Consider the following 114,561-nt stretch of genomic DNA (forward strand, 5'->3'; position numbering starts at 1 on the left):
GGCCTCCTCGAAGGCCCAGTCGAGGAAATAGTTCGGGGAGTTGATGTCCTGCGAACGGTCGATGGCGGCGGCCGGGTGACGGCGGGCGGCGGTGACCTGCCCCTCGGTGAGGAAGCCGGAAGCCACGAGATTGGTGAGCACCAGGTTGGCGCGGCCACGCGCAGCGGCAAGGTCCACATGGGGCGCATAATTGCCCGGCGCCTTGAACATACCGGCCAGCATGGCGGCCTCGGCGAGATTGATGTCCTGCACGCGCTTGCCGAAATAGAATTCGGACGCGGCGGTCACCCCGTAATTGCCGCCGCCCATATAGGCGCGGTCGAAATAGAGCTTGAGAATCTGGTCCTTGGAGTAGTTCCACTCGAGCCAGACCGACAGGAATGCCTCGACGATCTTGCGCTCGATGGTACGCTCGGACGACAGGAACAGGTTCTTGGCCAACTGCTGGGTGATGGACGAACCACCCTGGGTGCCGCGCTCGCCCTGGGCATTGCTGGCAAGGGCGCGTAGGGTACCGACCACGTCGATGCCGAAATGCTCGTAGAAGCGCCGATCCTCCGTGGCCAAGGTGGCCTTGATGAGGAAGTCCGGCATCTGGTCGAGCGCCACGCTGTCGTCGGATCGGATGCCGCGGCGGCCGATCTCAGTGCCGAAGCGATCAAGGAAGACGACGGAATAATCCTCGGCCTTGTTGAAGGCGCCGCGATCGATGATGTCGAAGGCAGGGAGGGCGAGGGCGGTCATCAGCACACAGCCGATGGCGCCGAAGGTGAAGGCGTCAGACAGGATCTCGACGAAGAAACGCTTGATGCCCGACACGTGGAAGCGGGACATGAAATCCTGGTAGCGCGTATAGGCGCGCCCCAGGGCCTGCCAGAATTCATACAGCGAGGAATCGAGCCAGGCGTCAGCCGCGAGCATGCTGCCCTTGGGGCGCTGCTTTTTTTCCTTGGTGTAGAACGGATCCTGCACGGTGATCCCCGAGTGCCCTGATGTCGCCAGAGTTGTCCGCAATTGCGAGCAAGGCAACACAATCGCTGGAATATGATTGCAATGCCCCGCCCGCAAGCGCAAACCCACAACACAATGCACGGCAAACGGTAAAGATGGCCTTCTGGGAAGAAAAAACGCTCGAGCAGATGTCCCCCAGCGAGTGGGAAGCACTCTGTGACGGGTGTGGCCGCTGCTGCCTGATCAAGCTCGAGGACGAGGACAGCGGCGTGCTGATCACCTCGGACGTGCGCTGCAAGCTGCTGGATGGCGATAGCTGCGCCTGCACGGACTATCCCAACCGCAAGAAGATCGTGCCCGACTGCATAAAACTGTCCCCGGACAATGTGCGCGAGATACCCTGGATCCCAACAACCTGTGCCTACCGGCGGATTGCCGAGGGCAAAGGCCTGGCCTGGTGGCATCCGCTGGTTTCGGGCGATCCGCAGACGGTGATTGATGTCGGCGTGTCGGTGAGCGGCCGGACGGTGCTGGAAACCGAGGTCGATCCGGATGAATGGGAAGAGCATGCGGTGGACTGGCCGGAATGGGAGCCGCCGGAAAGTCTTTGAGGCGAGGTAGTTACTTCGTGTTAACCATAGTTGTGCCTTGATAACCCCGATCCGGACTTGGCCCAGGACAGGCTCGATGAATAAAGTGACCACAAGCGGCAATGACGGCCTCTGGGCGCGCATTCGCGCGGCGCTGGGACGCACTGATGCTGCTGTGCCCGCTTACGGCCAGGCCGCCATCGCCAAGAATCCGCACAAGAAATCCCGCCCGGCCCAGCGTATCGACGAAGAACTGCGCCGGAGCTGGGCGCACGCCGCCGAACGCAACGTCTCGCTGTGCGTGCTGGCGCTGGAAATGGACAACTACGCCGAATATTTCGCCGCCTATGGCCGCGAGGCGGTGGATGAGAGCATCGAAGCGCTGGACAGCGCCATCTCGGCGCTGCTGCCGCGCGAGACCGACCGCTGCCTGCGCCATGGTCGCGCCGGCTTCGTCCTGGTGCTGCCCGACATGCCTGCGCTGATGGCGCGTGACCTCGCCAGCCGCATTGCCGTGGCCATCCGTCACGCGGGCCTCGCCAATCGCGCAAGCCATGCAGGGCAGGTCACCATGAGCATGGGCCTGGCCGTCGCCAATCCGCAAGGCGGACTTGACCGCGCCGTGCTGGAAGCCGCCCATCAGGCGGTGAAGAAGGCACAGCGCCGCGGCCTCGCCCGGCTCGAGGTCGTCGACCTGCGCGGCCGCGAAGAACGGCAGCGCCGCGCCGCCTGACGGTTTACTTGGCCGCGCATAATCCCTAAGAGAGCCGTCCCCGCGCCCATGGCGCGCTTTCATCCATATGTGGACGGCTCCCATGACACAGTTTTGTGGCCTCGATTTCGGCACGTCCAACTCCACGCTGGGCCGCGTGGACGCGGAGGGGCACCCGCAACTCGTGGCGCTCGAAAACGGCCAGAAAACTATTCCCAGCGTGCTGTTTTTCGGTTTCGAGGACGACGACGTGCATTTCGGTCGCGAGGCGGTGGCCGAATATGTCACGGGTGCCGACGGACGGCTGATGCGCTCGCTCAAGAGCGTGCTGGGCACGGCGCTTTATGCCGACACGACGCGCGTCAAGGCGCGACGGCTGGGCTTTGGCGAGATCATCGGCCTCTTCGTGGGCGAAATGAAGCGTCGTGCCGAGGCGGAACTGGGTCACGAACTGACGCAGGTGGTGATGGGCCGACCGGTGCATTTCGTCGATGACGACGAGGACGCGGACAGGCAGGCCCAGCATCAGCTCGAAGCGGCAGTGCGGGCGCAGGGGTTCAGAGATATCCAGTTCCAGTTCGAGCCGATCGCCGCGGCGCTGGACTACGAGCGGCAGGCGGGATCGGAAAAGCTGGCGCTGATCGTCGACCTCGGCGGCGGCACTTCGGACTTTTCGCTGGTGCGCGTTTCGCCTGATCGGGCAGGGCACCCGGACCGCAGCCAGGATATCTTGGCCACGGCGGGCGTCCATATCGGCGGCACCGATTTTGACCGGCTGCTGGCCATGAGCCGGGTCATGCCCAAACTGGGGCTCGGCTCGCGCACGCTTGATGGCAAGCGGCACCTGCCGGTGGCGCCCTATTTCGACCTGTCGACCTGGCACCGCATCAACCGGCTCTATGACGCCAAGGCCATTCGCGACCTGCGTTCCACCATGCGCGAGGCACGCGAGGCCGAGCGGGTGGAAACTTTTGTCATGCTGGTCGAGGAACGCCTGGGCCACCGGCTGATCGGCGCCGTGGAAGACGCCAAGATCGCTCTTTCAGACCGGGAATCGCTGGCTTTCACTTTTCCCGTGCGCGATCGGGCGATCGAGACGGACATGACCGTGGCGCAACTGGGCGAGGCGCTGGCCGCGTCCATCGAGCGGCTGGAAATGACGATCGGCGAAACGCTGCTTCAGGCGGGCGTGGTAGCAGGCGCGGTGGACAGCCTGATTCTGACCGGCGGCTCGACCCTGGTGCCGGCGGTGGCGGGACGGCTGCAGGCGCTGTTCCCGGAGGCCGAAGTGGTGCGCACCGATGTGCTGGGCAGCGTGGGGCTCGGCCTGGCGCTGGAGGCCAAGCGGGTCTTTGGGTGAGCGGGTGGGTCGCTGAAGCGCACGCGATGCGGCACCCTCCCCTTGACGGGGAGGGTTGGGGAGGGGTGCTCGCACCCTCGATCTTGCTTGTGAGCACCCCCACCGAGCTTCGCTAGGCCTTTGGCCAAGCTTCGCTACCTCCCCCGTCAAGGGGGAGGTGTCGGACCGAGTTTGCCTCGCGGTCTGAGCCGGAGCCGATCCAGACTCTCAAGGGAGGTCGGGTGGGGTGCCGTAACGCTGTACTCTCGAAAAGCTCGGTACCGTCCTCGGGCTTGACCCGAGGACCTGCCGAGACGACCGCGAAGGTTGGGAGTGGCCCTCGGGTCAAGCCCGAGGGCGGGCTGGTGGGTTGTGAGATTTCGGTCTTTTGCGGGCAATTCGCAGAGCCGTGCCAAAAGTTATCCCCGCGTGACGGTGGTGTTCTATAGTTCAGGCATAGTCGCGAAATTGGGTCAGGAAGCCGAGCGGATGGACTGCCAGCGGCGGTTGCGCTGTTCGGATGGGCTGGCGAGGCGGCAGGGGTAGTGGTCCTTGATGACTGTGTTGAAGTAACGCCCCATGGACTCGGCGCGGACCAGGCCGTCATAGACCGGCCGCGGGACGAGCGAATATTTGTAGCATTTGAGGTCGGACCCGAACCACAGCGTCAACTCGCTGCGGGCTTCGTCATAGTCGTACTGGCTGATGACACCGGACATTGCATGTCTCCCCGGTTGCACGCCAAGGGGGAATCCCCGGCGGAGTCGATAGTTCCAGCCGGGCAATCGGAATCGAGATGACCAATGGACGACGCTCCGGCAGCGAAGGGCGAACGGAGGCCGGATTGGACTGCCATTCGCTCAGAATATGAGAGCCGGCAGTTCCTGCCCGCTATGATCTGCAAGCGCCACGGCATCACCCCGGCGCAACTTCGCTATCGGCGGGAACAGGAAGACTGGCCGCTTCTGCGGGCCCGACGGCCACGCCGTACGGAGCTGGTGACGCAGATGCTGCGGGTGCTTGCGGCACAAATCCAAGAACTGGAAAAGGCGACGGACATGCCAATCGAAAAAAGGGCCAAGCTGCTGGCCGAGCACGCCAGGACCATGGACAGGCTCATCGAACGGGGGGCGGCCAAGCGCAATGTCGAGCCGCCGACGCGCAAGGATATGACAGACCTCCGGGCCAAGCTGGTCAAGCGCCTTGATCAATTCAAAGCCCGCTAGTTCGACGGATGAAGTCGCCGCCTTGACCGACAAGGAGGCGGAAGACCTTTTCTTCAACTGGCGGAAATGGGCGCTTGCCAAGCAATTGCCCCCGGCCGGCGACTGGACGACCTGGCTGCTGATGGGCGGGCGCGGCTCGGGCAAGACCAGGGCAGGTGCGGAATGGGTAAGACAATTGGCGCGTGATGGGGTGAGCCCGATTGCACTGGTGGGCGAGACCATGACGGAGGCGCTGGACATCATGGTGAGGGGCGAAAGCGGCATTATGGCAGTGCACCGCGATGATGAGCGGCCGGTCTTGCGGGGCAAAAATCATCTGAGCTGGCCCAATGGTGTCGCGGCGACAATATTGACGGCGAGCGATCCCGAGCGGTTTCGAGGGCCCCAGGGCGACGCGGATTTCGCAGGAGTCGCTGCCCATTCCGGCCGTGCTGCATATGGCGCTGTTTCATCCGCTGGACGACCACTATGGCATGGCGCCTCTGGAGGCCGCGCAGACCAGCCTCGACATCCATAATGCGAGCGCGCAGTGGAACAAGGCGCTGCTCGACAATGCGGCGCGGCCATCCGGGGCGCTGGTCTATTCGGCGGCCGCGGGGAGCCTCACCGACGAGCAGTTCAGCCGCCTCAAGGAGGAGATGGAAACGCAGTTTTCCGGCGCGGCCAATGCCGGGCGCCCGATGGTGCTCGATGGCGGGCTGGACTGGAAGGCGATTGCCCTCAGCCCCAAGGACATGGATTTCATCGAAGCTAGGCACGCGGCGGCGCGCGACATTGCCCTGGCCTTCGGCGTGCCGCCCAAGTGTTGACCGTGGCGCTGGAGTCGGGCCCGGCGCTGCCGCTGAGGCCGGTGCATGTGCGGGCCGCGCGGCATGCCGATGGCTCGATCCTGCTCTCATGGACCCGGCGCAGCCGGGCCGATGCCGATGGTTGGGGTGTCGCCGAACCGGCCCTCGAACATGTGCCCGAGGCCTGGCAGCTGCAGATTTTCAACGGCAGCACGCTCAAACGGACCATCGGGTCGGCCAGCGCGGCGGCGGTTTATGGGACGGCCGAACAGAGTGCAGATTTCGGCGGACCGGCGACCAACTTCAACTTTTCGGTGCGGCAGGTCAGCCCGGTCCTCGGTGCTGGTCATGCAACCATGGGGACATTCAATGGCTGATGGGCGGTTTGAAACCTGTCTCGCCCATGTGCTGCGGCACGAGGGCGGCTATATCGACCATCCCGCTGATCCGGGCGGGGCGACCAATATGGGGATCACCCACAAGACCCTGGCGCGCTGGCGGCAGGTGTCGCCCTGGTGGAACCTGCCGAAATCCGCGATCAAGACGCTGAGCCATGGCGAGGCGGGTCTGATCTACCGGGCGCTCTACTGGAACAGTTGCCGCGCCGGCGACCTGCCGCCGGGAATGGACCTGGCCGTCTTCGACTTCGCCGTCAATTCTGGCCCGGATCGGGCCATCAGGGCATTGCAGGGGCAACTCGGGGTCGTGGTCGATGGGCAAGTTGGCCCGCTCACCCTGGCATCTGCGACCAAGGCGGATGTGCCCAGGGTCATCAACGGCATCTGCGACCGGCGCCTCGGGTTTCTCCGGGCGCTCGCGACCTTCCCGACCTTCGGGCGTGGCTGGACCAGCCGCGTCACTGCCGTACGGGCGGCGGCACTGGCCGCAGCGCCTGCCACACATTCGACCTCAAGAGGAGACAGACCAATGGACGTCCTTGCCGGATACAAGACCTATATCGTCGCCGCCTTCATGCTGCTGGCCGGCCTCGCGCAGATCGCAGGCGTGGACCTGCCGGCGCTCGAGGGTGGCGCGGCAGGCAATCTCGTGCTCGAAGCGCTGGCCATTCTGTTCCTGCGCAGGGGGCTCAAGGGGGATATCGGGAAAGCCTGAGCGCAATATTGTGTATTGCGGGCAGAACCTGCCTCATTCATGTCCCATTCAGTTAGCAGGCGCTATTGATCGGGACATGAAACAGAACGCTCCAAAACCTTCGGCTGCCGTAGCCCTTGCCTTGGCCCTCGCGCTTTCCTTTGCCGGCACTGGAAGCGCCCAGGCTCAGGCCTGCCTCGACAAGCGGCAAATCCAGGAAGCAGTGTCTTCCGGGCAGATCCTGTCGCTCGATGCGGTGCTGGCCCAGGCCGGGGTCGATCCGAATGCCGAAATTCTCAACGTTCAGGTCTGTGACGAAGGCGGCGCGCTGGTATATGTTATCGGCGTGCTCAGCACGGATGGTCAGGCGCAGAACCTGACCCTGAGCGCACAGTAGCGGCGGATCGGCGGGGGCGTCCATGCGTGTTCTGGTTGTTGAAGACGATACCAATCTCAATCGGCAGCTCAAGGACGCGCTGACCGAGGCCGGCTATGCGGTCGACGTGGCCTTCGATGGCGAGGAGGGACACTTCCTCGGCGACACCGAGCCCTATGATACCATCATCCTCGATATCGGCCTGCCGCAGATGGATGGCCTCTCTGTCCTGGAAGAATGGCGCCGCGCCGGCAAGACAACCCCGGTGCTGCTGCTGACGGCGCGCGACCGCTGGAGCGACAAGGTGCAGGGCATCGATGCCGGCGCCGACGACTACGTGGCCAAGCCCTTCCACATGGAAGAAGTGCTGGCCCGGGTGCGTGCCTTGGTGCGCCGGGCAGCCGGCCATGCCAGCAACGAAATCGTCTGCGGGCCGGTGCGGCTCGATGCCCGATCGGGCAAGGTGACGGTGGATGGCCAGTCGGTGAAACTGACGAGCCACGAATTGCGACTTTTGAGCTACCTGATGCACCATAAAGGCAAGGTGATCTCGCGCACCGAATTGACCGAGCATCTCTACGACCAGGATTTCGACCGCGACAGCAATACGATCGAAGTGTTCGTCGGGCGCCTCCGCAAGAAGCTGCCGGAAGACTGTATCCAGACCGTGCGCGGGCTGGGTTATCAGATCGTCGGCGACTGACCGGCTTGTTGGCTGACCTGAAAGGCCCCTGACATGCTGCGCAAGGGCTCCATCGCGGCATCGATGTTCTGGCTGTCCGCCGCCTGGCTGGTGCTGGCGCTGGTAACGACGGGCGTGCTGCTCACCGACCTCTATTCGCGCGCCCTCGACACGACGCTGACCGAGACCCTGGACTTTCACGTCGAAAGCCTGACCGGGGCGCTGCTCGAGACCGGTGATCCGCAATCCCCCGACATCACTCTCGCCGATCCGCGCTTCGAGCGTCCCCGCTCGGGCTGGTACTGGATCATCCACGATTCCGATGGCGCGCTTATCAACCTCTCTACGTCCGTCGTGGGCCTCGACCTGCCGCAACTGGACATGGACGACGATGCCTTCGGGCGCAGCTCCGGCATCGTCGCTGATCCCTTCGGCACGCAGTTGCGGGTGGTGCAGCGGACTGTGACGCTTGATGGGCAGGGGTATCGCATCGCCGTTTCGGGCAACCTCACCGAAATGCTGAAGCTGGTGTCCGACTTCCGCGGCCAGGCCTTTATCGTGCTCGGCGCGGTCGGGATCATGCTGGCGGCGATGAGCGCCTTCGTGGCCCGCATCGCCTTGCGGCCGATCGCGCGCCTCAGCGAGGCCGTGGAAGCAGTGCGCGAGGGCGACAGCGCCGAGGTATCGGGCACGTATCCCACCGAGATCGCGCCGCTGGCCGAGGAGGTCAACGAGCTGCTGCGCTCCAATGCCCAGATCATTGAGCGAGCGCGAAACCAGGTGGGCAACCTGGCGCATGGCCTCAAGACGCCCATCGCGGTGCTGCGCAACGAGGCGGCGGCGAAAAAGGGCGCCCTGGCCGACGTGGTGTCTTCCGAGACCGAGAAGATGAGCAACATGGTCTCGACCTATCTGGAGCGGGCGCGGCTGGCGGCGCGCACCTCGGTGGTGGGCAAGAAGGCCGACGCGACCATGATCATGCTTCGGATGACCCGGGTCATGCGCAAGATCCACCCCAATGTCACCATTGCCTTCCAGCGCCCCGACGCATCGCTGCCCTGGTTCCGGGGCGACGAGGCGGATCTCGAGGAAATGGCTGGCAACCTGCTCGACAATGCCTGCAAATGGTCGAGCGGGCAGGTGGGCGTGCGGCTTTCGGCGGAGCGCGGTGACAAGGGCACGCAATTGCTGGTGCGGATCGACGACAATGGACCTGGCCTCAGCGAGGCCGATGCACAAAAAGTGTTGCGCCGCGGTGTCAGGTTGGACGAGAAAACGCCGGGCACAGGCCTGGGGCTGGATATCGTCAAGGAACTTGTCGATGTCTATGGCGGCAGCCTGGAGCTCAAACGCTCGCAACTGGGCGGCCTGCTGGTGGAGTTGCGGCTTCCAACGGCACGGCTTGGGGGTCTCGTCCGGCCCCAGGGGAACTGACGCACTTTCGCCGCATTACGACCACAAGAACCGACTGACTGCATCAGAGGCCAACACTCCATGACTCGCTCTTCGCTCATTGCCCTTCCGCTCTTCGCCATTCTGCTGGCCGGCTGTTCGAGCACCGGAACAAGTCAGGTGGCCCAGGCGCCGGTGGTGACGCAGCCGGTGATTGCCCAGCCGATGGTGCCCACCTCGGCTCAGACGGTGCAGACGGCCAAGCTGACCACCAGCATTGCCAACGGGTTCGTCGATCCGGCCGCCTTGACGCTGATGACGGCCAAGGATTCCAACGAAGCCAACAGCGCCCAGTTCTACGCGCTGCAGTTCGGCCGCCCGGGCGCCCCGCGCCAGTGGGCCGGCGACAAGGGCACGACCGGCTCCGTGGCCGTGGGCCCCTATGTGCGCGTCAACAATCTCGACTGTCGCGACTTCACCCATACCGTCAAGGTCGGCGGTACGGACTATGTGAAGAAGGGTACGGCCTGCCGCGAGCAGAACGGCAACTGGAACGTCGTCCAGGGCGCCGCCTAAGCATCGCTTCGGGCGCGGGGAAAAGGATTGTTTACCCGCGCCCTATAGGGTCGGGGACAAAGACTATCCTGGCCCGAAGAGTATATGAACAAGCCCGCAACCAGCTCCGAAGCTGCCGCGCCCCAGCCGGCGCGGCCCGCTGCCCGTGGCGCCACGGCCGTCCGCCGGCCGTTTTGCGGCCTGATCGACCCCATTCTCGTCAATGAACCGGTACTGTTCGCGCTGTCCGGATCGGTCAGCGTCGAAGCGGCCCAGGCCGCCTGGACCTGGGTGGTGCGCGACCTCTGCCCCAGCCTGATCTCCGCCGATGGCGTGGCCAATGGCAATTTCCGCGCCGCCGATCTCGAACCTCTGATGGGCGAGGTGCTTGCCCGCATGAAGGTGGCGCTGGAAAAGGTCGACAGCGACACCGAAACCATGCGCCGCTGGCGGGCCCAGTTCGGCCGAGACAATGCCCGCGAGGAGGTCGGCGTGGTGATGGCGGCGCTGCGCGCGCGTGCCCTGCTGCCCAAAGCGCAGGGTTTCGGCAAGGCGGTCAACACCATCACCGATGACACCGCGCTGGGCACGGCGCTGCAGGCCATGCCGCTGCAGGACCCGCAGCTTGCGGCCCTGATGTTCCAGGCCGCAGTGGGGCAAATGGCCAATCCGTCGCGCCTGGTGGCCACGGTCGTCAAGCTGTCCGGCAATGCCAGCGAGGCAGCGATCACCCGCAACGGCTTCGCGCCGCTGATCGACGCCATTCTGGGACAGGCGCAGAACCAGCTCCGGCATCTCCAGCTCACCGGCCCCTTCGCCGATATCGACATGGTCTGCCGCAGCCTCGACCGGTTCCACCGGCTGGTGCGCTCGCTGAGCGGCTATATCGAATTTGCCCGAGGCAGCCGCACGACGCAGGTGCTGTCTGCGATCACCAAGGCCGTGTCGGATCGGGTCGAGCCGCGCCTCAAGGAAGTGGTCACCGACCTCAACCAGGCCATGCGCCGGCCGCGCGAAGGCGCGGACCGCATCGACAACGATCGGCTGCTCGGCGCCATCAACGGCGTCTATCTGCTTTCGGCGGTGCGGGATTGCCGCGATTCGCTGGCGCTCAACGCTGTCTTCGACCAGGCCTGGAGCCAGGCGGGTCAGGCGCTCGAACTGCATATCCAGCGCAATCTCGACCTGCTGCGGCAGAACCCGGCCGATGCCATGACCGGCGCGCGGCTCGATGCCGCCATCAAGATGGCCGAAATCCGCTTTAACGCCGACTATGCCGAAACACTCAAGCGCGCCCGCGCCGCGGCGGAACGCCGGGGCTAAAGCGGCTGGATCCGTGCCTGCGCGCTGCCCTTGTCGCGAATAGTGACGGGCAGGTCGGCGCTGGCCAGTTGTGCGGCCACGAGGCCAAATGTGCCCTCCGCAGTCTGATGCAGCACTACGCCCACGGCGTCGCGCGGGTGGCGGGCATCGGGACTGCGATAGATGAGGGCGCCCGGCGCAAAGCTGCGGGCCTCCTGCGGCACCAGGCGAACCACCTGCGCACCCCTGCCATAGCGCCCGCGCAACCAGGCTGGAACCTCAGGCCAGGCCGGCGGGGCATCCGGCTCGGCGGCCGGCAGTTCCCGATGCTGCGCCAACGGCACCAGGGCCACGCGCTCCTGCGCGACAATGCCCGCGGCGGCCTGGGGGATCAGTCCAAGATCGACACCCGCCGCCACGTCGCAGACGGCCAGCGGCTGGGGCGCCTCGGAGAGGACGAGCAGACCGCTCATTTGCAGGCGCCGGGCCGCGAACCACCTGCGGCGCGGCGGGGCCGGTCGCTGCAGCATGGCCGTACCACCATCAAGGAAGCAGGGCGGCGCATCCGGTCGCGGTTCGGCGATGGTGGCGGGTGCATCCGGCGATTCATAAAGCGGATCGATCAGCGGATCGTCGACGCCCTTGCGGGGCCGGACGAGCAACTGGTCCACGGCATCGGCGCCGCTCTGGATGCAGCCGCGACGGGTCTGGTATCCCGCCGCGCTGCCCGCGAGCACGATATTGTCCTGCGTGCCGGTGGCTTCGAGGCGGGCATGGCCGGGATGCCAGCGGCTGTTGCCGCCCGCCACGTGCCAAAGCGTCAGATCGGGCTGCCAGCCGCCGCAGACCAGGATCCGTTCGGTTCGCAGGGGCTCGGCATCGGCAGAGTCTACCGTCAGCGACAAGCTGCCGCCGGCCCGGGCAATGCCGACCTCGACAGGCGCGGTGCCCGGCGACTGGACGATGCCATAGGCGCGCGAGAATTCGATGAAGCGCGATGCCGGTCGGGGGCGACTGTCGTAGATGCGGCCGATGGTGATGCCGGCATCGCTCGCCAGCATGGCCAGCCGATAGGCTGGGCTCGACGAGGTGGCGACCAGCGCCGATTGTCCTGCCCAGACACCGTAGCGGGTCGCCAGCTCATAGGCATCGAGCGTGCCGATGACCCCCGGCAACCGGTTGCCGGCAAAGATCGGCAGGCGCTCGATGGCGCCGGTGGCGAGGACGATTCGCGGCGCTTCGATGTCGATGACGCGACCCTGCGCCGTTCCCGACTGCATGTCGACCTGATGCGCACGCGCGAGGCCCTGCCGGAGCGAGAAGACCCGCGTCGCCGTGAGCATTGTAATGGCAGGATTGGCGGCGACGTCGGCAGCCAGCCGGGCCATGCTGTCTTCGGCGCGATCCTCGCCTTCCTGAGCGCCGAAAAGGCCGGAATGGCCTCCCACATGCGGATTGGATTCGGCGAGGACGACCGAGAGGCCGGCCCGCGCGCCGGCCAGCGCCGCAGCCATGCCGGCGACCCCGGCGCCGATGACCAGCAGGTCGGCCTTCGGACCCGGAATGCCGGGCACCGTCCGCCAGGGCAGGTCCAGCACGCGTTGATCGTCGACCACGAGGCCAAGCGTGCGGCCGGGCTGGAACAGCCGGGCGAGGGCGCCGGGACGGTTACCGCCCAGGGTGACGTAATCGGCGCCATCCTGGGCCAGAGTCCGGGCCATGGGCAGCGCCCGCTGCTTGTCATTGGCGAGGCTTGCATGGCTGATGGCCGGCGTGGCGCGCGGGGTGAGGCCGATCGGGCTGTCGCGAAACAGACCCAACGTATCGATCCCCGATGCCAGCGCGGCGCTGAGCACGGTGTCACCGACAAACCCGGCCACCAGCCGTCCGTCGAGGCGGAAGCGGATCGGCCTACTGCGGTCGATGAGCGAACCCGCCATGCCCTTGGGGCTATCCGCCGGCAGGCGATTGATCTGCGGCCTCATGCCGTCACCCATCCATGCCCTGGCGCATATTCGGCCACGGGTTGGGATTTCGCGGACCTGTTGACCAGATGCGCGCCGAACCACGCGGCCTCTTCGGGGCTGGCACTGCTCGCGAGCCAGCGCGCATAGGCCGGCGCCAGGAAGGCCCCGGCGCATCCGAGGGCTGCGGCGACGTCGGCGCCCACCCCGGCTACGCGACCGAAAGCCGGCGCGCCATCAAGCGATTGCAGCGCCTGGAACCCCGTTTGCCCGGCCAGTTCAACCGGCCGGTTCTGCCCCAGCAGGGCCTGCACGGCGTCGGCAAAGTCCGAAAGCCCGCCCGGTCCGAACGCGGCTATGCCGCCCTCGGCCTGCTGTGTCAGCACGATGCCGGAATTGAATTGCAGCATGATGCCGGCGGCCAGCGGCTGCGTCGGGGTGGTGAGGATGCTGGTCAGGTGCTGGCGCCGAAGCAGGGCGGGCCACTGCCGAAGCGGCAGCCACGCCATCACCGCATCGTCGTCGGCCAGCACCGTCTGCTTCGCCACGACGGCCGCTCCCTCCGCGATAATTTCCGCCTGGCCATCGGAAGCGATGCTCACCTTCTGCGCCTGCAGCCGCGTGACCCCGGCGCGCTCGAGCCATTTGCCGAGGCCCGCCTCCAGCGCCGGCCGGTTGATGCGGACGGCGTCACGCAGCATGATGCCCTGCCGGCCTTCGCCCAGCAGCGATTGCGACACCGGCTCGACGGCGATGCCGAACCCCTGGGCCATGTGCTGGACATGCGACAGCGCCATGGCGTGGTGCCAGCCCTCGGCGAAAAAGATCGGGTTGACGCGGCTGAGGGCACCGCGGCCACCAATGCGCGACACGAGGCGGGTCACTTCGGGCAGCGCCTGGGTCAGCATGGCCCAGCTTTCCGGCCGGGTAATGGGCGCCACTGACAGGTCGATGCCGCGTACCAGACGATAGCCGGCCTGACCTTCCCCCACCAGCACGACCCGGCGGCCATGAACGCTCGCGAGGAGCCCCGCCAGCAACTGGGCGAGCGGCGTGGCGCCGAAAACTGCGAAATCGTACGGGGTGTCGCTCATGCGGCAAATAAGCCCGCGACGACCGGCCCCTGTGGCAATGCGTCCCTGCCCACACGATCAGTTTTGGTGGTTTTTCGCCGCATTCGGATTATAGAGGTCCATGCCTTGCCGCGTCTGGCAGACAAGCGTTTGGGGCCCATGATTTTCTGGTCGATCGCCATTGCAGTTACCGCCGTCGCCTGCGCCGCACTGTTTTATGCGGCTGCGGGTCGCACGGTCAACGCGGCCGGGCCGGAAATGATTGATCCCGATGAGCATTTCCGCCTTCTCCTCGCTGGAATCGAAGCCGATGAACACTCGGGCAAGCTGGACACCGCTCAGGCGCTGGCGGCACGCGGCGAACTGGCGCGCGAACTGCTGCGCAGCAAGTCCGAATCGACCGCGCGCCAGCCCGATACTCTGGGCCGGGCGCCCCTGCTGATCGGCATCGGCGCCGTCGCGGCGCTGAGTCTGGGGATCTATGCGGCGCTGGGCAGCCCCAGCCTGCCGAGCCTGCCATTGGCTGAACGCCCTGAAATCGCTGCGCAAAATATCGATCTCGAAGACGCTGTTGCGCGCATCGAAGCGCGGCTCGCCACCACGCCGGACGATGTGCGCGGCTGGCAGGTGCTGGCCCCGACCTATATCGAACTCGGCCGCTATACCGAGGCGGTCAATGCCTATCGCCAGGTGCTGGCGCTGACCCCGCCCACGGCCGAGCTGCGGACCGATCTGGCCGAGGCTCTGCTGCTGGAGGCGGGCGGCGCTGGGTCGGACGAGGCCATGGCCTTGCTGGCAGAAGCTGCCGCCAGCGATACCGCCAATATCCGCTCCCGGCTCTATCTCGCCGCCGAACTGATGCGCACCGCCAGCTATGAGGATGCAGCGGTCTATTGGCAGGAGGCGATCAACCTCGCCAATGGCGACGAGCCGTGGCTCGAAGCGGCCAACCAGGGCCTGGCCGTGGCGCTCAACGACGGCGTCGATACGGCCGCTCAGGATCAGATGGAGATGATCCAGGGAATGGTCGGGGGGCTTTCGGAGCGCCTTTACGCCGATGGCGGCACGGTCGAGGAGTGGATGCAGCTCGTGCGCTCCCACCTCGTGCTCAACGATCGCGAGAATGCCCAGCGGGCCTATGATGCCGCCATTGCCGCCTATCCCGCCGCTTTTGACCGCGGCGAACTCGATACGCTCGCGCTGTCCGCGGGCCTGACGCTCAATGGAGACACTCCATGACCATGCCGGCCAACACTCGTCGCAAGGGCATGACCCGCAAGCAGAAGCGCCTGGCCGTCATTGCCGGCCTCGCCGTGGTGCTGGCCATTGCCACGACCCTGGTGTTGACCGCGCTGCGCGACCAGATCGTGTTCTTCTATTCGCCCAGCGACGTAGCCGCCCGCGAGGTCGCTGCCGGCCAGCCGATCCGCCTGGGTGGCCTCGTCAAGGACGGCAGCTGGACCCGCGAAGGGCAGGACAATACCTTCGTCATCACCGATGGCGGCCAGGAGATCGTGACCCACTATGCCGGCATCCTGCCGGACCTGTTCCGCGAAGGGCAGGGCGTCGTGGCGGAAGGCAGCCTTGGTCAGGACGGACGCTTCGAAGCCAAGACGGTGCTGGCCAAGCACGACGAGAACTACGTCCCCAAGGAAGTCGTCGAGGCTCTCAAGGCCCAGGGCGAATGGCGGCCGGAGACGGGGCAGTGATGCAGTCACAGCGTTTGCCAAACCCCCACCCTTGGTCCCTCCCCACAAGGGGGAGGGAGACGATGAACCCCGGCGCCGCGGCCCTGCGCTTCCCTCCCCTTGATGGGGAGGGAGTGAGGGTGGGGTGGAGCCACGCACTCGGGGACGGGCGCTACACGGCATGAGCATCGAACTCGGACATTTCGCGCTGATCCTGGCTTTTGCCATGGCCTGTGTCTCGGCATTGGGCGGGCTGCTGCTGTGGCGGCGCGGCGACCGGCTGGCTGCGGTCCTCGCGCAGGCATCCATCCTGCAATTCGTGCTGGTCGGCGTCGCCTTTCTCGCCGTGGTGCAGGCCTTTGTCAGCTCCGATTTCAGCCTGGCGCTCGCCGCCAACCATTCGCATTCGCTCAAGCCCCTGATCTTCAAGATTTCCGGCGTCTGGGGCAATCACGAAGGCTCGATGCTGCTTTGGGTGTTGATCCTGGTGCTGTTCGGCGCATTGGTCGCCGCCTTCGGCCGCCGGCTGCCATCGGATCTCAGCAATCTGGTGCTCGGGACCCAGAGCCTGCTGACCGCTGCCTTTGCCGGCTTTACCCTGTTCACCTCCAACCCGTTCGAGCGCATGGTGCAGGCGCCGCTCGAGGGCAGTGACCTCAATCCCATCCTCCAGGATGTCGGCCTCGCCATCCATCCGCCGCTGCTTTATGCCGGCTATGTCGGCTTTTCGATCTGCTTCTCCTTTGCCATCGCGGCGCTGGTGTCGGGTCGCATCGACCAGGCCTGGGCGCGCTGGGTGCGGCCGTGGACCATGCTGAGCTGGACCTTTCTGACCTTGGGCATCGCCATGGGCTCCTACTGGGCCTATTACGAGCTCGGTTGGGGTGGCTGGTGGTTCTGGGACCCGGTGGAAAATGCCAGCTTCATGCCCTGGCTCGCCGGCACCGCCCTGCTGCATTCGGCGCTGGTGATGGAAAAGCGCAACGCGCTCAAGATATGGACGATCTTCCTCGCCATCATCACCTTTTCGCTCTCGCTGCTGGGCACCTTTCTCGTCCGCTCGGGCATCCTCACCTCGGTCCATACCTTTGCCAGCGATCCGACGCGCGGCCTCGTCATCCTGACCATGTTGGCCGTGCTGATCGGCGGTGCCTTCGCGCTCTTTGCCATCCGCTCGCCCGCGCTGCGCCAGGGGGGCCTCTTCGCGCCGATCAGCCGCGAAGGCGCGCTGATCCTCAACAACCTCTTCCTCGCCACCGCCGTCGGCGCGGTCCTGGTCGGCACGCTCTATCCGCTGCTGCTCGACGCGCTGACCGGCACGACCATTTCGGTGGGCGCGCCCTTCTTCAATTTCACCTTTGGCGCGCTGATGGCCCCGCTGCTGCTGGTGCTGCCCTTCGGTCCGCTCCTGGCCTGGAAGCGCGCGGATCTCGTCGCCGCCGGGCAGCGACTGATGGGCTTTGCGGCCCTGGCCGTGTTCCTCGCCATTCTGATCTCAGCGCTCGGTGGCGTGTCCATTTCCATGGTGCCGCTTGGCCTCCTGCTCGGCTTCTGGGTCACGCTGGGGTCGATTGCCGAACTCATCGAACGCTGCCGCCTCGGCCGCATCCCGCTGGGCGACAGCATGCGGCGCCTCGTCGGCCTGCCGCGCTCGATCTGGTCGACTGCTCTGGGCCATATGGGTCTCGGCCTCACCGTGCTGGGCATTGTCGCCGTCTCGGCCTGGGAAACCGAACTGGTGACCACGCTCAATCCCGGCGAGACTGCCCAGCTCTCGGGCTATCAGATCGCCTTTGACAGTTTCGAGCAGGTGCCGGGCGCCAACTACATCGCCGATACCGGCAATTTCACCGTTACCTCGCCGGGGGGCGGCACCGCCACGCTCCACGCGGAGCGCCGCACCTATGTCGCCAGCGGCACGCCCACCACCGAGGCCGCCATCCAGACCTACGGCTTTTCGCAGTTCTACCTGCAACTGGGCGAGCCGCTCGATGACACCCATGTCATCCGCGTCTGGTACAAGCCCTATATCCTCTTGATCTGGATCGGGACCCTGGTCATGGCCGGGGCAGGGGTGCTGTCGCTGACCGATCGGCGGCTGCGCGTCGGCGCCCCGCAGCGCGCCCGCAAGGTCGTGGCGGAGGCTGCGCGATGAAACTGCGCGCGGCGCTGCTGGCCATCCTGCTGCTCGTCTCCCCGGTGGCCCTGGCGGTCAGCCCGGACGAAATCCTGCCCGATGCAGCGCTGGAGCAACGCGCGCGCGACATTTCTGCCGGTTTGCGGTGCCTCGTCTGCCAGAACCAGTCCATCGACGACAGCGACGCAGACCTTGCGCGTGACCTGCGCGTGCTGGTGCGAGAGCGCCTCGTGGCCGGCGACACCGACCAGCAGGTCGAGCAGTATGTTGTCGATCGCTACGGTGAATATGTGCTGCTCAACCCGCGGCTCGGTCTGCACACGATCCTGCTCTGGGCGGCGGCGCCGATCCTGCTCATCGCGGGTCTCGCGACCCTGCTGGTGGCGCGCCGCCGCGCGGCGGTGCCAGCGGGAGACGAAAGCCTCTCTCCGGAGGAACAGGCCGCTCTCGACGGGCTGCGCAAGGAACGCTGAGAGGATTGTTTCCCGGCCTCGGGCCCGGCTTTGAGGCGCCGCCAAGGCAGTCCTGCGCCACAATCCCGCCAGCAACATTGCCAAAGCTTAATGTTGGCGCAACTTCAAAGAAAGGCGCGCCGTTCCATATGTATCCCACAAGCTGTTGAGAGCTTTTCGAAGGAGATACGTTCCCATGCGTTCGACTGTTCTTTCGCGCACCAGTCGCTGGTTGGGCGCTTCCGCCCTTGCCCTGCTGGTCGGCATCGGTGGCGTTTCCACCGCTTTTGTCATGTCCGGCCAAGCCGCCAATGCGCAGGTCCAGAATGCCGCCCAGATCGTGGTGCCGCAGGCCACCGTGCAGCAGGGTTTTGCCGACCTGGTCGAGGCCGTCAAGCCGGCCGTGGTGTCCATCCTTGTCGAAGCCGAAGCGCCGGGCCGCCAGATTCAGGGCGGTGGCCGCGACTTCAACTTCGAGTTCAATTTCCCCGACCTTCCCGAAGACCATCCGTTCCGTGACTTCTTCGACCAGTTCGGTCCCAATGGCCCCGGCGGTCAGGGCGGACCGGGCGGCGGCGCCGAGCGTCCGCGCCAGTTCATGGCCGCGGGTTCGGGCTTCATCATCTCCGCTGACGGCTATGTCGTCACCAACAACCACGTCGTCCAGGACGCCACCAAGGTGACCGTCGTGTTCGAGGACGGCTCCGAGCAGGTTGCCGAAATCGTCGGTACCGACGAGCGCACCGACCTTGCCGTGCTCAAGATCGAGGGCGAGGACCTGCCCTTCGTGACCTTCGAGGACGAAGCGAGCCGCGTGGGTGACTGGGTCGTTGCCGTGGGCAATCCCTTCGGTCTTGGCGGCACCGTGACGGTGGGCGTCATTTCCGGCGCTGGCCGCGATATCGGCGGCTCCAGCTATGGCGACTTCCTGCAGATCGACGCTGCCGTCAACACCGGCAATTCCGGCGGCCCGGCCTTCAACGTCAATGGTGAAGTGGTTGGCGTCAACACCGCCATCTATTCGCCCACCGGCGGCAATGTCGGCATCGCCTTTGCCATCCCGGCTCACACGGTCAAGAATATCGTCGACCAGCTGGTCAGCGACGGCACGGTGACCCGCGGTTATCTCGGCGTGTCCATCCAGGACGTCAGCCGCGATATCGCCGACAGCGTCGGCCTGCCCGACGCCAAGGGTGCCATCGTCCGCGAGCCGACCGAAGATGGTCCGGCCGGTGCTGCCGGCGTGCAGTCGGGTGACATCATCACCCAGGTCGATGGCGAGCAGATCGACGACGCGCTCGATCTCAGCCGCACCATTGCCAGCAAGTCGCCCGACTCCACCGTCGAGCTGACCGTCTGGCGCGATGGCGCCGAGACCACCATTTCGGTCCAGCTCCAGCAGCTTGACGAAGCCGCCCAGGCAGAGACCCCGGCGCAGCCGACCCCGCCGGAAGCCGTTCCGGAAGCCACCACCAGCCTCGGCATGGCCCTTGTGTCCAATGGTGACGGCACCGGCGGCCTCTTGATCCAGAGCGTCGAGCCCGACAGCCAGGCTGCCCAGCGCGGCCTCGACACCGGCGACGTGATCCTCGAAGTCGACAACACGCCGGTCGCGACCGTTGCCGAATTCGACGCCGCTGTTGCGGCCGTCCAGGATCGGGGCTTGAATACGGCCCTGGTCAAGGTTGCCCGTGATGGTGAGGCCCGTTTCATCGGCCTGCCGCTCGCCCAGACCGAGTAATGACTACCGGCCTCGGGGTTCGCTCCGGGGCCGTCTTCCATCGGGAGCGTCAGACGTGAAGATCCTGCTCATCGAAGATGACCGCGAAGCGGCGAGCTACCTGATCCAGGCGCTCGATGAGGCCGGCCACGTCACCCACCACGCTGCCGATGGCGAAACCGGTTATGCCATGGCCTCGGGCATGGATTACGACGTACTGATCGTCGACCGCATGCTGCCGCGCCGCGATGGCCTTTCCATCGTCGAAAGCCTGCGCGCCGAGGACGACAAGACGCCGGTGCTGATCCTCTCCGCCCTGGGCGAGGTCGACGACCGCGTCACCGGCCTGCGCGCCGGCGGCGACGACTACCTCACCAAGCCCTATGCCTTCACCGAACTCCTCGCCCGCGTCGAGGTGCTGGCCCGCCGCTCCAGCCCCGCAGAGGCCGCGACCAACTATACGGTCGGCGGACTGTCGCTGGATCGCCTCAGCCGCAAGGTCGAGCGCGATGGCGATAATATCCTGCTTCAGCCGCGCGAATTTCGCCTGCTAGAATACCTCATGAAAAATGCCGGCAAGGTGGTGACCCGCACCATGCTGCTCGAAAATGTCTGGGACTATCACTTCGATCCGCAGACCAATGTCATCGACGTGCACATGTCCCGCCTGCGCTCGAAGATCGACAAGGGCCATGCCAACCCGCTGCTGCATACCGTGCGCGGCGCCGGCTACATGATCCGGGAGTAGGCCGTGAGCCGCTTCGCCCAAGTCTGGCGAACCTCCACCGTCCGCCTCACCGCCACCTTCATCGCCATTTTCGGCATCTTCGCCATCCTGCTCATGGCCTTTATCGGCTGGCAGTCGAGCGTGCAGATCCAGCGCCAGCAGACCGACGACATCAATCGCGAAATTCGGCAGTTCGAGCGCATCGAGGCGCTGCAGGGCGTACGGGCGCTGGCCTTTGCCTTCAATCGCGTCTCCTCGCAGCCGGGGCCGGGCATTTACTACCTGGCCGATGCCACAGGGCAGTACCTGCTCGGCAATGTCACCGATGTGCCAGTGGAAGTGGTGATCAACCCGGGCGTGTATAGCTTCGAGTATGAGCGTCCCAATCCCCTCGGCGACAGTGCGGATGCCGAGGACCCCCGCCCGCCGCGCCAGCGCGAAGGCGTGGCCGTGGTGCGCTCGATCGAGCTCGACAACGGCATGCGCCTCGTGGTGGGTCGCGATGTGGTCGAGCGGCGCGGCTATTCGGCCATCATCCTCCAGAGCTTTCTGGTCGGCGTCATCGGCATCATCCTGTTCTCGCTGATTGCCGGCGGCATCACCGCGCGCCGCGTGCTCAAGCGCATCGACACCATTCAGCAGACCTCGACCAAGATCATGTCGGGCAATCTCTCCGAACGCGTGCCGGTGACGCGGCGCAATGACGAATTCGACGCGCTGGCCGCCAATCTCAACGCCATGCTCGACCGCATCGAGCAGCTCCTGCAAGGCCTTAAGGAAGTCACCGACAACGTCGCGCACGATCTCAAGACCCCGCTGACCCGCCTGCGTAGCCAGGCCGAAGCCGCTCTGCGCGACACGGCCAGCCCCGAAACGCGCGAAAAGGCGCTCGAAACGGTGATCGGCGAAAGCGACCGCTTGATCCGGACCTTCAACGCCCTCCTGATGATTGCCCGCGTCGAGGCCGGCGCCCCGTCTGGCGCCCTGGCCGATATCGATGTCAGCGCCATCGTTGCCGACATGGCCGAGCTTTACGGTCCGGTAGCCGAGGATGAGGGCATCGCCATCGAGGCCCGCATCGAGCCGGGCGTGACGCTCAAGGCAAATCGCGAGCTGATCGGCCAGGCCATGGTCAACCTGCTCGAAAATGCCGTCAAATATGCGAAGCCCGAAACCGGTGACGGCGGCCGGGTGGAGGTCGAGCTCAAGCGCGTCTCCGGTAAGGTGCGGATCGTCGTGGCCGACAATGGGCCCGGCATTCCCGAAGCCGACCGCAAGCGCGTTCTGGAACGGTTCGTGCGCCTCGAAAAGAGCCGGTCCGAGCCGGGATCCGGCCTTGGCCTGTCGCTGGTCAATGCCGTGGCGCGCCTCCATGGCGGCACGCTGACCATCGAGGACAATGCGCCCGGCGTCAGGGCCGTCATCGAGCTGCCGGCGAGCTGATCCCTTCGCCTTGCGGGGGCCTTATCCGCGCGCTATGCCTCGAAAATGAGCACCATTCTCGCGCCCCTTCCGCCAGTCGATCACCCGCGCTTCGACGCCCTGCTTGCCGAGCTGCCGGACGCCGGTGCAGCGCTCCGTGGCCATGCCGGGCTCCTGGGGCCATTGCTCGAAGCGGCGCCCTATCTGCTCGACTTGACGCACGACCATGCCGGCTGGCTCGTCGCGGCGCTGGAGCAGGGGCCCGATACGGCCTTTGCAGCGCTACTGGCCGAGGTCGACGAGGCCGGCAAGACGGCGGACGAGGCTGAAGTCGGCTTCATGCTGCGACGGGCCAAAGGCCGCACCGCGCTCTTGGCCGCCGTTGCCGAAACCGGCGGGGCCTGGACCACGGCCCGCGCCACCGAAGCGCTCTCCGACCTCGCCGATGCGGCGCTCGAGGCCGCCATGGACCTCCTGATGCGCCAGGCCTTCGAAAAGGGCCAGTTGGTCCTGCCCGCCGAGCAAGCGACTGCCGCCAATTCCGGCCTCGCCATCTTCGCCCTCGGCAAGCATGGCGGCCGCGAGCTCAACTATTCCTCCGACATCGACATCGTCGCCTTCTTCGATCCGCAAAAGCCGGTTCTGGTTGATCCGTCCGAGGCGACGAAAATCTATTCGCGCATGGTGCAGAAGCTGGTCGGCCTCATGGAGGATCGCCAGGTGGGCGGCTATGTTTTCCGCACTGACCTGCGGCTGCGCCCCGACCCCGGTTCCACCCCGGTGGCCATCTCCTTCGATGCGGCGCTGGCCTATTACGAAGTGCGCGGGCAGAACTGGGAGCGCGCCGCCTGGATCAAGTCGCGCCCCTGCGCCGGCGACAAGCGGGTCGGCGAGGCCTTCCTCAAGGAATTGGCGCCCTATGTCTGGCGCAAGCATCTCGATTTCGCGACAATTGCCGATATTCAGGCGATGAAGCGCCAGATCAATGTTTCCAAGAAGGTCGGCGACATCCGAGTCGAGGGTCACAACGTCAAGCTCGGACGCGGCGGCATCCGCGAGATCGAGTTTTTCGCCCAGACCCAGCAGCTCATCGCCGGCGGCCGCGACAAGGCCCTGCGCGTGCGCCCGACCTCGCAGGCGCTTGCGGCGCTGGCCGAGGCAAGCTGGATCAGCGACAAGGCAGCCCGCGAACTGACCGAGACCTACTGGTTCCTCCGCGCCGTGGAAAACCGGCTGCAGATGCTGCGCGACGAGCAGACCCACACCATGCCGGACAGACCCGAGGATGTCGCCGTCATCGGCCGGCTGATGGGCGAGGCGGACCTTCCCACTTTCGAGAAGGCCTATCGCGCGGCTCTGGAGCGCGTGGCGCGCTACTACGCAGAGCTCTTCACCGAGGGCGAGACGCTGGGCTCCGGCGAAGGCAACCTCGTATTCACCGGCAGCGACGATGATCCGGGCACGCTCGAAACTCTCACGGCCATGGGTTTCGCCGATGCCTCGAAGGCCATCGAGACGGTGCGCAAGTGGCACTATGGCTCCTATGCCGCCACCCGCACTGCCGTTGCCCGGGCCCATCTCACCGAACTGCTGCCCGCCTTGCTGCTGACCTTTGGCCGCGCCGGCAATGCGGATGCCGCCATGGCCCATTTCGACGATTTTCTCTCGCGCCTGCCGGGCGGCGTGCAGCTCTTCGCGCTGCTGCGCAACCACGAACAGTTGCGTACTCTGCTGGTGCAATTCATGGCCTCGGCCCCCCGTATGTCCGAGGCCGTCATCCATCGCGCCCATGTCATGGATGGGCTGATCGACCCAGCCTTTGCCAATGACGTCACCCATCGTGACGTGCTCATTGCCAAGGTCGACGCCTTCCTCGCCGATGCGCGCTCCTATGAGGAGCTGATCGATCGCGCCCGCATCATCGGGCAGGAGCAGAAGTTCCTCGTCGCGGCCGGCCTCCTATCCGGCACGGTCAGCGCCCAGGGGGCAGGGGAGCAATTCACGGCCCTGGCCGAAACCCTGCTGCACCGCCTCTTCGACAAGGTGCAGGACGAGTTCGCGACCCGCCACGGCCGCATTCCCGGCGCCGACGTTGCGCTGCTGGCCTTCGGCAAGATGGCGAGCGGCGAGATGACCTACACGTCCGATCTCGATTTCATCCTGCTCTACGACGCGCCCGATATCGAATCCGACGGCGAACGGTCGCTGGCCACGCCGCACTATTTTGCCCGCCTCACCCAGCGCCTTGTTGCGGCCGTGTCGGCTCCCACGGCCGAAGGCGTGCTCTACGAAGCCGACATGCGGCTGCGTCCCTCGGGCAATTCGGGTCCCTTGGCCACCAGCATCAATGGCTTCCGCGCCTATCACAAGGACAATGCCTGGACCTGGGAGCATCTGGCCCTCAGCCGTGCCCGCGTCATTGCCGCCACCGGCGACCTGGGCGCGCGGGTCGATGCTGCTATCGCCGAAGTCATGGATCGTCCGCGCGACGCGACCAAGACCATCGAGGATGTCGTCTCAATGCGCGCACTCATGGCCCGGGAGCGAAAGCCGCGCCACGCATTCGATCTGAAACTGGCTGCCGGCGGCCTTGTCGATCTCGAATTCATCGCCCAGTCGGCGCAACTCGTGGCCGGAAAAGCGATTGACCTGCCGCAGGCGCCCACCGCCCGTGTCCTCGCGCGGCTGGGCGAAGTGGGACTGGTCCCCACCGGCCAGCGCCTGGCGGAAATCCACGGCGTCTATTCGACGGCCCTGCAGGTGATGAGTTCGGCGCTAGTAAGTCCGTTCAAGGAAGAGGCCTGGACACCCGCCTTCAAGGAACTGCTGGCGCATCTGGCCAACTATCCTGATTTCGGCCGGCTCGAACTCGATATCGCGCAGATGCAGCGCGAAGTGCAGGATGCGGCCGAGGCCTGGTATGCGAGGGCGGTGACGCTCTGAGCTAGGCCGCGGCGAGCTCTGCCGCTGCCGGCTCGATTGGCAGCGTGATGGCGACAGTCGTGCCCAGGGCCGGGCTCGAATCCACGGCAATGCGGCCGCCGCTCAGCTCGGCAATGGCGCGGGCGATGGAAATCCCCAGCCCCGGTCCGCGGCCTTCGCGGGTAAAGGTCGCGTCGCCCAGCGCAAAGGGCTGGCTGAGGCTGGCAAGGCGCTCCTCGTCCATGCCGATGCCGGTATCGCTGATCTCGATCACCACGCCATCCTCGGCGGCAAAGCCTGCCAGCGTGACGCGGCCGCCGGCACGGGTGAAGCGCATGGCATTGTCCATGATATTGCCGGCCATGCGGATGAGGGCGAGGCGGTCGCCGCGCAGCACCGCGCCGGTGGGGGCGCCGATATCGAGCCGGATGCCGGCGCGCTGTGCCTGCGGGCTGAACCGTTGCGCCACGATACCCAGCACTTCGTCGAGCAGCACCGGGTCCTGGCGCAGTGCTTTGCTGCCGTTTTCGAGCTCGGCAAGGTCGAGGATGGTGCCGAAGGACGACAGCAGATGCTCGCCCGACTCCTTGATTGTCCTGATATATTCGGCGTAGCGCTCGTCGCCCAGCGGCCCATAGGTCTGGTGCTCCATCAGGTCGGCAAAGCCGATGATGTGGTTGAGCGGCGTGCGGATGTCGTGGCTGAGATGCGCGAGGAAATTGGTCTTGGCGCGGCTCGCGGCCTCGGCCTTCAGCTTTTCCTCGTGGTAGCGGCGTGCCAGCAGACGCTGCTCGTCGCGAATGGCATGCAGCAGGGCATCGGTGCGGCGGGTCTCGGTGATGTCGGAGACCAGCGTCATGAAGGCGCCGTCGCCCAGCGGACGCTCGTCGATCTGCAGCACAGTCCCATCCTGGCAATGCAGTTCGAGCAGGCGCATCTGGTTGTCTTCACGCACCAGCTTCATATAGCCCCCGGCAATCAGTCGCGTGACCGCCTGGTGGTAGGTGAGCCTGGTATCCTCGAGGTTCAGCCGGTTTCGATATTGCTGGTTGCAGACGATGAGCTGGCCGGTGCCGGTCCAGCAGGCGAGGCCCATGGGAATGGCCGCGGCGAACTGCATGTAGCTGTCCCGCTCCTGCCCATCGGGCATGTCGCCGCGCCGCCGGCGGGCGGAGGCGAGGGTCAGGAGGCCGGCCAGGGCAAAGGCCGCCGCGCCGCGTCCGGCAATGTCGGCGAGCGCGGGCCGCGGCGCGGCGGAAAGGGTAAGAGCGCCATGAGTGCCGGCCGGAACGGTCATGGCGAGTGGGGTGAAATGCTCTGCTTCGCTGCCGGAAAGGCTGGCCAGCGCGATTTCGCCCAGCATGGGGCTGGCATTTGCCAGCGCTTGTTCCGCACCCTCGGGCGTGCGCAGCGAAAGCTCCTGCGCGAGACTTTGCCCAATGATCGCAAGCTCTTGGCGGATTCCGCCAAAGGTGTGCGCCACGTCATAGGCAACGAACAGGCTGGCGGAGAGAAATGCCGTGGCCGCGACGACGGCCGAAGTGCGGGAAAATCGCCAGACGGTGGCGGCTGGTTTCAACCGGTTTTCGTTCTTCCTTGAGCCGGCGCGGAATCCAAGTGCGCCGGCGCCGGAAATCTCCGACGACCGCATGAAATTCTCCATCCTCGTAAAGACTTAGCCCCGAGCCGAACCGCTCTTAACAAGGTATGAATCAGGTCGCCCCTGCTTGTCCAGAGCGCCTTTGGAGGCCAAAACCGCCGAACCGGAAAAAGCGGAGTCGGCTGAATCACTTAGCGCGAAGAAAAAATTCTTCCAAAGTTGCGCAGGCAATTTGCTGGCAGACTGTCAGCGGTAATCGTCACCTGGTGACAAAAAGGGGCCGCCTCGGCGACCCCATGGTTTTGGTCTCTCAACCGGCCAGGATGCGGTCGAGGATTTCCCCGACATTGCGGCTCAGCGTGTGCTGCTCGCGCAGCGCCTTGAGCGCTTCGATGCCCGCCTCGCGGCGACCGGCTTCGAGCGTGGGCAGGATGCGGAAGCCGGTGAGGATGCGCGAGGCCACCTGTGGGTTGACCTTGTCGATGCTGGCGACGGCCTCGGTGATGAAGCGGAAGCCGAGGCCATCGGTGCGTGTGAACTGCACCGGGTTGGACATCACGAAACTGCCCAGCAGCGAGCGGAGGCGGTTGGGATTGGTCCGCGGGAAGTCCGGGGCGGCCAGCGTTGCGCGCATCCGCTCGATGACGCCGGCATCGGGCGCCTGGGCCGAGGCGGTGAGCCACTTGTCGAACACCAGCGGATCGCCCGCAAAGCGGGTGCGGAAGTCGCCAAGCAGGGCAGGGGCGCCCTCGGTCCAGTTGCGCGCCGAAATGGCCATGGCCGCATAGCGGTCGGTCATGTTGGTGGCATTGTTGTACTGGCGCGTGGCGAGGTCGGCCCCAAGGTCGGAGCCGGTGGCGAGGAGGCTGAGGAGCCCGTTGCGCAGCGAACGACGCCCGGCCTGGCCGGCATCGGGGCTGTAGGGGTCGGTGACCTCCAGGCTGCGATAGAGATCGGCGAGCTTGTCGGCGATGGGGCCGACCAGGGCCTTGACCAGGTCCTTGCGCGCTGCGGCCACGGCATCGGGGTCGACATCCTTGCCGATATGACGCCCGACCACAGTTTCCGCCGGGATGTCGATGGCTTGCGCCTTGAAGGCATCATCGAGGTCTGGGTTGTCCAGCGTGTCGACCAGCGCCTGGCGCAGCGCATCCACCTCGCCGTCGGTCCAGCTCTTGCCCTGAGCGGCATTGGCGATCAGCGTGGTCGAGGCAGTCTGCAGCGCATCCCAGCGGTTGAACGGATCGCTGTCGTGGCGGGCGAGGAACAGGAGGTCCTCCTGCCCGAGGCTGGAGGTGACCTTTACCGGCGCCGAGAAGCCGCGGAACAGCGACGGCACGGGCTTGTTGGCAACGCCGGTGAAGGAGATTGTCGTCGTCTCGCTGTCGAGGAGGATCAGGTCGCCCTCCACCGTCCCGCCGGACACCGCGTTCCAGCCCATCGGGCTGCCATTGGGGCCGATGAGGCCAAAGCGCACCGGGATCAGCAGCGGCTTCTTGGTGGGTTCGCCCGGGGTCGGGTCGACCTTCTGGGTGAGGGTCAGCGTATAGGTCTGGCTCTGCGCATCGTAGCTGTCGGAAACGCCGATCTGCGGCGTGCCGGCCTGCAGATACCAGGTGGCGAACTGGCTGAGGTCGCGGCCGCTCGCATCCTCGAATACCTTGATGAAGGCCTCGATCGTCGTGGCCTCGCCGTCATGGCGCTCGAAATAGAGGTCCATGGCCTTGCGGAAGCCGGCTTCGCCCAGGAGCGTGGCCAGCATGCGGACGATTTCGGCGCCCTTTTCGTAGACCGTGGTCGTGTAGAAGTTGTTGATCTCGCGGAAGCTGTCCGGGCGCGGCGGATGGGCGAGGGGGCCGCCATCCTCGGGGAATTGCGACGTGCGCAGGTTCTGCACGTCGTGGATACGTTGCACCGGGCGGCTGCGCTCGTCGGAGGTGAATTCCTGGTCGCGGAAGACGGTCAGGCCTTCCTTCAAACAGAGCTGGAACCAGTCGCGGCAGGTGATGCGGTTGCCGGTCCAGTTATGGAAATATTCGTGGGCGATGACCCGCTCGATACTGTGGTAATTCGCATCGGTCGCGGTCTCCGGCCGGGCGAAGACCAGCTTGTCGTTGAAGATGTTGAGTCCCTTGTTCTCCATCGCGCCGAAGTTGAAATCGGAGACGGCGACGATGTTGAAGACGTCGAGATCGTATTCGCGGCCGAAGCGGCGTTCGTCCCAGGCCATGGAGCGCTTGAGGCTGTCCATGGCATAGAGGCATTCGCTTTCCTTGCCGTGGGTGCAGTAAATGCCCAGCGCCACCTGCCGGCCGCTCATGGTGGTGAAGCTGTCTGATATCGAGCCGAGATCGCCCGCCACCAGCGCAAAGAGATAGGCGGGCTTGAGGAACGGGTCTTCCCAGACGGCAAAGTGCATGCCGTCGCCGAGGTCGCCCTGATCGACGAGATTGCCATTGGCGAGCAATACCGGGGCGAGGGCGAGCGGCGCGCTCATGCGCACCTTGAAGGGGGCGAGCACGTCCGGCCGGTCGAGGTAATAGGTGATGCGGCGGAAGCCTTCGGGCTCGCACTGGGTGCACCAGGTGCCGCTGGAGCGATAAAGGCCCATGAGCTTGGTATTGGCCGCCGGGTCGAGCGTCACTTCGGTTTCCAGCACGAAGCGGCGATGCGGCGGCTCCACCAGGGTCAGCGAATTGGCATCGCTGGCATAGGCCGAGAGCACCAGAGGCGCGCCGTCGAGTGCGACGGAATTGAGCTTGAGCTCATCACCGTCGAGCACCAGCGGCGTGCCCGGCGCGGTCCCTTCGCGCGGCTCGATCGTCAGTTGCGCGCGGACCCGCGTATTGTCCTCGAGGATCTTGAAGTCGAGCTCCACTGACACGATCCGGTATGGCGTGGGAGCATAGTCCTTGAGGTAGATCGTCTGTTCGGTCTCGGTGCGCATTCCGCGGTCCAGTTGTTCTTGGGTCTCGTCCGGTGTGCCACTTCCGGCCCACCATGTCATTCCCGCGCCGGCGGGAAACCCCGGTTATTCGGAAACGGAAGGGCCCGGATATGCGGGGGCCGGCTCCGTGAAGGAATTGAGATGAAGGAAGTTTCTTCATCTGTGTCTGTCTGGTCACAGCAGACTCGTCGCTCTCGTGTAACCTATGCGGCTCTCGGCTGCATAGCATGACTCTTTACCGGCCTTCGGTCGGTATCGGGAGGAGGCACTATGAAGCTGTCTGCACGATGCTCCTCTGCGCCCTAGACGGTCGGCACGAGCGTTGGTTCCAAAATTTCCGCACGGCACCGCCCGTCGGCCATCAAAGCCATCATTCCGCCGACAGGGCGGCCGACTGGTTTTGGCCCACAAGCGAGCTGCTGTCTGACTGAGTGAGGTCTCTGCAATGATGCGCTGGTTTGAAACTCGCCTCGATCCCTATCCCCAGGGCGATCCTGTCGAACCGCCCAAGGGGCTGCTTGCCTTCTGCCTGCATTATAGCCACGGCGCCAAGAAGTGGCTGGCGCTGATGGCGGTTGCCGCGGCGCTGGTGGCGATCGGCGAAATCATCGTCTTCGGCTTCATCGGCGATGTCGTGAACTGGCTTGCCGCGGCCGATCCCGACACCTTCCTCGAGACCGATGGCTGGAAGCTGGCGCTGATGGGGGCGATGATCGTCTTCATCGTGCCCGGCATAGCTCTGATCTCGACGCTGACCATGCACCAGACGCTGCTGGGCAATTTCCCGCAGCGCATCCGCTGGATGGCGCATCGCTACCTGATCCGGCAGTCGATGAGCTACTTCCAGGACGAGTTCGCCGGCCGCATCGGCGCCAAGCTGATGCAGACATCGCTCGCCGTGCGCGAAGTGGTGATGAAGCTCCTGGACATGCTGGTCTATGTGACGGTGTATTTCACCGGCGCGGTGATCCTGGCCGCCTCGGCCGACTGGCGCCTTGCCATTCCGTTCCTGGTCTGGCTGGCCGCCTACATTGCGCTGATGATCTATTTCATTCCGCGCATGGGCAAGATTTCGCAGGCCCAGGCCGATGCCCGCTCGATGATGACCGGCCGCATCGTCGACAGCTATACCAATATCGCCACGGTCAAGCTCTTCAGCCATTCCAACCGCGAAGAGACCTATGCCAAGGAGGCCATGGATGGCTTCCTCGATACCGTCTATCGGCAGATGCGCCTGTTCACCGTGCTCAACATGCTGGTGCTGTGGTCCAATGCGCTGCTGCTGTTCTCGGTCGGCGCCATGGGCATCTGGCTGTGGATGGGCGGCGCCATGACCCCCGGCACGCTGGCCGTGTCGCTGGGCCTCGTCATGCGCTTCCAGGGCATGAGCCAGTGGGTGATGTGGGAAATGTCGTCGCTGTTCGAGAATATCGGCACGGTCAAGGATGGCATCAATTCCATCTCGTTGCCGCGCGTCGTCTCCGACAAGACCGATGCCGAGACCCTGCCGGTGGTCAATGGCGACATCAAATTCGACAAGATCTCCTTCCACTACGGCAAGAAGTCGGGCGTCATCGAGGACCTCAACCTGCATATTCGCCCGGGCGAGAAGATCGGCCTTGTCGGCCGCTCCGGCGCGGGCAAGTCGACCATCGTCAACCTGCTGCTCCGCTTTTATGACCGTGCCGACGGGCGCGTGCTGATCGACGGGCACGACATCGCCCATGTCACTCAGGACAGCCTGCGCGCCAATATCGGCGTCGTCACGCAGGACACTTCGCTGCTGCATCGCTCGGTACGCGAGAACATCCTCTATGGCCGGCCCGACGCGACCGAGGAAATGATGCGTGCCGCCGCCGAGCAGGCCGAGGCCGCCGATTTCATCGAAACGCTGACCGACCCGCAGGGCCGCAAGGGCTATGACGCCCATGTGGGCGAGCGGGGCGTGAAGCTCTCGGGCGGCCAGCGCCAGCGTATCGCCATTGCCCGCGTGCTGCTGAAAAACGCACCGATCCTGGTGCTGGACGAGGCGACCTCGGCGCTGGACTCCGAGGTCGAAGCGGCCATCCAGGGTCAATTGCAGATGCTGATGCAGGGCAAGACGGTGATCGCCATCGCCCACCGCCTCTCGACCATCGCCATGATGGACAGGCTGGTGGTGCTCGACAAGGGCAAGGTGGTCGAAACCGGCACCCATGCCCAGCTTGTCGGCAGCGGCGGCATCTACAGCCAGCTCTGGGCCCGCCAGTCCGGCGGCTTCCTCGAGATCGACGAGCCGGAGGAAGCGGCGCAGTAGGTTCCTTCAGCCCCTCTCCCCTTGCGGGAGAGGGATAGCAATTCTGCGTTCAGCAGAATTGCAGGGTGAGGGGTTCTCTCCACGCACTAAGTGCAGGTGGAAAGATCGCCCACCCCTCATCCGCCCTTCGGGCACCTTCTCCCTCAAGGGGAGAAGGGGATCCGGTGGGTGGGTCAGCATTCAGTGGCCGTAAAAGCCGCTGTTCATCGTCTCCCTCCCCTCGAGGGGGAGGGGCCAAGGGTGAGGTGGGGCCACGGGCTCGATCTCACGACTGAACCAACAACCAAGAGGAGTACCCCAATGGGTGACATCATCATGATCCGAAATATCAGCCATCCCGCTGTGCGTATGACCGCCAACACGCAAGCCAAATCGGATCGATACCGAACCTGATCGCGACCACGCAGTCTGCATCAGGCGCGGCTCAAAAAAGAGCAGAACAAATGTTCAACCGCGTCGTCGACTACTTCGACAATCTCTATTCGCCCACCGCCCTGGCCAAGAACCGCCAGCCGCCGATGGGTCTAAAACCCTTTGTGGGCTATTTTATCGGCCAGTTCCGGGGCGCCTTCGTCCTCCGCATCATCCTCGTCTCCATCGGCTCGATCGCCGATGCGCTGATGCCGGTGTTCGTCGGGCTGGTCGTGGGCATGCTGGCCACCACCAATCCCGGCGAAATCTTCGATCTTCACACCCAGACGCTGCTCTGGATGGTGTTTGTCGTCGTGCTGGTACGCCCGCTGGCCTTCCTCCTGGACACGCTGATCCGCAACCACGGCATCGTGCCCAATCTCGTGGATCTGATCCGCTGGCAGAGCCACTGGCATGTCATCCGGCAGAGCTGGACCTTCTTCCAGAACGACTTTGCCGGTCGCATCGCCAACAAGATCATCCAGGCCGGTGAAGCCATCGAGATCGGGGTGAACCTCACCATCGACGCTGCCTGGTACGCGCTGGTCTTCGTGGTCGTGGCCATTGTCGTGTTGGCCCAGCTCGATCCGGTCCTGCTGGTGCCGATCGGCGTATGGCTGCTGCTCTACGCGATCCTCTTCACCATCACCATGCCGCTCATCGCCCGATATTCCGAGACGCTCTCGGAAGCCAAGTCGGTGATGACGGGCCGGATCGTCGACAGCTACACCAATATCCAGACGCTCAAGACCTTCGCCACCGGCGGGCATGAGGACAAGTATGTGTCCGACAGCGTCATGGACCACGTGATCGAGTTCCGCAAACTCATGCGGGTCTTCACATACATGTGGTCCATCCTGTTCATGCTGAACGCGGCGCTGGTCGTGTCGGTGACCTGGCTGGCCCTGGCGGGCTGGAACAATGGCACGCTGAGTGCGGCGGCGGTGGCGACAGCCATCCCCTTCGCCCTGCAGATCATGAACATGAGCGGCTGGATCCTCGAAATCGGCTCCAACATCTTCCGCCAGGTGGGCACGACCCGGGACTCGATGGATACCATCGCGCAGCCCCTGACCATGCTTGATGCGCCGGAAGCCAAGCCGCTCGCGGTGACCGCTGGCGGGCTCGACTATGACAAGGTCCACTTCAACTACTGGCGCGGCAAGGAGGGCTCGGTCATCGACGACTTCAGCCTCTCCATCGCACCGGGCGAGAAGATCGGCCTTGTCGGACGCTCGGGTTCGGGCAAGTCGACGCTGGTGAACCTGGCCCTGCGCATGTTCGACGTGCAGGAGGGCACCATCCGCATCGACGGACAGGACGTGCGCGATGTCACCCAGGAAAGCCTCAGGGCCGCCATCGGCCTCGTCAGCCAGGATACGTCGCTGCTGCATCGCTCGGTGCGGGAGAACCTCAAATATGGCCGTCACGAAGCGACGGACGAGGAGATGATCCGGGCCGCCGAGCAGGCCAATGTCCATGACGTCATCATGGGTCTCGTCGATCCGCAGGGCCGCCGGGGCTACGACGCCCATGTCGGCGAGCGGGGCGTCAAGCTTTCGGGTGGACAACGCCAGCGCGTCGCCATAGCCCGGGTGCTCCTGAAGAATGCCCCGATCCTGGTGCTCGACGAAGCCACCTCGGCGCTGGATTCCGAAGTCGAGGCAGCGATCCAGGAGCAGTTGACCATGCTGATGGCCGGCAAGACGGTGATCGCCATTGCCCACCGCCTCTCCACCATCGCCGCCATGGATCGCCTGGTAGTGCTGGAAAAGGGACGCATCGTGGAAGAGGGCACCCACGCCCAGCTTCTGGCCTCGGGCGGGCACTATGCCATGCTCTGGGAACGCCAGTCGGGTGGTTTTCTCGACTTGGATGCTGCTCCGGCGGCTTGATACAAGAAGGGCGGGGAAAACTCCGCCCTTTGCCTTAGCTCGCAGCGCGGCCTTCGAGACGCTTGAGGCCGCGCTCGCGCTTGAGGTAATCGGCCACCTGATCGGCCGTCATGGGGCGGCCGAACAGATAGCCCTGCATCACCGAACCGCCCAGCGCCACCAGTGCCCGCAACTGCTCCTCGGTCTCGATGCCCTCGAAGACGCAGGAAATGCCCAGGTTTCGGCAGAGGTCGATCATGGTCTTGACGATGGCGCGGCTGGCCGGATCGTTGTTGACCTCGGCCACGAAGCTGCGGTCGATCTTGATGCGATGCAGCGGCAGTTTCTGCACATGGGTGAGGCTCGAATGGCCGGTGCCGAAATCGTCCAGCGCGATGCGGGCGCCAAGGCCCAGCAGCACCAGCAGCGATTGGTTTGCCTGCTTGAGATCGCGCATGACCGCCGTTTCGGTGATCTCGAAATCGATCCGGGTGGGTGTCGGGCTGGCCCCGACAATGGCGACGATCTTCTCGATGGCCGAGGTCGAGCCGATGTCATTGGCCGACAGATTGACCGATAGGCGGATGCTGCGCGGCAATTGCGCGCCGACGGCGATGGCCTTGCGCAGCACGGCCTGGGTCACCCGGTTCACCTGCCCGGTGCGCTCGGCCATGGGAATGAAGTCCACCGGCGAAACCTCGCCGAGGATCGGGCTGCGCCAGCGCGCCAGCACTTCGAAACCGGTGGTCTCGCCCAACGAGACGTCGAACTGCGGCTGCAGCAGGATGTAGATTTCCTCGTCCAGATCGGCGGTGTGCAGCAGGTGCTCCATATGCCGGGTCTTGCGCAGGTCCTTGAGGTGGCTGTCGTCGAACTCGATGCAGCCGCCGCGTGTGTCGCGCTTGGCGATCCAGGTGGCATAGTCGGCATGGTCGAACAGCGACTCGGCCGTATCGCCGGGGCGGGACGCGGCCATGCCCATCGAGGCGGTGATGCGGACCACCCCGAGCGGCAGGTCGAAGGACGGTCGCAGCGCATCGGTGATAACCTGCGCGCAACGCGGATAGCCGGTCTTGTCGTAGCGCACCTCGGACATGATCAGCGCGAAATTGTCGCCATCGAGCCGAGCGAGGAACGAGCTCCCGCGCTTGACCACGGCGAGGCGCCTGGCCAACTCGGCCAGCACCAGGTCGCCCGTGATCTGGCCGTAGACCTCGTTGACCGAGCGGAAGTTGTCGATGTCGATGCGGGCCACGGTGATCGACTGGCCCTGGGCCTGTGCGGCCTCCAGCCGGGCCACCAGTTCGCGTTCGAAGCTGCGCCGGTTGGGAATGCCGGTCAGGCTGTCGATATTGGCCAGGCGATGGTTTTCCTCGAGCAGGCGCTGCGTTTCCGCCTGACGCTGGGCCATTTCCCCGCGCGAGGCAACGAGGTCCGCGAAGTCCCGGTTATTGCCGAGCAATATGATCAGCAGCGCCGCCACGGCGAGCGCCATGTTGATGGCGATAGCGATCAGCGTGTCCTGTCCCGAGGCCACGAAAAAGGCGGTGAACGGCACTAGCACGCACATGCCTACGGCCAATGCGGCGGTTCGCACATGCATCAGACAGAACATGCAGCCAATGGTGGTAATGCCCATGTAGAAGGCGATCTGCGACTTGAGATAGGCGTCGCCAAAGGGGAAAAGCGCAAAGCTCCAGGCCGTGAAGCCAAGCGCGAGGGCTGCGCCCACCCAGATCATGGATCGCAGGTTCGCGCGCGCCTGATCGGCAGTGGGCAGCCGGTGCCGCTTGATCCACCACAGAGTGGTGCGCAGGATGCTGAGGGCGACCAGCACCGCCGGGACGTATAGGGTAAGTTCGACCGGGGCCACGCCATAATGCGTCCAGGCCAGGATCAGCGAGTTGGAGACCAGCATCGCGTACATCAGCGGCACTTGCCGGCTGAGTGCGCTCCATTGCGCCAACGCCAGTTCGTCTGCGTTGGGTGGTTCGGAGAATATTCCAGTGATGCGTCGCAACACGGACATAAGATAGTCACCTCGTCGCGCAAACCTATTCGCACAAGTCCTAATATTGTGGAAAAGAACCTCTCCGAAATATTGGAGAACGGCTAATGCCGGCCGGATTTCATAGGTCTTGCCGGTCCCCACGCCAGGCAGAGGCACCTCGCCTAAAATCCATTGTAACGTTGCATTGAAATCGATTGCAGGGGCTGGTATTGCCCAGACCGGATCGGCCAGAGCCGATGCCGGAGGAGAGTCGCATGACCGTGGTTGCCCGCAATTCCGCCCTCGACCTGGGTGGCCAGTTTTCCCTGTCGGCGCCGGCGCGCGACATCGCCACCAACATCACCCTGCCGGGCGATGTGCACCATGCCCTCCTCGCCGCCGACCTGATCCCCGATCCCTATTTCGGAGAGAACGAGAAGGTGGTGATGTGGGTCAACGAGACCGCCTGGTCGGTGGAGCGCCGGTTCGATGCCTCCGCATCCGACATCGACGGCTACCTGACGCTGACCCTTGCCGAAGTGGACTGCATCGCCACCATCTTCCTCAATGGCGAAGTGGTGGGCCGCACCGACAACAGCTTCCTGCGCAACGACATCGACGTGACCGGCAAGGTGCGCGACGGCGAGAACACGCTGCGCATCGATTTCGACATTGCCCCTGATGTCGCCAAGGCCCGGGCCGACGCCCATCCGTTCCCCATCCCCTTCACCTACAACTACCAGACCAATGGGTTGAAGGGCATCCACATGAACTTCATCCGCAAGGCCGCCTGCCATGCGGGTTGGGACTGGGGCATCTGCCTCATGCCCATCGGGGTCTATGGCACGATGAGCCTGCGCAAGTCGCGCCTCGCGCGCCAGGAGAGCGTGCAGGTCGACCAGGTTCATGGTGAGACTTCGGTCGAACTCTCGATAAAGACTTGGCTTTTTGCCTTCGCTCACGGCGAGGTTGAACTCGAGCACACGATCGACGGCCAGGTCGTCACCGACAAGGTTTCGGTGCAGAAGGGCGATAACGTCTTCACCCACAACATCACTATCCACAATCCGCGCATCTGGTGGCCGTCGGGGCAGGGCGCCCAGCCGCTCTACGAGCTGGTCACCAATCTCGAAGGCGAAATCACCACCCGCAAGATCGGCCTTCGCGATCTGCAATGGATCATCGAGAGGGACGAGATCGACCACTCCTTCAAGTGCCGGGTCAATGGCCGCGACATCACCATGATGGGCGCCAACTGGATCCCGGCCGATGCCATCCCGACGCGCGTCACCCCTGAAGTCATCCGCGACCTGCTGGAAAGCGCCAGGGCGGCCAACATGAACATGCTGCGCATCTGGGGCGGCGGTCAGTACGAGCCGGACTGGTTCTACGACCTTTGCGACGAGCTTGGCATCCTTATCTGGCACGACTTCATGTTCTCCTGCATGAGCTATCCGTCGGACCGGAAATTTCTCGCCTCGGTGGAAGCCGAAATCACCCAGCAGGTGCGCCGCCTCAGCCACCACGCCTCGATCGCCCTCTGGTGCGGCGACAACGAGGTCATCGGTTCGCTCAACTGGTATCCTGAGACCAAGGCCGATCCGGGTCGGTACCTCGCCAACTACGACCGCCTCAATTCGCTGCTGCACCGCATCGTCGAGGACGAGGACCCTGTCCGCCGCTTCTGGCCGTCTTCGCCGTCGCTCGGCTATCTCGATTTTTCCGATGGCTGGCATTCGGACACCCGCGGCGACCTCCACTATTGGGACGTGTGGCACTCGGCCAAGAGCTTTGACGCCTACCGCTCGATCAATCCGCGCTTTGCCTCGGAGTTCGGCTTCCAGAGCTTCACCTCGATGAATGTCATCGAGACATTCTCCGAGCCCAAGGACCGCAACCCGTCCTCGCCGGTGATGGAAAATCACCAGCGCAACAATGGCGGCAATGCGCGCATCATCGAGACGATGAACCGCTACTTCCGCTTCCCGCGAGATTTCGACCAGATGGTCTTCCTGAGCCAGATCCAGCAGGGCCTCGCCATCAAGACGGCCATCGAATACTGGCGCTCCACCAAGCCGCGCTGCATGGGCACGCTTTATTGGCAGATCAACGACATCTGGCCGGTCGCCTCGTGGTCGAGCCTCGACTATGGCGGGCAGTGGAAGCTGATGCACTACATGGCGCGCCGCTTCTACAATCTCGTCAATCTCGTGGCCGTCCCCAACAAGGACAATACAGAGATCGCCCTCCGCGCCATCAACGACACCGGCAAGCCTGTGTCGGTCGCGCTGGAGGTCCTCGCCGTCAAGGTGACGGGTGAGAGCCGCGTGGTCTTCTCGGGCAACAGCGCCGTTGGCGCCGATGCTGCCATCACCGTCCATACGCTGCCTGTGTCGGGTCTGGAAGCAGACGAGTTCCTGTACTTCACCTGGAAGGATGCTCAGGGCAACGTCTTGGGCGCCAACGACTATTTCCCCAAACCCTACAAGGCTTACGAGCTGCCCGGCGCGTCTATCAACGCCACCTGGAGCGATCGCGACGGCTCGGCCGTGCTGACGCTCGAAAGCAGCACCCCCGCCTTCTTCGCCACCGCCACGGTCGATCTGCCCGGCTATTTTTCCGACAACGCCGTGACCCTGCTACCGGGCAAGCCGGTTGAGCTGACGTTCATTCCCCGTCACGGTGCGGCTGTGACGTCGGAGGACCTGGCGGGGTCACTCAAGGTGAGGCACCTGGCTGAGACGTTTTGATCCTTTTCCTCTCCCCATTGGGAAGAGGGTGGATCGGCCGAAGGCCGAGACGGGTGAGGGGAGGGGTGCAGCTACCCAAGGCCGCCTTCAGATCGCCGCTCTGGCTCCCCCCTCATCCGGCGCTGCGCGCCACCTTCTCCCCGATGCGGAGAAGAAAGACCCCCTCCCTTGATCCCTCCCCACAAGGGGGAGGGAGACGATGAACACAGGCGCAGCAGCCAGCGCCTCCCTCCCCTTGATGGGGAGGGACTGAGGGTGGGGTGGCGACACACGCAGGTGTTCGCACCCATCCCTTCCATACATGCCCGGTTGACTTACCCACCCCGGTCCGTCATCGGTGAACCAGCCGCGTCTTCTGCGGCCGGAAGTGTTCATGACCACCGTCTCCCCCATCGAAAGCCGCGCCAATCTGGGCATCATGCTGGTGCTGGCGTCGCAACTGGTGCTGCTTGTGCTCGATATTTCGGCCAAGTGGCTGTCGGTGGAAGGCCTGCCGACCAGCGAAATCGTCTTCGTTCGCTACGGCATGCATCTGGTGCTTCTGCTGCTGCTGTTCCTGCCGGTCAGCGGCCAGGACTTGTTCCGCACCAACAATCTGAAGCTCGAAATCCTGCGCGGCGCCTGCCTGCTGATCACGACGGGCCTCAATTTCCTCGCCATGAAATTCCTGCCGCTGACCGTCACCAGCGCCATCCAGTTCACCTCGCCGCTGATGATCTGCGCCATGTCCGGGCCGCTCCTCGGCGAAAAGGTCGGCTGGCGGCGCTGGCTGGCCATCGGCGTGGGCTTCTGCGGCATCCTGGTCATCGTGCGGCCGGGCACGGAGGCCTTCCAGCCGGCAGCGCTGCTGAGCCTGGGCTGTGCCTTCTTCCTCGCGCTGTTCTCGATCCTGACGCGAAAGCTGGCTGGCGTCGACACGGCCCAGACCCAGCAATTCTATGCCGGCGCCACCCCGGTCATCCTGCTCCTGCCCATTGCTTTTACCGATTGGACCTGGCCCAGCCTGCCCATTTCCTGGGTGGCCTTCTTCATCATGGGCGCCGCGGGTCTGGGTGGCCACTATCTCAATTCAGTCGCGCATCGCTTCGCGAGCCCCGCGACCCTGGCGCCGTTCAGCTATCTCAGCCTCATTTATCTTTCGATCGCGAGCTGGCTGATCTTCAACCAGCCGCCCGACCAGTGGTTCATCCTTGGTGTCTGCATCATCGTCGCCAGCGGCCTCTATATCTGGCTGCGCGAACGCATGCTGGCCAAGGCCAACACGGCGGTTGAGGTCATCGAGCGCTAAGACTGACGCCGGCAGGCGTTGGAAAGCTGATGGTCCCCCCATCGTCACCACCCGACTTGATCGGGTGGTCCATGCCATTGCGAGATGGATTGCCCGGTCAAGCCGGGCAATGATGAAGGGGAGGGGTTCCAGCCACGATGGCTAGTTATCGTTCACCTCTTCCAGCGGCCGCGTTTTCGTCGCGTCGCCATGGGTGATGAGGCGGGAGCTGCGCTGGCCGGTGAGGTAGATCCAGAGCCAGCTCATGGTGATGAAGATGCGCGTCCGGGTTTCCACCAGGAAATAGATATGGGCGAGGCCCCACACCCACCAGGCGAACCAGCCCTTGAGCTTGATCCATCCAAAGTCGATCACTGCCGAGCTCTTGCCGATGGTCGCGAGATCCCCGTCATGCTTGTAGGCGAAGGGGAGGGGTGTGGTATCGCCACCGATCCGGCGCTGGATGAGGCGGGCGACATGCCGGCCCATCTGCTTGGCAGCGGGCGCGACGCCGGGCACCGGCTTGCCATTGTCCCTGACAGCGCTGGCGGCGTCGCCGATCACGAAGACATCGGGCAATCCGGGCGCCGATAGGTCCGGCTCCACCTTGATGCGTCCGGCGCGGTCGCCTTCGATTCCCAGCCACTTCGCCACCGGGGAAGCTGCGACACCCGCCGCCCAGATGACGGTGCGCGTCGCGACATGTCGATCGCCATAGGTGACGCCTTCCGCGTCCACGGCGCTGACCGGCTTGCCCAGCTCCACACCGACCCCCATACGCTTGAGCGCATCCAGCGTATAAGCCGAGAGTTCGGAATAGAAATTGGGCAGCACCCGCTTGCCGCCTTCGATCAGCACGACGCGCAGGTCATCGGGCGAGAGCGTGTTGAACTGGCCGCGAATGCTGGCGCGGCCGAGTTCGACAATGGCGCCGGCCATTTCAACGCCGGTCGGGCCGCCGCCGATAATGGCAAAGGTCAGCAGCGCCCGCCGCCGCTCGGCATCGGTCTCGCGTTCGGCAGCCTCGAGCGCCAGCAGCAGCTTGCGGCGGATGGCCGTCGCGTCCTCCACGGTCTTGAGGCCGGGGGCATGTTCTTCCCATTCGTCATGGCCGAAATAGGCGTGCTGCGCGCCCGTGGCGAGGACCAGCGTATCGTAGGGCTGGCGCGCGCCGTCTTCCAGCAGCACCGCCCTGGCCGCCTTGTCCACGCCCACCACCGTGCCCATCAGCACGCGCACATTGGCCTGTCGGCGCAAGAGGTGGCGGATCGGCCAGGCGACTTCGGACGGCGACAGGGCGGCAGTTGCCACCTGGTAGAGCAGGGGCTGGAACAGGTGATGGTTGCGCCGGTCGATCAGCGTGATTTCGACATCGGCGCGGGCCAGCGCCTTGGCAGTCGCGAGACCGCCAAAACCCCCTCCGATGATGACGACGCGATGCTTGTGCAATGCCATGGCGATCTCCTGTGGGCGACCGCCGTGCCGGACCTGGGTCAGCCTGCCGTGCGCTGCCGCCACCGCTCGACATAGGTGTCGAAACCGCTGGCGGTCAGGGGCGATAGTGCATGGCTGCCAGCCGCTTGCGCAAGACTGCCGCCGAAAAGCAGGCTCGCGCCGAGGCTGGTGCCGGTGGCATCGCCAGACGCAAAGACCGGCACGCCGCTCAGCGCCGCCAGCGCCTCGCCGAACAGCCGGTTGCGGGCGAGCGGACCCTCGAGCGTAATGGACTTGCCCAGCCCGCAAAGATCGAGGCAGGCCCGCGCCATCAGCGCCAGGTAAAGCGAAGCGGCGGCGGTGCGCTGGCCGGGCGTCAGCGTGAATTCATCTACGGTCCAACGGCCCTTCTGTCCGCCGAACGGGCCGACGCCGGGCGCGAAGCTGGGCAGCGCCTGCACGTCATTGGCGATCACATGGGCAATGTCGGCGGGGGTCGGCTCGGCGATCTCGGGCACCAGCGTGTCGAATTCGCGCCCGCCCATGAAGCGCGCCGTCGGCACCGGCCGGCCATGGGCATCGACATTGGCGAGGCTGTCGCGTTCCGCGTCGAGCGCGCCCGTATGCCCGCCCACCGTCATCAGGATCGACCAGGTGCCGGTCGAGATGATGGTGAACGGCGCTTCCAGCGCGCCCAGATGCGGCAAGAGCGAGGCGTTGGAATCGTGGATGCCGGTGGTGACCGGCGTCGTCACCGGCAAGCCGGTAGCCTCCGCAACCGCAGGCAGCAGCGTGCCGATCACCGAGGCGGCGGGCTTTACCGGCGGGAACAGCTTGCGCCAGTTCTGGCCATCGACGAGACTCGAAAAGTCGCCTTTGTCCGGGGCCCAGAGATCGGTGTGGCAGCCGAGCGAGGTGACTTCGCTGGCCAGGACGCCGGTGAGCCGCCAGGCCCAGTATTGCGCATAGGCGACGATGGCGCTGACCTGCGCGAAATCCTCAGGAAAAGCGCGCGATTGCCAGAACACCTGCGCACCCCAGTTGAGTCCGTTGGGCAGCCGCGGCGACAGGGTTTCGGCAAATGGCGGGCGAACACGGGCATAGGCCTCGTCGGCCGCATCCGGCGCATCGCTTTCATAGTCGAGAACGGGCAGGACCAGGCCCTGGTCCGACAGCAACGCGCCGGTCGCGCCATGCGTGGTGATGGAAATGCCCTCGATGCCATGCTCGGCATGGATGTCGCGCAGTGCAGCGGTGATGAAATCCCAGAGCATGTCGACATCGGCATGCGGGTAGGGGCCGTCGTGGCGCACCTTGTTTGGCGTGGTCCGCACCGCCACCTGCCCCCGCGTCGTGCTGTCGATCAGCACCACCTTGGCATTGGTCTTGCCGATGTCGATGACGGCTATTCTGCGGGGCGGCGTCGGGGTCATGCTGGGCTCTGGTGCAGGGAAGTCACGGGCGTGTAGCCCATTTTCCCGCCCTGCGCCAGAACTGACATGTTAGTCTATTTCACCACCAGCACCGGGACCTGCGCATGCGCCAGCACTTCCGAGGCCTGGCTACCCAGCAGCAGGCGCCCGAGTCCCCTGCGGCCGTGCGAGCCCATGACCACGAGATTGGCGCCAATCTCGGTGGCGGCCTTGAGTATGCCTTCGGCGGCGGGGCTGTTGGTCACATGCATGCCGCGAATGGCGATGCCGGAGGCCTCGGCCACGGCGGTGGCTTCCGCCAGGATGCCCTTGGCGCTCTCGGCCTTGGCGGCATCGAGGTCGGTGATGAGCGAAGTCGTGTCGACCATCATCATTTCCGACCCCGGCGCGAGCACGACGGAGGTTTCCGTGACGGTGACGGCGGTGATGCGGCTGCCGGTCTTGACCGCCAGTTCGACGGCATAGCGAAGCGCCTTGATGCTGAGCTCAGACCCATCGATGGCGCAGATGATGTTGGAAAACATGGCGAACTCCTTTGACGCTTGAATTGTTTGCCACTCTGGGACAACGCGCTGCCGCGCGCTTTGATCCAGATCAGACTTCCGTGTGGTGGCCCACATGGCCTTCCTCGCGCCCTCGTTCCGGTTTATTGCAAGCGCATCACACGCTGGAGCAGACGAGTTTGACGCAGGCCGAGATCCACGACGCGACACCACTGGAGCGCGCGCGCCGCTTTTCGGTGGCGCCGATGATCGACTGGACGGATCGGCATTGTCGCACGCTGCACCGGCTGCTGACGCGCAATGCGCTGTTGTTCACCGAGATGATCACCACGGGCGCCATCATCCATGGCGGCGCCGAACGCCATCTCGCCTTTGGCGCGCATGAGGGCCTCGTGGCGCTGCAGCTCGGCGGGTCTGACCCGAGCGAATTGGCCGAGGCCATCCGTATCGCCGAGCCCTATGGCTATGCCGAGTTCAACCTCAATGTCGGCTGCCCGTCGGATCGGGTCCAGTCCGGCCGCTTCGGCGCCTGCCTGATGGCCGAGCCCGATCTGGTCGCCGATTGCGTGCGCGCCATGCGCGATGCCACCGATCGTCCTGTGACCGTCAAATGCCGCATCGGCATCGACGATCAGGACACCGAGCAAAGCCTCGACCGCTTCGCCGACGCCATGGTCGGGGCCGGGGTCGATGCGCTCTATGTGCACGCCCGCAAGGCGTGGCTGCAGGGGCTGTCCCCCAAGGAAAACCGCACCATACCGCCGCTCGACTATCCGCGCGTGCATCGCCTCGCCAGGCACCTCGCGCCGCTGCCGACCATGATCAATGGCGGCATCGAGACGCTTGAGCAGGCCGAAGGCCATCTCGAGCACATGAAGGGGGTCATGCTCGGCCGCGCCGCCTATCACAATCCCATGCTGCTGGCCGAAGTCGATGCGCGCATCTTCGGCGACGTTCACGCGGTTCCGGACCTGTCCGAGGTCATGCAGGCCATGGCCGGCTATGCCGAGGCCGAACGCGGACGGGGAACAAAGCTCAACAATATCGCCCGCCACATGCTGGGCCTCTGCAATGGCCGTCCCGGCGCCCGGCAGTTCCGCCAGATCATGAGCGTCGACGCCTGCCGCCCCGGCGCCGGTCCGGAAGTGTTCATGCGGGCCCTGGCGGCGGTGGAACAGCGGGCCATGGCCGAGGCCGACTGAGCTTGCCGGGCGGGCAATCGCCCGACCTTGGCCCTTGGCTGAGCACTTGCCATCCACACCGCTGTGCCGCTCCCGGACTTGATCCGAGAGCCATTCGCAACTGTCGCGACCGCAGGGAGTGGTCCTGGGGTCAAGGCCGATGGCGGAACCACGAACGAGCGCGACAGGCGGTTGCCCGGAACCAGCCTCTCACCCACGAGTTTCGCTTCCCCAAAAACTTGTTTCGTTTGGCTTCGCTTTTGTTTCGTTCATCGGTATAGTGCGATGGCGATTGACCGTCAGACAGAGCAAACGAACGGTCTTTGGGGAGCATTTGACATGATCAAGAACGCGCGCCTGTTCCATCTGGGATGGGTGATTATCCTTGTCGGCGCCTTGCTGGCGCATTTCATCCAGACATCGGGCGGCGTTTCGATCCGCGACATCCGCTTCAACGGCACCAATGGGCAGGTGCTGAGCGGTCTGCTCTATGTGCCGCCGGAGGTGACGGCCGAAAACAAGGCGCCGGCGATTCTCGCCGTGCATGGCTATATCAACAGCCGAGAAACCCAGGCTGGCTTCGCCATCGAATATGCCCGCCGCGGCTATGTGGTGCTGGCGCTCGACCAGTCGGGCCACGGCTATTCGGATGCGCCGGCCTTTGCCAATGGTTTTGGCGGCCCGGCCGCGCTGGCCTATCTGCGCAGCCTCGATCTCGTCGATGTCGACAATATCGGTCTCGAAGGCCATTCCATGGGCGGCTGGACCGTTCTGGCCGCTGCCGCCACCATGCCCGACGCCTACAAGGCCGTGGTGCTGGAAGGCTCGAGCACCGGCGCACCCTTTGCGCAGGAAGGCTCGACCGAATGGCCGCGCAACCTCGCGGTGGTGTTTTCCAAGTACGACGAATTCTCGCAGTTGATGTGGGGTGTAGATCGGGCCCAGGACACGCCCTCGAGCCCCAAACTGCAGTCCGTGTTCGGCGCGACGGAGGCAGTGGTGCCCGGCCAGGTCTATGGCGACATCGCCGCTGGCACGGCCCGTGTGCTGCAGATGCCCAATACGACTCATCCGGGCGACCATATCTCGCCCGAAGCCATCGGCTATTCCATCGACTGGTTCGCCCAGACGCTGGACGGCGCCGAGCCCATCCCTTCCAGCGACCAGATATGGCTGTGGAAGGAAATCGGCACGCTGATCGCCCTGGTCGGTTTCGTGGTTCTGCTGGCCGGCACGTTTGAGCTGCTTCTTGGGACCCAGGCTTTTGCGCGGCTGCGCAAGGCGCCATCGGGGGCCGCCTACGCCGCGCGCAACGGCAAATGGTGGCTGACCTTTGCCATCAGCGCCTTCGTACCGGTCCTTACGTACTTCCTGTTCCTTGGCTGGGGTGCCCAGCTGCTGCCCGGCTCGGCGCTGCTGCCCCAGACCATTACCAGCCAGATCGCCTTCTGGGCGGTGCTGAACGGCCTCATCGTCTTCGCCCTGGGCTTCGTGCTGCGGGGTCAGAGGGTAGAGGCGCGGGGCGACGTGCTCGGTTCGCTGCTGATTGCGCTGGCCACCGTGGGCATCGGCTATCTCTTCGTCCTTGCGGCGGCGTTCCTCTTCACCGTGGATTTCCGCTTCTGGGTCGTGGCGCTGAAACCGCTGAGCCTGGTGCAGGCCAAGATCGCCCTTGTCTATCTGGTGCCCTTCACCCTGTTCTTCGTGCTGGCCCTGCGTGGCCTTCACACCGGATTGTCGGTGGCGGGGGACAGCCGCTTCACGCAGTATCTCAGCAATATCGCTGCGCTGGCGCTGGGTTTCCTGGTGTTCCTCGTCATCGAGTACGGCAACCTGCTCATCGCGGGACACCTCTTCATGTTCAGCGATCCGCTGATGACGGTGGTGGCGATCCAGTTCCTGCCGCTCATGGCCATTATCGCGTTCCTCTCCACCTTCACCTACCGGCGGACAGGCAGCTACCTGCCCGGCGCATTCATCAATGCGCTGTTCGTCACCTGGTACATCGTGGCAGGGCAGGCAACGCAGTTCCCGGTCAGCTGATTTCCGGTGCTCGAAACATCAGGGCCGGTCGAAAGACCGGCCCTTCTGCTTAATCCACCAGTTCCAGCGAATTGGCGGTGACGCTGTAGCGCGTCAGCGTTTCGAGAAAAGTCATGCCCAAGAGGCTCTGGTCCAGCGCTTCGGCTTCCGTGACGAAGGCGGTGAGGTTGCGGCGGACGATGCCGCCCACTTCGATGGAATCGAGCCGGGTACGGGCGGCAAGACCCTGGCCATTGGCGGTGGCGACCGGCACCGTGTAGCGCAGGCCTGCGACATCGATGCCCGCCTCGCGCGCGTCGGCTACGGTCAGCACCACGGCGCTGGCCCCGGTGTCGAAGATCATCGGCGTCGTATGGCCGTTGATGGTGGCGTTGACCTCGAAATGCCCGTTGGCCCCGCGCCGGAACGTTGCCGTGCCGGCCTCGCCGTCGACCACTGCTACCCCCGGCTGGAATTCGCCGGCCACCCGGCTGACGACGCCGAGCAACTCGTCCCGATAGGCATAGGTCACCATGGCCGCGGCGAACAGCCCGCCCCAGAGAAACAGGCCGCCGATCAGCTCGGACGCTTTGTGCCGCCGGGTGAAAAGACCGCCGGCAAAGATGATGAGCAGGATCAGCATCGGCACCAGTTGCGCCGTCTGCATCTGGGTCAAGCCGAGGAGGCTCCCGGCATCGGCGCTGATCAGCAGCACCAGGCCCGCAGCGATGAGAAGCGCAATGCCGATGAAAATCATGGTGTTGTCGTCCGCTTGCCCATGCTTGGGATTAAGGAAGTCGCGGCGGCTATTTCAAGGCCGTTACGCAAAGATCAGGAGGACGGTGAGGGCGGCAATCTCGCCCAGACCCGCCGCCGCGCCAATCAGATCGCCGGTCTGTCCGCCGACCAGCCGGCGGCACAGCGCCGTCCAGCCCAGGGCGACGAGGGCCACGGCGACCAGCGCGAAAATGACGCCGAAAAGGCTCGATGCGGGCGCGCCGATGACAAAGACCAGCAGGGTGGCAAAAACGGCGCCGACCGCAAATTGCGATACCGGCAGCGTGCCGGCGCTGGCGGAGGCGCCGTCGGCGCGGGCAGGGGGCAGGGCCACCGCAACCCAGAGCGCCCCCGAACGTCCGGCAATATTCGCCGCCAGCCAAAGCCCGGCTGCCGCCAGCGGATTGGCCAGCGCCACGCTCCCGAGCGCCGTCACGCGCAGGACCAGAAGCAGACACAGCGCCGCGACCCCATAGGTGCCGTGGCGGCTATCCCTGAGGATTTCGAGCCGCCGCTCGGGCGTCGTGCCGCCGAAGAGGCCATCGCCCGCATCGGCAAGGCTGTCCTCCATCATGCCGCCGCCCACCAGCACCATGGCGGCGACGCTGAGCGCCGCCGCGAAATAGGCCGGCAGCCCGAGCCAGACACCGCCGAGCAGCAGCAGCAGGGGCAGTACGCCCATGATCACCGCCGCCAGCGGCAGGGCCATGGCGATGCGTCCGAGGTCCGGGCGTTCATGCGGCGCGTCGCCGGCAGGCAACCGCGAGAAAAAGCGCAGCGCCATGACGAGGTCGTCCTTGAGACCTAGCCCGGAACGCCGCGGATCGGGGCGATAGCTGTCGCGGCTCTCGGCTTCGATCGTGTCGTCTGGCCGGCTCTCGCGTGCCCCGTCCGTCAATTGCTTTTCGCTCCGTAATGGGCAACAAGGTCGCGCCCCTCCCTACCATAGCATGTCGGATTTGCCATGCCTGCCTTGAACCCTGCCTATGCCGATATTGTCGAACTTCTGGTCGCCGTGCCCGAGGGGGATGACGCCGCCGTCGCGGCCGTACGCCAGCGCGATGCGCAATTGACCAAGCCGCCCGGCTCGCTGGGCAAGCTCGAGGAACTGGTGGAGTTTCTGGCCCGCTGGCAGCACCGCGCCAAGCCGCGCCTTGCCAACCCCATGGTCACCATCTTTGCCGGCAACCATGGCGTCACCGCGCAGGGCGTCTCGAGCTTCCCGCAGGAGGTGACAGCGCAGATGGTCGCCAACTTTACCAATGGCGGGGCTGCCATCTCGCAGATCTGCGCGCTGCATGAAATCAACCTGCGCGTGTTCGAACTGGCGCTGGAATTGCCCACCGGCGACATCACCCGGGAAGCGGCTTTGGACGACCAGATGTGCGCCGCGACCATCGCCTATGGCATGGAAGCCGTGGCCGGGAAGCCCGACCTCATCTGCCTGGGGGAAATGGGCATCGGCAACACCACGGTCGCCGCCGCCATCAATGCCGCGCTCTATGGCGGCACCGGCGCCGACTGGGTCGGCCGTGGCACCGGGGTCGATGATGCGGGCCTTGCGCGCAAGGCCGATGCGGTGGATCGTGCGCTGGCACTCCATGCCGGCGCGCTCGATCATCCGCTGTCCATCCTCGCCCGCCTCGGCGGCCGCGAGATCTGTGCCATGCTCGGCGCCCTGGTGGCCGCGCGCCACCAGAAGGTCCCCGTCATCATCGATGGCTATGTGGCGACGACCGCAGCCGCCATTGCCCACGCCATCAATCCGGCCTCCATCAATCATTGCCTTTTCGGCCACGTCTCCGCAGAGACCGCCCATGGCAAGGCGCTGGCAAAGATGGGGCAGGTGGGCCTGCTCGATCTCGGTCTGCGGCTGGGCGAAGGCAGCGGCGCGGCGCTGGCCGCCGTCATGGCCAAGACGGCCCTTCACCTCCACGACAACATGGCGACCTTCGACAGCGCCGGCGTCAGCGGCAAGGCGGACTGAGCGCCGATATCAGTCGCCGGCCGCCGGCGCAGGGGTCGGGGTCGGAGCCTGGGGCGGGGGCGCGCTGCGGCCACCAAAGCCATTCGGCCCGGGCACCACGGCCAGGAGATCGACCTTCATGTTCTGCCGGAAGCGCAGGATGGCCGAGGCCGAGAGCTTGTTGAGCGCATCGACATCGCGCTGCGCCACGGCCGTATTGAGCGCGGCGTGCTCGACCAGAAAATCGAGGATATAGCCCTCGGCCATTTCCTGCCGCTGCTGGTCGCTGAGCTTGTGAAAGCTGGGCTCGCTGGCAAAGGCGATGCGCAACTGGCGCTGCACCGGCGCGGAATCGATCTGCGCCGTATAGGCGCCATTGGCCGCCACCCAGTTGAGGATCCAGTAGGCGGTGAGGGCGTCGACCACGTTGTTGGCTTCGAGGCCATCCTTGGCCACGAGCTCGAGCCAAATCTCCACCGGTGGCCGCTCGGCAAAGGCATCGGCGAGGCTGTCGCGTGCCGCCGCACCGGCTGACCAACGAATGCGATCGAGGAATTCGCGCTGCACCCGCGCCGAGATCGACGGCGACGGCCGATAGCTGGTGTCGAAGTTTTCCTGGGCCGGCGTGGGGACGGGGGCCGTCTGGCTCGGTGCCGGGGCCGGAGCGGCCTCCTGGGCGCTGATGGCCGGCGGTGCAGTCAAAAGGGCAAGGACGACGAGGACGGCTTTATTGGTCATGGCGACTCCAGTGCGCCGATCCTCGTCTATAAAGAGGCCAAATTTCGGCGTGATGCGATCAGCCGGCTTCCGAATAGATTTCGAGACGGTTGCGCTTTTCCACCACCGGCGCCAGCGCATCCATGACGCGGGCGCGCGGGAAAGTGGCGATGACTTCGGTGCCGAAGCGCAACTTGGAGAAGAGATCGAAGCGGCCCTGATGCAGGTCCATGATCTTCTGCACGATCGGCAGGCCGAGGCCTGCGCCTTGTTCGGCCGTCTTCTGCGCCAGCGAGCCCTGGCCGAAGGACGAGAGCACCGTCTCGATTTCGTTTTCGGGAATGCCCGGACCGTTGTCCTTGACCGAAATGAGCTGTCCGCCATCGGCGCTGCGCTGCACCACCAGCACGACCTTGCCCTGCTGCGGCGTGAACTTGATGGCGTTGGAGAGAAGGTTCAGCACCACCTGGCGGATGGCACGCTCGTCGCCCCAGAGGCGCGGAAGGTTGTCGCCGACGCTGAACACCAGGTCGATGCCCTTGGACTTGGCGCGCAACTCCATCATGCGGCGACAGTCGGCGGCGATGTCGACCAGCGACACCACTTCCTCGTTGAGTTCGTACTTGCCGGCCTCGATGCGGCTGAGATCAAGCAGCTCGTTGATGAGGTTCAAGAGGTGCTGGCCGCTCGAATGGATGTCCCCGGCATATTCCTTGTATTGCGGCACCTGGTGCGGACCGAGCAGTTCCGATTTCAGCACTTCGGAAAAGCCGATAATGGCGTTGAGCGGCGTACGCAGCTCGTGGCTCATCGTGGCGAGGAACTGCGATTTGGCGATATTGGCCTGCTCGGCATGGCGGCGGGCCTCGTCGGACATGTTGCGCGCTTCCTCGAGCTCATAGATCAGCGTGTCCTTCTCGGCCTGGTGCGAGATGGTTTCGAGCTCGGAGGAATGAAGCTGACGGGCCAGGAACAGGAAGAAGATTTCGCCGCAGACGGCCACGGCGGCCAGGGTGAAGTTCAGCGTGCCGCCCAGCGCCACCAGCGCGATCGACACGGTGATCGTCACCGGCAGCGTGCTCATCAGCGTTGCCGGGGGCAGGGTATGGGTCGCCACTGCGTTGGCGGCGATGGTCACCAGCACCATGGCGAACATGACGGGCGCCAGGGCTTCCGGGTCGGTGACCAAGGTGAAGAGGGCCAGCAGCGACAGCGCCAGGCCGCCAACGCTTTCAGCGGCGACAAAGCGCGTGGTCCAGCGGGCGGCGTTGAACTTTGCCGGGTCTGCAGCCTTGAAGCGTCGCGCGGTCAACACCACGATCAACAGGCTGGCGATGACGAGGCCGGCCCAGAGTGCGGTGACCATGATCGGCACCCAGAGCGCGGCGACTGATGCGAGAATGCAGACGATGGCCGCCATGGGCAGGGCCGCGCCGATGCGGCTATCAGCATAGTCATGCATGAGTTCGAAGTCGAAATCGGCGCGCGTGCCCGAGCTGGACGTCAGCCGCTGGCGGGCCTCGAGCACGGTCTTCTGCGCTGCGCGCTTGCCGTCGCGCGGACGGGTATCGGCATCGGGAACCGGCATGGACGACACTTACTCATTACACAAGGACGCAAGCATAAAACGCGCTCGCCACAACAGGGATCGACCCTAAGGCGGGCGTGGTTAACAGCCGGTGAAATCCGACCGGGCGGAAGAGGCCCGACGAGGACGTAGGGGCTGGCGGCGCGGGCCCGGCATGGTTAAGATTGACTTGCGGCGGGACGCAAATTCTCGTGAGCAATTTTATTGCGTAACTTTGGACGATATGGCACTGCTGCTGTCGTCGGGCGCGCCGAAATGCGCCCAAGTTAAAATCTGATTTCATCCGACTTCATGAGACCGCAATGGCGCTGGACAAGATCGACCGCAAGATTCTGACGCTCCTGCAAAAGGATGCGACCATGCCGGTGGCCGAAATCGGCCGCAAGGTGGGCCTCAGCACCACGCCCTGCTGGCGGCGCATCCAGAAGATGGAAGAGGATGGGGTGATCCAGCGCCGCGTTGCCGTGCTCGATCCGGCCAAGGTCAATGTCGGCGTCACCGTCTTCGTCTCGGTCAAGACCAACGAGCACAACGATGCCTGGATGCGCAAATTCGCCGGCGTGGTGGACGAGTTTCCCGAAGTGGTGGAATTCTACCGCATGAGCGGTGATGTCGATTACCTGATGCGCGTCGTCGTGCCCGATATCGGAGCCTATGACGCTTTCTACAAACGGCTGATCGGCAAGATCAACCTGACCGATGTCAGCTCGGCCTTTGCCATGGGCCAGATCAAGTACACAACGGCGCTGCCGCTCGATTTTGCGATCGTCGTCGACGACGACAAATAGGCCCGCGAAAGCCGGGGAGGGTTCTCGGATGCTGCTCGGGTTCGAACATGTGGGGATGACGGTGCGCGACATGGATCGCGCCATCGGCTTTTATTGCGGCCTGCTCGGCCTGCGCCTCGCGCTGCGCAAGTCCTCTGCCGGCGGTGAAATGGGTTTTTTCGATGCCGGTGGCGGCATGCTGGAAGTGTCCGCCCCGGTGCCCCCGGCGACCGAACGCTCCCGCGATGTGCCGCGTGGCGAGGCCGGCATGCGGCACCTGACCTTCGCCTTCGACGATGTCGACGGCATGATCGAGACGCTGGAGGCCGCCGGTGTCGAGATCGTCGAGCGCCCGCGCAATGCCATCCACCGCGAAATGATCCGCCGGGTTGCCTTTGTGCGCGATCCCGACGGCATTCTCGTGGAGCTGATCGAACGGGCGCCGGGCCGCTAGCGCTGCGTCGTGCCGATCGACGGACCGCCCAGGCTGTCGCCCGGCCGCGCGCTGTTTTCCTCGAGCCACTGGGCAATGTGGGCGGCCACTTCCTCCCAGCCCGGCTCCCCGCAGATATAGTGGCTGCGACCCGGGAACGCGCGATGGCTCACCATGCCGACGCTGTCTTCATAAGCCTCGGCATTCTTCTCGACCAGATGCGCCGGGATGATCTGGTCTTCCTCTGCGCCGATCAGCAACAGCGGCCCATGCTCGCGGTCTAAGTCGACATGGCCATCCGGCCCGAGGCAACTGCGCAGCACATTGCGGCTGTCATGGGTGGCGAACTGCTCGAAGGCGGCAGCCGCTTCGGCCTCGCTCAGTGTATTGGCAAAGGCCGCGTGGAAGGTCTTGGCGTCAATCTCCACCGGTTCATTGCCCTTGAGCGGGTTGGCGATCGTGGCGCTGTTCTTGATGAAGCCCCAGTCGAGATCGACCATGGCATTGGGTGCCACCGGGCTGATCGCAACGGCACTGCCGGCAAGGCCGCGATTGAGCATGATCTGGGCGACCAGCCCGCCCACCGAATGGCCGATGACGACAGGAGCGTCGAGGCCGAGCAGCACCTGCTCGACGCTGGCGAGAACGCCCTTGAGATCCAGTTCACCCAGCCCATCAGGCGGATTGGCCCGCAGCGCCGCCGGTTCGCCCTCGTGGAGCGGCCAGGCCGGCGCGAGGCACTCATAGCCACGCTCCTCGAAATAAGAGAGCCACTTTCCCCAGCTCTTGGGGTTCTGAAACATGCCATGCACGAAAACGATCTGTCGCATTGTCCGGACTTTCTATTGATGTCCGGGTGGCAACGGCTGCGGAATCGGCGCGTTCCTTCACGCTTTTGCGGCAAGCCTGATGTCGGCGCACCGTTGCACAGTCCAGCGCATCATATCCCCGTCCCCGTCACGCATCGCGTCGTGGAGGGTCTGGAGCCCGATCCGCAACTGATAGGTCAGCAGCGTATCACGCTCCCTCAGCCGCTCCGGTTGGTGGATCTCGAAATAACGGCATTGCTGCTCCATGCAGTCGAGCCAAGGGCGCCAGAACAACAGGTTGGCGAGGTCATAGAGCGGGTCGCCCAACATCGCCTCGGACCAGTCGATCACCCCGGTGACGCGCCCGTCACCGACCAGCACGTTGTTGGAGCCGAAATCGCCGTGCACGAGCTGCCTCCGGTCGGGCAGCGCGTGCGCCATGCGCTCGGCGTCAGATACGACCTGCGCGGCAAATGCCTGGTCTGCTTCGGCCAGTCCCTCCCAGGTCCACCGGCTGACATCGGCGATGAAATCCGGCCAGGTCGAAAAGCATCCGTTCCCGTCGGCGCCCAACGGTCCTGCGCCCGTGCCGTTCACGGGAGTCGCCGCCATTGCGTCCATGACCCCGCCCAACGCCTCGCCATAGGCAAAAGCGCCGCCACGCGGCAGTGCTTGCAATGTCATTCCGGGGAGGCGCGCGGAAACGCAAAGCCACGCCTCGGTGCCGAGACGGGCTATCTGGACCACCTCGGGCACCGGCACGGCCGAACTGAAAAACTGCGCGAAAGCCAGACGGTCCTTCTCGAACCCCGCGGCCGAGGCATTGATCCGGACCACGTAGCCGGTATTCCCCGCCTGGAAAGCGAAGGCACGGGAGTCTTCACCCTCGTTCAGCGCTTCGAGCGGTGACATGTCTGGGAAGGTGGCGCGCAACAGCGCCCACAGGGCCGTCGGGTCGACCGGCGGCTTAGCCACCCGTGACGCTCATATGCCGCGCCACCGCCGGAGTGGTGTGTGTCCGGTCGAGAATGAAGTCGTGCCCCTTGGGCTTGATGCGCATGGCGTGGTCGAGCGCCGCGTCGAGCCCTTCGGCGCCGCCGTCGCGCCACGCGTCGCGCAGGTTGACCTGGTCGTCCTGCCCCAGGCACAGGAACAACTGGCCGGTCGCGGTCAGCCGCACGCGATTGCAGCTTTCGCAGAAATTGTGGCTCATCGGGGTGATGAAGCCCAGCGTGCCACCGGTTTCGGCCACATGTACATAGCGGGCAGGGCCGCCGGTCCGCTTGTCGAGCGGTGTGAAGCTGTAGCGTCGCGACAGCTTTTCGTGCAGTTCGCGCAGCGGCAGGTAACTGTCGACCCGGTCCATGCCGACCTCGCCCAGTGGCATGCCCTCGATCAGGGTCAGGCCCATGCCCTGGGCGTGGGCCCAGTCCATCATCGGCTCGATCTCGTCGTCATTGACGCCGCGCATCGCCACCATGTTGATCTTGATGGCAAGGCCCGCCGCCTGCGCCGCCGCGATGCCTGACAGCACCTGGTCCAGCCTGCCGCGCCGGGTGATCTCGGCAAAGCGGCCGGCATCGAGCGTATCGAGCGACACATTGATCCGCCGCACGCCGGCAGCATGGAGGCCCTCGGCATATTTGCCCAACTGGCTGCCATTGGTGGTGATGGTCAGTTCATCCAGCCCGTTGCCGATGCGGCGCCCCAGGCTTTCCACCAGCCTCATTATGTCCCGCCGCACCAGCGGCTCGCCGCCGGTCAGCCGGATCTTGGTCGTGCCACGGGCGATGAAGGCGCCGGCAATGGCCTCCACTTCCTCAAAGCTCAGGACATCCTTCTTGGGAAGGAAGGTCATGTCCTCGGCCATGCAATAGACGCAGCGGAAGTCGCAGCGGTCGGTCACCGAAATGCGCAGGTAGGACACGCGCCGGCCGAAGCCGTCGATCAGGTGGCGCTGGGGAGAGGTCGAACCAGTCATGGGCGTAATCTAGTCGTCAAACAGCCCAGCGAAAAGCGCCGGAAATGAAAAGGGCCGCCAAATCGGCGACCCATGTTCACGCTAGGACCAAGTCTGTCAGGTCAGGCTGAGCCGAAAATGGCTGGCTTCGAGAACCGGACCGGAGCGTACATCCGTACGTGAGGACCGGAAGCTGGCCGTTTGCAGGCCAGCATCACCTGACAGGCGAAGGTCTTAGTGGTTGACGATGATCCGGGCGCCGACCTGGACGCGTTCGTAGAGGTCGGTGATGTCGTCATTGGTCAGGCGGATACAGCCCGAGGAGACGGCCTGGCCGATGGACCAAGGCTCGGACGTGCCGTGCACGCGGTAAAGGGTCGAGCCGATGTAAAGGGCACGGGCGCCGAGCGGATTGTCCGGGCCGCCGGGCATGTAGGCCGGCAGGTCGGGCACGCGCTTGCGCATGGCCGGGGGTGGGGTCCAGCCGGGCCACTCGGCCTTGCGGGTGATGCGATGGGTGCCGGACCAGGTGAAGCCGTCACGGCCGACGCCGATGCCATACTTCAGGGCCTTGCCGTCTTCGAGCACCAGGTACAGGCGACGCTCGCCGGTCTCGATGATGATGGTGCCGGGACGCTGGTCGGTTTCATAGTCGACGACCTGCTTCTTGATCGGGCTGCCACCGCGGTTCACGGCGGAGGCGCGTTCTTCGAACTGATTGGTATCGGGATTATACCAGATTGCGGCGCTCGCCGGCGCGACTACACTTGCCGCGAGCAGGATCGACAGGGCGATCGCAAATGCAGTCTTGATGATGCTCATCTTCACTTGGCCTCTGAATGCGCCGGCAATTGATTCGTGCCCGCGACGTTGCGCTCTTTACTTGGAATGCGAAAAGTCAGGAAGTGCCGCGCCTTCTTTCCGCCCCAACTGCCGTATCATCGCCTTATTGTGTTGCCAGCCGGTTACACTTGCGAGTCACCAAACCGTGAACAGGGCGGCGTCATCGGCTTGACGCGGCGTTTTGCGCCTGCCACACCCCGGCAACGTCAAGAGGAGCAGAGCCATGAGTGAGGCGCTCAAGCGCGAGGCCGCCGCCCGGGCCGTTGCCGAGATCACCTCGGGCATGAAGGTCGGGCTGGGCACGGGTTCGACCGCCCGGCATTTCGTGGAGCTGTTGGGCGAGCGTGTCGCTGCCGGCCTCGACATTGTCGGCGTGCCCACTTCGGAAGTCACGGCCCGCCAGGCGCGCGAATGCGGCATACCGCTTTCCGATCTCGACACGCTCGAGCGGCTGGACATCACCGTCGATGGTGCCGACGAGCTCGATGCCGATCTCAATCTCATCAAGGGTGGCGGCGGTGCACTGCTGCGCGAAAAGATCGTCGCTGCGGCCTCCGGCGCCATGATCGTCATTGCCGATGGCTCCAAGGTCGTCGACACGCTGGGCCGTTTCCCGCTGCCCATCGAGGTCAATCGCTTCGGTCTCGGGGCCACCCGGCGCGCCATTGCCGATATCATGGCAGCCCATTCCGCCGAAGGCGCGCTGAAGCTGCGCGAGGCGGCGGCCGGCGAGGCCTTCCAGACCGATGGCGGGCATCTCATCCTCGATGCTTTTTTTGGCCGCATTTCGCGGCCAGAAGCGCTGTCGGCTGAGCTTTTGGACATTCCTGGCGTCGTCCAGCATGGACTGTTCCTCAAAATGTGCCGCAAGGCTTATGTGGCGACGCCAAATGGCGTAGAAACTCTTCTCAAGGGCAACTGATCAGGTTGGAACGGGACACGATGGCTAACTGGAATATTCGTAACTTCGCGCGCAGCCTTGGTTTTGCAGCGCTTGCGGCCATGGTGGCCGTTGCTCCTGCGGCTGCGCAGGAAGTCGCGCCCGAGCAGCTGGCCATGGCCCGCAAGTATATCGACCTGACGGACCGTGGCGCCATCTTCGAGACCACCGTGGTCGAGCTGGGCATCGACACCATGCGCCAGATCGTCACCCAAAATCCGGAAATCCAGGACCAGACCAACACCGCCATCGGCGAGGTCATCAAGGAATATAACGGCCGCAAGGGCGAGCTGCTCGACCAGTTCGCGCGCGTCTACGCCATCTATTTCACGCTCGAAGAGCTGACCGAGATCGTCGCCTTCTATGAATCGCCCACCGGCCAGAAGCTGGCCCAGGCCAATTCCGATCTCAATGCCGATATCCGGCGCGTGCTGCAGGTCTACACCAACAACCTGCGCACCGAGTTCTTCGCCAAGGTGCGCGCCGAACTGCGCGAGCAGGGTATCGAACTCTGATCCGTTTGGACTGACGACCATTGACCCCGCCTTGTGCGGGGTCTTTTTTTGGTGCTAAGCCGACACCATATTCATCGGCATTAGACGATGAATACGATGCAATGCCTGGGGGCTCAGATGGACTTCGACTATGACCTGATCGTCATTGGTGCCGGTTCGGGGGGCGTGCGCGCCGCGCGCATGGCTGCGACCTATGGCGCCAAGGTCGCCGTTGTCGAGGAATTCCGCGTCGGCGGCACCTGTGTCATCCGCGGCTGCGTGCCCAAGAAGCTCTATGTTTATGCCGCCCGCTTCAAGGACCAGTTCGACATTGCCGAGAGCTTCGGCTGGCAGGTCGATGCCAGCTTCGACTGGCCGACCCTGGTCGCCGCCAAGGAAAAGGAAATCACCCGGCTCGAGCATGCCTATACCAGCAATCTCGAAAAGCCCGGCGTCGAGATCATCCGCGACCGCGCGGTGGTCACCGGCCCCAATGGCGTGAAACTGCTCAAGGACGGGCGCGACCTGTCCGCCAAATGTATCCTCGTGGCGACAGGCGCCCATCCCTTCATTCCCGATATTCCGGGCAAGGAACTGGCCATCACCTCTAACGAGGCCTTTGACCTGCCGGCTCTGCCGCATTCCATCCTGATCGAGGGCGGCGGCTATATTGCCGTGGAATTCGCCACCATCTTCGCGGGCCTCGGCGTCAACACCACGATCATCTATCGCGGTCACTGCATCCTGCGCGAATTCGACATGGACATGCGCCAGGGCCTCGAGGCCGGCCTGATCGATCGCGGCATTCGCATCATCTACCAGACCACCATCAAGTCGCTGGCCAAGACCGGGGACGACATCACCGCGACCTTCAGCGACGGCGTCTCGGCACCCTTCGGCGCGGTCATGTTCGCAACCGGCCGGCGTGCCAATATCGAAGGTCTTGGGCTCGAATCGGCCGGGGTCAAACTTACCGACAGCGGCAATATCCTGGTCGACGAATATTCGCAGACCTCGACGCCCTCCATCTATGCGGTGGGTGACGTCACTGGCCGCGCCCAGCTCACGCCGGTGGCCATCCGCGAAGGCTGGTATTTTGCCGAGACCCTGTTCAACAACAAGCCGATGAAGGTCGATCACTCGCTGATCCCGACGGCGGTCTTCTCCGAGCCCGAGATCGGCGTCATCGGCCTCACCGAAGGGGAGGCGGCCACCCATGGCGACATCGACGTCTATCTCGCCAAGTTCCGGCCGATGCAGAGCACGCTCTCGTCCCGCACCGAGCGCATGGTTTTGAAGCTCATCACCGAAAAGGACGAGGGCAGGGTGCTGGGCGTCCATATCCTCGGACCCGGCGCCGCCGAGATGATCCAGCTCGTCGCCATTGCCGTCAGCATGGGCGCCACCAAGGCCGATTTCGACCGCACCATGGCGCTCCACCCCTCTGCCGCCGAAGAACTCGTGACCTTCAAGGCCCCGACTTATGTCTATCGCGGAGGCGAACGGGTTTAGCCCTTTCGCCCTTGTCCGGGCCTGCGGGCCTTGGTATTCCGCCCTCGCTGAACTTCGCCTGCGCAAGGAACTGCCGATATGACCACCTGGACCCCCAGCTCCTGGCGTGACAAGCCGATCCGGCAGGTGCCGGCCTATCCCGATCCGGCGGCACTGGCCGATGCCGAGCGCCAGCTCGCCAGCTTCCCGCCGCTGGTCTTTGCCGGCGAGGCGCGCGAGCTAAAGACCCGCCTGGCTGCCGTTGCGCGCGGCGAGGCCTTCCTGCTGCAGGGCGGCGATTGCGCCGAAAGCTTTGCCGAACATGGCGCGGACCATATCCGCGACTTCTTCCGCGTCTTCCTGCAGATGGCCGTGGTGCTGACCCACGGCGCCAGCAAGCCCGTGGTCAAGGTCGGCCGCGTCGCCGGTCAGTTCGCCAAGCCGCGCTCGGCCGATACCGAGGTCATCGACGGTGTCGAACTGCCGTCCTATCGTGGCGACATCATCAACGACATCGCCTTCACAGAAGCCGCCCGCGTTCCCAATCCCGATCGCCTGCTGCAGGCCTATCGCCAGTCGGCCGCGACGCTCAACCTGCTGCGCGCCTTCTCCATGGGCGGCTATGCCGAGCTCACCCGCATCCATGAATGGACCATGGGCTTCATGAAGGGCTCGAGCTGGGACACCCGTTTCGAGGAAGTGGCGCGCCGCATCGACGACGCCATCACCTTCATGGGCGCGCTCGGTCTCAATCCGGAAAACACCCCGGCGCTCAAGCAGACCAGCTTCTACACCAGTCACGAAGCGCTGCTGCTCGGCTACGAAGAGTCGCTGACGCGCCGGGATTCCATCTCCAATAACTGGTACGCTACCTCGGGCCACATGCTCTGGATCGGCGACCGCACCCGCAATCCCGACGAGGCGCATGTCGAGTATTTTGCCGGCATCCACAATCCCATCGGCATCAAGTGCGGCCCAAGCCTCGCCAATGACGACCTGCTGCGCCTGCTCGACCGGCTGAACCCAACCGACGAGGCTGGCCGCATCACGCTGATTTCGCGCTTCGGCGTCGACAAGGTACATGAGCACCTGCCGCGCCTGATCGAGACCGTGCAAAAGGCCGGCCGCACCGTTGTCTGGTGCTGCGATCCGATGCATGGCAACACCGTCAAGGCCTCCACCGGCTTCAAGACCCGCCCGTTTGACCGCGTGCTGGGCGAGGTGAAGAACTTCTTCGACGTGCACCGCGACATGGGCACCTATGCCGGCGGCGTGCATATCGAGATGACCGGCGACGACGTTACCGAATGCGTCGGCGGCGTGTCGGCCGTCACCGAGGCCACCCTGTCGGACCGCTACAACACCTATTGCGACCCGCGCCTCAATGCCAGCCAGGCGCTGGAGCTGGCCTTCCTCGTCGCCGAGGAAGTGCATGCCCAGAAGCCGCAGCGGCAACAGCGCGCCGCGGGCGAATAATCCGCCGCTCAAAGTGAACCAGACGCCAGGTCTCTACGTTATGAGGCTTGGCGTGTGGTCTCTCTTGTCGGCAGAGCCGCCCTTCCTGTTCGCGTCCGACGAGTAGCCCATGCCCAAGACGTTGTTTCCCAACGCCGATCCCGAAACCAGGGCGCGGCTCGAACAGGACCCGACGGTCAAGCTGTTCAACTCTCACGACTGGTCATCCAGTTCGCTCGGTCCCATCCCCGGCTGGTCGGAAAGCCTCAAGGGCGCCGTCCGGACCATGATCGTGGCCTCGACGCCCATGGTCATGCTGGTGGGGGAAGAAGGAAACCTTCTCTACAACGACGCCTATGCGCGTTTTGCCGGCAATCGGCATCCCCACATTTTCGGCATGCCGGCTCTGGAGGCCTGGCCGGAGATCGCCGACTTCAATCGCCAGAACATCGCGCGCGGCCTCAATGGCGAGTCATGGGATTTCCGCAATCAGGAACTGGTTCTCAATCGGCACGGCCAGATGGAGTCGGGCTGGATGGACCTCCACTACAGCCCCATTGTGGGCGACGATGGCCGGTCCATGGGCACGCTCTGCATCGTTCACGAAATCACTGACCGCGTCCTGACCGAGCAGGCCCTCGCGCGCAGCGAAGAGCGCCTGTCGCTCGCGCTCAATGGCACCACTCTCGTTGGAACCTGGGACTGGAACGTCACCGAAAATATCGTCACCTCCGACGATCGCTTCGCCGCCATGTACAACCTCGATCCCCTGCAGGCCGGCCTTGGCGTCCCAATCGAGCAATTCCTCTCCGCAATCCACCCCGATGATCTGGCGCGGGTGCAACAGCAGATCGAAACGGCCCTCGCCGACGGATCGGCGCTCAACAGCGAATACCGGCTCGTGGCGCGCGATGGCGCCGTCCGCTGGGTCATGGCTTCAGGCCGGCCGCGCATGGATGGCGAGGGCAGGGCGGTCCGCTTCCCCGGCGTCGTGGTCGATATCACCGAGCAGCGCGTAATCGCCGAGGCCCTGGCGAAAAGCGAACTGCAGTTCCGCACGCTGGCCGACACCATGCCGCAAATGGTGTGGTCGACGCTGCCCGACGGCTACCACGACTATTACAATGCCCGCTGGTACGAGTTCACCGGCGTGCCGGCCGGTTCTACCGATGGCGCGGGTTGGAACAACATGTTCCATCCCGATGACCAGGAGCGGGCATGGGCGGCCTGGCGCCTGTCGCTGGAGACGGGCGAACCCTACCAGATCGAATATCGCCTGCGGCACCATTCCGGCCAATACCGCTGGACGCTGGGTCGCGCCCTGCCGATCCGTGACGCCGAGGGCCAGATCGTGCGCTGGATCGGTACCTGCACCGACATCCACGAGACCCGTCTCGCCGCCGAAGAGCGCGAGCTTGTGGCCCAGGAACTGAGCCACCGGATCAAGAACATCTTCGCCGTGCTCACCGGCATTATCGGCCTCTCCGCCCGGAACCGTCCGGAAGCCAAAGACTTCGCCGACCAGTTGCGCAAGCGCATCTACGCCCTCGGCGAGGCGCACGATTTCGTTCGTCCCCACAGCCACTTTTCGGCCCCGCAATCGGGTCAGGGGCTGATCTCGGCCTTCCTGGCCCGGCTGATGCGCCCCTATAACGACGTCAGCGGCGAAGTGGACAGGGTGCGGTTCCTGGGCGAGGACTTTGCCATCGACGATGCGGCGGCCACGCCCCTGGCGCTATTGTTCCATGAACTCGCTACCAATGCCGCCAAGTATGGCGCGCTGTCGCGGCCCGAGGGCCGTGTGGAAGTCACGGGCGAAAGCCGCGGCGACCAGTACCAGATCGTCTGGCGCGAAATCGGCGGGCCCGAGGTGGTCGAGCCGGGCGAACTCGCCGGCTTCGGCACCCGCCTGGTCGGCATGTCGGTGGAAGGGCAGATGCGAGGGACGCTGTCGCGCGCCTGGAACGCCGGCGGGCTCGAGGTGACTATTCTCGTCCCCAAGGACGCGTTGGCCCGATCGTCACGGCTGCAAAGCGTGGCCACGCACTAACTGGCGAAACTGCTGTCGTCGCCCCAGTTGAACAGCGTCATGCGGCGAGGCGGGGTGGCCTCGGCCGCCACGCGTCGCGCGACTGCGAATTCGATCGCTTCGCGGATGTCACGCTCGGTCGCCGGCTTGGGCAAAACGCCGACGGTGCCGGGCACGCCTTCGCCGAGTTGCGATGGATTTGCGGTAATGAAGACGACGGTCGCGCCATGGGTCTGGGCAAGGATCTTGCCGATGCCGATGCCGGTGGGGCCGTCGCGCAGGTTGAGATCGACCAGGGCAATATCGGTCTGGCTGGCCAGCGCGAGCGCAGACCGCTGGTCACCGGCAATGCCGAGTGGGATGTAGCCCATATCGGCCACTACATCCTCAATCTCCGCAGCGACGATGTATTCGTCTTCTACTATCAGGATTCGATACGTCATAAGCAAGCTAGGCGGTTCATTACGAGCATTATCGTGCATTAACTTTTGCAACGCAGGAGGGGTTGCGAAGATTCTAACTGAGAAAACAACTTGTGATCAAAGTGACATCGATCCGTTACCAAACCCGCGCGGCCTTGGCCAGCGGCTTGCCCTCGTTTGGGTGAGCGGCTAAGTCTGGCGCGCAACCGGCCGCCCGGCCTTGCATTGTCTCCTCATCCGCAGATCAGGCCAGCTTCCGTGACCGACCAGCTCCGCATCGCGCTCGCCCAGCTCAATCCCAAGGTTGGCGACCTCTCAGGCAATCTGGCCCTCGCCCGCAAGGCCCTCGATGAGGCCAGGCAGGCCGGCGCCGATATCCTGATGTTCTCCGAGCTGTTCCTCACCGGCTATTTTCCCGATGACCTGCTGTTCAAGCCGCAATTCATAGCCGATGCCGTGGCCGCTGCGCAGGAGCTGGCGCGCGACACGGATCGCACCGATGTCGTGGTGATCCTCCCCACCATCTGGCAGGACAGCAACGGGCTCCACAACGCCGTCGTCGTCGCCGAGAATGGCGAAATCACCGCGGTGCGCCTCAAGCGCGAACTCCCCAATAACGACGTCTTCTACGAAAAGCGCTATTTTTCGGCCGGGCCCATGGCCGAACCGGTCACGATCAAGGGCGTCTCCATCGGCATCCCGATCTGCGAAGACATCTGGCATCAGTCGGTCTGCGAGCACCTCGCCATGCGCGGCGCGGAAATCCTGCTTTGCCCCAATGGCTCGCCCTACTGGCGCAACAAGCAGCACGTGCGCAAGAACCTGGTTCGCGCCCGCACGGCCGAAGACGACATTCCAATGCTCTATCTCAACCAGGTCGGCGGGCAGGACGAGCTGGTCTATGATGGCGCCTCCTTCGGCATGGAGCCGGGCGACAGGCTGGTGTTCCAGGGCAAGTCCTTCGAGACCGATTTCATTGTCTCGGACTGGCAGCGCGGCGACAATGGCTGGACCTGCAGCAAGGGCGAGATCACCGAGCTGACCTCGGTCGACGAGGCGCCCTGGCGCGCCTGTGTGCTGGGCCTTCGCGACTATGTGCACAAGAACGGCTTCAGCCACGTCGTGCTCGGCCTGTCCGGCGGCATCGACAGCGCCGTCGTCGCGGCCATGGCGGTGGACGCTTTCGGAGCCGACAAGGTGCACTGCATCATGCTGCCCTATCGCTATACCTCGGAAGCCAGCATCAAGGATGCGCGCGAATGCGCCGAACTGCTCGGTGTCCGCTACGACGTCATTCCTATTGGCGAGCCGGTCGATCGCGCCCTGACCGAGCTGGCCCCGGTCTTTGGCGATCGCCCTGCCGATCTGGCCGAGGAAAACATCCAGTCGCGCATGCGTGGCGTGGTGCTCATGGCCGTCAGCAACAAGCTCGGCTCCATGCTGCTGACCACTGGCAACAAGAGCGAAATGGCCGTGGGCTACGCCACCATCTATGGCGACATGAATGGCGGCTATAATCCGCTCAAGGACATGCTCAAGGTGGAGGTCTATCGCCTGGCCGCCTGGCGCAATGCCCATGTGCCCGGCGACAGCCTTGGTCCGTCCGGCGTCGTCATCCCGCAGAACATCATCGACAAGGCGCCCAGCGCCGAGCTGCGCCCCGACCAGAAGGACCAGGACAGCCTGCCGCCCTATCCAGTGCTCGATGCGCTCATCACCGCGCTGGTCGAGGAAGAGCGGTCGGTGGCCGACATCGTCGCCGACGGCTTCGACAGCGATCTCGTGCTGCGCATCCAGAAGCTGATCAACATTGCCGAATACAAGCGCCGCCAGGCGCCTCCGGGACCCAAGATCACCGCCAAGGCCTTTGGGCTCGGGCGCAAATATCCCATCACCAATGGCTACCGGGATACGGTGGTCGGATGAGCGTCACCGTTCGCTGGGCCCCGTCGCCCACTGGCCGCATCCACCTCGGCAATGCCCGCCCGGCGCTGCTCAACTGGTTCTTCGCCCTTCGCCATGGCGGCCGCTACGTGCTGCGCATGGACGATACCGACCTGGCGCGGTCCACCCGCGAATTCGCCGATGGCATCGAGGCCGACCTGGAGTGGCTTGGCGTCCGTCCCGATCTCCTGGCCCGCCAGTCCGATCGCACTGAGCTTTATGATGCTGCGCGCGACCGGCTGATCGCTGCCGGGCGGCTCTATCCCTGCTACGAAACCGAGGACGAGCTCGACCGCAAGCGCGCTCGCGCCCGGCTCCTCGGCAAGCCGCCGATCTATGACCGCGCCGCGCTTGATCTCACCGCCGAAGACCGTGCGCGGCTCGAGGCTGAGGGTCGTGCCCCGCATTGGCGTTTCCGGCTCGATGGCCGCCCGGTGCAGTTCAACGATCTCATCAAGGGGCCGCAGACCGTCAACACCGCCTCGATGTCCGATCCGGTGCTGATCCGCGCCGACGGGTCTTATCTCTACACTCTGCCTTCCGTGGTCGATGACATCGACCTGGGCATCACCCATGTGATCCGCGGCGAGGACCACGTCTCCAATACCGGCACGCAGATCGAGATCTTCGAAGCGCTTGGTGGCACCGTCCCGACCTTTGGCCACCACAATCTCCTGACCGACGCGCAGGGCCAGGGCTTTTCCAAGCGCCTCGGTAGCCAGTCCATCAGCGATTTCCGCGACGAGTGTTATGAGCCGCTGGCCATTGCCATTGTCGCCACGCTGACCGGCACCAGCCTGTCGGTTGAGCCCTATGACAGCCTCGACGCCATTGCCGAAAAGCTCGACTTTTCTATGATCTCGCATGGCTCGGCCCGCTTCGATCCGACCGAACTCGACACGCTCAATGCCCGCCTGCTCCACGCCATGCCCTATGCCGAAGCCGCGCCGCGGCTGTCGTCCATGGGACTCGAAGGCGAGGCCATGTGGCTGCTGCTGCGCGAGAACCTGGTGAAATTTCCCGATATTGCTGAATGGTCAAAACTGGTGACGGGTCCGGTCGAGCCGGTGGTTGCCGACGAGGATCGCGATTTCCTGGCTCTCGCCAAGGCTCTGCTGCCGCCCGAGCCGTGGGACGAGGCGACCTGGAGCCACTGGACCGATACGCTCAAGACCACGACCGGCCGCAAGGGCAAGGCGCTGTTCCTGCCGCTCCGCATGGCGCTGACGGGCCGTCACGACGGCCCGGAGCTCAAGTCCCTGCTTGTCCTGCTTGGGCGTAAGGCGTGTCTGGACCGACTACCCTGACGGCTTTTTCACCGAAGTGAACGATCCGCAGCTCCGGCTCGGCCGGGGCTGTGGGCGTGCGCGCCACCTGGCCGGGTCCGGCGGGCCGCGGGCGGGGCAGGGGCACGCTCACCAGGTCAACGCTGGCGACCTGTTCCACCGGCGCCGCCTGCACCGGCACGACGCCGCGTGGGTCACGCACGGGCATGGGAATGCGCAGGCCGTTGATATCGAGAATGGTGCGGTTGCTGCCATCCTCGCTGGCCACCACCGACACCGAACCGTCGGCGACCGGCGCCGCCTGGCAGGTCGCGGTCTTGTCGAAGGCGTCGCGATAGGCAAAGGCTGTCGGCAGAGCGCTATAGAGCGAGCCGCCCATATTGCGCATCTGCTCGGGTTCTTCGCCCGGATTGGCGTAATAATAGAGGTCGACAGCCGTGTTCGGACACATCTGTTGGCAGGTCATGGCGTCGTTGCCGACATAGTCGGGCAGGGTGGCGTAGCTGATGGGCCAGAAATACCCGTCGCTCAGCCGTACGCAGACGGTGCGAACCGTGTTGTAGCCCTGGTAGCCCCAATAGTCGCCGCCATCGATGAAATCGCCATTGGTGAAGTCGCCCTCGGACGTGGTGCCGAAGATGCGGTCGAAGATCGTCTGCCGGTCCTGGGTGAAGGTCGCGCTCGATCCGGCATTGCAGCCGAAGCGTGCCATTTCCTGGAGGATGGCCTCGCGCTGCTGGGCAACGGCATTGGCGGTCTCGACCTGCTGGCTCACCTGACCATACTGGTCGCGCAGGTCCAGCACGTCGCGGGCGATCAACTGGCAGCTCCGCGACAACTGCCGGCCGGCCCGGGCATCGTCATTGCAACCTTCGCGGATATAACGGCTTTCTGCCTGCTGAACCTGCCGGCGCAACTGTTCGGCAGCATTGGAGCCGCCCCCCATTTGCCGAAAATCGCTGTTGCTGTCGAATTGCGCCAGGGCGCCCTGCAACTGCGCGCATTGCGCTGCCTGGGCATACGCTGTCTGGACGTCGAGCGTCAGCGTGACAAGCGCCAATGCTAGCAGGACAAGGGGCCGAAACCCGGACAAAGTGAATTTCACGCCAATATTCCGCAACCACTGGGCCCCCGGTCCTTAAGATATCGCTAGGGCTCGTGGCAACATTATAGCGCGTGATTTGCCGGGGGTATCGCCTCACGGCAACACGGCATCAAAGGAGACCCCCGCATGAAACTCGCCACCCTGCGCACGACCCGCCCGGATGGCCAGCTTGTCGTGGTCTCGGCAGACCTGACGCGCTGCGTCTCGGCCGGACGCATCGCGCCATCCCTGCAATCGGCGCTGGACGACTGGGAAACGGCGGCTCCGGCGCTCGGCGAGCTCGCCCGCCAGCTCGATGCCGGCGAAATCACTGGCCAGCCCTTCGAGCCGCGCTCGGTCGCCGCGCCCCTGCCGCGCGCCTTCCAGTGGATCGACGGCTCGGCCTATATGAGCCATCTCGAACGCGTTCGCGCCCTCAAGGGCAGCCTCGACGAAGGCCTCCAGTCGGTCCGTCCGCTGCTCTACCAGGGCGCCTCCGATTCGCTGTCCTCCGCCACCGCGCCCATCACCGTGCCGGGCGACGACCTGGCCCTCGATTTCGAGGCCGAAGTCGGCGTCATCATCGGTCCTGTGCCCATGGGCGCCGCCTATTGGCAGGCGGCGGAGGCGATTCGCCTCGTCACCATCCTCAACGACGTGTCGCTCCGTCGCCTCGTGGCCGATGACCTTCAGCACGGTTTCGGCTTTTTCCATTCAAAGCCCTCCACCAGCTTCGCGCCGGTGGTCGTGACGCCGGAAAGCCTGGGCAAGGCCTGGTCCGGCAATCGCCTGCACCTGCCCTTGCGCGTCGAGGTCAACGGCGCGCTTTATGGCCAGCCCAATGCGGGGGTCGGCATGCACTTCGATTTCGCCGACCTCATCGTCGAGGCGGCCCGCACCCGCAACCTGGCAGCCGGCACCATTATCGGCGGCGGCACCGTGTCCAATCCGCACGACCAGACACTGCCCATCAGGGCCGACGGCATCGGTTTCGGCTGCATCGCCGAAGCCCGCACCGCCGAAAAAGCCAAGTTCGGCCGGTCCCGCACGCCCTTTCTCAAGCCCGGCGACAAGGTGCGCATCCGGGCCATGGATGGCGCCGGGAAGTCGACTTTCGGAGACATCGAGCAGGTCGTCGCACTTGCGTCCAATTGATGGATAACATTCGCGTGTGCCCGTTGGGCTCGTCATGAACCCATGTCAGGCTCCCTCATCGGAAGAGGGGCCGTTGCGTCAAACAAGTTGAGGGAATTCTCTATGCATATCCGCAAGGCCTCCACCATGGCCCTGGCCTCCATCCTGCTGGCCGGCGTCGTTGGTGTCTTCGCCCAGGAAGCATTCACCCCGCCGGCCACGCCCGAAGAGGCCGTGACGATGCGCAAGGCGCTGATGCGGGAAGACGGCGGCATCCTCCGCTCGGCCGGCAATCTCACCGGCGCTGAGGCGGTGGCGGCCATGACCACCCTGCGCGACAACTATAGCCACATCCCCGAACTCTTCCCCGAAGGCTCCATCGTCGGCGACAGCGAAGCGCTGCCGGCCATCTGGGAGAACTGGGAAGCCTTCACCGCCATCGTCGATACCGGCGTTGCCGCCGCCGAAGCCGGCATTGTGGCCGCCGAAGCTGGTGATGCCGCCGGCTATGCCGCGGCGCTGCAGACGCTCCAGGGCACTTGCGGCCAGTGCCATCAGCAGTTCCGCTCCTGAATTCTCATCGCCTCCAAAGCGATTGGGGCGGCCTCCGGGCCGCCTCTTTTTTTGCCCGGCCAAGGGCAGGGGGCTTGATTTCCGGCCGCCGCGCGGCCAATCTCCGCGCCATGAAGACCACGTGCACCATTACCTGCTGCATTATTACCTGCTAACCCAAGCGTTGGCGGAGCGGTCTTCTTCATCCAAAACTCTCGGAAGATAGGGCTCCCGCCAGCGGAGCGTTGTCAGGAAAAGTGGCCACCACTTTTCCGGTTCGACAGCGCGACCATCAAAAGACGCATAGTGTCTGGCCCACAGGACCCCTCGATGACCACGGCAAAGCCGCAGCTTTCGCTCTACAATACGCTGACCCGCACCAAGGCGCCCTTTGCGCCCATGGATGCGGATAATGTGCGCATGTATGTCTGCGGCCCGACGGTCTACGACTTCGCCCATATCGGCAATGCCCGTCCGGTCATCGTCTTTGACCTGCTGTTCCGGCTGCTGCGCCATGTCTATGGCGCCGATCACGTCACCTATGTGCGCAACATCACCGACGTCGACGACAAGATCAACGCGCGGGCTCTCCGCGATTTCCCCGATCTGCCGCTCAACGAGGCCATCCGCAAGGTCACGGAAAAGACCGAGGACCAGTTCCTGGCCGACGTGAAGGCGCTCGGTACGCTCCAGCCGACGCACCAGCCGCGCGCCACCGAGAACATCACCGAGATGCAGACGCTGATCTCGGCGCTGCTCGAAAAGAACCACGCCTACAATGCCGGCGGCGAAGTGCTGTTCCGCACCCGCTCGATGGACGATTACGGCCAGCTTTCAGGCCGCAATCTCGAGGACAATCTCGCCGGCGCCCGCGTTGCCGTCGACGAACACAAGGAAGATCCGGCCGATTTCGTGCTTTGGAAGCTTTCATCCGAGACCGAGCCCGGCTGGGACAGCCCCTGGGGTCGCGGTCGCCCCGGCTGGCATATCGAATGCTCGGCCATGTCGGAGCGTTATCTCGGGCAAACCTTCGACATCCATGGCGGCGGGCTCGATCTGATCTTCCCGCACCACGAAAACGAGATCGCCCAGTCCCGCTGCGCCCATGGCACCCATGCCATGGCCAATGTCTGGATGCACAACGGCTTCCTGCAGGTGGAAGGGCAGAAAATGTCCAAGAGCCTGGGCAATTTTGTCACCATCAACGAACTGCTCGAGACCGGCACCATGGGTGGCCGCGCCTGGATCGGCGACGTGCTGCGCCTTGCCATGCTGATGACCCATTATCGCGAGCCTATCGACCTCACCGTCAAGCGCCTCGCGGAGGCCGAAGCCAAGCTGCGCGACTGGCAGCGCGCCGCCCGCGGCGCCGAGCTGGCGGAAGGCGACGAACCCGATGCTTCGGTAGTCAACGAACTGGCCGACGACCTCAACTTCCACCGCGCCAGCGTCGCGCTCGACTTCATTGCGCGAAAGGCCAACCGCGACGAGGGCAATGCCAAGCACTGCCTCGCCGCAACCCTGCGCTTCCTCGGTTTCAGCCTCGATAGCCTCATCGATTCCGACGACGGCTGGGAAGCTCCGCCCCACATCGCCAACGCCATCGCCGCCCGCCTGGACGCCCTAAACGCCAAGGACTTCGCCAAGGCCGACACCATCCGCAACGAGTTGGCCGAACAGGGCATCGTGCTGATGGACTACAAGGACGAAGCCGGCCAGCGCGCGACGAAATGGGAGGTGAAGCGGTAAATGTCTGCGCAAGCGGATAAAACCCCTCACCCGTCTCGGCCTTTGGCCGATCCACCCTCTCCCTCAAGGGGAGAGGGGGACCCCGTGTTCGCCAATGCCCCGGTGCCCCCTTCTCCCCTTGAGGGAGAAGGTGCCCGAAGGGCGGATGAGGGGTCTGCGAATGAGCGGCGCGCTCGAAAGGATTGGCGAACCGAAAAGACGCCGGTCCTGCGTGCTTTTGCGCGGCGGATGCGCCACGAGCCGACTGAGGCCGAACATCGACTCTGGACACTGCTTCGGAACCGTCGCTTCGCGCAGTATAAGTTTCGGCGACAGCTTCCGGTTGGCGACTACATCGTCGATTTTGTTTGTCTGTCAGAAAATCTCATGATCGAAGCTGACGGCTCGCAGCACGCCCAAAACCCGCGCGACCCTATTCGCGATACCTACCTCCAGGCCCAGGGCTTTCGTCTCCTCCGTCTCTGGAACAACGACATCATTGGCCGCCCAGCCCAAACCGCCGACCTGATCTGGGCGACGCTCCATGGCGAGGTCCTTCAATGATCCTGCCATCCCCTGACACCCGACTCGCGCCCCATCGCCGCTCCTTCAACCGGAGTCTTCCCCATGCTTGATCATGTCAGTTTTTCCGTCGCCGACTACGACCGCTCGATTGCCTTTTACACCGCCACCCTCGCGGCGCTCGGCGTGATGCCGATGATGAGTTTCGACAATGACGGCGGCAAGATCACCGGCTTTGGCGCGAACAATAATCCCTTCTTCTGGGTGGGCGATGGCGGGGCGCTGACCGGTGGCCGCATGCATGTGGCTTTCGCCGCAAAGAGCCGCGCCGATGTGGATGCGTTCTATGCCGCGGCCATGGCCCATGGCGGCAAGGACAACGGCGCTCCGGGCCTGCGCGAGCATTACCACCCAACCTATTACGGCGCCTTTGTTTTCGATCCCGATGGTCACAACATAGAAGCGGTCTGTCATGCCCCAGGCTGAATCCCATACCGGTGGTTGCCAGTGTGGCGCGGTGCGATTCCGCGTCACCCGGCTCGGCCGCCCCTCCATCTGCCACTGCCGCATGTGCCAGAAAGCCTTTGGCGGCTTTTTCGGCCCTCTGGTCACCGCGCATAACGCCGCCTGGACCCGCGGCGAGCCGAAATGGTTCCAGAGCTCCAATGCTGCCCGGCGCGCCTTTTGCGGCGAGTGCGGCACCCCGCTGGCCTACGAAACCCGCTTCGGGCTCGAACTGGCCATCGGCGCCTTTGACGAACCCACGGTCGCGGCGCCGGAAATCCAGGTCAACCTCCACGACAAGCAGCCCTTCTTCGATGGCTTGACCAGCCTCCCCGAGCGGCACGAAGTCAGCGACGAATGGCGCGACTTCATGGCCGGCATCCATTCCAACCAGCATCCCGACCACGACACGGCCGACTGGCCGCCCCGGAGCGAATGATGTCGGGAGCAGGCGACGACCTGGCCTGGCGCCGGGAGCAGGATGGCGAGACGGTCCGCATCACCGGCGGCTGTCAGTGCGGCGCCGTGCGCTATGCGCTGCATCGCCGCCCCAAGCGCCCCTGCATTTGCCATTGCCGCATATGCCAGAAAGCCTCCGGCAACCTCTTCGGCAGCTTTGCCGGGGTTGGCGCCGAACATATCGAGCTGACCCGCGGCGCCTTCGCTGTGTTCCGCAGTTCCGACGAGGGCGAGCGGTGCTTCTGCGCCGCCTGCGGTACGCCGCTGGCCTGGCGCACGCCGGAGCACAACTGGGTGTCGATCACCATCGGCTCGCTCGACCTGCCCGAAGCGATGAAACCCACGCATTTTTACGGCGAAGAGGGTCGTCTGCCCTGGACCGGTGAAGTCGCCGCCCATATCGCCACCATGACCGGGCAGGGCGATATCCTGGTCGACGCCGTGCGGCGCAGCAATCACCAGCACCCGGATCACGATACCGACACCTGGCCACCCCGGGAGGAGACTTGATGGACCGCTACCCGATGGAAGTCAGCGGCGGCTGCCAATGCGGCGCCGTGCGCTATCACGCCACCGAAATGTTCGACAATTCGCACATCTGCCATTGCCGCATGTGCCAGAAGGCGGTCGGCAACATCTTTGCCGCCCTGGTCGCCGCCCCGCGCGAGGCCATCACCTGGACGCGCGGCACCCCGGCGCGTTTCCGCAGTTCCGAGCATGTTGATCGCGGCTTCTGCGCCCAATGCGGCACGCCGCTCTTTTACGATGGCACGACGGGCAACCGGGTCAACTTCACCATCGGCTCGCTCGATCACCCCGAGCTTTTCCCGCCCGGCGCAAATACCGGCCAGGAGGGGCAGGTGCCCTGGTTCACCACGCTGTTGAGCATCGAGGATGGCGGCCCGACCGAGGCCCCCGATCTCAAGGACTGGTGGAGCGCCATCAAGGCCAGCAACAACCAGCATCCCGACCACGATACCGATACCTGGCCCCCCAAGCAGTAATCCGAGTTAGGCCCAAAATGTCCCGCGACCGCCTTTATCTCTTCGACACCACCCTCCGCGACGGCGCCCAGACCGCCGGCATCGAGTTCTCGCTCGAGGACAAGATCGCCATTGCGCGCATGCTTGAAGAGATCGGCGTCGACTATGTCGAAGGCGGCTATCCCGGCGCCAACCCGGTGGACACCGCCTTCTTCGAGGAAAATCGGACGAAGAAGGCGACCTTCACCGCCTTCGGCATGACCAAGAGGGCAGGGCGCTCCGCTGCCAATGATCCCGGCGTCCAGGGTCTCGTCAATTCGGCCGCTGCCGCCACCTGCTTCGTGTGCAAGGCCTGGGACTATCAGGTGGAACTGGCCCTGGGGATTTCCACCGAGGAAAATCTCGAGGCACTGGCCGATACGGTGCGCACCGCTGCTGCATCCGGCAAGGAAGTGCTGATCGATCTCGAGCACTTCTTCGATGGCTACAAGGCCAACCCAACCTATGCGCTGGCCTGCGTCACGACGGCGCTGGAGGCCGGCGCCCGCTGGGTCGTGCTCTGCGATACCAATGGCGGTACCATGCCCTCGGAAGTCCGCGACGTCGTGGGCGAAGTCACCAGACACGCGCCCGGCGAAAAGCTCGGCATCCACCCCCATGACGATACCGGTCAGGCCGTCGCCAATGCCCTAGCCGCTGTGGAGGCCGGCGTGCGCCAGATCCAGGGCACGCTCAATGGCCTGGGCGAACGCTGCGGCAATGCCAACCTGGTGACACTGATCCCGACGCTGGTGCTGAAGCCCTTCTATGCCGGGCGCTTCGAAACCGGCGTCACGCCGGAGAATCTCGAACGCCTAACACATATTTCCCGCGCCTTTGACGATCGGCTCAATCGTGCGCCCGCGCGGCAGGCGCCCTATGTCGGCGCTTCGGCTTTTGCAACCAAGGCCGGTATCCACGCTTCGGCCCTGCTCAAGGATTTTTCCACCTATGAGCATGTGCCGCCCGAAAGCGTGGGCAATGAGCGCGCCATCATGGTCAGTCAGCAGGCCGGCAAGTCCAACCTGCTCACGGCGCTCGCCCGCCACGGCATCGCCCTCGAAAAGGACGATCCGCGTCTCGAAAAGCTCCTCGCCACGGTCAAGGAGCGCGAGTCGCGCGGCTATTCCTATGATGGCGCCGACGCGTCGTTCGCCGTGCTCGCCCGCCGCGTGCTCGGCACCTTGCCGGACTTTTTCCAGGTCGAGCACTATCGCGCCATGGTCGAGCAGCGTCACAACGCTCAGGGCGACGTGGTCACCGTCACCGAGGCAGTGGTCAAGATCCGCATCGATGGCGAACTGCTGATGTCGGTGGCTGAGGGCAATGGCCCGGTCAACGCCCTCGACTCCGCTCTGCGCAAGGATCTGGGCAAGTATTCGTCCCAAATCGAGGACCTCGAACTGGCCGATTTCAAGGTGCGTATCCTGGACGGCGGCACGGGCGCGGTCACCCGTGTACTGGTCGAAAGCCGCGATGGCAGCGGCGAGCGCTGGAGCACCATTGGCGTCTCGTCCAACATCATTGATGCCTCGTTTGAAGCTCTGTATGAATCAATCACATACAAGCTGTTGAAGACTGTCGTGGCGCAGGATTCGGCGGCAGGGGGAAATACTGGCCGGGCGAGAGTCATCGCCGGCTGAGAGCACTTACCGGGAGGGCAAACTGGCCGAAACCGCTCCGAAACGACCTCTGGCTCTGACAATCGGGGCAGCGGCAGTCACTCTTCTCGTCATTCTCGGCGTCCTTACTGGTCCGTCCATCGTCTCCTGCTTCAACAGCGCCGATGGCATGGGCCAGTGTCTGCGCGGCAAGATGACCGAGGTCGGCCTGATCCCGGCCGCGCCCGCGCCTGCCGTCGCCGAGGTCGAAGAGACCGCGCCGGAAACCGTCGCCGTTGTCGATGAGGCCGTTCCCGACGAGCCGGCGCTCGACGTCACCCCGCCGGCCGACGTTGCCGTGGATACGGCCGCCGTTGATGTCGACGGCGTCGTCGGTGCCACCTTCGGCCTGCTGCGCGCCGAGCCCGATGGCTCGGTGGTCATTGCCGGTTCCGGCACCCCCGGCAGCAAGGTCGTGGTCTATGCCAATGGCGAGCCGCTCGGCACCGTCGAGGTCGAAGCCAGTGGCGACTGGGTCTTCGTGCCCGACGCGCCGCTGCAGACCGGCGGCCTCGAAATCACGCTCGGCGAAGAAGGCAAGGACGGCACCGCCGCCGACAGCTTCATTGTCGTCATCAACGAAGACAAGACCAGCCAGCCGCTCGTCGTCGCCAGCAAGCCCGGCGAGGCCAGCGAAGTGCTGCAGGGCCTGACCCAGCCGACCCAGGTTGCTGCCGCGCCCGAAGCCGCCGCGACGCCGGCCACGACTCCGGCCGCCCCGGCAACCACGCCGCCGGTTGCCGAGCCGGCCGTCCCGTCCACCCAGCCGCCGCTCGAAACGGCTGCCGCCCCGGCAGCGCCCGCTGCCACCCCGGCAGCACCGAGTGCGCCAACCACCGAACCGGCCGCAACCCCCGCTGAAGCAACCGCAACCCCGGCGGAGCCGGCGGCCACTCCGTCCGAGCCCGCAGTGGCATCCGCCGATGCCACGGTTCCGGCCGCCGAGCCTGCCGCAACACCCAGCGAGCCTGAAGCGAGCCCCGCAGAACCCACCGCCGTGGCTTTCGCTCCTGAAACGACACCTGCGACGGAGACTCCAGCCGAGCCCGCACCAGCCGCTCTGGCCGACATTCCGCCCAGCATCGACGCCATCGAGATCGAGACCGACCGCACCTTCTTCGCCGGCGCCGGCCCCGAAGGCGGCGTCATCCGTCTCTATGTGGACGACGAGTTCATCGCCGATGCCACGATCGAAGGCGGCCGCTGGCTGGTCGAGGCCGGTCCGGTCCTCGATGAGCCAAACCAGCGCGTCCGCGCCGACCTGCTGCAGGCCGGCGCTGCCGAAGTGATCGGCCGCGCCGAGGTGGATTTCGTGGTCGACGTGCCCGAGGTCGAACCCTCGGTCGACGTCGCCCAGGCGCCGGAGACGACGACGCCGGCGGAAACCGCGCCGGCAACGACATCAGTGGCTCCGGCTGAACCGGCACCCGCCCAGCCTGCGGCCGCAGCGCCTTCGGCAACCTCCGAAGCCGCTCCTGCGGACGAGCCTGCCGCACCTGCCACTGCAATGCCCGAAGCCGCTCCCGCAACAGAGCCCGCTGCGACGCCTGCCGTAACTCCCGACACCGCGCCTGCGGCAACGGCCGATTCCGCGCCAGCCGTCGAACCCGCCCCTGAAGCGGTCGCTGCCGTTCCCGACGCTCCCGCCGTTCCCACCATGGTGGCTGTCTCGGTCGGCGACCCGGATGCGCAGCGCTTCGTATCGGGCAAGGCCATCATCCGTCGGGGCGACAATCTCTGGACCATCGCTCGCCGCGTCTATGGCGAGGGGCTCAAGTACACGACGATCTACGAGGCCAATACCGGCCAGATCCGCGATCCCGACCGCATCTATCCGGGTCAGGTCTTCGCCCTGCCCGAGGGCGCTGCACAGTAGCCAACCAAGGAACGGCGCCTCCGGGCGCCGTTTCTCTTCGGGCCGGCTGGCCCTCGGGACAGCCCCATGAAGGCCAGTCCCGAATACGTGCATCTCCCGCGCGATGGGGATTGACCTTGTCCCCATTCGTCACCATGTTCATCGCAATTCACCGATCATTCGGCACGCCCCATGCACGACGACGACATAGCCAATATCATGCGCGCCCTCGGCCATCCGGTGCGTCTCGAAATCCTTCGCATCATGGCGACCCAGCAGCAGGGTCAGTGCTGCTGCGGCGACGTGACCGAGAGCCTGCCGCTGGCCCAGTCCACCGTCAGCCAGCACATCAAGGTGCTGCATGATGCGGGCCTGATCGAGCGCAAGCCGCATGGCACGCGCAATCGCTACTGCATTCGCCAGGACCGGCTGGCCGAGCTCAGTTCGGCCTTTGGCGGTCTCCTCAAGGGGCTGGCGCCCAGTGCCGCCGGCAAGGAAACGGAACTGGCCTGATGGCACAGAACAGCGCAGGCAAGAAGCCGTCCGTCAGCGCGGACGAAGGATCGGTATTCTCTACCATTCGCAATCTCTGGTCCTATATGTGGCCGGAAAACCGCCCCGATCTGCGGCTCAAAGTCGTGCTCGCGCTCGGCGCCCTGCTGATCAGCAAAGTCGCCACGACGCTCGTGCCCTTCGCCTATAAGGGCATCATCGACAGCCTCGACGGCACCAGCCCGGATTCGACCCTGATCCTCGGGCTGGCGGTGCCCATCGTCCTCGTCATCGCCTATGTGCTGGGCAATGTCATCGATGCCGGCTTCCAGCAGTTGCGCGACGTGCTCTTTGCCAGCGTCGGGCAGCACGCGGTGCGCAAGTTGGCGCTCGAAACCTTCCACCATATGCATCGCCTGTCGCTCCGCTTCCACCTGCAGCGGCGCACGGGCGGCCTGTCGCGCGTCATCGAGCGCGGCACCAAGGGCATCGAGACGGTTGTCCGTTTCGCCATGCTCAATATCGCGCCGACCATTGTCGAGTTCGTCGTCGTCGCGATCATTTTCGTCTGGCTGTTCGGGATCAGCTATCTCGGCGTGCTGGTGGTGATGATCTGGGCCTATCTCTATTTCACCATCAAGGCCTCCAACTGGCGCATCGCCATCCGTCGCGACATGAACGACAGCGACACCGACGCCAATGGCAAGGCCATCGACAGCCTGCTCAATTTCGAGACGGTGAAATACTTTGCTAACGAGGAGATGGAGGCAAAGCGCTACGACGCCTCCATGGCCGGCTACGAGCGCTCGGCCATCCGCATCTGGACTTCGCTGGGTTGGCTCAATTTCGGCCAGGCCGTCATCTTCTACGGCGGCTTTCTCATCATCTCGATCATGGCCATCGTGGGCGTCATGAACCGCACGCTGACGCTGGGCGATTTCGTCCTGCTCAACACCTTCCTGCTTCAGATCTACCGGCCGCTCAACTTCATCGGCTTCGTTTATCGCGAGCTGCGCCAGGGCCTCACCGACATCGAAGAAATGTTCAAGCTGCTCGACCAGAACCCTGAGATCGAGGACCGCGCAGATGCAAAGCCGCTAGCGGTTACCGGCCCTGTGATCCGCTTCGAGGACGTGTCGTTCCACTACGATGCCGACCGGCCGATCCTAAAGGGCGTCAGCTTCGACGTGCCCGCCGGCAAGACCGTGGCCATTGTCGGCCCGACGGGCGCCGGCAAGTCGACCATTTCGCGCCTCCTGTTCCGCTTCTACGATGTTACCGGCGGTCGCATCACCATCGACGGGCAGGACCTGCGCGACGTCACCCAGGCGAGCTTGCGTTCGACCATCGGCATGGTCCCGCAGGATACGGTACTGTTCAACGACACCATCGGCTACAACATCGAATATGGCCGCCCCGGCGCCTCCCAGGACGAGGTGCGCGAGGCCGCGCGCATGGCCCAGGTCGGCAGTTTCATCGATGCGCTGCCGCGGGGCTACGAAACGCCGGTGGGCGAGAGGGGCCTCAAACTCTCCGGCGGCGAAAAGCAGCGCGTCGCCATTGCCCGCACCATCCTCAAGTCGCCCTCGATCCTCATTCTCGACGAGGCCACCTCGGCGCTCGATACCAAGACCGAGCGCGACATCCAGCAGGCGCTGGACGAGGTGTCACGCAACCGCACCACCGTGGTCATCGCCCACCGCCTCTCCACCGTCGTCAATGCGGACGAAATCCTCGTCCTGCGCGACGGGCAGGTGGCCGAGCGCGGCAACCACTGGAGCCTGCTGCAGCAGGAGGGGCTCTACGCCCAGATGTGGAACCGCCAGCGCGAAGCCAGCGAAGCCGCCGAACGCCTGGCCCGCACCCAGGACGACCCCGACGGCTTCGTTAAACGCGGCGCTCCCGCGGCGGAATAATTCTCGCGCTTCCTGAGGTGATACGCCCGCATACTTGACTGTCACCCCGGCGAAAGCCGGGGCCGATCCTGAGATCTCAAGGTGGACCCCGGGTCAGGCGCGGGGTGACAAGCTGAGTTTGGCAGGCAATTCACCTATGTCGTGCAGCCTCATCTGCGATCTCCGCATCCGCCGCTCCTACCACCGCCTCCGGCCCCACCCCCATGGCCCGCAACGCCCGCACGGCGCTGCCATGACCCATCTCCGCCACGACCTTCATCACCTGCGCGCCATCCAGCGGACCAGTCACGCCGCGCTGCCGCAAACGAGCCAGCTCCTGCACCACGACCTGTCCTGACGGCGCAGCCTCGTAGAGGCCCGAGGCCAGGGGGAGGGGCGTGCCCTTACCAAGCGCCTGCTCTACCACCACCCCATCGACGCCCACCGCGCGCAAGGCTTCGCGTTCCTGCTCGCTCAGCGCAGCGCTGAAACCGGCGCCATCGAGGCCAAGCCGTGCAAACACCCGCTTGGCCGCGCCATCGGGCAGGGCGAGCGCCGCTTCGACAAAATGCTCCGCCGCAGGAGCACTCAGTCCCTCCTGGCGCGCTATCGCCTCCGCACTTTCGCACAAGGTCCTCAACGTGCCCGCATCGCGGGCGGCCTGCTTCATCTGCTTGAACATCGCGATCTCACTTCTCTCGATGGGCCATCAGGCCCGAAAGTCTCTTGTGGGCAGCTTGCTTGCTCACGCCCAAAGCATTGGCAATCTGCGTCCAGCTCCAGCCGCGCCTGAGTGCCTCGGTCACGGCCTGTTGCTCGAGCTGGTCCGCCATGCGCCGCAAGGCGACGACACTGGCCAGGGCCTGCTCCGGATCGTTTTTCGGGTCGATTGTCTTGGGTGTATCTGTCATGCCGTCAACATTAGTTGACGATGGCACCGGCGTCAACATGTATTGACGCTGGTGCCGATGGAAAACCTGATCTAGGTTCGCCGTATGACGCAGCCCCTCATCACGCTCCGCCCCGCCACCCCGGCCGACAAATCCACGATCGCCAATCTCATCCAGCTCTACCTCTACGACCTGACCGAGTTCATGCCGTTTCCGGTGGGGCCGGGCGGGCGCTTCGAATACGGGTTTCTCGACCGCTTCTGGCGGCACCCCTACTTCATCATGCAGGGCAACGAGATTGCCGGCTTCGCGCTGGTGGTCGACGAATGCCTGCTAACCGGCCGGGCGCCGTGCTGGTTCATGGCCGAATTCTTCGTGCTGAAAGCCTAACGCAAACAGGGCGTTGGGCACGCGGCGCTCGACCTCGCCCTGGCAGCACATCCCGGCACCTGGCACATCGCCATCCCCCACGCCAACCGCGCCGCACAGGCCTTCTGGAGCAAAGTCCTCACCGATAGGGCAGGGCGTCCCCGCGACACCCATTTCGACGGCGATGACTGGTCGCTCTATGCGTTTTTCGCAGGTGAGTTCAGTGGCTGAGCGGCACCGTATTCTGCCTTAGCCAATTTTCCAGTACATCCTTGCGAAACGTGCCGGCTTCCAGGTTAGCGTAAATGAACCGCTCAATCTGGTCATTGTCTGCAGCAATATCGAAACCGTTGAGCTGCAGGAACAGTTCGAGACAGGCGTAAGCCACGCGTTTGTTGCCATCCACAAAGCCATGATTCATGGCGAGACTTTCCCAAAGGGCCGCCGCTTCTTCGACCAGGTCGGAATAATACCCTGTCTGGGGACGGAGCAGCGCGGCCTCAATCAGGCCAAGGTCCCTTACACCTGTTGCGCCGCCGAAGGCATCGATGAGGATTTCATGGATCCGAAGTGCTTCGTTGAGCGTGAGATAGCTGGAGGCCATCAAGGCTACTTGGCTAGAGCTTCATACAGCGATTTGCGGCGTTCCACGCTACGAGCCATCAGTTCGTCAATTGCAGGACGTACTTTGGTCTGTGCACGAGAGGCTTCCCAGGCGGCGAACTGCTCTCCGGACAACACGACAGCGACGTCGCGGCCATTTTTTTGAATACGGACTGGTTCGGCCTGGGCCATTTCCAGAACCTGTCCGAACTTGTTCTTGGCATCGGTAGCCGAAATCGCGGCCATTTCGCACCTATAGCTAAATTAGCTAATCCTCATATGAGCCATTATAGCCAAAAAAACAAGGCCCGCATCGCTGCGGGCCTTTCAACGTCGACGGGCGGTTCGATCCTACTCCGCCGCATCTCTCCGGCTCACCACGGTCACGCCATTGGCTTCCTTTTCCTGGAGGCCGGCGTCCTTGGAGACGATGTAGCGCCTGGAGCTGTCTTCGCCTTCCGGCACTTCCACGGCCATGCCGTCGAAGCCCGCCGGAGCGGCGACCTGCTTGCGGCGGAACGGGCTGGTGATCCAGCCGCCCAGCGCCGCAAAGCCGCCGCCGACCCACTTGATCTGGCTCCACATCACGGTCGGCGCGGTGATCATGACCGGCACCATGATGAGGGTGAGGAGGGTCGAGAAGAAGAGGCCCGACACCAGTGCTGCCGAGAGGTGGATGAACCACGAACCGGCCAGGCCCCCGACCACGATCTCGCGGCGGATGAAGTCGAACTCGACATTCGCCCACATCGGGATCACGCCCAGCGCCGTCAGGAACGCGGTCAGCAGCACCGGACGCACGCGCTGGCTCACGGTCAGCAGCATCGCCTTCACGGCTTCCACGTTCTGGTGGCGGTGGTAGTCGTTATAAGTGTCGATCAGCACGATGCCGTTCTTCACCACGATACCCGCCAGCGCCACGATGCCGAGACCGGTCATGATGGCCGAGAAGGTCATCCCGGTAATGAGCATGCCGAGCAGCACGCCCGCCACCGACATCACCACCGTCGTGAGCGTCACCAGCACCTGGTAGAAGCTGTTATATTCGAGCAGCAGCACGAAGAAGATGATCGCCATGGCCATCATCAGCGCCTGGCCGATAAAGGCATTGGCGTCGCCCATCTGCTCCTCGGCACCGCCGAACTCCACCGACACGGTCTCCGGGAAGGGCTGCTCGGCGATCCAGGTCTGCAGTTCCGCAACCTTGTCGGCGGGGTAGACGCCTTCAGGCAGGTTGGTGAGACCGGCGGCGACAGGCATCGTATAGACCTGGTTGCGGCGCTGGATATTGGCCACCTTCGGCACGGCGGTGCGTTCGATGAAGTTGCTGACCGGCACCAGGCCCTGGGCCGTGGCGATGCGCATGGAGTCGAGCGCGTCGAACGTGCGCTCGTCCTCCGGCAGGCGGACGCGGATGTCCAGTTCGTCGCCGGTTTCCGCGTCGCGATAGGTGCCCAGCTTCACGCCCGAGGTCACGAGCTGCACATAGGGCGCCAGCTCGCGCACGCCGATGCCATACTTGCCCGCTTCCGTACGATCGATGGTGATTTCCCAGTCGATGCCCGGCGACGGGCGGCCGTCTTCCGCGTCCACGACTTCGGGCCAGGTGGCGAGATGGTCGCGGATGGCGGTTACGACGGGCACCAGGTCGTCGTAATTGGTGCTTTCGACGCGCAGATTGATGTCCTTGCCCGCCGGCGGACCGTTTTCGGCCGCCAGGAGCTGGATATCGAGGCCGGCAAAGCCCGATACGCGTTCACGGATTTCGGCAAAAATCTGCGACGCCGGAACGCGGTGGTTCCAGTTGGTCAACTGAAGCTGGAAATTGCCGATCGTGTCGGGCGGCGTGGTCGAGAAGGCGCCGGTCGAGCCGAACTGCATGATCACGTCCTGGACACCCTGGACCTGGATCAGTTCGTCCTCGATCTCCATGAGCATGTCGCGCACTTCTTCAGGCGAATAGTTGCCCTTGCCGACCACGGCCACGGTGGCGAATTCCGGTTCCGACGCCGGGAAAGCTTCCGAGCCGGTCGGGTTCATCGCATAGGCCACGAAGATGGTGACGATGACGCCGAACCCGACGGCCAGCGTCGGCAGCGGCCAGTGCATCAGCTTTTCCATCATCCGCACATAAAGCCCGGTTATTCCGCCCACCTTCCTGGTGTCGAACTTGTCCGGATACATGACGATGTCGGCCTTGGCCTTTTCCACCGGGTCGACATGGGTCGAGGCGATGATCGAGCCGATGACCGGCATGAAGATCAGCGCCGAGATGAACGAGGCGACCATCACGATGATCACGATCATCGGCAGGTAGCTCATGAACTTGCCGATAATGCCGGGCCAGAACAGCAGCGGGATGAAGGCGCCTAGCGTGGTCGCCGTGGCGCCCACGACCGGCACGAACATCTTGCGCATGGCCATGATGAAGGCTTCCTTCTTGGGAATACCTTCCATCAGCTTTCGCTCGGCATATTCGACCACCACGACGGGGTCGTCGACGAGCACGCCCACGGCGATCACGAGGCCGAACATCACCATCATGTTGATGGTCATGCCCAGGCCCTGCGCCACGAGGAACGCCATCATGAACGAGAGCGGGATCGACATGCCGATCATGATCGCGGGCCGCACGCCGAGCGTCGCCACGCAGGTGATCAGCACCAGCGCCACGGCGGTCAGCACCGCCGCCTCGAGCGAGCGGAACAGCGCCGTGGTCGTCTCTGCCTGGTCGAGGAAGAACGAGTAGCTGACGCCGGCCGGCCAGTCCTTGGCCGTTTCTTCCGTCACCGCGCGCACCTTGTCGGACACGTCGATGATGTTGGTGCCGAGCTTCTTGGAAATGCCCAGGATCAGGGCAGGGGAGCCGTTGACCTGGGTATATTCGGTCGCGTCGGCCAGGGTGCGGGTAATGGTGGCGACATCGCCGAAGGTGACCACGGTATTGCCGTCGGTCTTGATCGGCAGGCTATAGACGTCCTCGGCCGTGGTGATCAGGCCCGGAACTTCGATGTTGAACGAGCCCTGGCCGCTATTGAGCGTACCGCCGGGCACCACAATGTTGTTGCGCGACAATGCGTCGAAGAGCTGGTTGGCGGTGAGGCCATAGGCTTCGAGGCGCAAGAGGTCGATGCGCACTTCGAGCTGTTCCTTGCGGGCGCCCGAAAGAGTGGCTTCACGCACTTCCGGAATGGCTTCCAGCGCGTCCTGCAGCAGTTCGGCGCGGCGCACCAGTTCCTTTTCGGGAGCCGAACCATAGACGGCGACCGAGATGATCGGCATGCCGACGAGGTCGATTTCGCTCACCGACGGGTCGGTGGCGTCATCGGGCAGCTTGGCCTTGACCGCGTCCATGCGGGCGCGGGTATCGGCAAGGGCCTGGTCCTTGTCGGTGTTGATGTCGAATTCGAGGAACACCGAGGCGTGGCCGGTGGTCGAGGTCGAGCTGATATTGCTCAGGCCCGGCAGGTTGGCCAGTTCTTCTTCGGCCGGCTTGGCCAGGAGGTTTTCCGCGTCGCGCGGCGACACGCCGGTCTGGCTGATCGAGACGTAGAGGTAGGGGACGTCGATCGCCGGAAAGCTTTCCTTCGGCATCGACGTATAGGCGGCGACGCCCGCCGCGAGCACGATGACCATGATCGTCAGGACGACGCGCGGCATCCTGAGGATCTTTTCGATGAAATCGAGCATGGCTGGCGTCCTTAGCTGGCGGTCGTTTCGGCGGCGGCTTCAGTCGACGGGCTGGCTTCCACGGCCTGTCCGGCAGTCACGTTTTCCTGGCCCACGGTGATCACCTCGGCGATCGCCGGCAGTCCGGTGACCCACACACCCTCGCGCGTATCGCTGACGATGGTGACCGGGTAGAAGGCGACCACACCGTCTTCCACGGTGCGCACGCCCAGCACGCCATCGTCGTCCAGCGTCAGGACAGACTGCGGCAGCAGGTGGCCCGGCGCGGTGCCGAGGCTGACCACGGCTTCCGCCGTCACGCCGTCACGGATGGCGAAGTCTTCGTTCGGAATTTCGATCTCGGCGGGGAAGGAGCGCGTCGCATTGTCGGCCACCGCCGAAATATAGGTCACCTTGCCGTCCACTGTCTGGCCGGTCACCGTGGTGATCTTGGCGTCGAGGCCAGTGCGCGCCAGGCCGATATGGACTTCCGGCACCGAGCCGATGAAGACGATCGGGTTGAGCTGGACGATGGTGGCGCAGGGCGAACCGGGGTTCAGCATCGAACCCTGCGTGGCCAGCGGATCCTGCACCAGGCCCGCCACCTTGGCGACGATCTCGGTGCGGTCGAGCTCGGCCTTGGCATTGTCGAGCGCGGCCTGCGCCTGGGTGACGCCGGCCTGCGCCTGCGCCAACCCGACTTCTGCGGTATTGGCGGTGTTGGCGGCGGCCAGGCCCCGATCGCGCAGATCGGCATTGGTGTCGAAATTGAGCTGTGCCTGGGCAAGGGCCGCTTCGGCCTGCTTGATGCCGGCTTCGGCCTGAGCCACGGCAGCGGTACGGGTCCCCTGGTCGAGCGTGCAGAGGGCATCGCCGACATCCACGCGCTGGCCCTTGGTGACATGCACCGTGTCGACCGCGCCGGCGGTTTCGGCGACTGCGGTGATGGTGGCGCGGGCCTGGGTGCGGCCGCGCAGCGGCACGTCGAGCGGCATGGCCTGGGCCGTGTAGTTCTGGGTGCGTACGGCCTGCAGCGGCGCGCCGGCGCCGGTGGTTTCCTCATTGCGCTGGGCAATGGTCAGGGCCGGATCGATTTCCGGAGCGTGGTGCTCGGCGAGCAGGCCTGCATCCCCGAGCGCAGTGGCGATGGGACCATGCTCTTCGCCTTCGATCACCGAGATGATTGGCTTTTCGCCATTGCCCGGGCCCTGGCCGCCCTGGACCAGGGTGCCCGACGCCAGCCAACCGCCTGCCAAGAGCAGGATCAGGAAGGCCAGACCATAGGAGAACAGTGCACGCATTGAGAAGTCTCGCCCCTTATTCGGCCGCATCCTTGTGCGGCTCGGCTCGCGCCATTGTGATCAGTTCGTGCATATGGGTGCGGAAGTGTTTTTCCGCAACCTCCAATACTGCACGTCCGTAGTTGATGACCCAGAGGTCTGCTGCATTGCAGGCATGCTCATTGGGCGCCTGCTCGAGTTGCTTGCGGCCCTCGACAGAGCGCTCCAGGAATTCATTGCAGCGCGCCTCCACTAGCTCGCGCGGCAGGATGTGGGCAAAGCGGGCAAACAGCAGGAACGGGCTGCGGAACATGTCCTCGCCCAACGGGCCGCTCAGCTCCTCGGCAAAGGCAGCGCGCCCGGCAGCGGTAATCGTATAGACCTTACGGGCCGGCTTGCCGTCCTGCTGCTCGGTACGGCTGGTGACGAGACCGTCATCCTCGAGCCGCGACAGCGCAGGATAGATCGAGCCATAGCTGGCCTCCACGAAATAGGCGAAATTGCCTTCCGTGCACATCCTGCGGATATCGTAGCCGCTCGCTTCGCCGTCATAGAGAATGGAGAGGCACAGGGTCCTGACGTTCATGGTTCTCCGGTTCCGTACCATATTCTGGTTCGATATATGCCGGGCGTATATATCTACGCAGGCCCTGCTGCAAGCTTAACGAGGGCGAGCGTCGCGCAGATCAGTCAGGCGCTTCGTGCATGTCACCGCATGCGGACGCGGGTCAGGCGAGCAGCCGCTGCATCTCAGCAGCACCCGATTCGGCCAGGGCCGGGGTTGCGGCTGCGACGAAATACGGGTTGAGAAATGCCAGCTCGCCCTTGCCGTAGCGCATCGGCGCGCCGTCCAGCGTCACCACGACGCCGCCCGCTGCTTCAAGCACGGCCTGTCCGGCGGCGGTATCCCATTCGCAAGTCGGGGTAAAGCGCGGGTAAAGCTGGGCATCGCCGCGCGCCAGAAGGCAGAATTTCAGCGACGAGCCGACCGAGACGTCACTCTCCACATCCAGCGTCCGGCAGAGCTGTTCGAGGGCCGCGTGGCCATGGCTGCGACTGGCCACGATCCGCGGTCGCGGCAGGAGGCTGGTGTGGATCGCCCGCCGCTCGGTCGCTTGGCCGTCGACGACCCGGCCGGTCCAGGCGCCGCCCGCGTCCCCGGCGAAAATCTCGCCGCTGACCGGCGCCAGCACCACGCCCATTGTGGGGCACCCGTGCTCGACCAGCGCAATGTTGACGGTGAATTCGCCGTTGCGCTTGATGAATTCCTTGGTCCCGTCGAGCGGATCGACCACCCAGTAGCGGTCCCCCAGCGCCGGAATGATCCCCGCCGCTACGCTTTCCTCGCCCAGCACGGGCAACCCGCTGGTCTTGAGATGCGCAATGATCACCGCCTCTGCCGCCGCATCGGCCTCGGTCACCGGCGAGCCGTCATCCTTGGTCACCACATGGATCGGGCGCTGATAGACGTCGAGGATCACCTGCGCTGCGGCAATGGCGGCGGCGACGGCCAGGTCGGTGAGCGCGAGGGCAGGGGTATCGTTCACGATGCGCCACCGATCACCACGTCGAGCCCCAGGTCGAGCGGCTTGGCGCCCATGGTGATCTGGCTGGTGGAAATATAGTCGACCCCGGTTTCGGCAATCGAGCGGACCCGGTCGAGCTTGACCCCGCCCGAGGCTTCGAGCTTGGCTCGCCCGGCGTTGATCGCCACCGCCTGCCGCAGCAGGTCATTGTCCATGTTGTCCAGCATGATCACGCGCGCGCCGGCCCCGAGCGCTTCCTCGAGCTCGGCCAGCGTCGTCACCTCGATCTCGATGGCGACAAGGTGCCCGGCAAAGGCTTCGGCCGCCTTGTAGGCGGCCCCGACGCCACCGGCCACGGCGATGTGGTTGTCCTTGATGAGAATGGCGTCATCGAGCGCGAAGCGATGGTTGGCTCCGCCGCCGCAGCGCACCGCGAATTTCTCAAAGGCGCGCAGACCCGGCGTGGTCTTGCGGGTGTCGCAGATCTGCGCCCCCGTGCCGGCAATGGCGTCGGCATAGGTCCGGGTCAGCGTAGCGATACCCGACAGGTGGTTGAGGAAGTTGAGCGCCACCCGCTCGGCCGACATCACCAGCCGCGCCGGCCCCACGACTTCCGCGACAACGCCCCCGGCCTCGACCCGGTCGCCATCCTGCAGCCGCCGCCGGAAGCTCACGCCATCGCCGACCAGGCGGAAGGTCGCTTCCGCCAGGTCCAACCCGGCGACGATGCCGACTTCGCGCGCCGCGATCAGCGCCCGCGCTTCCGCCCGGGGCGCCAGTGTCGCCTGGCTGGTGAGGTCACCGGCCAGGCCGAGGTCCTCCTCCAGCGCGGCCAGGACGGCGCGTTCGACGAGATGGCGCGGCAGTTGTGCGGGCAGGGCGGACATGAAAGCTCACCGAAACGGGTTCAGCGGTGCTTTACGACGCAAGTCCCGGCCTGACAACAGCGCCGGAGGGTATGCTTTTGTCCGCCTGCGGCCTAGCGCAGCAAACTCTGCCCGCCGTCGATCCAGACGGGTGTCCCGGTAATGTGTCGGGAGGCGTCCGAAACGAGGAAGGCGATGAGGTCGGCCACGTCTTCCGCCTTGCCCGGCTTGCCGCCAGTGAGCGGAATGTCGCCCTCCGGAAATTCCACCGGCACCTCGGCCTCGTCCTTGTCCCGCTGCTGGGTATTGTCGTCGATCTCGCTCTCGATCGCCCCGGGGCAGACGGCATTGATGCGGATCTTGTGGCGCCCCAGTTCCAGCGCCAGTTGCTGCACCATGGCCACCTGTCCGGCCTTGGTCGCCGAATAGGCGCTGGCTCCGGGCGTGGTGAAGGTGCGTGTGCCGTTGATCGACGAAATCACCACGATGGCCCCGCCGCCCGCCTTTTCCAGCTCCGGCACGGTGTGATGGATGGTGAGGTAAGTGCCCTTGAGGTTGACGGTGATGGTCTTGTCCCACTCGTCGGGCTTGATCTTTTCGATCGGCGCCCACACCCCGTTGATGCCGGCATTGGCAATGACGATGTCGAGCCGGCCGAATTGCTGGACCGCCTGCTCCACGATGGCTTTCATGCCCGCGTCGTCGGTCGTGTCGCCGACAATAGCCAGCGCCTTGCCACCGGCCTCATTGATCTCGCGGGCGGTAGCGTCGATCTCGTCCTTGGTGCGGCTCATCACCACAACGGCAGCGCCTTCGCGTCCCAGTTTCAGGGCCGCCGCCTTGCCGATCCCCGATCCTGCGCCCGTCACCAGCGCCACCTTGCCAGCCAGAAAATCCATGCCCGTCCTCCTTGTTGCGTGGGGGCAACGCAGAGAACGGGCAATGGTTGTCGTCAAAAATCTGCGAAATCAGAGGCGTTTGGGGTGGTCGGTATCGATGATCGCATGGGTCAGACTGCCGGTTGCCGGGTAAAGCGGGATCAGGCAGGCCTGCAGCGCGTGATAAAGATCGGGCTTGCCGACGAACAGGCGTGAAGTCGGCACCAGGTGTTCGGTCAGCTCGCTGTGCCAGCCGCCGCGCTCGTGATCGATCAGGTGGTTCTCGGCAAAATCCCAGAGCCTGCGATACCAGATCTGGAAATAGTCGTCGTGGTCATGCGCGCCGATATAGGCCGCCGCGCCGATGGCCTCGGCAATCGGCCACCACAGCTTTTCGCGCATGATCGGCTGGTTGTTCCAGTCCAGCGTGTAGAAAAAGCCGCCATGCTGCTTGTCCCAGCCCAGCTCCACCGCCTGGTGGAAGAGGTTGCGGGCGCCTTCGGTCATCCAGCTATGCTCCTTGCGGCAGAGCACGAAGAGATGGAACAGCAGGCGTGACCATTCCAGCGCATGGCCCGGAGTTGTACCCGAGGGGCGGAACATCTCCGAGCCGAGATACTCCTTGTCGAGGCTCCAGTCCTCGTGGAAATGCTCGGCCACGCGATAGTCAAGCCGGGAGGCATTGCGGTTGATGATGAGGTCGGAAATCCGCGTCGCCTTGTCTAGATAGCTTTTCTCGCCGGTCGCCTCATAGGCGGCCATCAGCGCCTCGGTGAGGTGCATGTTGGAATTCTGCCCGCGATAGGTGCTGATCTGCCGCCAGTCATTGCCGAATTCCTCGCGCACGGCGCCGGCCTTCTTGTCCCAGAAGCGCTGCTCGATCACCTCGGAAATGTCGGCGATGACGGTATTGGCCAGCGGATGCCCGAGGAGCTTGGCGCTCGACGCGGCGAGCAGCACGAAGGCATGGCCATAGGCCTGCTTGCTGTCGTCGACCGTGCCATTGTCGTCCAGTGACCAGACATAGCCGCCATGGCGCTGGTCGCGGTGCTTTTCCCAGAGATAGGTCATGCCGTGGTCGACGATTTCGTCCGATCCCGGCCGGCCGATCAGGCTGCCGATCGTGGCGCAGTGGATCATGCGCGTCGTGACGTGGATTTGCCGCAGCCCGTTGTCCGGCGACAGCGGCATGCCCTCGTCGGAAAGTTCGAAGAACCCGCCCTTGGGATTGATCGACGCCGCCTCGAAGAAGTCGAACAGGCGGCTCGCCTGCGTCATCAGGTACTGGCGGTGGAACGGGCGCTCCTGCCAGGGACCCCGGTTGGTGGCGGGCAGGTGATCGGCGGAATGGCTCATGCTGGCTCCCATCCGGCGCTAAACCCACGCCGGCTCATGTCGGCACGGGTTTTAGCGAAAGCATGAGAACGTTGCAAACGCGGGTTCTATTCTTCTCCCCATCGGGGAGAAGGTGGCGCGCAGCGCTGGATGAGGGTGTGGCGTTCATAAAGTCACCCCACCCTCAATCCCTCCCCATCAAGGGGAGGGAGGCGCAGGCATCCGTCGCCAGTGTTCATCGTCTCCCTCCCCCTTGTGGGGAGGGTAGCGTCGCTTAGGCCCGAAGGGCCGTAGCAGAGCTAGGGTGGGGGTTGCTTTACGCCCTCGCGTACCAAGCCTCCACCCGCCGCACTTCCTCCGCAGAACCCAGAATCACCGGCACTCGCTGGTGGATCCCCGTCGGCTCGACATCGAGTATTCCCTTGCGCCCCGTCGTGGACTTGCCGCCGGCGCCTTCCACCAGCCAGGCCATGGGATTGGCCTCGTAAAGCAGTCGCAGCCGGCCGCCCTTGCTCACCGTCTCGCTGTCGAGCGGATAAAGGAAGATGCCACCGCGCATCAGGATGCGGTGGATATCGGCCACCATGGATCCCACCCAGCGCATATTGTAGCGTTTTCCGGCCGGCCCTGTTTCACCGGCGACGCTCTCTTTCACATAGCCTGTCGTCGCCGCATCCCAGAAGCGCTCGCGCGCCGTGTTGATGGCAAATTCCCCGCTCGCTTCCGGCACCTTTGCCGCAACGACCGTCTGCACCCAGCGGCCCCCGGCATCGAGCGTGAATACGCTCGTATCGCCCATGACGCGCAGCACGAGGCTCGTCGCCGGGCCATAGGCGACATAGCCGGCCGCCAGTTGCGCCGTGCCCTTCTGCAGAAGCCCGCCTGCCGCATCGAGGACGGAAAAAATCGTGCCCACCGTGACGTTTACGTCGAGGTTTGAAGACCCGTCGAGCGGATCGGTGGCGATGTTGAAGCGGCCTTGAATCGAAAGATCAACCGCTTCATCCAGCTCTTCCGACACCAGAATCGAAATTGCCGGATTTTTGCGCAAGTGATTCAAAACTATGTCGTTTGAGATCACGTCGAGCGCCTTCTGCGCCTCGCCCTGCACGTTGTCTGACCCCGCCAGCCCGGTCTGCCCGGCAATCGGCGCCTCGCGCAGGACGGCGCCGATCTCGACCCCCGCCGCAGCCATGGACAGGATCGCCCCCGCGAGCTCCCGGTCATCAGTCTGCGTCGCCAGCCATTCAACAAGATCGGTCATGCGGAGGTCTCCATTGCTGGCGTCCACAATCCCCAATCAGGAAGGTGAGACAAGGCCGACTTTCGGGTGAGGTAGTCAGGTTCCCGTCCACCCTCCCCCTTGAGGGGAGGGTAGTGAAGCTTGGTGCGCAGCACCTAGCGCAACTAGGGAGGGGGTGCGACCGTTGCCGTCACCCCACCCTCATTCCCTCCCCATCAAGGGAAGGGAGGCGCAGGCATCAGTCACCAGTGTTCATCGTCTCCCTCCCCCTTGTGGGGAGGGATCAAGGGTGGGGGTGATCGTGAGGCTCCTGCTACTCCCGCGCCAGATCCGCCAGCAGACCCGCCGCCACGCTCAGCCGCGACACCGTGATTGCCCCCTCGGTCAGGTCTTTCACCGCATCCACGGCCCGCGCCACCGCCACCGAGCGGCCCAGCACGAAATCCTCGACCGATCCGGCCGCCAGCACATCGGCGGTGAGGTCGCGCAGGGCCCGCATCAGATTGGCCAGCGCCCTGTCCAGCGCCATGCGATCGAACCGGTCGCCCAGGACAATGGCGCGCCCCTGCTCGATGATGCGGAACAGGTCGAACAGCCCCGCCACGCCGAAGAAGGCCCGCGCCGCATCGATGACATCCACACCGGCCCGTTCCGACACCAGCACGATGTCGCTGGCATGGCTGAGGAAGGGCAGCTCGCCGATCCGCTGCGCCAGCTCCGCCGGCACGCCATGCGCCGTGAGCGCACCGGCCCGCTCGGCCACCTCGAGGCGCTGCGTCTCCGGCAGCAGCCCCTTGGTCTCCGCCAGCAACACGACGCCGGCGCGGTGCCGCTCCACCAGCGCCGCCAGCCCGTCGGTCACCGCGCCATTGCGCAGGAACCACAGGACTTCCTGCCGCAGCAGCGCTTCCACCTGCGCATAAAGCGCCAGTTGCACTGCGCCCGGCACCGTGCCGTCGAGCCGGTCGATGGCGGTGTTGAGAGCAGTGAGCCCATAGGTGTCGCGCACCGCCGCATAGGCCAGCGCCACTTCCCCGGCGCTGGACGACGTTGCCGCCGTCAGTTCCGACACGAAGGCCGGCCCGCCGCGATTGATCATCGCATTGGCCAGCACGGTGGCGATCACCTCGCGCTTGAGGCGATGGCCCTCCACTGCCGCCGGATAGGTCTGGTGCAGCTTTTCCGGGAAATAACGGAAAAGTTCGCCTGAGAGATACGGGTCGTCGATGGCCGTGCCGGCCAACAGGTCATGGTTGAGGGTCAGCTTGGCATAGGCGAGGATGACAGCCAGTTCCGGCCGCGTCAGCCCCTTGCCCTCGGCAGCGCGGGCCTCCAGCACCGCGTCGCTGGGCAGGAATTCCACCGCCCGGTCGAGCAAGCCGCGCTCCTCCAGCCCCTCGATCAGCACCCGGTGATCGGGCAGTTCGGCGACGCCAGACCGTTCGGCCAGCGAAAGCGCCAGCGTCTGCAGGTAATTGTTCCTCAGGCACAGCGCCGCCACTTCCTCGGTCATCGACGCGAGAAAGGCGTTCCGCCGCTCCATGTCGAGCTGGCCCGAAGCCACGAGCGGCGCCAGCGCGATCTTGATATTGACTTCGAGGTCAGAGGAGTTGACGCCGGCCGAATTGTCGATGGCGTCGGTATTGATCCGCCCACCCTGGCGCGCATAGGCGATGCGGCCGCGCTGGGTGACGCCGAGATTTGCGCCTTCGCCCACCACTTTGGCGCGCACCTGCTCGGCCGTGACGCGGATGGCGTCATTGGCGCGGTCGCCGACCTTGGCATCCTCCTCGTCGGCCGCCTTGATATACGTGCCGATGCCGCCAAACCAGAGGAGGTCCACCTCGGCGCCGAGGATGGCTTTCATCACCTCGTTCGGTGTCGCTGCATCCTTGGCGAGACCGAGCAGAGCCTGCATTTCGGGGCTCAGCGGAATGGCTTTGAGCGAGCGCGAAAACACCCCGCCGCCCGGCGAGATCAGGCCCTTTTCATAATCCTGCCAGCTAGAGCGCGGCAATTCGAACAGCCTTTGCCGCTCGGCATGGCTGGCCCCGGCATCCGGATCGGGGTCGATGAAGATGTCGCGATGGTCAAAGGCCGCCACCAGCCGGATTTCCGGCGACAGCAGCATGCCATTGCCGAACACGTCGCCGCTCATGTCGCCCACGCCGGCCACCGTGAACGGCTCGCGCTGGATATCGCGATCCATCTCGCGGAAATGCCGCTTCACCGCTTCCCAGCCGCCGCGTGCGGTAATACCCATTTTCTTGTGGTCATAGCCGGCCGAACCGCCCGAAGCGAAGGCATCGCCCAGCCAGAAGCCACGCGCGGTCGCGATGGAATTGGCGAGGTCCGAAAAGCTCGCCGTTCCCTTGTCCGCTGCGACCACCAGATAGGGGTCGTCGCCATCGCGCCGCACCACCCTGGCGGGCGGCACCACGGCGCCATCCACGAGGTTGTCGGTCACGTCGAGCAGCGTGCCGATGAAGATGCGGTAGCTCTCAGTGCCTTCCGCCATGAAGGCGTCACGCGCCATGCCCGGCGCCAGCCGTTTCGGCACAAAACCGCCCTTGGCGCCGACCGGCACGATCACCGCATTCTTCACCTGCTGCGCCTTGACCAGCCCCAGCACCTCGGTGCGGAAATCCTCCGGCCGGTCCGACCAGCGGATGCCGCCACGGGCAATGGCGCCGAAGCGCAGGTGCACACCCTCGACGCGCGGTGAATAGACCGAGATTTCGCGATAGGGCCGGGGGGCCGCCATGCCCTCGACCTTGCTGCTGTCGAATTTGATCGCCAGCGCCGGCCGCCGCTGCCCCTCGGGGTCACGCTGCCAGGCATTGGTGCGCAGCGAGGCGTCGATCAGGTTCTGGAACCGCCGCACAATCGTGTCCTCGTCCAGCGACGAGATCGTCTCCAGTTCCGCCGCGATGGCGTCCCGCGCCCGCGTGGCGGCGCCGGCATGGTCGGCCTCGTCCGGGTCATGCAGCGCCGCGAACAGCGCCACTAGCGCCTCGGCCGCGGCGCTCTGGCTCACCAGCACCTGCGCGATATAGCGCTGCGAATAGGAAGTCCCGACCTGCCGCAGATACCGCGACAGTGCCCGCAACAGTGCCACCTGGCTCCAGTCGAGCCCCGCCAGCGTCACCAGCGCATTGAGCTGGTCGCTTTCCGCAGTGCCGGCCCAGACGGCGAGCAGGCCCGCCTCGATGGCCTCGGCCCGTGCCATCACATCGACGCCGGCCTCGTCGCCCAGCTCCAGCACCATGTCGTGCAGGTAGCGCTCGACCCCGTCGCGCGGCACCACCGTGTAAGTCCGCTCGTCAATCACCCGGAAGCCGAAATGCTCCAGCATCGGCACGCGGTCCGAAAGCGGGATCGCCGTGCCTTCGTGATAGAATTTGAGCCCCAGCGTCCCGTCGGTGCCGTTGCGGCTCACCAGCCTGATGGCAATGCCGTCTTCCCCGAGGCCCTGGAACACGCCGATATCGCGTAGCGCATCCTCGGCGCTGTTGCGGCTCTGGTAGGCGCCGGAAAAGGCATTCTTCCAGGCGCTGACCGCGCCCGGTTCGGCCGCCGCCGCCAGCAGCATGTCGGAAAAATCATGCGTCAGCGCCTCGACGCCGGCCTCCAGCGTCCTGCGCTCCGGCCGCGGCGTCGGCCCGCCATTGCGCCCGATGATGACATGCAGCCGCACCAGCTCCCCTTCCGGGAAATGCGGGTAATAGGCCGAGATGCGCCCGTCATAGGCCTGCGCCAAATATTGCGTGATCCGCGCCCGAACAGTGCCGTCATAGCGGTCGCGCGGGACATAGACGAGAATGGAGACGAAATTGTCGAACCGGTCGATGCGCGGCAAGACGCGCACCCTCGGCCGGTCATAGAGCCCGGCAATGGCCTCGGCGAATTCGGCCAGTTGCCTGGTGTCGATCTGGAACAGTTCGTCGCGCGGATAGCTGTCCAGCGCGCCCAGCAGCGTGCGCCCGGCATGGCCCAGCGGATCGACGCCCGACTGCTGCATCACCTGGGCGATCTTGCGCCGGATCAGCGGCACGTCCGTATGCGGCGTCGCCAGCGCCTGCGCCGTATAAAGCCCCACCACCCGCAATTCGCCGCTGGCCTTGCCCTTGGCGTCGAACAGCTTGATGCCCACATAGTCCATATGCGCGCGCCGATGCACCCGCGCCCGCACATTGGCCTTGGTCACCAGTACCGGGTCCGGCCCCTCGACAAAGGCCACCAGTTCGCCCGTGCTTTCCACATATTCCGGCCCGCTGCGCAGCACCTTGAGGTTCGGGTCGCGCAAAATGCCGAGGCCACTGCCTTCCACCGGCACCAATTCACCGCCCTCGAGCCGGTATTCCCGAGCGCCCAGGAACGTGAAGTTGTGTTCCGTCAGCCAAGTGACGAAGCGATCGCCCTCGTCGCGCTGGGCCGGCTTCAGCGCATCGAGGCCCGCTGCCGCGCGCCGCACGCGTTCCAGCATGGGCTGCCAGTCGGCCACCGCCAGGGCCACGTCCCGCAATGTCGCCTCGAGTTCAGCCACGAGTCCTTCGACATCGGCCACTGGGTCGGACTGGATATGAAGCATGCTGACCGCCGCGCCGCCCTCGGTCACGACTTGCCCGCGCGAGACCAGGAGGACCGGATGCGCGAACAGTCGGATCACCCCGCCCATGGCCCGGAGCGCGGCAAGCGCGCTGTCGACGATGAACGGCATGTCAGGAGAAATGACGTCGAGCAGCAGGGGGCCGCCGGCAGCCGCGGGCCGCGTGGCCAGCACGCGCGTCGCCTCGACCGGCCCGCGGACGAGCCGTGCGTGGCTGGAGGTAAGTGCGTCGATCAGCCGGTCCGGGTCCTGCCGCGCCAGGTCATCGGGGTCGATGGCGGCAATTGCCGTCTCCAGGAACAGCCGGAGGCTTTCATCGCCTTCCGTCCCGGCGCGTGCCCGCTCCAGAAACTGCGCTTCAACTGCGTTGGACATGCCGTGCTCCCCGTGACTCGCTCCATCACCTTAGGCGGTGCGGATGACACTGTCTGCCCTTCGGATTTTTGCGCCGTCGCCCGCATCGGGCAGGGGAGAGGCGCGGCACGCCATTCCACATTGTGGTCACATCTGGGCAAAGCGTTTCTTCCGGTCGCGGCCAATTGAAAGGTTTACGACTTGTTAAACCCTATCGAACTGGTAGTCTTAGCGCCGGATCGAACAAGGTGGCCCCATGCCCAAGCTGTCGCATTACGTGTCCTATGCCGCGCTGGCTGCAGCGCTGATGCTGGGCTTCGCCGTCACCGTCCTGGCCGGCTTCCAGTTCTAAAAGCGGACCAGACGAGCCCCATGCGAAAAAGCGACCTTAGCGGTCGCTTTTTTCGTATCTATCAACGGGACTTATCGGAGGCTGCGGATTCAATGTATCGTGGCCGGGTCGATAGGGGTGCCTGAACCATCGCCGATTTCCGGTCCGGCCCAGAACACGACGTAGAGCAGGTCCTCGCCGGTGGCATCGGTAATTTCGATCGAGCGCGGCTCGTCCATTTCCCCGCCTTCGCCGGCAATCTTTTCGATGATCGCGCGGCCCATTTCGGCGGCCGACTGCTCGGCGGCCTCCAGGTTCGGATGCTCGCTGCCCGCTTCGTCGCGGATCAGGGCGGACTCGGTGCGGTAGTGGAAATAGTAGCGCGGCACGAAACTCTCCCGTTGCTCCGGGTCAACGCGTCGGCACCCGATCTGTTGCAGGCGCCTCGATCACCCAAACTCTGGCATTCCGGCGGGCGTCAGTCGACCCCGTTGAGATCACGGTAGCCATGCCGGTGCCACATGAGCGGGCTGAGGCGGGAATCGGTTTCCGCCTCGATGATGGCGCCGGCGAACAGCACATGCGTGCCGGTCTCCATCGCGCCGATGACCTCGCAGTCCAGCGCCGTCACTGCACCGCGCAGATGCGGCTGGCCGGACGGCCATTCGCCCCAGTTCCCACGGCCGAACCGCAGCTCTGCCGGCACTTTGCCGGCAAAGGCATCGGCCATCTCGCTTTGGTCGCTGGCCAGCATGGCGAGTGAAAAGCCACCGGTCCGCGCGATCAGGTCGGCAAGGCGGCTGACGATGTCGATGGAAACCAGGATCGCCGGCGGCTGCGCCGAAAGCGACAGCACCGATGTGGCGGTACGGCCGATCCGTTCGTCGCCGCGCCGGGCCGTCACCACATGCACGCTCGATGCCAGTCCCGACATGGCGGCGCGGAATTCCGCATCGCTGACGGTCGGGCGGCGGAGCGGCCGCAAGGCCATGCTGTCGGGAAGATCGAAGTCGGGCATAAGGATAGTCATAGTGGTTGTAACTCGAGGGAGCAAACGATGCTCAGGCGAACACCGGCCGAACTCCTCCCCCTTGACGGGGGAGGATGGGTGGGGGTGTGCAACGCAATGGTGGCATCAAGCGGGTATCCTGCTCGTCGGCCCCCCACCCTTGGTCCCTCCCCACAAGGGGGAGGGAGCCGCATAGAGTACTTAGCGAGCCTCAGCCCAGGTTGGATTCCGCAAACTCGTAGTTCGCCAGCTTATCGAGGAAGTTGCTCACATAGTCCGGGCGGCGATTGCGGAAATCGACATAGTAGGAGTGCTCCCACACATCGAGCCCGAGCAGCACCTTGCCCTCGCCGGTCGCCAGCGGGTTCGAGCCATTCGGGGTCTTGGTGGTCTTGAGCTTGCCATCCTGGCCCAGCACCAGCCAGGCCCAGCCGGAGCCGAACTGCGTCGTCGCAGCGGTCTTGAAGCTTTCCTTGAAGGCGTCGACCGAACCGAAATCCTCGACAATTTTGGCTTCGAGCTTCCCGCCCAATTTGCCGCCATTGGGCGAAAGGGCGTTCCAGAAGTGGATGTGGTTCCAGTGCTGGCCGGCATTGTTGAACACCGGCGCCAGGTCGGCTTTGCCATTGGCGAAGGCGACGATCTCCTCGAGTGACTTGCCCTGCAGGTCCGGGTTCTTCTCGACGAAGCCGTTGAGCGCCGTCACATAGGCCTGGTGATGCTTGCCATGGTGCAACTCGAGCGTTTCCTGGCTCATGCCGCGTTCGGCAAGGGCAGCGGGAGAGTAGGGCAGGGCGGGGAGCGAGAAGGTCATTTCGGGAGGTCCTTTCGGCACCGGCTTGCATGTTTTTGCTGGCCGGGTTAATTTCCAAGCAATGGCTTTGAAAACCCTTTCCGCAGATATGTCAAGCTCGGGCTTGGAAAACACCGCCTGGTCGCCGCGCAGTCCCGGCGAGCGTATTCTCATGGCCCTCAAGATGCATGGATCGCTGTCCGCCTCGGCCATTGGCGCGCGGCTGGGCACCACCAGCGAGGCCGCTCGCCAGCAATTGCTGCGCCTGGCCGAAGAGGGCCTGGTCGAGGCGCGCAGCCTTTCCGCCGGCGTCGGCCGTCCGACCCAGCTCTGGGCCCTCACGCCCGCTGCCCAATCGCGGTTTCCCGACACCCATGCGGCGCTGACCGTCCAGTTGCTCGACATCATCAGCAATCACCTGGGCGATGCGGCGCTCGACGCCATCATCTCCGTGCGCGAGGCCGACACGCGCGCCGGCTACCACGCCGCCATGGAGGACGCGCCGGATCTGAAATCCCGCGTCGCCGCGCTGGCCGAGCTGCGCAGTCGCGAAGGCTACATGGCCGCCTGGAGCGAGGAGCCCGACGGCTCCCTGCTGCTGGTCGAAAACCACTGCCCCATCTGCGCCGCCGCGACCGCCTGCCAGGGCTTTTGCCGCGCCGAACTCGACGTCTTCCGCTCCGTCCTCGGCGATGGGGTCAGCGTCGAGCGAACCGAACACATCGTTTCGGGCGGCCGGCGCTGCTCCTACACCATCAAGGCCATATCCAATGCCATCGCCTGATCGCCCGCCCGTGGGCACCCAGCTTCATCGCATCGGCTGGGAAGTGCCCGAAGGCCTCGACGAGGCCATGATCCGCTCCGTGGTCGACGAATTCTACGCCCGTGCTCGCCGCGACGATGTCATCGGCCCGGTCTTCAATTCGGTCATCCCCGATGCGGAATGGCCCGAGCATCTGAGCAAGATCGCCGATTTCTGGAGCTCCATGCTCCTGGGCTCCGGCCGCTACAATGGTCGCCCCATGCCCAAGCACATGGCCATTCCCGAGCTGGGCGATGCCCATTTCATGCGTTGGCTGCGTCTCTTCCGCGAAACCGTCACCGAACTCTGCCCGCCCCAGGTCGCCGCGCTCTTCATCGAGCGTTCCGAACGCATCGGCAACTCCTTCCGCATGAACATCTCCATGCGCCGCGGCGACGACATCACCCAGATGGGCCCGCTCAAACGCGAAGCCGCCCCGAGCTGGAAGCCGGAATAGGGCTCAGAGGTTCGGCGCCATGACGAAGTCGAGGCTCTGAACTTCGCCACCGCTGATCGTCAGGAAAACAGTGGTGGCGCGCAGGGCCGAACTCCCATCCCGCACGGTGACCTTGATCTGTGCGTGGCAGGTAATCTTGTCCCCGTTTTCGGTGCCCGGCCGCATCTGGCCCACGAGGCTGAGGCTCACGCCCTCCGCCAGTGGGTCCCCATTGCCCAGTCGGGCGCGGCTGATCTCGGTGCGGAAATAATCATTGACGCCGGGATCGGTACAATCCGGTTGGAAGTCATTGGCGCTGGCGCCTGAAACGGTCAGGGCGGTCATGCACGCGGCAAGGCCGGCCAAAGCCCGGAGCTTGAAACGCATTGTGTCTCTCCTGATGATTATCGTGCCAATTGCATCAGCTCTTCGAAGCTGGTGCGCTCAGCCGAAAGCACAAAGGGAACCTGGCGCCGGCGGCTGAGGCCAAGCGGATCACCGGTGGCGCGCTCGGTGACATTGCGCGCCCAGCCCTCCGCCGCGCGGCAAGCCCAGTTGCCGCCCATCTCGCCGGTGGATGGATTGTAGGTATTGGCGCCGTAGCGGAAACACAGCACCGGCCTGCCGCCGCGCCAGTGAAACTCGAAATCGCCGCGCAGCACCACCCGATTGCCCGGATAGAACAGATAGGAGTGTCGGTCCTCTCCCATGAAGTAGACCTGGGTGCCATGACCCTCATCGAAGGAAATAAGGGTCTTGCCGACAAAGAAGTCTTCCCACTTTGCCTGCTCCTCCGCCTGGCTGGAGGATTGCGCGAGCACGGGCTGCATGAAAACCAGCATGGCGGCAAGGAAGACGAAAACGGAACGCTGCAGCAAACATGCCCCCGAAATATTGATTGCGCTACCGGTCTTCAGTCTAGATCTTCAAACGACAATCAAACGTCGGAGCGCTGCCGTCGGTTGCTGTGGCCATCAATTGAGGCTCGCCCTGTGGGGCGCGTCGCGCGGGGAACCTTCTTGCGCCTTCCTGCTTGCCTCAGCAGGGAAGGAGAATGCTCATGGCAACCATCGTCCGTCTCTCTCAGGAACAGATCACCCAACTGCTGGACGAAGCCGACAGCATGGAGAATGCGCTCAAGGAACTGCATGCCGAGCTGGTCGATATCGGCACGCCCAAGGAAACCGTGGCCCGCTTTGCCCGGGTGCATGATCGCTTCACCGCGGTCATGACGTTCCTGCGGCGGCAGCGCGAACTTGGCGCCTAGCCGTTCCCGCCCGGAACCATTGGCGCCGGGCGGGGGAGCTGCGATCAATCCGTGAGGTTTTCGTCGGCCGCTTCCACCGAAGCCGTCAGCTTGTCGAGTTCGCTCGCATAGGCGCCGTAGGTACGGATCCAGTAGGCGGGCCATTCGCCCACTTGGCCGGCCGCCACTGCCTTGATCGTCTGCCAGGTCGGCTGCTCTTCGGCATGCGCGAGCACGGAGGCGGAACGATTGTCGACGATCACCAGGTCGGGCTGGTACTTGTCGGCATTTTCCCAGGCCAGGATTTCCCAGTATTCGCCTTCCGGGTCCGTCGGCGTGATGACGTTGAGGCCCCAATTGACGAAGTCGTTGAGTTCGGACGCCATGGCAGGCACCGCAACTTCCAGGTCCTCGACACCGGCCCATACGGCCATCACGGTCAGGTTCGGCTTGGCCGCGGCCGCTGCCTTGAAGGCTTCCAGCGCGGTTTCGAACCGCGCCTTTTCCGCCGCGACGGGTTCGGCGGCGAGATCGGCGCCGAGGCTCCCCGCCAGCACTTCATATTCCTCGATCATGGTCAGGATCGAGGGCGCCTGCACGATGCCGGCCACCGGCGCGATTTGCAGCAGCACCGAATCCGCCTCGTTGAGCGGCTTGCCGCCCCAGTAGGTTTTGCTGACCGGCCAATATTCCGAGATGATCAGGTCCGGCTCCAGCGCCGCCACCTTCTCGATGTCGATCTCGCCCCAGGCCTGCCCGACGATCTCGATGCCGGTCAGGTCCAGGCCCTGCAGCGACTTGTTTTCCTCGACCGGCGTCTCCGAGAAGATCGCGACCGGCCGGATGCCGAACGACATCAGGGCCGCGGCCGGAATGGCATGCGCCACGATCCGCGTCGGGGTCTCGTCGAGGCTGACGGTCTTTCCCGACCCATCCACGAAACTCCACGGCTCCGCCAGAACGGGCGTCGCGGAAAGGGCCAAGAGGGCCGAAAAGGCCGCAGTCTTCAATAGGTTCATCGCGCTACTCCAAAGCTGGAACAGCGCTACCCGAGTGAAACTTGTCTCGTCAACTCCAGTTTTATCGGCGGCTGGCAGTCTAGCCCAGCAGTCCCACGCCCTCCGGCACATCGCGATCCATCACCAGCACCCCGTCGACCACGGTCAGTCGCGCCTGGTGGATTGCGGTGCGCCGCGCCGCAACGTCGGGCGGGCCATCGGCCTGGCTGCGCTCGTCCCAATCAGGGTGAGTGAAATAGAACATCGCCGCGTGGTCCCTGAAGGCTACGACATCGGCATGGCGGACGAATTTGCGGTCCGCTTCGTGCTGTCCCGGCTCGTTGCCGATAATGCCCTGCCGGCGCCAGAGGCGCGTATCGTCGGAGCGGAAGACGCCCTGGCCATGCCATTCGTCGACGATCAGCCAGTAATAGCCGCCCAGCGCGAAGACGTTCGGCCCTTCATGCGGATCGCCATAGGGCGAGCCGGCCAGCACCCGCCCCTCCACCTGCCAATTGAACAGGTCCTTGCTCGACGCCGCCCAAGTGCTGGAGCCTGCATTCTCATCCTTGTACCACATGCGCCAGAGCCCGTCGGGGCAACGGAACACGCAGGCATCGATCACTCGCTGGCTCGAGAGCCGGATCGGCCCGACGCGCTGCCAGTTCGCGAGGTCCTTGCTGACGAAATGCGTGATGGTGCGCGGCACCCCGCGCCAGTCGTCCGGCACCCCGGTGATATAGCTGAGGAACATGTGATATTGCCCCTCGGCATAGATCACCTCCGGCGCCCAGTGCGTATTGCCCCCGGGCTCATCGGCTGGATCATCGAGGCCCGCCACCGTGCCGCGATAGTGCCAGCTCGCGCCGCCATCGAGGCTCATGGCAACTCCGATGGGCGAGCCGTGAATCCAGGTGAATTTCGGCCCCGCTGCCCCGGCCCGCCGATCGGTGTAAAACATCCACCACTCGTCAGACCCTTCGCGGCGAACCACCACCGGGTCCGCCGCGCCATCCTCGACCGGATCACGAAATATCGGTGCGCTCATGCTCTTAACAATCGCCGGTGCCCACCCTCCCCCTTGAGGGAGGGGAGCGAGATAGGACCTAGCGTTTGCTAAGTCCGTTGAATCGAGCAGGGTGGGGGTGTCGGTCCCGCCGTGTTCACACAGACTCATAAACCCGGACGCTGCGCCCGTCAGCCCTGTCGATGAGCCGTCCGGCCTGTCCAACACTGCCATTGGCCAGCCGCAGCATGTCCGGATCGGTGCCGAGCTTCCCCGCCCCCGCATCGTCGGTCGAGAGCACTGAGGCCTTCAGCAGCCGCGAATAGGCGTGTTCCGGATTGTCGAGCACCGTCCGCGCATCGCCCATTTCCACGATCCGTCCCCGCTGCATGATGATCAGCCGGTTGGAAATGTAATAGGCCGTCGCGAGGTCATGCGTAATGTAGATCACCGACACCCCGAGATCGTCCCGCAGGCTCTTCAAGAGGTTGACGATGCTCATGCGCAGCGACGCATCCACCATCGACACCGGCTCGTCAGCCACCAGCAGCGGCGGATTGGGGATCAGTGCCCGCGCAATGGCGCAGCGCTGCAACTGCCCGCCGCTCATTTCATGCGGAAAGCGCCCGCGCACTTCCCTAAGGCTGAGGCCCACCTTCTGCAGCGCCTCGTCCATGGCCCGGTCGATTGCCGCCTTGTCCGACGTATGGAGAAACCGTCTTGCCGTCGATTCCAGATACCGCTCGATCTTCTTCAGCGGATTGAACGCCTCGAACGGGTTCTGGAACACGGGCTGCACATTGCTCATGAATTCGAGCCGCTTGGCGCGGCCGGCATGCCGGTCAACCTTCTGCCCGCGAAACAGGATTTCCCCGCGCGACGGGTCTTCGAGCCCCAGGATCATCCGCGCCAGCGTCGTCTTGCCCGATCCGCTCTCGCCGATAATGGTGAAAATCTCCGGCTTTTCCGCGGAGAGCGAAAAGCTCGCATCCATCACCGCGTCCACCTGCTTGCGGCCGAACAGGCCCCCCATGGTGAAGCGCTTGGAAACGTCGCGCACGTCGAGAAGCGTCGTCATGCCATCACTCCCGCGGGTTGGGTCGCATGCACCAGCGGCGCCACGTCGCGCCAGCGCCAGCAGGCGGTGCGGTGGTCCGGCCCGATGGTTTCGAGCGGCGGCACCTCTTTCCGACAGATGTCGATCGCCAGCGGACAGCGCGGGTGGAAGCGGCAGCCCTGCGGCGGATCCGCCAGGTTCGGCGGCCGCCCCTCGAGGGCCGGGCGCTGCTGCGTGTCGCCGATGCGCGGCAGGCTGGCCACGAGATGGGCGGTATAGGGGTGCTTGGGCGCAAAGAACATCTCGCGCGTCGGCCCTTCCTCGACCAGGCGCCCGGCATAGATGATGCCCACCCGGTCGGCGACATTGGCATGCACGCTCATGTCGTGGGTCACGAACACCACCGAGGCGCCCATCTCTTTCTGGATGTCGCGGATGAGGTTCAGCACTTCCTTCTGCACCACCACGTCAAGCGCCGTGGTCGGCTCGTCGGCGATGATGAATTCGGGATGGCACACGGTGGCCAAGCCAATGGTCACGCGCTGACGCATGCCGCCCGAAAGCTCATGCGGATAGGCGCGAAGCACGTCAGGCGGCAGCTTCAGCCGGTCGAGATGGGCAACGACCCGGTCCTCGAATGCCTTGCCCTTCAGCCCCAGCGGCCGCGCCGCGAAATCGTGAAAGGTCTTGCCGATCCGGCGCACCGGATTGAGCACGCTCATCGACCCCTGCATGATATACGAGAGGTGCTTCCAGCGCACCGCCTCGACCTCATCCGGCGTCGCATGGGCCACGTCGATCGCCCCGCTGGAAAAGCTGTACTTGGCCGTCCCGCTCACCACCCGCAGCGGTGGCCTGATCGCCGCCGCCAGCACCTTGATGAAGCTGGTCTTGCCCGACGAGCTTTCCCCGGCAATGCCATAGACCTCGTTCTTGCGCATTGTGACGGTAATGTCGTCCACCGCCCGAACCTCCCGGCTCACGCCGAAATAGTTCATCTGGTAATAGGCCTTGAGGTTCTCGACCTTGAGGATTTCCGGATTGTTTTCCAGGGTCATTCTTCTGCCCCTCCACGCGCTATGGCACGGAGGCCAAAATCAAACTCTGCGGTGGTGACCAACGCGGAAAAGTTCATACCTTCATCCCGCGCAGGGCTGAGCGGGTCCTTGGCACCCTCCCCCTTGAGGGGAGGGCCGGGGAGGGGGTGGTTGAGTGGCCCACTGATGGACCCCCACCCCCAGCCCCTCCCCTCAAGGGGGAGGGGAGCAGCATCGAGAAAAATCCTCATGCCCCCATCCTCCGCAGCCGGCTGCGCGGGTCGATATATTCATTCATGCTCACCGCCAGCAGGAACAGCCCGAGGAAGGTCATGACGATCAGGATCACCGGGATCACGATCCACCACCACACGCCCACCACCATGGCCGAGTGCGAATTGGCCCAGTAGAGCACTGTGCCCACGGTCGGTGTGTTGATATTGGTGAGGCCCAGCACGGCCAGCGTCACTTCGAGGCCGATCGACCACAGCATATTGTTCATGAAGGTCGCGAAGACGATGGGCATGACATAGGGCAGGTGCTCTTCGAGCAGCACTTTTCGCGTGCTCATGCCCGCAAACACGGCGTGGCGAGTGAATTCACGATGCTTCAATCCCAGCGCCACCGAGCGGATCAGCCGCGCGTCGTAGGGCCAGCCGAAACAGGCCATGATCAGCGCCAGCGTCATCGCGTCCATATTGCTGCGCAGCACGAAATAGAACAGCACCAGCACCGGGAAGATCGGCACGGCCACGAAGATGTCGTTGATGAACATCAGCACCCGATCGACCCAGCCGCCGATATAGCCCGACAGCAACCCGACGGTGATCGAGATGATGCGGCTCAGCACCGCCACGGTGAAGCCGAAGATCAGGCTGTTCTTGAAGGCGGTGGAAAGCTGCCAGAACATGTCCTGTCCGCGCGAATTGGTGCCGAACCAGTACTGCGTCGAAGGCGGCATGTCCGGCATGGTCATGTAGATCAGCGTCGTGTCGACCGGCGAGAAGAAGCTGAGCGATGCGAAGATGACGACGATGGTCACCAGCACCAGGCCGATGGCGAATTCCAGATTGTAGCGGATGAGGTCGCGGAAAACGGCAAACATGGCTCTACTCCGCCCGCACGCGAGGATCGAGCAGCGGATACATGAGGTCGACGATAAAGATCGCCAGCGCCACCGCCGTCACCGAAACTGTCGCCACTGCCAGCACCAGCGAATAATCGCCGCCGCCCACCGCATCGATCATCAGCGACCCCAGACCCGGATAGTTGAACACCTGCTCGGTGATGATCGTGCCCGAAAACACGCCGCCCAGCGTCATGGCCAGCGCCGTCAACTGCGGCACCAGCGCATTGCGGATCACGTAACCGCCCACGATCGTGTTGCGGTTGACGCCGGCGAGTTCCGCATAGGTCACGTAGTCCTCGGTCACCACATTGGAGACCAGCGCCCGCATGCCCAGGAACCAGCCGCCGAACCCGACAAGCACCAGCGAGGTGGCGGGCAGGATCGCATGGGTCAGCACCGAGGCGATGAAGTTCCAGTTCCAGCCCGGCGTCACCGTCATCGAGAAGCCGCCGGAGATCGGCAAAACCGGCCAGACGAAGCCGAAAATGATGAGCAGGATGAAGGCGACGATATAGTAAGGGATCGGCTGGATGCCGATGGCGACGATGCCGAAAGCCTTGAGAAACTTGCTGTTCTGGTAGTAGCCGGCAAGACCGCCGAGGATATTGCCGACGATCCAGGTGATCAGCGTCGAGGTGACCAGCAGCCCCACGGTCCAGGGCAGGGCCCGCATCACCAGGTCCATGGCCGGCGTCGGGAAGGCGATCAGCGAGGGCCCAAGGTCACCCTGCAAGAGCCGCACCCAGAAATTCCAGTATTGCACCAGGAGCGGCTCGTTGACGCCATACATGTCGGTCAGCGCCTCGCGCATGGCGACGATGGCCTCGGGCGAGAAATTCGACCGCGCCGTCATGCGCCCCAGCGACGCCTCGACCGGGCTGACCGGTGACAGGTGGGTGACGAGAAACGTGGCGGAGACGCCGAAGAAGACCACAGCAAAAAGCTGCAGCAGGCGTTTGCCGACGAAAATTAAGTAGCCTTGCATGGGACCTCTCAACGTCCACTTTCTGCCCGACTGCACGGGCTCTCCTCCACCGCTTGCGGGGGGAGGGGGACCGCCCTTAGGGCGGTGGAGGGGGGTGCAACGAGCGCAAAGCCGGTGAACGTCCCCGCGTTGCTCCCTCTCCACCACGCTCCGCGTGGTCCCCCTTTCCCGCAGGCGGGAGAGGAACCAATACGAAAGGGGCACGCCGGAGGGCATGCCCCTCTGAGGAACCCGACCAAAGCCGGGTCCCCCGGGAGGTCCTTAGCTGGCCCCTTCGACCGGCGTGATCTGCGTGAAGATATACTTGCCGTTCGACCAGTTGGTGACCGGGTTGGCATAGGGCGCGTCCGCATTCGGCCAGCCGGTCCAGTACCGGTTCGACTGAATGGAGAAGACGTTGTAGGCCATGATCGGAATGTTCGGCATGTCGTCGAGGTGCAGCTTGACGAATTCGTGGCCGTATTCCGTACCCTTCGGGTCGTTGAAGTCGATGGCGCGGATATTCTCGATGATGGTGTCGAGCCCCGGATTCTTCCAGCGCATCCAGTTACGGGCAGGCTGGGTTGCGCCCGGCTCGGCCACATATTCCGAATGGTAGCTGTCGAGGAAGAAGCTGAGGTCGGGGTGACCGCCCCATGTTTCCACGGCCCAGCCGATTTCCACCGCATAGTCGCCGGCGCCGGTCCGGTCCCAGATATCAGGCGAGACTTCGGCCGAGGCCTGCACGCCGTTCTGCGCCCAGGTCTGGGCGATGATCACGCCCAGGCGGTTGACCACGCCTTCGCTCGGCACCAGCACGCTGAACTGGAACGGCTGGCCTTCTGGCGTCATCCACTGGTTGCCATTCTTGGTGAAGCCGGCCGCGGTGAGCAGTTCCTCGGCCGCCGCGATATCCTGCTTCCACCAGCCATAGCCAAAGGCATTGCGGATGGCGTCTTCATCGGTCGGCACGGCATCGCCGAACTGCGGACGCACCATTTCGGCGATCTGGGTGCCGATATTGGGGTCGTAGGGCTTGATCTTGCGAGTACCGGTATCGAGCTCGTAGTTGACCAGATAATCCTGCAGCGGTCCGTGATAGTCGCGCGGATGCGTGCCGGTCGGCGGCACCGAGATCGCCGAGAGCGTCGCCGCACCGCGATAGGACGCCATGGACATGGCGCGGGCATCGAGCATCAGGGTCAGGGCCCAGCGCACGCGCTTGTCCGCAAAGAGCGGGTTCTGGTGGTTGAACACCGCCATGACCAGCGTCGGATCGGGATGGGCATAGGGGAAGCCCGGGAACCAGCCCTGCACCTGCGGGTCCTGGTCCATGATCGAGAATGTGCCTTCCGGCGACAGGTCGTGGATCATGTCGAGATTGCCGTTGCGCATCTCGATCAGGCGATTGTCGGTGGAGATATTGTTGCGGTAGATGATGTATTTGGGCTTGGGCTCGCCCACCAGCGCCATCGTGGTCTTGTCCCAGTCCGCGCGCTTTTCCCAGATATACCAAGTGCCGTTCGGATCGAACGAGTGCAGCGTGTAGGGCCCGAGGCTGAGCGGCGGGTTGTAGTCGTAGCTGAGCACGTCCTCGACGCCTTCGAACACATGCTTGGGCATGATCCAGGCGGCGTTCCAGCGCACCGAGAATACGGTGTGGAAGCGCGAATTAGGGGCCTTGAGCTTGAAGTGGACAGTATACTTGTCCGGCGCGGTGACTTCGGCCACCTGGGTGGACATGGCGCCGCTCCAGGTCATGCCGGGCGTATCGCGCTGTTTCTCGACCGTGAACACAACGTCATCGGCGGTGAATTCCACGCCGTCGCTCCAGAAGATGCCTTCGCGCAGCTTGACGGTCATTTCCGAGAAGTCGTCATTATATTCCCACGGGCCCGAGGCCAGGGAATAATAGATGGCGTTCTCGCTCTTTTCCGGCACGCCGGCATCGGGATCGATGAACCACAGCGTGTCCATGGTGAGCTGGTGCAGGCCATTGGACCAGCCGCCGCCGCCATTGACCCAGATATTGAACCAGCTCGGATTGCGGATCACCCCTTCGGGGTTGTGAACGATGACCGTCTCGTTGCGCGGGAACTGCGCCAGGTCCGGGGCGGTGCCCTCGGCTTCCTGTCCCCAGGCGAGGTTGTTGCCGGCAACCATCAGCGCGCCAATGGCCGTGGAGCCGATCAGAAATCTGCGTCTATCCATCGATGTCCTCCCTTGCGGGGCGCCGCTCGGCGTCCCCTTCTCGGGCGCCACTTGGCGTCCCTTCCCGGGGCTCCTCAACCCCGCGATAAGTCATACTTAACTAGGGGTTTTCTGCTGTCAATGGACTTTCTGATGTAAATCCAAAACCATGATATTGAATGCAAAAGGGCGCCTCGTTGCCGATGCGCCCTCTCACTTCTCACTTGCGTTATGCTTCGCGCTAACAGTCCGCTAGCAAATTGTCGCCTGCGCGGGACTGGATCAGATTTTGACCCGCACCATCTGGTAGGAATAGGGCGGCAGGGTGACCGTCAGCCTGCCATCCGCCGCCTTGGCGCCCGATCCCTTCTGCGGCTTCACCTCGTCCTGCGCCTTGGCCGTATTGACCGCCTTGAGGTCCCGATGCGTCATCACCTGATGGTCGATAACCTCTGCCTTTTCAAACCCTTGCAACTCCACCTCGGACTCGATGCTTTCGCTCGTATGGCGGTTGACGAAGAAGAAGGTCAGCGTGCCGTCCTCTTCGTTATGCACGCCCGACACGTCCACATAGGCCGTGTTCTTGGCATGCGTGGTCTCGTAGCCCGGCGAGTTCGTCACCAGTTGCAGCGCCGTGCCGCGACCAAAAACCGAAGCGAAATAATAGGGATAGTAGATGGTCTGGGCCCAGGCCGGCCCACCCTTTTCGGTCATGATCGGCGCGATCACGTTCACGAGCTGGGCGATGCAGGCGATTTTCACCACATCGGAGCGGCGAATGAAGGTGTTGAGGATCAACCCCACCATCAGCACGTCTTCGAAATTGTAGATGTCCTCGAGCAGGCCAGGCGCATGCGGCCAGCCGCCATTGCCCTCCAGGATCTCGCGATCCTTCTTGTTGGAATGGTACCAGACATTCCACTCGTCGAAAGAGATGTAGACGTCCTTCTTGCTCTTCTTCTTGGCTTTGACCTGCTTGATGGTCGAGGCCACCGTCTCGATATAGGTGTCGAGTTTTTCGCTCAGTCCCAGATAGTTAGGTGTATTGTCTTCGCGATTGGCGAAATACATGTGCAGCGAAATATGGTCGACATGCTCGTAGGTATGCTCGAGCACGATGCGCTCCCAATCGGGGTAGCTCGCCATGTCCGAATTGGATGAGCCGCAGACGATCAGCTCCAGCGACTTGTCGAACATGCGCATGGCGCGGGCCGTGTTGGCGGCCAGTTTTCCGTACTCATCGGCATCCTTGTGGCCGACCTGCCAGGGGCCATCCATCTCGTTGCCGAGACACCACATTTTGACGTTCCACGGCTCCTTGCGCCCGTTCTTGATGCGCAGGTCGCTCCAGTAGGAGCCGCCGGGATGATTGACATATTCGAGGAAGTTGCGCGCCTCGTCGACGCCGCGCGACCCTAGATTGACAGCCAGCATCATCTCGGTGCCGACAGTGGCGCACCAGTCGGCGAATTCGTGGATGCCGACGGCATTGCTCTCGGACGTATGCCAGGCAAGATCGAGGCGGGTGGGGCGCTGCTCGCGCGGGCCGATGCCGTCTTCCCAGTTATAGGCCGAAACGAAATTGCCGCCGGGATATCGGACAACCGGGACGTTCAGGTCCTTCACCAGCTTGGCGACGTCGCCGCGCATCCCGTCCTTGTCCGCTGTCGGATGGTCGGGCTCGTAGATACCCTCATAGATGGCGCGACCCAGATGCTCGAGAAAGGCCCCATAGACACGATCGTCGATTTTCGAGATCGTATAGTCCTTGTTCGCGATAACAGACGCCTTCACTCGCCCCTCCACTAATTCCGATATTCTGATTTATATCATTGATACCGGTTTTAGCGACGGCTCCAGATAGGCGCAAGGGCCTTTTGTATGATTTTTGGCCCGTGAGAATTATCGCGCAGGTCGGAGAGAGGGGGTAAGTTACGGCGCGGTATGCAGGCGCAGGATGATGTCCTGGTCGTAATTGCCGAAGCCGCGGCCGAAAATATTGATGCCGCCGGGGTGCTTGGCGTCGGGCTTCACCGCGATCCGCAACCGGATCGAATGGTGGTTGGCAAGGTCCAGGTCGAGCAGCGACACCGGCGAGATCTTCATTCCGTCGACATAGGTGCCGTCCTTGGTCACCCGCCAGCTCTTGAGCTTGCCGTACTGGCTGCCCTTGAGCTTCCACCAACTGGGCGTATAGACGCCGCGCTTGTCGCCGAAATCGCCGGTCGAGAGCCAGGTGCCGATTTCCGTGCCATTGACCGAAAGCGTGATGTCGCTGGGCCAGTCAGCCGAAGTGCCTGGCACTTCCGAGCTCAGCTCCAGCACAAATTCCATAGCATCGATCGTATGTTGCGCGAGCTTGGCATTGTTGGGGAACTGGTATTCCAGGAACCCGCGCGTGAACCAGATCAGCCCGGCCTTCATGCGATCCGGGTCGAGGAATGTGTCGGGCACGTCCAGCAAGCCGACGATACCCTCGGTCGAACACAGCCCACACGGGGCCGACACTTCGCAACTCGTGTAGAGGCCCAGCGGCATCGACACTTCGATCGTGTTGTCGCGCAGCGGCTCGATGTCGTCCTTGAACATGACAAGCACTTCGTCGAAGGTCGAGTGGCAGATCTTCTGGTTGCCCTTGCGCGCCTTCTGCGTCTCGGTGCGGATCAGGCCGGCGCCCTCGAGGATCTGCAGGTTGGTCGACACGGTCGACTGCGGCAGGCCCAGTTTCTCGGCAATGTCATTGCCGTTCATTGGCCCCTCGACATGCAGCAGCTTGAGCATCTTCACCCGCACGGGCGAGGCCAGCCCCTTGAGCACCTCGATGCCTTCTTCGGGGTCGATGACGAGGAAATTCCGGCTCATATGGGGGTGCAACGCTGATCTTGAGATGTTTGAGACTGTGTATCAGGAATCCTGAACCAATCAACAGGGGCCGGTATAGTGTCTGGTCATCGTGGCTGTCCGTCCGCTAAGTTGGCCGCGACCGCTTCGGGAGAGAGCGGTCCTGGAGGAGAAAAGCCTATGACTTTCCGTGCCTTGCTGACGGAGAAAGGCGCTGATGGAGCAATTTCGTCATCCGTGCAGATGCTCGACGATGCGCGCCTGCCCGAAGGCGACGTGACCGTCGAGATCGAATGGGCCGGTCTCAACTACAAGGATGGACTGTGCCTCATGGGGCAGGGCGGGTTAGTGCGGACCTATCCCCATGTGGCGGGCATCGATTTCGCCGGTCGCGTTCGTGACAGCAGCGACAGCCGCTACCATGCCGGTGACGCGGTCGTCTTGACGGGCTGGCGCGTCGGCGAGGCACATTGGGGTGGCTATGCCGAGCGCGCTCGGGTCAAGGGCGACTGGCTGGTGCCCCTGCCATCAGGCCTTTCGAGTCGCGACGCCATGGTGATGGGCACCGCCGGTCTCACCGCCATGCTGGCCATCGACAGGCTCGAGGCCCTCGGGATCACGCCGGGGAGCGGCGAAGTACTGGTCACTGGCGCGGCGGGCGGCGTCGGCTCCATCGCCGTCGCGCTGCTCAAGCGCCTCGGCTACACGGTCGCGGCCCTGTCCGGCCGCCCCCAGCATGCCACCATGCTCACCGAACTGGGTGCAGCCAGCGTCATTGACCGCGCCGAATTCATGGCCCAGCCCGACAAGCCCCTGGAATCGGCGCGCTTTGCCGCGGCGATCGATTGCGTCGGCGGCGATGTCCTGGGAAAACTGCTGCGCCAGATCGCTTATGGCGGCGCGGTGGCGAGCCTCGGCAATGCGGCGGGCATCGCGCTCAACACCAATGTCCTGCCTTTCCTGCTGCGCGGCGTGACCCTGGCCGGCATCGACAGCGTCATGCAGCCTTATGAAGCCCGCATCGCCGCCTGGGCACGCCTGGCGGGGCTCTTCGATTTCTCTGCTTACGCAGACAATGTCGAGGAGGTCGACCTCGACACCCTGCCGGACAAGGCGGCGCAAATCCTGCGCGGCGAGGTGCGCGGCAGGGTCGTCGTCAACCCGCGCGGCTGACCGGCTGCATAGCGTGCGGCCGACGAACTGATTTTCGAAACAAGGAGTGTAAATTGGTATTTCGGGCGGTGCTCGTCGGTTGTGGCGGCATGTCAAAAGGCTGGCTGACGGCCATCACCACGCATCCCTTGCTGAAGGGCAGGATAGAGGTGGTGGGTCTCGTCGACCTCGATCGGTCGACGGCGGCAGCGCGCGCCGCCGAATTTGGCCTTTCCGATGTCGCTATCGGCACCGATCTGGGTGCCGTCCTGGCCGAGACCAGGCCTGACCTGTTGTTCGA

General features: G+C 64.6%; 100 protein-coding genes and 2 pseudogenes (2 of these 102 only partly in view). 55 read left to right on the plus strand and 47 right to left on the minus strand.

Translation table 11 applies throughout. From position 1 onward, the window contains the following. Positions 1 to 972, minus strand: the beginning of a protein-coding gene (locus JEQ47_RS10550; RefSeq protein WP_198876359.1) for a transglycosylase domain-containing protein. 1,185 nt of this gene lie to the left of the window's left edge; only the first 972 of its 2,157 coding nucleotides appear in the window; its start codon is at positions 970 to 972; its stop codon lies beyond the left edge, outside the window. 134 nt (positions 973 to 1,106) lie between these two features. Here JEQ47_RS10550 and JEQ47_RS10555 point away from each other — a divergent pair, with 134 nt between their 5' ends. The 3 genes from JEQ47_RS10555 to JEQ47_RS10565 all read left to right on the plus strand — a co-directional run bounded on the left by JEQ47_RS10555 (position 1,107) and on the right by JEQ47_RS10565 (position 3,613). Beyond that, entirely contained in the window at positions 1,107 to 1,562 is a 456-nt protein-coding gene (locus JEQ47_RS10555; protein ID WP_198876856.1) for a YcgN family cysteine cluster protein, read from the plus strand. 76 nt (positions 1,563 to 1,638) lie between these two features. Then, positions 1,639 to 2,274, plus strand: coding sequence for a diguanylate cyclase domain-containing protein (locus JEQ47_RS10560; protein WP_198876362.1), 636 nt, complete (start codon positions 1,639 to 1,641; stop codon positions 2,272 to 2,274). A gap of 82 nt (positions 2,275 to 2,356) precedes the next feature. Next, on the plus strand, positions 2,357 to 3,613 hold the full coding sequence (locus JEQ47_RS10565; RefSeq protein WP_198876363.1) for an Hsp70 family protein: 1,257 nt from the start codon (positions 2,357 to 2,359) through the stop codon (positions 3,611 to 3,613). A 452-nt stretch (positions 3,614 to 4,065) separates the two neighbouring features. Here the strand turns inward: JEQ47_RS10565 and JEQ47_RS10570 are convergent, their stop codons facing one another. After that, on the minus strand, positions 4,066 to 4,311 hold the full coding sequence (locus JEQ47_RS10570; protein WP_198876364.1) for a KTSC domain-containing protein: 246 nt from the start codon (positions 4,309 to 4,311) through the stop codon (positions 4,066 to 4,068). Positions 4,312 to 4,395: 84 nt separating this feature from the next. On the opposite strand from JEQ47_RS10570, the gene JEQ47_RS10575 reads away from it, so the two are divergent. From JEQ47_RS10575 to JEQ47_RS10620, 10 genes and pseudogenes are all read left to right on the plus strand, one after another. Next, positions 4,396 to 4,818, plus strand: a complete 423-nt coding sequence (locus tag JEQ47_RS10575; RefSeq protein ID WP_198876365.1) for a hypothetical protein — start codon at positions 4,396 to 4,398, stop codon at positions 4,816 to 4,818. Positions 4,819 to 4,939: 121 nt separating this feature from the next. After that, positions 4,940 to 5,146 (plus strand): annotated as a pseudogene (locus tag JEQ47_RS21165) (terminase large subunit domain-containing protein); the annotation flags it as partial. Between the two features lie 52 nt (positions 5,147 to 5,198). Continuing rightward, positions 5,199 to 5,618, plus strand: a pseudogene (locus tag JEQ47_RS10585) (phage portal protein); the annotation flags it as partial. A gap of 11 nt (positions 5,619 to 5,629) precedes the next feature. After that, positions 5,630 to 5,983 (plus strand): hypothetical protein, encoded by a 354-nt coding sequence (locus JEQ47_RS10590; RefSeq protein ID WP_198876367.1) that lies wholly within the window; start codon positions 5,630 to 5,632, stop codon positions 5,981 to 5,983. Then, positions 5,976 to 6,719 carry a glycoside hydrolase family 108 protein gene (locus JEQ47_RS10595; RefSeq protein WP_198876368.1) on the plus strand — a complete coding sequence of 248 codons (744 nt, stop codon included), beginning with the start codon at positions 5,976 to 5,978 and terminating at the stop codon, positions 6,717 to 6,719. The genes JEQ47_RS10590 and JEQ47_RS10595 overlap by 8 nt, the downstream gene beginning before the upstream one ends. A 76-nt stretch (positions 6,720 to 6,795) precedes the next feature. Further along, on the plus strand, positions 6,796 to 7,095 hold the full coding sequence (locus JEQ47_RS10600; protein WP_198876369.1) for a PepSY domain-containing protein: 300 nt from the start codon (positions 6,796 to 6,798) through the stop codon (positions 7,093 to 7,095). A gap of 22 nt (positions 7,096 to 7,117) precedes the next feature. Beyond that, a complete protein-coding gene (locus JEQ47_RS10605) occupies positions 7,118 to 7,777 on the plus strand; it encodes a response regulator transcription factor (RefSeq protein WP_198876370.1) in 660 nt (219 codons plus the stop codon). A 33-nt stretch (positions 7,778 to 7,810) separates the two neighbouring features. Beyond that, positions 7,811 to 9,190, plus strand: a complete 1,380-nt coding sequence (locus JEQ47_RS10610) for a sensor histidine kinase (RefSeq protein ID WP_198876371.1) — start codon at positions 7,811 to 7,813, stop codon at positions 9,188 to 9,190. 60 nt (positions 9,191 to 9,250) lie between these two features. Continuing rightward, on the plus strand, positions 9,251 to 9,724 hold the full coding sequence (locus JEQ47_RS10615; RefSeq protein ID WP_198876372.1) for an RT0821/Lpp0805 family surface protein: 474 nt from the start codon (positions 9,251 to 9,253) through the stop codon (positions 9,722 to 9,724). An 84-nt stretch (positions 9,725 to 9,808) separates the two neighbouring features. Further along, a complete protein-coding gene (locus JEQ47_RS10620; protein ID WP_198876373.1) occupies positions 9,809 to 11,026 on the plus strand; it encodes a hypothetical protein in 1,218 nt (405 codons plus the stop codon). Here the strand turns inward: JEQ47_RS10620 and JEQ47_RS10625 are convergent. Both JEQ47_RS10625 and JEQ47_RS10630 read right to left on the minus strand, forming a co-directional pair. Beyond that, on the minus strand, positions 11,023 to 12,990 hold the full coding sequence (locus JEQ47_RS10625) for an FAD-dependent oxidoreductase (protein WP_198876374.1): 1,968 nt from the start codon (positions 12,988 to 12,990) through the stop codon (positions 11,023 to 11,025). The two genes, JEQ47_RS10620 and JEQ47_RS10625, sit on opposite strands and share 4 nt — an antisense overlap. After that, on the minus strand, positions 12,987 to 14,063 hold the full coding sequence (locus JEQ47_RS10630) for a hypothetical protein (protein ID WP_198876375.1): 1,077 nt from the start codon (positions 14,061 to 14,063) through the stop codon (positions 12,987 to 12,989). Before JEQ47_RS10630 ends, JEQ47_RS10625 begins: the two co-directional genes overlap by 4 nt. Before the next feature lie 105 nt (positions 14,064 to 14,168). On the opposite strand from JEQ47_RS10630, the gene ccmI reads away from it, so the two are divergent. The 8 genes from ccmI to JEQ47_RS10670 all read left to right on the plus strand — a co-directional run bounded on the left by ccmI (position 14,169) and on the right by JEQ47_RS10670 (position 25,131). Then, on the plus strand, positions 14,169 to 15,281 hold the full coding sequence (gene ccmI / locus JEQ47_RS10635) for a c-type cytochrome biogenesis protein CcmI (RefSeq protein WP_198876376.1): 1,113 nt from the start codon (positions 14,169 to 14,171) through the stop codon (positions 15,279 to 15,281). Continuing rightward, complete coding sequence (gene ccmE, locus JEQ47_RS10640) at positions 15,278 to 15,751, plus strand: cytochrome c maturation protein CcmE (protein ID WP_236020779.1); 474 nt, start codon at positions 15,278 to 15,280, stop codon at positions 15,749 to 15,751. Before ccmI ends, ccmE begins: the two co-directional genes overlap by 4 nt. A 160-nt stretch (positions 15,752 to 15,911) precedes the next feature. Beyond that, the gene (locus JEQ47_RS10645; protein WP_198876377.1) at positions 15,912 to 17,885 is read left to right on the plus strand and encodes a heme lyase CcmF/NrfE family subunit; all 1,974 of its coding nucleotides are present in this window, start codon (positions 15,912 to 15,914) and stop codon (positions 17,883 to 17,885) included. After that, a complete protein-coding gene (locus tag JEQ47_RS10650) occupies positions 17,882 to 18,340 on the plus strand; it encodes a cytochrome c-type biogenesis protein (RefSeq protein ID WP_198876378.1) in 459 nt (152 codons plus the stop codon). Before JEQ47_RS10645 ends, JEQ47_RS10650 begins: the two co-directional genes overlap by 4 nt. A gap of 175 nt (positions 18,341 to 18,515) precedes the next feature. Then, positions 18,516 to 20,060 (plus strand): Do family serine endopeptidase, encoded by a 1,545-nt coding sequence (locus tag JEQ47_RS10655; protein WP_198876379.1) that lies wholly within the window; start codon positions 18,516 to 18,518, stop codon positions 20,058 to 20,060. 55 nt (positions 20,061 to 20,115) lie between these two features. Continuing rightward, a complete protein-coding gene (locus JEQ47_RS10660; RefSeq protein ID WP_198876380.1) occupies positions 20,116 to 20,787 on the plus strand; it encodes a response regulator transcription factor in 672 nt (223 codons plus the stop codon). Between the two features lie 3 nt (positions 20,788 to 20,790). Next, entirely contained in the window at positions 20,791 to 22,209 is a 1,419-nt protein-coding gene (locus JEQ47_RS20660; protein WP_198876381.1) for a sensor histidine kinase, read from the plus strand. Between the two features lie 45 nt (positions 22,210 to 22,254). Beyond that, positions 22,255 to 25,131 (plus strand): bifunctional [glutamine synthetase] adenylyltransferase/[glutamine synthetase]-adenylyl-L-tyrosine phosphorylase, encoded by a 2,877-nt coding sequence (locus JEQ47_RS10670; RefSeq protein WP_198876382.1) that lies wholly within the window; start codon positions 22,255 to 22,257, stop codon positions 25,129 to 25,131. 1 nt (position 25,132) lies between these two features. On the opposite strand, the gene JEQ47_RS10675 is transcribed toward JEQ47_RS10670, so the two are convergent. Together JEQ47_RS10675 and pepN are read right to left on the minus strand one after the other, a co-directional pair. Then, positions 25,133 to 26,761, minus strand: coding sequence for a sensor histidine kinase (locus JEQ47_RS10675; RefSeq protein ID WP_198876383.1), 1,629 nt, complete (start codon positions 26,759 to 26,761; stop codon positions 25,133 to 25,135). 259 nt (positions 26,762 to 27,020) lie between these two features. Continuing rightward, a complete protein-coding gene (pepN, locus tag JEQ47_RS10680) occupies positions 27,021 to 29,657 on the minus strand; it encodes an aminopeptidase N (RefSeq protein WP_198876384.1) in 2,637 nt (878 codons plus the stop codon). 445 nt (positions 29,658 to 30,102) lie between these two features. Here pepN and JEQ47_RS10685 point away from each other — a divergent pair, with 445 nt between their 5' ends. Both JEQ47_RS10685 and JEQ47_RS10690 read left to right on the plus strand, forming a co-directional pair. Further along, entirely contained in the window at positions 30,103 to 31,953 is a 1,851-nt protein-coding gene (locus tag JEQ47_RS10685) for an ABC transporter ATP-binding protein (protein WP_198876385.1), read from the plus strand. A 443-nt stretch (positions 31,954 to 32,396) separates the two neighbouring features. Further along, on the plus strand, positions 32,397 to 34,259 hold the full coding sequence (locus JEQ47_RS10690) for an ABC transporter ATP-binding protein (protein WP_198876386.1): 1,863 nt from the start codon (positions 32,397 to 32,399) through the stop codon (positions 34,257 to 34,259). A gap of 34 nt (positions 34,260 to 34,293) precedes the next feature. Here the strand turns inward: JEQ47_RS10690 and JEQ47_RS10695 are convergent, their stop codons facing one another. After that, positions 34,294 to 36,267, minus strand: a complete 1,974-nt coding sequence (locus JEQ47_RS10695) for a putative bifunctional diguanylate cyclase/phosphodiesterase (RefSeq protein ID WP_198876387.1) — start codon at positions 36,265 to 36,267, stop codon at positions 34,294 to 34,296. A gap of 236 nt (positions 36,268 to 36,503) precedes the next feature. On the opposite strand from JEQ47_RS10695, the gene JEQ47_RS10700 reads away from it, so the two are divergent. Further along, on the plus strand, positions 36,504 to 38,978 hold the full coding sequence (locus JEQ47_RS10700; protein ID WP_198876388.1) for a beta-mannosidase: 2,475 nt from the start codon (positions 36,504 to 36,506) through the stop codon (positions 38,976 to 38,978). Positions 38,979 to 39,351: 373 nt separating this feature from the next. After that, the gene (locus JEQ47_RS10705; protein ID WP_198876389.1) at positions 39,352 to 40,266 is read left to right on the plus strand and encodes a DMT family transporter; all 915 of its coding nucleotides are present in this window, start codon (positions 39,352 to 39,354) and stop codon (positions 40,264 to 40,266) included. Between the two features lie 141 nt (positions 40,267 to 40,407). Here the strand turns inward: JEQ47_RS10705 and JEQ47_RS10710 are convergent, their stop codons facing one another. From JEQ47_RS10710 to JEQ47_RS10720, 3 genes are all read right to left on the minus strand, one after another. Continuing rightward, positions 40,408 to 41,700, minus strand: coding sequence for an NAD(P)/FAD-dependent oxidoreductase (locus tag JEQ47_RS10710; protein ID WP_407931779.1), 1,293 nt, complete (start codon positions 41,698 to 41,700; stop codon positions 40,408 to 40,410). A gap of 38 nt (positions 41,701 to 41,738) precedes the next feature. Then, entirely contained in the window at positions 41,739 to 43,112 is a 1,374-nt protein-coding gene (locus tag JEQ47_RS10715; RefSeq protein WP_198876390.1) for an FGGY-family carbohydrate kinase, read from the minus strand. A gap of 74 nt (positions 43,113 to 43,186) precedes the next feature. Continuing rightward, positions 43,187 to 43,636 carry a universal stress protein gene (locus tag JEQ47_RS10720; RefSeq protein ID WP_198876391.1) on the minus strand — a complete coding sequence of 150 codons (450 nt, stop codon included), beginning with the start codon at positions 43,634 to 43,636 and terminating at the stop codon, positions 43,187 to 43,189. A 158-nt stretch (positions 43,637 to 43,794) separates the two neighbouring features. Here JEQ47_RS10720 and dusA point away from each other — a divergent pair, with 158 nt between their 5' ends. Then, positions 43,795 to 44,817 (plus strand): tRNA dihydrouridine(20/20a) synthase DusA, encoded by a 1,023-nt coding sequence (dusA, locus tag JEQ47_RS10725; RefSeq protein ID WP_268905729.1) that lies wholly within the window; start codon positions 43,795 to 43,797, stop codon positions 44,815 to 44,817. Between the two features lie 318 nt (positions 44,818 to 45,135). Further along, positions 45,136 to 46,839, plus strand: a complete 1,704-nt coding sequence (locus JEQ47_RS10730; RefSeq protein ID WP_236020780.1) for an alpha/beta hydrolase family protein — start codon at positions 45,136 to 45,138, stop codon at positions 46,837 to 46,839. Positions 46,840 to 46,888: 49 nt separating this feature from the next. On the opposite strand, the gene JEQ47_RS10735 is transcribed toward JEQ47_RS10730, so the two are convergent. After that, a complete protein-coding gene (locus JEQ47_RS10735; protein ID WP_198876392.1) occupies positions 46,889 to 47,575 on the minus strand; it encodes a retropepsin-like aspartic protease family protein in 687 nt (228 codons plus the stop codon). Between the two features lie 63 nt (positions 47,576 to 47,638). Next, complete coding sequence (locus JEQ47_RS10740) at positions 47,639 to 48,493, minus strand: adenosylcobinamide-GDP ribazoletransferase (RefSeq protein WP_198876393.1); 855 nt, start codon at positions 48,491 to 48,493, stop codon at positions 47,639 to 47,641. A 66-nt stretch (positions 48,494 to 48,559) separates the two neighbouring features. On the opposite strand from JEQ47_RS10740, the gene cobT reads away from it, so the two are divergent. Further along, positions 48,560 to 49,582, plus strand: coding sequence for a nicotinate-nucleotide--dimethylbenzimidazole phosphoribosyltransferase (gene cobT / locus JEQ47_RS10745; protein WP_198876394.1), 1,023 nt, complete (start codon positions 48,560 to 48,562; stop codon positions 49,580 to 49,582). A 9-nt stretch (positions 49,583 to 49,591) separates the two neighbouring features. On the opposite strand, the gene JEQ47_RS10750 is transcribed toward cobT, so the two are convergent. Then, a complete protein-coding gene (locus tag JEQ47_RS10750) occupies positions 49,592 to 50,299 on the minus strand; it encodes a DUF6683 family protein (protein ID WP_198876395.1) in 708 nt (235 codons plus the stop codon). Between the two features lie 58 nt (positions 50,300 to 50,357). Then, positions 50,358 to 51,866, minus strand: a complete 1,509-nt coding sequence (locus tag JEQ47_RS10755; protein ID WP_198876396.1) for a sensor histidine kinase — start codon at positions 51,864 to 51,866, stop codon at positions 50,358 to 50,360. A 308-nt stretch (positions 51,867 to 52,174) separates the two neighbouring features. Between JEQ47_RS10755 and JEQ47_RS10760 the strand changes: the two genes are divergently transcribed. Both JEQ47_RS10760 and JEQ47_RS10765 read left to right on the plus strand, forming a co-directional pair. Further along, the gene (locus JEQ47_RS10760; RefSeq protein WP_198876862.1) at positions 52,175 to 52,654 is read left to right on the plus strand and encodes an Lrp/AsnC family transcriptional regulator; all 480 of its coding nucleotides are present in this window, start codon (positions 52,175 to 52,177) and stop codon (positions 52,652 to 52,654) included. Between the two features lie 28 nt (positions 52,655 to 52,682). Beyond that, positions 52,683 to 53,087, plus strand: a complete 405-nt coding sequence (locus JEQ47_RS10765) for a VOC family protein (protein WP_198876397.1) — start codon at positions 52,683 to 52,685, stop codon at positions 53,085 to 53,087. On the opposite strand, the gene JEQ47_RS10770 is transcribed toward JEQ47_RS10765, so the two are convergent. The 4 genes from JEQ47_RS10770 to JEQ47_RS10785 all read right to left on the minus strand — a co-directional run bounded on the left by JEQ47_RS10770 (position 53,084) and on the right by JEQ47_RS10785 (position 56,657). Continuing rightward, on the minus strand, positions 53,084 to 53,896 hold the full coding sequence (locus tag JEQ47_RS10770) for an alpha/beta hydrolase (RefSeq protein ID WP_198876398.1): 813 nt from the start codon (positions 53,894 to 53,896) through the stop codon (positions 53,084 to 53,086). The genes JEQ47_RS10765 and JEQ47_RS10770 overlap by 4 nt on opposite strands. Positions 53,897 to 53,953: 57 nt before the next feature. After that, positions 53,954 to 54,850 carry an aminoglycoside phosphotransferase family protein gene (locus JEQ47_RS10775; protein ID WP_198876399.1) on the minus strand — a complete coding sequence of 299 codons (897 nt, stop codon included), beginning with the start codon at positions 54,848 to 54,850 and terminating at the stop codon, positions 53,954 to 53,956. Further along, positions 54,843 to 55,856 (minus strand): GTP 3',8-cyclase MoaA, encoded by a 1,014-nt coding sequence (gene moaA / locus JEQ47_RS10780; protein ID WP_198876400.1) that lies wholly within the window; start codon positions 55,854 to 55,856, stop codon positions 54,843 to 54,845. The genes JEQ47_RS10775 and moaA overlap by 8 nt, the downstream gene beginning before the upstream one ends. 213 nt (positions 55,857 to 56,069) lie before the next feature. Further along, positions 56,070 to 56,657 (minus strand): L,D-transpeptidase, encoded by a 588-nt coding sequence (locus JEQ47_RS10785; RefSeq protein ID WP_198876401.1) that lies wholly within the window; start codon positions 56,655 to 56,657, stop codon positions 56,070 to 56,072. Positions 56,658 to 56,901: 244 nt separating this feature from the next. Here JEQ47_RS10785 and rpiA point away from each other — a divergent pair, with 244 nt between their 5' ends. The 5 genes from rpiA to JEQ47_RS10810 all read left to right on the plus strand — a co-directional run bounded on the left by rpiA (position 56,902) and on the right by JEQ47_RS10810 (position 63,108). Further along, entirely contained in the window at positions 56,902 to 57,600 is a 699-nt protein-coding gene (rpiA, locus tag JEQ47_RS10790; RefSeq protein WP_198876402.1) for a ribose-5-phosphate isomerase RpiA, read from the plus strand. Positions 57,601 to 57,620: 20 nt separating this feature from the next. Further along, positions 57,621 to 58,133 carry a DUF2059 domain-containing protein gene (locus tag JEQ47_RS10795; protein ID WP_198876403.1) on the plus strand — a complete coding sequence of 171 codons (513 nt, stop codon included), beginning with the start codon at positions 57,621 to 57,623 and terminating at the stop codon, positions 58,131 to 58,133. Between the two features lie 117 nt (positions 58,134 to 58,250). Then, positions 58,251 to 59,624 (plus strand): glutathione-disulfide reductase, encoded by a 1,374-nt coding sequence (gene gor, locus JEQ47_RS10800; protein ID WP_198876404.1) that lies wholly within the window; start codon positions 58,251 to 58,253, stop codon positions 59,622 to 59,624. A gap of 78 nt (positions 59,625 to 59,702) precedes the next feature. Further along, complete coding sequence (locus JEQ47_RS10805) at positions 59,703 to 61,079, plus strand: class II 3-deoxy-7-phosphoheptulonate synthase (protein WP_198876405.1); 1,377 nt, start codon at positions 59,703 to 59,705, stop codon at positions 61,077 to 61,079. A 109-nt stretch (positions 61,080 to 61,188) separates the two neighbouring features. Continuing rightward, positions 61,189 to 63,108, plus strand: coding sequence for a PAS domain-containing protein (locus tag JEQ47_RS10810; RefSeq protein ID WP_198876406.1), 1,920 nt, complete (start codon positions 61,189 to 61,191; stop codon positions 63,106 to 63,108). Here the strand turns inward: JEQ47_RS10810 and JEQ47_RS10815 are convergent. Next, the gene (locus JEQ47_RS10815) at positions 63,105 to 63,530 is read right to left on the minus strand and encodes a response regulator (protein WP_198876407.1); all 426 of its coding nucleotides are present in this window, start codon (positions 63,528 to 63,530) and stop codon (positions 63,105 to 63,107) included. The two genes, JEQ47_RS10810 and JEQ47_RS10815, sit on opposite strands and share 4 nt — an antisense overlap. Before the next feature lie 237 nt (positions 63,531 to 63,767). On the opposite strand from JEQ47_RS10815, the gene JEQ47_RS10820 reads away from it, so the two are divergent. Further along, complete coding sequence (locus JEQ47_RS10820) at positions 63,768 to 65,435, plus strand: NAD+ synthase (RefSeq protein ID WP_198876408.1); 1,668 nt, start codon at positions 63,768 to 63,770, stop codon at positions 65,433 to 65,435. Further along, positions 65,432 to 66,760 (plus strand): glutamate--tRNA ligase, encoded by a 1,329-nt coding sequence (gene gltX / locus JEQ47_RS10825; protein WP_198876409.1) that lies wholly within the window; start codon positions 65,432 to 65,434, stop codon positions 66,758 to 66,760. The genes JEQ47_RS10820 and gltX overlap by 4 nt, the downstream gene beginning before the upstream one ends. Here the strand turns inward: gltX and JEQ47_RS10830 are convergent. Further along, a complete protein-coding gene (locus tag JEQ47_RS10830; RefSeq protein ID WP_198876410.1) occupies positions 66,705 to 67,844 on the minus strand; it encodes a DUF2865 domain-containing protein in 1,140 nt (379 codons plus the stop codon). The two genes, gltX and JEQ47_RS10830, sit on opposite strands and share 56 nt — an antisense overlap. 126 nt (positions 67,845 to 67,970) lie before the next feature. Between JEQ47_RS10830 and JEQ47_RS10835 the strand changes: the two genes are divergently transcribed. The 12 genes from JEQ47_RS10835 to JEQ47_RS10890 all read left to right on the plus strand — a co-directional run bounded on the left by JEQ47_RS10835 (position 67,971) and on the right by JEQ47_RS10890 (position 79,668). Beyond that, entirely contained in the window at positions 67,971 to 68,978 is a 1,008-nt protein-coding gene (locus JEQ47_RS10835) for a fumarylacetoacetate hydrolase family protein (protein WP_198876411.1), read from the plus strand. 102 nt (positions 68,979 to 69,080) lie between these two features. Then, positions 69,081 to 69,530, plus strand: coding sequence for a cytochrome c (locus JEQ47_RS10840; protein ID WP_198876412.1), 450 nt, complete (start codon positions 69,081 to 69,083; stop codon positions 69,528 to 69,530). 309 nt (positions 69,531 to 69,839) lie between these two features. Further along, entirely contained in the window at positions 69,840 to 71,258 is a 1,419-nt protein-coding gene (gene cysS, locus JEQ47_RS10845; protein WP_198876413.1) for a cysteine--tRNA ligase, read from the plus strand. An 84-nt stretch (positions 71,259 to 71,342) separates the two neighbouring features. Continuing rightward, the gene (locus JEQ47_RS20665) at positions 71,343 to 71,801 is read left to right on the plus strand and encodes an endonuclease domain-containing protein (protein WP_328768786.1); all 459 of its coding nucleotides are present in this window, start codon (positions 71,343 to 71,345) and stop codon (positions 71,799 to 71,801) included. Between the two features lie 63 nt (positions 71,802 to 71,864). After that, positions 71,865 to 72,245 (plus strand): VOC family protein, encoded by a 381-nt coding sequence (locus JEQ47_RS10855; RefSeq protein ID WP_198876415.1) that lies wholly within the window; start codon positions 71,865 to 71,867, stop codon positions 72,243 to 72,245. After that, positions 72,232 to 72,702: a GFA family protein gene (locus JEQ47_RS10860; RefSeq protein ID WP_198876416.1), complete on the plus strand. Its 471-nt coding sequence runs from the start codon at positions 72,232 to 72,234 to the stop codon at positions 72,700 to 72,702. Before JEQ47_RS10855 ends, JEQ47_RS10860 begins: the two co-directional genes overlap by 14 nt. After that, entirely contained in the window at positions 72,702 to 73,232 is a 531-nt protein-coding gene (locus JEQ47_RS10865; RefSeq protein ID WP_198876417.1) for a GFA family protein, read from the plus strand. The genes JEQ47_RS10860 and JEQ47_RS10865 overlap by 1 nt, the downstream gene beginning before the upstream one ends. After that, the gene (locus tag JEQ47_RS10870; protein WP_198876418.1) at positions 73,232 to 73,726 is read left to right on the plus strand and encodes a GFA family protein; all 495 of its coding nucleotides are present in this window, start codon (positions 73,232 to 73,234) and stop codon (positions 73,724 to 73,726) included. Before JEQ47_RS10865 ends, JEQ47_RS10870 begins: the two co-directional genes overlap by 1 nt. 17 nt (positions 73,727 to 73,743) lie before the next feature. Next, complete coding sequence (gene cimA, locus JEQ47_RS10875; RefSeq protein WP_198876419.1) at positions 73,744 to 75,387, plus strand: citramalate synthase; 1,644 nt, start codon at positions 73,744 to 73,746, stop codon at positions 75,385 to 75,387. A 148-nt stretch (positions 75,388 to 75,535) separates the two neighbouring features. Then, complete coding sequence (locus tag JEQ47_RS10880; RefSeq protein WP_198876420.1) at positions 75,536 to 77,281, plus strand: LysM peptidoglycan-binding domain-containing protein; 1,746 nt, start codon at positions 75,536 to 75,538, stop codon at positions 77,279 to 77,281. Between the two features lie 171 nt (positions 77,282 to 77,452). After that, the gene (locus JEQ47_RS10885) at positions 77,453 to 77,773 is read left to right on the plus strand and encodes an ArsR/SmtB family transcription factor (protein ID WP_198876421.1); all 321 of its coding nucleotides are present in this window, start codon (positions 77,453 to 77,455) and stop codon (positions 77,771 to 77,773) included. Then, on the plus strand, positions 77,773 to 79,668 hold the full coding sequence (locus tag JEQ47_RS10890; protein WP_198876422.1) for an ABCB family ABC transporter ATP-binding protein/permease: 1,896 nt from the start codon (positions 77,773 to 77,775) through the stop codon (positions 79,666 to 79,668). Before JEQ47_RS10885 ends, JEQ47_RS10890 begins: the two co-directional genes overlap by 1 nt. Positions 79,669 to 79,798: 130 nt before the next feature. Here the strand turns inward: JEQ47_RS10890 and JEQ47_RS10895 are convergent, their stop codons facing one another. Further along, positions 79,799 to 80,329, minus strand: coding sequence for a Clp protease N-terminal domain-containing protein (locus JEQ47_RS10895; protein WP_198876423.1), 531 nt, complete (start codon positions 80,327 to 80,329; stop codon positions 79,799 to 79,801). Positions 80,330 to 80,336: 7 nt separating this feature from the next. After that, positions 80,337 to 80,558, minus strand: coding sequence for a hypothetical protein (locus JEQ47_RS10900; protein ID WP_198876424.1), 222 nt, complete (start codon positions 80,556 to 80,558; stop codon positions 80,337 to 80,339). An 84-nt stretch (positions 80,559 to 80,642) separates the two neighbouring features. Here JEQ47_RS10900 and JEQ47_RS10905 point away from each other — a divergent pair, with 84 nt between their 5' ends. Beyond that, positions 80,643 to 80,927, plus strand: coding sequence for a hypothetical protein (locus tag JEQ47_RS10905; protein ID WP_198876425.1), 285 nt, complete (start codon positions 80,643 to 80,645; stop codon positions 80,925 to 80,927). Positions 80,928 to 81,126: 199 nt separating this feature from the next. Here JEQ47_RS10905 and JEQ47_RS10910 read toward each other — a convergent pair whose 3' ends face one another. The 14 genes from JEQ47_RS10910 to JEQ47_RS10975 form a co-directional block, all read right to left on the minus strand. Beyond that, positions 81,127 to 81,510 carry a type II toxin-antitoxin system death-on-curing family toxin gene (locus JEQ47_RS10910; protein WP_198876426.1) on the minus strand — a complete coding sequence of 128 codons (384 nt, stop codon included), beginning with the start codon at positions 81,508 to 81,510 and terminating at the stop codon, positions 81,127 to 81,129. A 5-nt stretch (positions 81,511 to 81,515) separates the two neighbouring features. After that, the gene (locus JEQ47_RS10915) at positions 81,516 to 81,755 is read right to left on the minus strand and encodes a type II toxin-antitoxin system prevent-host-death family antitoxin (RefSeq protein ID WP_198876427.1); all 240 of its coding nucleotides are present in this window, start codon (positions 81,753 to 81,755) and stop codon (positions 81,516 to 81,518) included. A 105-nt stretch (positions 81,756 to 81,860) separates the two neighbouring features. Then, positions 81,861 to 85,199: an efflux RND transporter permease subunit gene (locus tag JEQ47_RS10920; protein ID WP_198876428.1), complete on the minus strand. Its 3,339-nt coding sequence runs from the start codon at positions 85,197 to 85,199 to the stop codon at positions 81,861 to 81,863. Between the two features lie 11 nt (positions 85,200 to 85,210). Beyond that, on the minus strand, positions 85,211 to 86,479 hold the full coding sequence (locus tag JEQ47_RS10925) for an efflux RND transporter periplasmic adaptor subunit (protein WP_198876429.1): 1,269 nt from the start codon (positions 86,477 to 86,479) through the stop codon (positions 85,211 to 85,213). 16 nt (positions 86,480 to 86,495) lie between these two features. Next, positions 86,496 to 87,044: a PadR family transcriptional regulator gene (locus JEQ47_RS10930; RefSeq protein ID WP_198876430.1), complete on the minus strand. Its 549-nt coding sequence runs from the start codon at positions 87,042 to 87,044 to the stop codon at positions 86,496 to 86,498. Positions 87,045 to 87,186: 142 nt separating this feature from the next. Then, the gene (gene cysQ, locus JEQ47_RS10935; RefSeq protein ID WP_328768791.1) at positions 87,187 to 88,005 is read right to left on the minus strand and encodes a 3'(2'),5'-bisphosphate nucleotidase CysQ; all 819 of its coding nucleotides are present in this window, start codon (positions 88,003 to 88,005) and stop codon (positions 87,187 to 87,189) included. Next, on the minus strand, positions 88,002 to 88,871 hold the full coding sequence (nadC, locus tag JEQ47_RS10940; protein ID WP_198876431.1) for a carboxylating nicotinate-nucleotide diphosphorylase: 870 nt from the start codon (positions 88,869 to 88,871) through the stop codon (positions 88,002 to 88,004). The genes cysQ and nadC overlap by 4 nt, the downstream gene beginning before the upstream one ends. 92 nt (positions 88,872 to 88,963) lie before the next feature. Beyond that, entirely contained in the window at positions 88,964 to 89,749 is a 786-nt protein-coding gene (locus tag JEQ47_RS10945) for an SDR family oxidoreductase (RefSeq protein WP_198876432.1), read from the minus strand. A 69-nt stretch (positions 89,750 to 89,818) separates the two neighbouring features. Continuing rightward, positions 89,819 to 91,084 carry an AGE family epimerase/isomerase gene (locus JEQ47_RS10950; protein ID WP_198876433.1) on the minus strand — a complete coding sequence of 422 codons (1,266 nt, stop codon included), beginning with the start codon at positions 91,082 to 91,084 and terminating at the stop codon, positions 89,819 to 89,821. A 295-nt stretch (positions 91,085 to 91,379) separates the two neighbouring features. Then, the gene (locus JEQ47_RS10955) at positions 91,380 to 92,327 is read right to left on the minus strand and encodes a class 1 fructose-bisphosphatase (protein WP_198876434.1); all 948 of its coding nucleotides are present in this window, start codon (positions 92,325 to 92,327) and stop codon (positions 91,380 to 91,382) included. A 292-nt stretch (positions 92,328 to 92,619) separates the two neighbouring features. Beyond that, entirely contained in the window at positions 92,620 to 97,290 is a 4,671-nt protein-coding gene (locus JEQ47_RS10960) for an NAD-glutamate dehydrogenase (RefSeq protein ID WP_198876435.1), read from the minus strand. 420 nt (positions 97,291 to 97,710) lie between these two features. Next, complete coding sequence (locus JEQ47_RS10965) at positions 97,711 to 97,989, minus strand: DUF6894 family protein (protein WP_198876436.1); 279 nt, start codon at positions 97,987 to 97,989, stop codon at positions 97,711 to 97,713. A gap of 89 nt (positions 97,990 to 98,078) precedes the next feature. Then, positions 98,079 to 98,630: a flavin reductase family protein gene (locus JEQ47_RS10970; RefSeq protein WP_198876437.1), complete on the minus strand. Its 552-nt coding sequence runs from the start codon at positions 98,628 to 98,630 to the stop codon at positions 98,079 to 98,081. Between the two features lie 190 nt (positions 98,631 to 98,820). Continuing rightward, entirely contained in the window at positions 98,821 to 99,423 is a 603-nt protein-coding gene (locus JEQ47_RS10975) for a superoxide dismutase (RefSeq protein ID WP_198876438.1), read from the minus strand. 88 nt (positions 99,424 to 99,511) lie between these two features. On the opposite strand from JEQ47_RS10975, the gene JEQ47_RS10980 reads away from it, so the two are divergent. Together JEQ47_RS10980 and JEQ47_RS10985 are read left to right on the plus strand one after the other, a co-directional pair. Further along, on the plus strand, positions 99,512 to 100,186 hold the full coding sequence (locus tag JEQ47_RS10980; protein WP_198876439.1) for a helix-turn-helix transcriptional regulator: 675 nt from the start codon (positions 99,512 to 99,514) through the stop codon (positions 100,184 to 100,186). Further along, a complete protein-coding gene (locus JEQ47_RS10985) occupies positions 100,173 to 100,661 on the plus strand; it encodes a group III truncated hemoglobin (protein WP_198876440.1) in 489 nt (162 codons plus the stop codon). Before JEQ47_RS10980 ends, JEQ47_RS10985 begins: the two co-directional genes overlap by 14 nt. A gap of 3 nt (positions 100,662 to 100,664) precedes the next feature. On the opposite strand, the gene JEQ47_RS10990 is transcribed toward JEQ47_RS10985, so the two are convergent. Both JEQ47_RS10990 and JEQ47_RS10995 read right to left on the minus strand, forming a co-directional pair. Beyond that, positions 100,665 to 101,027, minus strand: a complete 363-nt coding sequence (locus tag JEQ47_RS10990) for a hypothetical protein (RefSeq protein WP_198876441.1) — start codon at positions 101,025 to 101,027, stop codon at positions 100,665 to 100,667. Between the two features lie 17 nt (positions 101,028 to 101,044). Then, positions 101,045 to 101,518, minus strand: a complete 474-nt coding sequence (locus JEQ47_RS10995) for a hypothetical protein (RefSeq protein WP_198876442.1) — start codon at positions 101,516 to 101,518, stop codon at positions 101,045 to 101,047. 182 nt (positions 101,519 to 101,700) lie between these two features. Here JEQ47_RS10995 and JEQ47_RS11000 point away from each other — a divergent pair, with 182 nt between their 5' ends. Next, entirely contained in the window at positions 101,701 to 101,907 is a 207-nt protein-coding gene (locus tag JEQ47_RS11000; protein WP_198876443.1) for a hypothetical protein, read from the plus strand. 44 nt (positions 101,908 to 101,951) lie between these two features. On the opposite strand, the gene JEQ47_RS11005 is transcribed toward JEQ47_RS11000, so the two are convergent. The 9 genes from JEQ47_RS11005 to JEQ47_RS11045 form a co-directional block, all read right to left on the minus strand. Then, a complete protein-coding gene (locus tag JEQ47_RS11005) occupies positions 101,952 to 102,905 on the minus strand; it encodes an ABC transporter substrate-binding protein (protein ID WP_198876444.1) in 954 nt (317 codons plus the stop codon). 79 nt (positions 102,906 to 102,984) lie between these two features. Continuing rightward, the gene (locus tag JEQ47_RS11010; protein ID WP_198876445.1) at positions 102,985 to 103,932 is read right to left on the minus strand and encodes a family 43 glycosylhydrolase; all 948 of its coding nucleotides are present in this window, start codon (positions 103,930 to 103,932) and stop codon (positions 102,985 to 102,987) included. A 115-nt stretch (positions 103,933 to 104,047) separates the two neighbouring features. Further along, positions 104,048 to 104,968 (minus strand): ABC transporter ATP-binding protein, encoded by a 921-nt coding sequence (locus JEQ47_RS11015; RefSeq protein ID WP_198876446.1) that lies wholly within the window; start codon positions 104,966 to 104,968, stop codon positions 104,048 to 104,050. Continuing rightward, on the minus strand, positions 104,965 to 106,005 hold the full coding sequence (locus JEQ47_RS11020; protein ID WP_198876447.1) for an ABC transporter ATP-binding protein: 1,041 nt from the start codon (positions 106,003 to 106,005) through the stop codon (positions 104,965 to 104,967). The genes JEQ47_RS11015 and JEQ47_RS11020 overlap by 4 nt, the downstream gene beginning before the upstream one ends. A 226-nt stretch (positions 106,006 to 106,231) precedes the next feature. After that, the gene (locus tag JEQ47_RS11025) at positions 106,232 to 107,089 is read right to left on the minus strand and encodes an ABC transporter permease (protein ID WP_198876448.1); all 858 of its coding nucleotides are present in this window, start codon (positions 107,087 to 107,089) and stop codon (positions 106,232 to 106,234) included. Between the two features lie 4 nt (positions 107,090 to 107,093). Beyond that, on the minus strand, positions 107,094 to 108,098 hold the full coding sequence (locus tag JEQ47_RS11030) for an ABC transporter permease (RefSeq protein WP_198876449.1): 1,005 nt from the start codon (positions 108,096 to 108,098) through the stop codon (positions 107,094 to 107,096). A gap of 261 nt (positions 108,099 to 108,359) precedes the next feature. Further along, positions 108,360 to 110,240, minus strand: coding sequence for an ABC transporter substrate-binding protein (locus tag JEQ47_RS11035; RefSeq protein WP_407931784.1), 1,881 nt, complete (start codon positions 110,238 to 110,240; stop codon positions 108,360 to 108,362). A 309-nt stretch (positions 110,241 to 110,549) separates the two neighbouring features. After that, complete coding sequence (arfA, locus tag JEQ47_RS11040; protein WP_198876451.1) at positions 110,550 to 112,061, minus strand: arabinosylfuranosidase ArfA; 1,512 nt, start codon at positions 112,059 to 112,061, stop codon at positions 110,550 to 110,552. A gap of 138 nt (positions 112,062 to 112,199) precedes the next feature. Then, entirely contained in the window at positions 112,200 to 113,129 is a 930-nt protein-coding gene (locus JEQ47_RS11045) for an ArsR/SmtB family transcription factor (protein ID WP_198876452.1), read from the minus strand. 159 nt (positions 113,130 to 113,288) lie between these two features. Here JEQ47_RS11045 and JEQ47_RS11050 point away from each other — a divergent pair, with 159 nt between their 5' ends. Next, on the plus strand, positions 113,289 to 114,281 hold the full coding sequence (locus JEQ47_RS11050; protein WP_198876453.1) for an MDR family oxidoreductase: 993 nt from the start codon (positions 113,289 to 113,291) through the stop codon (positions 114,279 to 114,281). A gap of 53 nt (positions 114,282 to 114,334) precedes the next feature. Further along, positions 114,335 to 114,561, plus strand: partial view of a Gfo/Idh/MocA family protein gene (locus JEQ47_RS11055; protein ID WP_198876454.1) — the 5' portion only. It continues 808 nt past the right edge of the window; 227 of the gene's 1,035 nt are visible here — the first part of the coding sequence; it begins with the start codon at positions 114,335 to 114,337; its stop codon lies beyond the right edge, outside the window.

Origin of the sequence: Devosia sediminis (genome assembly GCF_016411825.1) — a bacterium.
GTDB lineage: Bacteria > Pseudomonadota > Alphaproteobacteria > Rhizobiales > Devosiaceae > Devosia > Devosia sediminis.

What these genes read in the sequence shown, in the direction of transcription:
- JEQ47_RS10555 (WP_198876856.1), top strand. Translation starts at nt 1,107, where the DNA reads ATGGCCTTCTGGGAAGAAAAAACGCTCGAGCAGATGTCCCCCAGCGAG.
- JEQ47_RS10560 (WP_198876362.1), top strand. Translation starts at nt 1,639, where the DNA reads ATGAATAAAGTGACCACAAGCGGCAATGACGGCCTCTGGGCGCGCATT.
- JEQ47_RS10565 (WP_198876363.1), top strand. Translation starts at nt 2,357, where the DNA reads ATGACACAGTTTTGTGGCCTCGATTTCGGCACGTCCAACTCCACGCTG.
- JEQ47_RS10570 (WP_198876364.1), bottom strand. Translation starts at nt 4,311, where the DNA reads ATGTCCGGTGTCATCAGCCAGTACGACTATGACGAAGCCCGCAGCGAG.
- JEQ47_RS10575 (WP_198876365.1), top strand. Translation starts at nt 4,396, where the DNA reads ATGGACGACGCTCCGGCAGCGAAGGGCGAACGGAGGCCGGATTGGACT.
- JEQ47_RS10595 (WP_198876368.1), top strand. Translation starts at nt 5,976, where the DNA reads ATGGCTGATGGGCGGTTTGAAACCTGTCTCGCCCATGTGCTGCGGCAC.
- JEQ47_RS10600 (WP_198876369.1), top strand. Translation starts at nt 6,796, where the DNA reads ATGAAACAGAACGCTCCAAAACCTTCGGCTGCCGTAGCCCTTGCCTTG.
- JEQ47_RS10605 (WP_198876370.1), top strand. Translation starts at nt 7,118, where the DNA reads ATGCGTGTTCTGGTTGTTGAAGACGATACCAATCTCAATCGGCAGCTC.
- JEQ47_RS10610 (WP_198876371.1), top strand. Translation starts at nt 7,811, where the DNA reads ATGCTGCGCAAGGGCTCCATCGCGGCATCGATGTTCTGGCTGTCCGCC.
- JEQ47_RS10615 (WP_198876372.1), top strand. Translation starts at nt 9,251, where the DNA reads ATGACTCGCTCTTCGCTCATTGCCCTTCCGCTCTTCGCCATTCTGCTG.
- JEQ47_RS10620 (WP_198876373.1), top strand. Translation starts at nt 9,809, where the DNA reads ATGAACAAGCCCGCAACCAGCTCCGAAGCTGCCGCGCCCCAGCCGGCG.
- JEQ47_RS10625 (WP_198876374.1), bottom strand. Translation starts at nt 12,990, where the DNA reads ATGAGGCCGCAGATCAATCGCCTGCCGGCGGATAGCCCCAAGGGCATG.
- JEQ47_RS10630 (WP_198876375.1), bottom strand. Translation starts at nt 14,063, where the DNA reads ATGAGCGACACCCCGTACGATTTCGCAGTTTTCGGCGCCACGCCGCTC.
- ccmE (WP_236020779.1), top strand. Translation starts at nt 15,278, where the DNA reads ATGACCATGCCGGCCAACACTCGTCGCAAGGGCATGACCCGCAAGCAG.
- JEQ47_RS10645 (WP_198876377.1), top strand. Translation starts at nt 15,912, where the DNA reads ATGAGCATCGAACTCGGACATTTCGCGCTGATCCTGGCTTTTGCCATG.
- JEQ47_RS10650 (WP_198876378.1), top strand. Translation starts at nt 17,882, where the DNA reads ATGAAACTGCGCGCGGCGCTGCTGGCCATCCTGCTGCTCGTCTCCCCG.
- JEQ47_RS10655 (WP_198876379.1), top strand. Translation starts at nt 18,516, where the DNA reads ATGCGTTCGACTGTTCTTTCGCGCACCAGTCGCTGGTTGGGCGCTTCC.
- JEQ47_RS10670 (WP_198876382.1), top strand. Translation starts at nt 22,255, where the DNA reads ATGAGCACCATTCTCGCGCCCCTTCCGCCAGTCGATCACCCGCGCTTC.
- JEQ47_RS10675 (WP_198876383.1), bottom strand. Translation starts at nt 26,761, where the DNA reads ATGCGGTCGTCGGAGATTTCCGGCGCCGGCGCACTTGGATTCCGCGCC.
- pepN (WP_198876384.1), bottom strand. Translation starts at nt 29,657, where the DNA reads ATGCGCACCGAGACCGAACAGACGATCTACCTCAAGGACTATGCTCCC.
- JEQ47_RS10685 (WP_198876385.1), top strand. Translation starts at nt 30,103, where the DNA reads ATGATGCGCTGGTTTGAAACTCGCCTCGATCCCTATCCCCAGGGCGAT.
- JEQ47_RS10690 (WP_198876386.1), top strand. Translation starts at nt 32,397, where the DNA reads ATGTTCAACCGCGTCGTCGACTACTTCGACAATCTCTATTCGCCCACC.
- JEQ47_RS10695 (WP_198876387.1), bottom strand. Translation starts at nt 36,267, where the DNA reads ATGTCCGTGTTGCGACGCATCACTGGAATATTCTCCGAACCACCCAAC.
- JEQ47_RS10700 (WP_198876388.1), top strand. Translation starts at nt 36,504, where the DNA reads ATGACCGTGGTTGCCCGCAATTCCGCCCTCGACCTGGGTGGCCAGTTT.
- JEQ47_RS10705 (WP_198876389.1), top strand. Translation starts at nt 39,352, where the DNA reads ATGACCACCGTCTCCCCCATCGAAAGCCGCGCCAATCTGGGCATCATG.
- JEQ47_RS10710 (WP_407931779.1), bottom strand. Translation starts at nt 41,700, where the DNA reads ATGGCATTGCACAAGCATCGCGTCGTCATCATCGGAGGGGGTTTTGGC.
- JEQ47_RS10715 (WP_198876390.1), bottom strand. Translation starts at nt 43,112, where the DNA reads ATGACCCCGACGCCGCCCCGCAGAATAGCCGTCATCGACATCGGCAAG.
- JEQ47_RS10720 (WP_198876391.1), bottom strand. Translation starts at nt 43,636, where the DNA reads ATGTTTTCCAACATCATCTGCGCCATCGATGGGTCTGAGCTCAGCATC.
- JEQ47_RS10730 (WP_236020780.1), top strand. Translation starts at nt 45,136, where the DNA reads ATGATCAAGAACGCGCGCCTGTTCCATCTGGGATGGGTGATTATCCTT.
- JEQ47_RS10735 (WP_198876392.1), bottom strand. Translation starts at nt 47,575, where the DNA reads ATGATTTTCATCGGCATTGCGCTTCTCATCGCTGCGGGCCTGGTGCTG.
- cobT (WP_198876394.1), top strand. Translation starts at nt 48,560, where the DNA reads ATGCCTGCCTTGAACCCTGCCTATGCCGATATTGTCGAACTTCTGGTC.
- JEQ47_RS10750 (WP_198876395.1), bottom strand. Translation starts at nt 50,299, where the DNA reads ATGACCAATAAAGCCGTCCTCGTCGTCCTTGCCCTTTTGACTGCACCG.
- JEQ47_RS10755 (WP_198876396.1), bottom strand. Translation starts at nt 51,866, where the DNA reads ATGCCGGTTCCCGATGCCGATACCCGTCCGCGCGACGGCAAGCGCGCA.
- JEQ47_RS10765 (WP_198876397.1), top strand. Translation starts at nt 52,683, where the DNA reads ATGCTGCTCGGGTTCGAACATGTGGGGATGACGGTGCGCGACATGGAT.
- JEQ47_RS10770 (WP_198876398.1), bottom strand. Translation starts at nt 53,896, where the DNA reads ATGCGACAGATCGTTTTCGTGCATGGCATGTTTCAGAACCCCAAGAGC.
- moaA (WP_198876400.1), bottom strand. Translation starts at nt 55,856, where the DNA reads ATGACTGGTTCGACCTCTCCCCAGCGCCACCTGATCGACGGCTTCGGC.
- JEQ47_RS10785 (WP_198876401.1), bottom strand. Translation starts at nt 56,657, where the DNA reads ATGAGCATCATCAAGACTGCATTTGCGATCGCCCTGTCGATCCTGCTC.
- rpiA (WP_198876402.1), top strand. Translation starts at nt 56,902, where the DNA reads ATGAGTGAGGCGCTCAAGCGCGAGGCCGCCGCCCGGGCCGTTGCCGAG.
- JEQ47_RS10795 (WP_198876403.1), top strand. Translation starts at nt 57,621, where the DNA reads ATGGCTAACTGGAATATTCGTAACTTCGCGCGCAGCCTTGGTTTTGCA.
- gor (WP_198876404.1), top strand. Translation starts at nt 58,251, where the DNA reads ATGGACTTCGACTATGACCTGATCGTCATTGGTGCCGGTTCGGGGGGC.
- JEQ47_RS10805 (WP_198876405.1), top strand. Translation starts at nt 59,703, where the DNA reads ATGACCACCTGGACCCCCAGCTCCTGGCGTGACAAGCCGATCCGGCAG.
- JEQ47_RS10810 (WP_198876406.1), top strand. Translation starts at nt 61,189, where the DNA reads ATGCCCAAGACGTTGTTTCCCAACGCCGATCCCGAAACCAGGGCGCGG.
- JEQ47_RS10815 (WP_198876407.1), bottom strand. Translation starts at nt 63,530, where the DNA reads ATGACGTATCGAATCCTGATAGTAGAAGACGAATACATCGTCGCTGCG.
- gltX (WP_198876409.1), top strand. Translation starts at nt 65,432, where the DNA reads ATGAGCGTCACCGTTCGCTGGGCCCCGTCGCCCACTGGCCGCATCCAC.
- JEQ47_RS10835 (WP_198876411.1), top strand. Translation starts at nt 67,971, where the DNA reads ATGAAACTCGCCACCCTGCGCACGACCCGCCCGGATGGCCAGCTTGTC.
- JEQ47_RS10840 (WP_198876412.1), top strand. Translation starts at nt 69,081, where the DNA reads ATGCATATCCGCAAGGCCTCCACCATGGCCCTGGCCTCCATCCTGCTG.
- cysS (WP_198876413.1), top strand. Translation starts at nt 69,840, where the DNA reads ATGACCACGGCAAAGCCGCAGCTTTCGCTCTACAATACGCTGACCCGC.
- JEQ47_RS10855 (WP_198876415.1), top strand. Translation starts at nt 71,865, where the DNA reads ATGCTTGATCATGTCAGTTTTTCCGTCGCCGACTACGACCGCTCGATT.
- JEQ47_RS10860 (WP_198876416.1), top strand. Translation starts at nt 72,232, where the DNA reads ATGCCCCAGGCTGAATCCCATACCGGTGGTTGCCAGTGTGGCGCGGTG.
- JEQ47_RS10865 (WP_198876417.1), top strand. Translation starts at nt 72,702, where the DNA reads ATGTCGGGAGCAGGCGACGACCTGGCCTGGCGCCGGGAGCAGGATGGC.
- JEQ47_RS10870 (WP_198876418.1), top strand. Translation starts at nt 73,232, where the DNA reads ATGGACCGCTACCCGATGGAAGTCAGCGGCGGCTGCCAATGCGGCGCC.
- cimA (WP_198876419.1), top strand. Translation starts at nt 73,744, where the DNA reads ATGTCCCGCGACCGCCTTTATCTCTTCGACACCACCCTCCGCGACGGC.
- JEQ47_RS10880 (WP_198876420.1), top strand. Translation starts at nt 75,536, where the DNA reads ATGGGCCAGTGTCTGCGCGGCAAGATGACCGAGGTCGGCCTGATCCCG.
- JEQ47_RS10885 (WP_198876421.1), top strand. Translation starts at nt 77,453, where the DNA reads ATGCACGACGACGACATAGCCAATATCATGCGCGCCCTCGGCCATCCG.
- JEQ47_RS10890 (WP_198876422.1), top strand. Translation starts at nt 77,773, where the DNA reads ATGGCACAGAACAGCGCAGGCAAGAAGCCGTCCGTCAGCGCGGACGAA.
- JEQ47_RS10895 (WP_198876423.1), bottom strand. Translation starts at nt 80,329, where the DNA reads ATGTTCAAGCAGATGAAGCAGGCCGCCCGCGATGCGGGCACGTTGAGG.
- JEQ47_RS10900 (WP_198876424.1), bottom strand. Translation starts at nt 80,558, where the DNA reads ATGACAGATACACCCAAGACAATCGACCCGAAAAACGATCCGGAGCAG.
- JEQ47_RS10905 (WP_198876425.1), top strand. Translation starts at nt 80,643, where the DNA reads ATGACGCAGCCCCTCATCACGCTCCGCCCCGCCACCCCGGCCGACAAA.
- JEQ47_RS10910 (WP_198876426.1), bottom strand. Translation starts at nt 81,510, where the DNA reads ATGGCCTCCAGCTATCTCACGCTCAACGAAGCACTTCGGATCCATGAA.
- JEQ47_RS10915 (WP_198876427.1), bottom strand. Translation starts at nt 81,755, where the DNA reads ATGGCCGCGATTTCGGCTACCGATGCCAAGAACAAGTTCGGACAGGTT.
- JEQ47_RS10920 (WP_198876428.1), bottom strand. Translation starts at nt 85,199, where the DNA reads ATGCTCGATTTCATCGAAAAGATCCTCAGGATGCCGCGCGTCGTCCTG.
- JEQ47_RS10925 (WP_198876429.1), bottom strand. Translation starts at nt 86,479, where the DNA reads ATGCGTGCACTGTTCTCCTATGGTCTGGCCTTCCTGATCCTGCTCTTG.
- JEQ47_RS10930 (WP_198876430.1), bottom strand. Translation starts at nt 87,044, where the DNA reads ATGAACGTCAGGACCCTGTGCCTCTCCATTCTCTATGACGGCGAAGCG.
- nadC (WP_198876431.1), bottom strand. Translation starts at nt 88,871, where the DNA reads ATGTCCGCCCTGCCCGCACAACTGCCGCGCCATCTCGTCGAACGCGCC.
- JEQ47_RS10945 (WP_198876432.1), bottom strand. Translation starts at nt 89,749, where the DNA reads ATGGATTTTCTGGCTGGCAAGGTGGCGCTGGTGACGGGCGCAGGATCG.
- JEQ47_RS10950 (WP_198876433.1), bottom strand. Translation starts at nt 91,084, where the DNA reads ATGAGCCATTCCGCCGATCACCTGCCCGCCACCAACCGGGGTCCCTGG.
- JEQ47_RS10955 (WP_198876434.1), bottom strand. Translation starts at nt 92,327, where the DNA reads ATGACCGATCTTGTTGAATGGCTGGCGACGCAGACTGATGACCGGGAG.
- JEQ47_RS10960 (WP_198876435.1), bottom strand. Translation starts at nt 97,290, where the DNA reads ATGTCCAACGCAGTTGAAGCGCAGTTTCTGGAGCGGGCACGCGCCGGG.
- JEQ47_RS10970 (WP_198876437.1), bottom strand. Translation starts at nt 98,630, where the DNA reads ATGACTATCCTTATGCCCGACTTCGATCTTCCCGACAGCATGGCCTTG.
- JEQ47_RS10975 (WP_198876438.1), bottom strand. Translation starts at nt 99,423, where the DNA reads ATGACCTTCTCGCTCCCCGCCCTGCCCTACTCTCCCGCTGCCCTTGCC.
- JEQ47_RS10980 (WP_198876439.1), top strand. Translation starts at nt 99,512, where the DNA reads ATGTCAAGCTCGGGCTTGGAAAACACCGCCTGGTCGCCGCGCAGTCCC.
- JEQ47_RS10985 (WP_198876440.1), top strand. Translation starts at nt 100,173, where the DNA reads ATGCCATCGCCTGATCGCCCGCCCGTGGGCACCCAGCTTCATCGCATC.
- JEQ47_RS10990 (WP_198876441.1), bottom strand. Translation starts at nt 101,027, where the DNA reads ATGCGTTTCAAGCTCCGGGCTTTGGCCGGCCTTGCCGCGTGCATGACC.
- JEQ47_RS11000 (WP_198876443.1), top strand. Translation starts at nt 101,701, where the DNA reads ATGGCAACCATCGTCCGTCTCTCTCAGGAACAGATCACCCAACTGCTG.
- JEQ47_RS11005 (WP_198876444.1), bottom strand. Translation starts at nt 102,905, where the DNA reads ATGAACCTATTGAAGACTGCGGCCTTTTCGGCCCTCTTGGCCCTTTCC.
- JEQ47_RS11010 (WP_198876445.1), bottom strand. Translation starts at nt 103,932, where the DNA reads ATGAGCGCACCGATATTTCGTGATCCGGTCGAGGATGGCGCGGCGGAC.
- JEQ47_RS11015 (WP_198876446.1), bottom strand. Translation starts at nt 104,968, where the DNA reads ATGACGACGCTTCTCGACGTGCGCGACGTTTCCAAGCGCTTCACCATG.
- JEQ47_RS11020 (WP_198876447.1), bottom strand. Translation starts at nt 106,005, where the DNA reads ATGACCCTGGAAAACAATCCGGAAATCCTCAAGGTCGAGAACCTCAAG.
- JEQ47_RS11025 (WP_198876448.1), bottom strand. Translation starts at nt 107,089, where the DNA reads ATGTTTGCCGTTTTCCGCGACCTCATCCGCTACAATCTGGAATTCGCC.
- JEQ47_RS11030 (WP_198876449.1), bottom strand. Translation starts at nt 108,098, where the DNA reads ATGCAAGGCTACTTAATTTTCGTCGGCAAACGCCTGCTGCAGCTTTTT.
- JEQ47_RS11035 (WP_407931784.1), bottom strand. Translation starts at nt 110,240, where the DNA reads ATGGTTGCCGGCAACAACCTCGCCTGGGGACAGGAAGCCGAGGGCACC.
- JEQ47_RS11045 (WP_198876452.1), bottom strand. Translation starts at nt 113,129, where the DNA reads ATGAGCCGGAATTTCCTCGTCATCGACCCCGAAGAAGGCATCGAGGTG.
- JEQ47_RS11050 (WP_198876453.1), top strand. Translation starts at nt 113,289, where the DNA reads ATGACTTTCCGTGCCTTGCTGACGGAGAAAGGCGCTGATGGAGCAATT.